The organism is Grimontia sp. AD028 (assembly GCF_000973155.1).
Taxonomy (GTDB): domain Bacteria; phylum Pseudomonadota; class Gammaproteobacteria; order Enterobacterales; family Vibrionaceae; genus Enterovibrio; species Enterovibrio indicus.
Genome location: NZ_LASY01000054.1, coordinates 1 through 115343, shown reverse-complemented (window position 1 = coordinate 115343; position 115343 = coordinate 1). Strand labels below are relative to the sequence as shown.

The window sequence follows — 115343 nt, the reverse complement described above, 5'->3', positions numbered from 1 at the left end:
CAGCTCGCTTGGTAATTTGCTTGGAAGTTCTCAAACTGCGGTGTGATTTCGCCCCAGAACAGGAGCTGAGCTTTAATCTTTTGAGAAAGGGTTGAGAGGTCCCGATGATCTCTTTCAAGCGCTAAAAGCGCCCACACTTCAGGGAGCTGCTCGTTCACGTATTCAGAATACGCTTCGGTCGAACGGGATGAAATCCACAGCGCCAAACTGCCAAGTCCTATCGTTGACGCGAGAAAAAGTGTGAATGCCACCAGCAATCGCTGACGTACGCTCATAGTGTTTCCTTTCACTTACCTACTGCTTTTGCTGGTAAGCCTAGTAACGCTATATTTCACATTGGTTACAAATTTATCACTAAAAGCGACAGCGGGCTTATATGCGACTTAGGTCACACTTAGAAATTCACATACTATTTGTAAAACAATAGGTTAAAAAGCGCCCAAAGGCGCTTTTTAACGGTTACCAAAGTTCGGGATTGTTCAGTGCAGGTACACAGCCTGATTCACCTGAAATGGCCTCTAAAGCTTCGCCATTTAGCGACTGTCCCAACCAACCTTCCGGGAAACTCAACGGCAATGGCGCTTTAATAACGTCTTCGCTGATTTGTGCAAATCCCACCTTACTGTAGAAGTTAGGATCGCCATAAGTCACGGCGATATCGACGCCTTGGGATTTAAGAATATCCAAAGCATGGTTAATCATCCCCTGACCAATACCTTTACCCTGCACTTCTGTACTCACCGCCATTGGTGAAAGCAACTTGGCAGTTTTGTCGCCTTCCAAAGTGAGCGTGGAGAACATCACCCCACCAACAATTTTTTCTTCGTCTTTGGCAATGAATACCTGTAAGTCTTGCTCAGGCGTGGTTTCCATCATCGCTCGAGCAAATACGCCAAGCACTTTTCCTGCTTCTTCACCTTCAGAGTTGGCAAAGGTCGTTTGAAACAATTCGATAATCGCTTCGACGTCGTTCTTCTGGTAAGTGGTGTAATTCATGTTTGATCTTCCTTAGCGGCCTTTCTTCTTCAGTACAAAGACCTGATAACTAAATTCGTTTAAATAGCGGTTATAAACATCCAGTTCAGTCTGAATATCTTTCAGTGCCGCAGATTCCGGCATGTCTGCTTTCAGCTCATTTACTCTTGCTTCCAAAGGTTTGAAGTAGTTTTCCCAAGCTTCTGGTGCAAGGGTAAAACTCCCTAACACTTCGTAGCCCGCTGATTTTGCTTGGGCTTCACGCTTGGCAATGGTGCCGATATCTGGGTATTCCTGTAGCCAGAATGTTTTGGTTTCGTCACTTGGCGTGTCGGTCAGCCAGACCAAATCACTTAACACCAGCACCCCCTCTTGCTTAAGTGATGGACGCCATGCTTTCAGTGCGTTTTCGACTCCCATAATGTAGGCACAGCCTTCTGCCCAAATCAGGTCAAAACTCTCAGGTTCAAAAGGCAACTCGGTCATGCTGGCGTTCACGGTCGTAATGCGATCTGAAAAGCCAAGCTCTGCTGCACGCTCATTCAAGCGGCTGAGCGCAGAAGGCTCATTGTCCAGCGCGGTAATCGCTGCGTCGGTATGTTTTGCCAACACAGTCGTCGCAATGCCTTTGCCACAGCCAATTTCAAGCAATGTCTTTGGCGAGGACTTCACACTGCTGAGTGCACGAAGTGTTTCCTCTTCCGAACCTGGCCCCCAGCGATCCAGTGTTTCGAAAACACGCATAAAGTCAGCCATGTAGCGGTCATGTTCATTCATGTCTTTTGATAACCATTTCAAGTGCAGCGCCTCTTTTTCACTGAAGCCCTGCTTTATTAACCACTCGAGATGCGCGTCTGGCGCTATTTTGTCGACAGACTCATGCCAAGCTTTTAAATCCCCTTCACCCAGCAGTGCTGCTAACAATTGTCGTGATTGCTGTTTATGTGCAATTTCTTCATCCAACTGTTTTAGGCGACTCTGCAGAAGCTCACGGTCGACCTTGGCATTCAGACAAGCTTTACATTCCTTGAGCGTTAAGCCTCCAGCCTGAAGCTTCTGGATCAAACGAACGCGTTGAACATCTTTGTCACTGTAAACGCGGTAACTGTTTTCCAAACGTTTACCCTGAATCAGTCCCTGCTTTTCGTAATAAAGCAGCGCCGTGCGGGATAATCCGACTAAATCCGCCAGCTCGGAAATACGGTACATGCTTGCCTCCTATGCCCACCAATGTCGCCACCTTAAACTATAAAGCTATAGACAGGTCAATAAGAATTGTTATGCAAAAATAGAAAACGCCGACACCAAATGCCGGCGTTTGGTCGATAAAATGAGGTTTAACGGTTTATCAGATCTTGTGCCAATGCCAGCGTAGACTCAGATACATCTGGCGTTTCCAGAATCTTTCGGGCAATCGATTTGTTTAGTTCTGATGGCTGAGCATTGTTAGCGAGAAAGGCGAACAGTAAATCGCGGGTAGGAGTTAAAATATCTGACGCACCAATCCTGTTTCGCAACTGCGCCTGATAGCTCTCTGAAAGCTGCAGATTCTGACTATTGGTTTCAATGCCTGAACTGATCGCTTTCACCACACCAGGGTGGTCATCATTCAACATTTTATTAAGAAGATGGGACTGCATTTCCGGGTTTCGGCTGAGCATTTTCGCCGCTACTTGCCTCTCATCTGCATACTCACTTTCCAAATATGGCACCACGCGGCTATCTAGCTCTGCGTTGCCTAGATTCGCGATGGCAACGAGTTCACTGTAACCCGCCCTACTCGACGAAAGCTTGTTAGCAAGAAAGCCAGTGACTTCGTTGGTCATACGTGGATTTTGCTTACCCAAAATGCCGATATTCAGCATCGCTGTCTGTGCTAACAGGCTGTTGGAATGAGTGAGCATATCCTGAAGGGTACTGAGCGCAACCTGACTGTTCACCTCGCCCATTTTGGAGATAGACATAATTGCCCGAAGACGATCTGTCTCTCCCAAGGAGTTGTCTTCAATAATGGAAGACAGTAGGTATTCGCCTTCTTGTTCACCGGAACGTTCAAGTGCGAAGATCAGACTCGAACGCATACTGTCAGTGATATCGTCCGATACGAGAAGGTCACGGACAAAACCCCAACCTTGGCTAACCAGATAAATCCCAAGAGCCTGAGCAGTATCTAACGTTGGATTAGCATCAAATACCACCAGCGTTTCCATAAAGTTTTCGTCGGTCACTTCTAGTTCTGGCGTAGTGTCTGTGAGGGCGACTTTGTAATGACTGTTTGCTCCAGCACTATAGTTTGCCAACGTGAATAAGTTGCCTTTGGACGTGATGGGTTTGATGATAATTTGCTGATCCAGTTGAAGTTCGGAACCATCCATGACGATGGTTTTTCGCGTGCTGAGTTTTAGCCGTTCAGGAAAGAAAAAACGATCGGTCTTCAGTTGCCAAAAGTCACTGTCTTCCAGGGTTTGATAACTGGCTGAGCTGCCAATTTCAGCCGCTTTCTGTCTGCTGACCGCATTGCCGTGGATCTCGTAGAGGTAAGTGTGGGTGCCGTCCGGTAGTTGCAGACTCTGAATGCCTTCGTAGTAAGAAAACTGCTGAAGTAATGCCGTTATCAAATTTAGTGGATGCATGGGCTCTAACCCCAGCATCGACACGTCGCTGAAAGCGCCATCATCATACTTGAAAGTAAAACCAAGGTACGGCGGAATTTGGGTGTTCGGATCCTCTGATTCAAACTTCACATCAAATACAACGCCTTTGCTTGGGGCCCCACCCTCCATATCAAGCTCAAAACTCAAAGCATTGGTAAAATCTGCTAATAGCGTTTGAGAGGTTGAAAGCTTTGAGTTCACTATTGCCTTATATGCCCTGACAGAAGGTATTTCTTCCCCATCTTGCGGGATGGAGTCGGCTTCGCTGTCGTTTAGCTTCATATTTTCAGTAGATTGTGTGACAGTGTCACCATTGGTGTTGTTAGAAAATGTAATATTGGTTGTCTGTACTTCTGGCTCGGTATCAAACCATACGAAAGATGCTGCCAGCGCAGAGCAGGCAATTAGAGAAATAAGAATAATATTCCTGTTCATGACTTATCCATTGAAGAAATAGGAGGCACTAATGCGCCCCCATAAATATTATTTATTAAAAGATCATAAATATTATTAATTAGAAGTAAGCCGTTTTTTCATAAATCGTATGTTCAAATTCGTAAATCGGCGACCAACTAATTAAGTCAGTTTCTGCATAAAATATCCGCGCAAGGCCAAATAGTTTAACGTCGCAGTACAAACCAATTTTACCGTTACCACCTTTTGCACTTGCATCCCATTTCAGCTTGGTATAGTACTGGTAATCTTTTGTTTGATCACACTCACAATCCGGTTCGTAGGAAATACCAGCTTCAGCGTAAGCCTTCGTTCCCGCATTAATTAAAGTCAGCGAGCCCTTTACGCCTTTTTCAACGGTTTTAAATAAGAGATTTAAGCTGGCATAGCCTTTCGCCGTCGCATCTCCAGAAATAAAGGGACGAACACTGGCATACACAAAGTCTGGACGACGCTGGCCATTGATTTCGATGGGTTTGTTAGGCTTATCGAAACCACCAACCTCAAGACCTGCTGCAAAATCAGCCCCAACTTTTAACGCCGCGCCGACTTTCACTCCGAGGCGAAACACGCCTGCTGGATCGATAGGCACCTCGGGAATAGGCACTTCTGCTTCTGCCACTGTGTGACTGATTGTGCGATTGATATCAGCACGCAACAGCGCATCACATGTTGGGCTCAGTGATAACGGAACGTCACTGCCCACGCTGAGTGAAAGATGCAAACCACGCACGCAATTCAGTTCTTCAGGATTAAAGTTCAAGTCAACACCGCCAAGCACAGAACCCAAAGTAGTGTTGTGGGGACCCACTGTCACTTTGAACTCATTGTCGGTATTACCAATCACTTTCCCCCCGGTAAACTCCACATAACCAAAACCCTTACGTGTTTCCACGAAGTTTTTCACCACGTTGTGTGTGTTAGCACGATGTGATTTGTTAAGTACCTGCCCCGCGTAGAGGCCCACTGCCTGAGTTTGAAAAGATGAAACCGAGAGTACCGCTGCACAGAGCAGACCCCCTATCTTCCTAATCTTCATCATAATTTCCTAATATTATTAAAATGTAACTTGGATTTTGCCTCAAAAATTCAAGGCAAAAAAAATGTAATCCATAAAAGGGAAAAAAGTGCCGAATGAAGATGCTTTTAGAATTAATTGATAGTTTCGTACTAGTAATTGAGTACAACACAGGTATGGGATTTGTATTATTTTAAGACATCCATTATTTAGCCAAGCTTAATTTTACAAGACATCTTCTTTTTAATAACCACAAAACTTAGATAGGAATTAATTTATATTATCCAAGCGTAAAACAAAAAACGGCCAGACATTGCCTGACCGTTTTTTACAATTCGATTTATTAATCATGCCGCATTGGAAAAATGCTTTCCTAGCAGCGCATGATAAAAGTCGTTATCAGATAACACACCAATAACTTGGTCATTCTCCGTTAATAACAGGGGTAAACCTGTTTGATAGCGAATTTCCAACGCATTGCGCATCGATATATCAGCATTTGCCATAACGATGGTGTCTTTTGACAAAGATGCGATGGCTGAGCTTTCCTGCCAATGGGCAATCCCCAACGATTCAGTCCCACGCATCGCACCTTGCAATTCACCTTTGTCATCAACAATTAGCTTGGTGCCTTCATGCTTGTTCAGAACCAAAGCCGCGCCGACTTTTTCAAGGTCGCCTAAAGCCGTCATCAGGGAACGACCACGAAGCACATTCAATGGGTTAGTATGCGCAACGAAATCTTCGACATACTGGGTTTCTGGGCGCAGCACAATGTCTTCCGGTTTTCCGTGTTGGATGATTTTGCCTGATTCCATAATGGCAATGTTATTGCCGATTTTCAGGGCTTCATCCAAATCATGACTCACAAACAGAATCGTCTTGTTGAGTTTACGTTGAAGCTCCAATAACTCATCTTGAAGCTGGTTTCGGATCAAGGGGTCGAGAGCTGAGAAAGGCTCATCCATCAATAGAATGTCGCTGTCCATACAGAAAGCACGCGCCAAGCCTACGCGCTGCTGCATGCCACCCGACAGCTCGTGCGGAAGCTTATCATGCCACTCACTCAAGCCGACCATGTCCAGCTTTTCCATGGCGCGTTTGCGGCGCTCTGCTTTACCCATGCCTTGCATTTCCAGGCCAAAAGCAACGTTGTCTACCACGCTGAGCCAAGGCATCAGTGCGAACTTTTGGAACACCATGGAAACGCGGTGTGAGCGGAGATCACGAAGCTTGTTTGCATCAATGCCGTTAAGCTCCACCATCTCTTCGCCATCTCGTACTTTCAGAGAGCCGCGGGTCACTGGATTTAAGCCGTTCACAGCACGCAGCAAACTGGATTTACCCGAGCCGGACAGCCCCATCAACACACAGATTTCGCCTTGTTCGACAGAAATGGTGGCGTTGCTGACACCAACCACGTTGCCGGTCTCTTCCTGAATTTCCTGACGGGTTTTACCTTCGTCCAGCATGGAGATGCTGCGCTCAAGCCCATGACCAAAAATCACGTCGAGGTTTTCAATCGATACTGCTTTCATGATTAACCCTCTTTACCTTGTGAAGCCGGCGCTTTGCAGAGACGGTCGAGAATAATAGCGACTAATACAATCGCGAGTCCTGCCTCAAAGCCTTGTGAGATGTTCACTGTATTGAGAGCGCGGATAACAGGTTTACCCAAACCGTCCGCACCTACCAGCGCAGCGATGACCACCATTGAAAGTGACAACATGATGCACTGGGTAATGCCTGCCATAATGTTTGGCATGGCGGCAGGGAGTTCAACTTTGAACAGCAGTTTGCTTGGTGTAGCGCCAAACGCTTTACCCGCTTCTATCAACTCTTCTGGCACACTGCGGATACCGAGATAAGTCAGGCGGATAGGTGCAGCAATGGCAAAGATAATCGTGGAAATCAGACCCGGCACGACACCCAGTCCAAACAGAACCAGTGTAGGGATCAGGTAAACGAACGTTGGTATGGTCTGCATCAAGTCCAGAACCGGACGCATAAAGGTATACAGCCAAGGTCGATGTGCGGCGAGAATACCCAGCGGCACGCCCAGTAATACCGACAACATGGTCGCGGTGAGCACCAGTACGAAGGTTTCAATCATCTCCGTCCAGTAGCCCAGATTCAAAATCAGCAGAAGCGCTGCAACAACAAAAATCACCAGCGAAACGCGTCGGTGAAGAAACCAGGCAATGCCCGCAGTCAACGCAATAGGCACATAAGGTGGGAACCATTGCATCACATCGACGAGGGAAAGAATCAGCCATTCAAGCGAAAGTGAAAGCGCGTCGAAAAAGCCCGCTGCATTGTAGGTTAGCCAATCGACAACGGTTTCCATGTAGTCGCCGAGTGGAATTTTATTATCTGTAATCCAGTTCATGTGTACTCCAAAATCCATATTGATGTGCTGGGCTGATGACCAGCCCAGCACCTGCTTTCGCGTTTACTGCTTGCGAAATGCAGTTGGGTTTACTGGATATTGAGGTGAGCCTTCACAGCGGGCAGTGCATCTTTGCCGTCTTGTGTTTTCACGCCGTCCAACCATGCAGTCAGCACGTCAGGATTGCTTTGCAGCCATTCCTTCGCGGCCACTTCCGGTTTCTCACCGTCGTTCAGAATGCCGTTCATGATTTCGTTTTCCATTGGCAGGGTGAACTTCAGGTTGGTCAGCAGTTTGCCGACATTCGGACATTCCGTTGTGTAGTTCTGACGTACGTTGGTGTAAACATTCGCGCCGCCATAATTAGGGCCGAAGTAATCATCACCACCGTCCAGATATTCCAGCTCAAAGTTGCTGTTCATTGGGTGTGGCGCCCAGCCCAGGAACACAATCCACTGGTCACGTCGCACGGCACGTTTAACCTGAGACAACATGCCCGCTTCGCTTGATTCAACCAATTCAAACTCTTTCAGTCCGAAAGCGTTGGCATCAATCATGTCCTGAATCAGACGGTTACCGTCGTTACCTGGTTCGATACCGTAGATACGGCCTTTGAAGTTGTCTTCAAACTTTTCGATATCAGCAAAGCTCTTTACGCCACCTTCAAAAGCATACTTTGGTACGGCTAGGGTGTATTTAGCACCTTCCAGATTCATGCCGATGGTTTCTACGGTGCCCGCCTCGCGGTATTTCGCGATGTCACCTTCCATGGTCGGCATCCAGTTACCGAGGAATACATCGATGTCGCCATTTGCCAGCGAGGTATAGGTAACAGGGACAGACAACAGTTGGATGTCAGTGTTGTATCCCATACCTTGCAGTACAAGCGTGGTCGCAGCCGTCGTCGCGGTAATATCCGTCCAGCCCACATCAGAGAAGCGGACTGTTTCACACTGGTTTGCCATTGCTGGCATGGCAGTAAGACCTGCCGCCAGAGTGATGCTCAAACCTGCCAGTCGCTTGGTCTGTTTATTATCCATGGTTACTTCCTCTTCCTTTCTTTTTGGCTGAGGGCGCAACGACTTGCTGCGCCCTTCCGTTTTTACTTGGGTGTTGCTGATGTTGCTTGTCGCCTTAACCTCGCATACTGCATAGCTCGCTTACTGCATAGGATTCAGGCGTTGCTGGGTTTCCCAGTTTGGGTCAATCCACACCGACACATCCGTCGGCGCCTCCATGGGCTGCCCCAAAATCATGTCTGCAGCACGCTCGGCGACCATAATGGTTGGGCCATTCAGGTTGCCGTTCGGGATCGTTGGGAACACAGATGAATCCACTACACGGAGGTTGGCAATACCGCGAACCCGAAGTTCGTTATCGAGCACGGCCATGTCATCGCTGTCCGCCCCCATTTTGCAGGTGCACGATGGGTGATAAGCGCTTTCCACATTCGCCTTCACCCATGCATCAATTTCTTCGTCGGATTCAACTTTCATACCCGGTTGGATTTCGCCATCGCGATAAGGCGACATCGCTTCCTGCGCCAGAATCTCGCGGGTTAAGCGAATGCAGTCGCGCCAGTCCTGTTTGTCCTGTTCGGTGCTGATGTAGTTGAAGATGATTTCCGGTTTGTCATTGGTGTCGGCACTTTTAATGTGCACATGGCCACGGCTTTCCGGTTTGTTTGGCCCAACATGAACCTGGAACCCATGCCCCTCCACCGCAGACTTTCCGTCATAACGGATTGCTGCCGGCAAGAAGTGATATTGAATGTTTGGCCATTTAATACCCGCGCGGCTTCGGATAAATGCACAGGATTCAAAGTGATTGGTCGCTCCGAGACCATCTTTGAACAAAATCCAGCGAGTACCGATCAAACCTTTACTGATAAGTCCCAGCTTGCCGTTCAAAGTGATGGGTTGTTTGCAGAAGTATTGGAAATAAACTTCCAGATGATCCTGCAGGTTTGCACCCACACCTGGCAGATCATGTTTTACTTCCACATTTGCATTTTCCAGCACGGATTTCGGGCCCACACCAGATACCTGCAACAGTTGCGGAGAACCGACAGAGCCAGCAGCACTGATCACTTCTTTACGCGCTTTCACCTCGAACGACTGACCGCCTTTTTCATAGGCAATACCTGTTGCGGCTTTGTTCTCTATCAGGATTTTTTTGACCGTGACGCCCTTAATCAGTGTCAGGTTGTCACGCTTTAACGCACGGCGAAGATAGGCATTTGACGTAGAGGCACGCACACCACCATCCACGGTCATGTGCATGGGTCCAAAACCTTCCTGCTGATAACCGTTGTAGTCTTCTGTGACCGGATAGCCAGCCTGCTCACCCGCATCAATAAACGCGCGATACAGCGGGTTAAGCGCCATATCGTTACCGTTGCAGGTGCCGACAGGGCCGTTGCCGCCGCGGTATTCGTCTTCGCCGCCAATCCAGGTTTCCGCACGCTTGAAATACGGCAGACAGTTTTGATAGTTCCAGCCAGCTGCACCATTGGCTTCCCATTCGTCAAAATCACAGGCGTGACCTCGAACGTAAACCATGCCATTGATAGATGAACTTCCACCTAAAACCTTGCCGCGAGGACAATGCAGCTTCCTGCCATCCAGTCCTTCTTCCACTTCCGTTTCAAACTGCCATGCATACTTTTCTGTGTTCATTGGATACGACAGTGCTGTCGGCATCTGAATGAAAATGCTTCTGTCAGTGCCACCCGCTTCAAGGATCAGCACCTGATGCTCACCTGACGCACTCAGGCGATCTGCCAGTACACACCCCGCCGATCCAGCACCAACAATGATGTAATCAAATTCTTTGTTCGACATCCCAGCCCCGATCTCTTATGCGTAAGGACTGTCTACATCGCCCAATTCGACGTAAACACTCTTGGTTTGGGTGTAGCTGCTTAGGGTCTGGATACCGTTCTCACGACCAATACCGGATTGCTTGTAACCGCCAACCGGCATTTCCGCCGGGGATGCGCCCCAGTTGTTTATCCAACAAATGCCCGCCTGAAGCTTGGCAATCACGCGGTGTGCGCGGGAGAAATTGGTGGTGAATACGCCTGCTGCAAGGCCATAAGAGGTGTCATTCGCTCGGGAAATGACTTCCTGTTCGTCGCTGAACCGCAGAACAGACATCACAGGGCCGAAGATTTCATTTTGAACATGTGACATGTCATCGGTGCAGTTCGCAAACACGGTAGGTGCAACGAAGTTTCCTTTCGCCAGTTCACCTTCTGTCACTTGGTATCCACCACACAACAAGGTCGCGCCACTTGCTTTACCCTTTTCGATAAAGCCGAGCACTTTGGATAGGTGGTCTTTGGAAATCAGCGCGCCGATTTGGGTTTCTGGGTCGGTAGGGTCACCCACCACCAGTTGTTCCGTGCGAGCTTTCAGTTTCTCAAGGAAAGTGTCATAGATATCGTCATGGACAAAAACGCGGGTACCGTGTGTACACACCTCACCTTGGGTGTAGAAATTTGCAATCATCGCGCCAGATACTGCGTTATCAATATCAGCATCGTCGAAAACGATCAGTGGCGATTTACCACCCAGCTCCATGGTGACAGGCTTTAGCGTACCCGCGGCATCAGCCATGACCTTTTTGCCCGTACCGCACTCACCGGTGAAAGACACTTTCACTATATTTTCATGGCGCGACAGCATTTGACCCACGCGGTAGTCGCCTTGAACCACGTTGAATACGCCATCTGGCATACCTGCTTCGGTAAAGATTTCTGCCAGTTTCAGCGCCGTTAGCGGTGTTTCTTCCGAAGGCTTAAACACCATGGCATTACCTGCCGCAAGAGCAGGGCCCGCCTTCCACATCGCGATTTGGATCGGATAGTTCCAGGCACCAATGCCTGCACACACGCCGAGAGGTTCTTTGCGCGTGTAGAAGAATTGATTTTCGCTCAAGCTTTGCTGTTCGCCCTGAATAGCCACAGCAAGACCCGCGTAGTATTCGATAACATCCGCGCCAGTGACCACATCAACATACTGCGCTTCCTGCATTGGCTTACCGGTATCCAACACTTCCAGTGCAGCCAGTTCGTCATTGCGTTCACGCAGGATTGCTACCGCTTTGTTCAGAATGCCGCGACGCTCTGCAGCACTCATTGAAGACCAAACCTTGAAGCCTTCCCATGCGGAAGTCACAGCGATATCGACGTCCGTTTGGCTTGCTTGTTGTACTTCAGCAAGCGCTGCACCGGTAGCAGGATTTAATGTGGTAAAGGTTTCGCCGGAAGTCGCATTTACATACTGTCCGTGAATGTATAACTGTTTAATATCCATTTAGTTTTTGCCTTTTGATACGGATTCAACATCTTTCAGCTGAAGCTTGAGATAATCTTCGACTGTCGCCATTGCTGCACGCGGATCAATACCTTCCGGCGCAAGCGCACCACGAAGCCATATTCCGTCGATCAATGCTGCAATACCTTGGGCAACGAAGTTAGCGCGCTCAGTAGACATCAGCTTTTTCAATTCAATGCGAAGGTGGGATAAGAGGCGTTTTTCATTGACACGCTGCAATCTAAAAAGCACAGGTTCATGCATTGCGTGCGACCAGAACGCCAGCCAGGTTTTGGTGACCGCTGTATTCACCTGATTCGGACCAAAGTTGCCTTCAACAATCGCCAGAATCCGGCCATATGCATCATTTGGCGATGTACCATTGAGACGCACCTGCACGCCTTGAGAAAGCTCTCGCAAAACGGAACGCATCGTTTCTTCGAGTAATCCGTTTTTGCCGCCAAAGTAATGGTTGATGATGCCTGCCGACACACCCGCTTTGCGGCTGATCAGTGAAACGCTAGCCCCTGCTAAACCTACTTCATCTATCACCGCCATGGTGGCAGCAACGAGCTGCGGGCGGCGAATTGCTGGCATCCCTACTTTTGGCATTTCGCTCTCCTTTTTTCTTGCATCCAATCTCCCTAAACACCATCACATTTAGGTTAAAAATGTAGCGTAGATGTTTTTTGATTGAACGTTCAATTAAAAATAGACTTACAAATTAAACATTTGTTGTCAAAACAATATTTGATGTGTAAAGGCGAGAAATGAACAACCCAAAGAATTTAACACTTTATATTCAGTGATATACAGATGATTGATGGCGGAATGACGAAAGAACTGATTGAACAATATTTAGCACACTAAACATTTTTGAGGCACTTAACCGCCCCATGATGCTCTCACATTGAGAGCGTCATTCCATGCTGAGGTGTCTGCTTAAACAATTTTAAGATGGGTCACTGGGTCATGCGTTTGATGATTTTGACCGTGATTAGCGGGTAAACGATCAGCGAAACCAAAATCATTAAAAATGCCATGCTAAGGAACAAGGATTGATATTCAAAAGTGGAAGGCAGCAACAGAATCAAAGCGACCGATACGGCTCCCCTCGCACCGGAGAAATTCAACAGCCAGAACTCATCCGTGGACAGTACTTTATGTTCTACACGCATGACTGGTTTTAAAGTACCTAAAGCAATAAACCGCGCAGCGAACAATAGAATGAGAGCGAGTACGGTGTAAAAAACAGGCAATGTGGAATCTGATGTCAGTGTGAAATAGCTGGTGCCCAACAGAAAAAACAGCAAGGCATTAGCCGCATAATCCAGGTATTCCCATACTTTTTCTTCTGATTCACGGTTCTTGCTGTCGTGATCCGGCTTGTAGCCGTATGCCAACGCCGCAGCGAATACCGCCAAAATTCCCGAGAAGTGAAGAAATTCGGCCAGCACAAAGCTGCCATAGGCCAATGCCAGCGTAATATTGGTGGTAAGGATATAATGCGATGTATGCATTAGCGTCAATACCCACCTTGCAACCCTCCCCAGCAAAGCCCCACATATCAGTGCGCCAAAAATGTGGGTGACAAAACTGAACCCTGTTTGCAGAGCATCGAAGTTTTCATCGCCAAATATCAATAAGGCGAGAATACCTGCCACTGTCACCACGAAGCCGTCATTCAGAATCGACTCTCCCTCAATCAGCAACTTCTGATTTTCCGTCACGGCTTCATTGCCTTTAAACAGCGCACTGACTGCTAGCGGGTCTGTTGCTGAGATAATTACGCCAAACAAGAGTGCCGGAAGCCATTCCACGCCAAGCAGAAGATAAAGAGCGCCACCGATCACCAGCATACTGATAACAATGCCCAGCGTGCCCGCCAGCACCGCCGGCAGCAAAATCGGCCTGAAATGAAATAGGCACATTTTCTTGGTAGAAGCGAAGATAAGGAGTGGTACAAAAACAAAGAGGACAATTTCCGGATTCAATACCAACTCTGGTAGGCCAGTATTGGAGGAGGAAGCGATCCACCCATAAAGTAATCCAGCGAGCAGAATCCAAATGATGTCGGAGAACACCATCCAGCGTTCGGATACAAAGAAAATAGCATTCAGCGCAACCCAGCCAAGCGCGGCGTACGTCACCAGAGCAGGAACAGATTCAGTCATAAGGCTCTAAAAGTTAAGAAGTGGACTGAGTTAACCCTAGCCAGTTTTTAGTGACGAGCGCTACCTTCTCAGAGCAAGAAAAGAGAGATTGATTCCTTGGGTGAAGATTCTGAAAATGTGGTTAGAAAAGGGGCTTGAGCCCCTTTTAGATTTACTCCGGAAGCATTGGGCTTCTGCTTAGTTTCCCCAGAAAGTGTCTTCTGAAACCTGATCTGCTGAGTAAAGCCAAGCTTCAACAATCTTTCCATCCTCGATAGTCAGCATATCGACACCGACCATACGCATTGATTGGTCTCCACGTGCAGCCGAAAACTCGACGATCACAGCGACATTGTTTTTATTGCCACCAACAACGTTAAAGGTTTCAATTTTAAAAGAGCCTTGTGACACTTCCATCATGCCGCCAATCATGCCAAAAACTGCTTGCGCACCTTCGTGCTTTCCTGAAAAGCGATTGTTACCCGGCTGATACCAAACCACACTTGGCGCCACCAGCGCTCCTAAAGTTTCAAGATCTCCGGTTTGCACAGCCTGAAAATAAGTTTTGGCCACTTCCAAGTTCTTGCTTACATAGCCTGCATTCATCTCAATGTCCTCTTAGATTTTAAACTCGCGACTTTTTGGGGCTGTTGATCTTTTGTTTACGAATTAAATCTTATGAAGCAACTCGATAGCGAAAAACCGTATAAAATGAACACACTGTTTACTATTTGGATTCAATGTGAACTTAACGCATCTAGAAACCTTCAAGGCCGTGGCTCAACTAAGCAGCTTCTCAAAAGCGGCAGATTCAATGGGTGTATCCAAAGGACTGGTCTCACGACACATTCGTGCTTTGGAGAGTGAGCTATCATGCAGGCTGTTCTTCAGGACAACACGTTCCGTCGTACTTACAGAACCTGGAAAAGAGCTTTTCAGCGCCGCACAGCAAATCGAAACGATCTCCCAGAAAGCGACGCAAAGTATCAACATGTTGACTCAAGACGGTTATGGCTACATTCGGTTTACTGCACCAGATGCGCTAGGCCCTCTTATTGCCCAATCAGCCCTTCCCGCCTTTGCCAAAGAGAATCCCAACATACACTTAGAACTGGATTTCACTACGGACATTAAAGATGTTGAATTTGGTGAGTCCGACGTGGCGCTGAGATCTCAAAAAGCCCTACCTGACAACCTAGTTGCGAAAGATATTGGCGCTTTGAAAGACGTATTGGTTTGCTCACCTTCGTTGGTTAATCGTCACCCAATAAATACTTTGAGTGACATTCTCAACGTGGCATGCCTTAAAAGCTCATTTGATGCATCTTGGAATGATTGGTCATTGCACTCTGAAGACGGGCAAAGGGTTCATCTCACTGTTCATGGGCAATACGCCAGCTCAAGTTATGAGGGGCTCATATCACTGGCAATGGGAGGCTTAGGAATCGCCTCTATTCCTCTGGCCTTGGTTGAGAAATCACTGGCAGATGGCAGTCTCGTTCGTGTCTTACCGAATTGGTCTGCCAGTCAGCATCATTTAAACCTCGTCTATACACACCAGCGTTTCTATCCCAAAAAGTTAAGGGAGTTTATTGATGCGGTGCTAGCGTGGAGAAAAAGCAACAGCCATTGGTTCATTGCATAATCGCGACTGTATCATTTCCGAATAATAACCCTTTTCCTTACTGCTCTATGCTGAAAACGTATTCGAACGAAGGAAGCAAGCGATGGCCGAGCAAGCGGGAGGAGAGCAGGAAATTACAACACCACGTAACCCCCAATCAGGAGTAATGCGTCGATTTCTCGCCAGCCATCAAAGCTCGCTTCCTATTCTTTTCCTTGCGGTATTCGTTGGCCTATTAGCAGGGCTGCTCTGTACTTTCTTCGATATCGCCATTGATTGGGTCATCACGCAACGTAATGAATGGTCAAAAGCCCATGGCGAAATGTCGCTGCTGACCATAGTGACTGTTGTCTTCAGTAGCGCTTTGCTCTCTGCATTCGGCTTCCTCTTGGTAAAGAAAATCGCCCCGGAAGCAGCCGGCTCTGGGATCCCTGAAATAGAGGGCGCACTTGATGGGCTTCGTCCCGTTCGTTGGTGGCGGGTAATTCCAGCGAAGTTCTTTGGCGGTATAGGCGCCATTGGTGCAGGACTGGTTCTGGGGCGCGAAGGGCCTTCTGTGCAAATGGGCTCCAGCGTCGGCAGAATGATCACTGATATATTCCGCCTCAATGATGATGAAAGTCGCCACACCTTGCTAGCTTCAGGGGCTGCCGCAGGTTTAGCTGCAGCCTTTAACGCACCACTTGCAGGAATTATGTTTGTCGTTGAAGAGATGCGCCCTCAGTTTCGCTATAACCTGATTTCGATTAAGTCCGTCATGATTGCCGCAATTGTCGCGACCATTACCTATCGATATTTTCAAGGCCAAGGCGCGATGATCCCCTTACCAGCGCATGCTGATGTGCCTTTGGAAGCCTTGGGGCTTTTCCTAATTCTGGGGCTGATGTTTGGTGGTTTTGGCGTACTGTTCAACCGGATGGTGGTTTGGAGTATGGACGGTTTCGAGCGTCTGCACCGACATGAAACTAAACGGTTTATCGGCATTGGCGCAGCGCTCGGCGCCATGTTTGGTGTGATGATCATTTTTCTGCCTCGATTAACTGGCGCAGGTGAAAATCTCATCACAGATGCCGTTGGCGGGTCGTTTACGCTTTCGATGCTTCTACTGCTATTCATAGCACGAACCGTCACCACTCTCGCCTGTTTTTGTTCCGGCGCCCCTGGCGGTGTTTTTGCTCCCATGCTTGCGTTGGGAACGCTCTTTGGTACCTGTTTTGGTGCCGCTTGTATGTTGGTATTTCCGGACTTTGATATCACTGTTGGAATGTTTGCTGTCGCGGGCATGGGCGCACTGTTTGCTGCTACCGTTCGCGCACCCATCACCGGAATACTTCTGGTGATCGAGCTCACCCATAACTATGAGCTTATCCTCCCTCTTTTGATTACGTCTCTCGGTGCAACCATGACAGCGCAAGCCATGGGTGGAAAACCGCTCTACAGTCAGCTATTGCAACGTACACTGAGTAAGCAAAAAGCGGCCGAAAGCACTGAAACTCAAAATACGTCGACATAAAAAAAGCCGCTTAAAAAAGCGGCTTTCTCGAGGGGAAATCTGTTTATTTTAGGACGTCTGTGCCTGTCGGTTGCTGTAAGGGCTTTTTAAGTCAGTCAGCACTTTTGCACCATACATACCGCGGTAGAAAACCCAAAGGTAAGTGACACCCGCAGTCAGCATACCAATACCCAATGGGATCAGCAGCAGATTCATCAACGCCAGAGGCACCGCAATCCAAAAGGTGCGAATAATCCAGCGGAAATGGTCGACATACATATCTTCCCCGGCTTCCAACGCTTCTTTGCGCTTAAAGTATGCAAATGCAGCACCCGCGATGCTGAAAACACCAAAGGTCAGCAGGCCACTAAGCAGCAGCATGTAAGCGATCATGGCAGAAGATTTGAACTTTGAAGGCTTTGTATCTGTTGTCATTATATTTGTACTTATTTTTACGTGAGCGTGAAAAAAGCGCATGTTAATTCATTAAATTGACCCAAATCAACACGTCAATAAACATTTAGATAAATCACGTTACAAACCCAATTTTTTGTTCATTTAACAAGCAAAAATGAACAACTTAGATAAATTTACCACCCAAATATTATTTTTCGTGCAAATATTCATCAAAATACATTCTCAGGTACCCATCTTTTGCCGGTAACGCCTTTGAATAACCTTTGCCATATAGCCAATCACAACCAGGTTCATACCCAACGCTAGATATGCCATGGTTTTGCCTGTAGTGATCACTTCATAGACTTCGAAAGGCAAATATATCGCCCCACTTGCCAAAGCAAACCACTCTGTCCAGCCAAAGGCTCGCCACAATCCATAGGCTTCGACAAAACGGACACTGGCATAGAGCACCGTTCCCAATGCAAATAGGGTCAGGTTCCTGTCATCAACACTTGTCAACGCTTTATGAATCACACTTGGAATTTCTCCAGCAGGATTAAGCCGCAAATGGCGCAGCATCTGTTCGCATAGTTCTTGGATTTCAGCACCACCCAATTCATGTAAAGCCAAGCCAACTATCAAGGCCAACAAACCCTTCCCTGCCTCCAAAATGGCAATGGCTCTCAACCCCTTGGGTTGGTGACTTTCTATCGTTTGATGATTCACATTCAGGCACTCATAGGAAAAGCTTATTAAGCGTGGGCAGTATCGTGATGAGATGCAGTAACAGAGACAAGAAAAAGGGCTCTTAATGAGCCCTTTAGGAAATGAATGTCGATTAAATCGAGTAGATGAAGTAAAGCTGAGCTTTCATTCGGATGATGATGCCGCGAATCACATCAAGGAAGCTCATAAACCCGATAGGCTTTTCACCAGATACCCACGCCAGTCCCACTGCGCCGACAGGAATGTCATAGCCTTCCGGTTCTTCCAGTTTCAGCCTGACAAAATGGTGCTTGTTGGCAAGATTTGAACCTGTAGTCATGCGCACATTGTCGTCAGTGGCAATCAGTCGGGCCTGAGATTCTCCTGTTGCTTCAACAATTCCCTCTACTTCTGCTTTAAAGATCTTACCTGGGTAAACCGGGCTCGCGAATTCAGCATACTGCCCCACTTTTACATTGCGGATAGCTTGATGATTCACTCGCATCAGCACATATTTTTCATCGGTGTACATATGGATGCGAGGAACCATACCTACATACTGACCTTCGCGCATGATGAAGTTAGTCACGTAACCATCTGCCGGCGCACGCACTCGGGTTTGTTCAAGGTTCCACTCAGCCTGCGCAGTATTCTCTTTTGCACTTTCCAAGTCTGCTTCTTTAGTGGCGACTGCCAGCACCGATTTTTCTTTGTTCAGACGCGCTTGCTCAACACCAATTTCCGCTTTTTGTATTTGCTTCTCGAGCGTGGCAACTTGAGCGCTGGCCAGTTGAACCTTGTTGCGTTGCTCGTCCATCACAGATTCCGTCACGGTATTAGGCGCACGCTTGTTTTGTGTGATGTAGCGGTTTAGTTGGCTCGTCTTCCATTTAGCATCTTCTATTGCTGCGGTCAGTTGGCTTTCCAGCACATTGAGATCAGCTTTCGTTGCCTCATATTGTTGTTCATTCAAAGAGACATCTTGAATCGCCACTTCGAGTGCCACGTTTGCCGCATGCTCGGCAACAGCAGCACGATTAAGAGCGATTTCGTAAGGTTCGGCATCAAGCGTGTAAACAAGCTGACCCTCTTCAACGCGTTGGTTTGGATTAACGTAAATCTGATCAACATTGCCGCGAATTTGATTTGAACCCGGGCGCAATTGAATATGCGGAGACTGCACCACAGAACCGCCAGTTAGGTCCATCGGCGTGAAATTCAATAATCCAATCCAAACAAAAATCAGCCAAGAACCACCGCCAATGTATGCGAATGCCTTGCTATAAACGTTCCATGGCATGCCAACGAGGCGAAGCAGGTAAATAAAGAGTGCCCATACGGCCAAACCTTCAAGCATGATTTTCCTCCTTCTCGCTAACTGTGTTTGTGGTGATTTCGGTTTCATTGACTGGCGTACTCGGCTCACGCCAGATGTCCCGGATCTTTCTCAGTGCTTTTTCTCCATCCACAAACGCGAGAATCACGGCAACCACCCACACCCAATGCCAGATAAAACCAATCCATGTCAGGGCGGATATCAATCCCATTTGGTGGTGCTGCTTTTTACGGGCTTTGCTGACAGGCAATTCATGGACTTTCCAGAAGCCAAACGCGATTGCGCCAACCGATCCAAAAAGAACAACCAGCGCGACCACATGAAGGACTGTATCCGTGGTGGTATCTACAAAAGGGGTTGCCAACAGGCTCATTCACATACTCCGATATTTATTCAATGCGTGAATGCTCACACAGGAAGATTATCGGCACCTGAATATGGATTGATTACATTAAAATTACGTATATATTGAACTCTTCTATCCACATTAAAGTGATATGCATGTTCGACATCTCATTTATCCGTATCGCCTATATCCGCCCTCTGATCAGCGGAGCATGTTCGAAATATCACTTAACTCCGGAACAACTGGGTATTCCATCCTCGCTATATAGCGATGAAATGGCGCTCGTTCCCCATGCAGTAGTCAATGGATGGCTAACAAAGATCGCCGAGCTCTCTGGCAACCCGTCTTATCCACTCGCCATTGCAGATTCCCTGGCGATTTCCTCCATTGATGTGAAAGCAAATTGGTTTATGTCTGCACCGGATTTGGCAGTCACCTTCAGGCGAATCAACTATGGTTTGAGCTGCTTTCACTCAGGCGCTCACTACGTGGGAAGGCAATCAGGAAAGTTGTTGAAGTGGTGTTATGACAACGAATACTCAGGAACAGCGGCAGTTATCGATTCACTGCGCGTTGCCATTATGATGACTTCCGTTCTTCGCCATTTTACCCATGAAGGTTTTGCACCGCTGGCCGTCAGGCTCAAAGGGACGGATATAGATATCAATGCCGCAAGCGAATGGTTTGGATGTGAAGTGAAGACAGGTTGCGCCATGACGGAAGTCTGGTTCGATAATAAACTACTGCTTTTGGAACATGCCGTGCCGCGCGACCATAACAAAGCAACACTGATTTCTTTGTTTGATTTGGATGAACTGGTCAATATGCCGCAACGCGATGACCCCACCAAAGCGCTGTATGAAGTGGTGAACTTTACCCGTCATTACGGCATGCCCTCTTTGGAAACGGTCGCATCAACACTGGGCCTTTCTACCCAGCAATTGCAGCGGCGATTACATCGATTGGGTTTCAGTTTCTCGTCCATGCGGGGTTATGTGCTGAATAACATTGCGGCGAGGTACATGTTAAAGGGCTATGCCCCGGATGAGGTTGCCCGTCTACTTGGCTACAGCAACCCACAAAGCTTCACCAAAGCCTTCCAACGCGTCCGTGGGTGTACGCCGAAAGAGTACATGCGACGTATGGAACACTGATCGCGCAAACAATAAGCATGCAGCCGATCTGCCCTTCCCTTTTCGATTGAAAACACAGTAATATTTGTTTGCTCATTTTGAGCATTATTCTCAGGGCGGGGCGAAATTCCCCACCGGCGGTATGTCAGCACGCAAATCATTGTAAGACTGGCGAGCCCGCGAGCGCCCAAACACATGTTTGGGGTCAGCAGACTTGGTGAGATGCCAAGGCCGACGGTTATAGTCCGGATGAAAGAGGATGATAAAAATGCACCGATTCACGGCGGCGCTCGCTTAGCCGAAGATCGTTGGATTGCGTATGGCTGCGTTCGCAGTTTGCGCTCATCCATACCCAAACAACCTGAATCCTTCATCTTCAGGACGTTTGGGTATACGCCCTGATTCTGGTATTTAAACTTAGGAGTTACCATGAATCAGACTCACACATCTCTACTTTCTGGCACCCCATTTGAGCGCGTTGAAGCGGCGCTTGAAGCACTGCGTTTGGGTAAAGGCGTTTTGCTTCTCGACGACGAAGATCGCGAGAATGAAGGTGACATCATTTATTCTGTAGACCACCTAACCACTCAGCAAATGGCACTCATGATCCGCGAATGCTCTGGTATCGTGTGCCTGTGCCTGCCTGAAGAACAAGCCGATAAGCTGGAACTTCAGCCAATGGTGGCCAATAACAACAGCGCCAACCAGACCGCTTTTACCGTTTCAATCGAAGCCAAAGTGGGCGTCACAACCGGCGTTTCTGCGGCTGACCGCGTCACTACGATCAAGACCGCCTCGAACCCAGATGCGAAACCTTCTGATCTGGCTCGTCCTGGCCACGTGTTCCCACTCCGCGCACGCAAAGGTGGTGTTCTTGTCCGTCGTGGTCACACCGAAGGCACTATCGATTTAATGCAAATGGCCGGCCTTTCGCCTGCCGGTGTTTTGTGTGAAGTGCAAAATGAAGATGGCTCCATGGCAAAAGCGCCAGAGATCGTCGAGTTCGGTAAGAGGCATGACATGCCAGTACTGACCATTGAAGACATGGTTCAATACCGCCTCGCGTCAGCGGAGAAGATCGCTTAATCTTTCGAACGATAAGTAATTTTGAGATCGCTCACACTTTTAGATTGATGAGCGGTCTCTATTTTGTAAAAGAATAATTCCTCTCATCGTGCAAGCTATCACCAAATTGTTAACCCCACCGCTTCTTTCGGAAAGCAAAATTCACCCAACACAAGAATCGCCCAGCATTCCATTCACGCAGTGAATTTCATCAATCCTTTTTATCTTCAGCATCCAATAGCTGAATTGATATGGATTGCATTCATCATGAGAATTTCTAGATACAACACTGTGAACTGGAAGTTTATTTTATGAAAAAACACTTTGAGCTCATCGACAAGCCGACTTTCTTCGGCGCGTTGGGGCTGCTGTTTTCTGTCATCGTTCCATTGCTGGTTTGGCCTGACCAAGGCGCAGAGTGGATTGCGATTGCAAAAACCTTTATGACCGACAAGCTGGGCTTTATGTATCTGGCTCTTGGTATCGCTGCCTTCTTTTTTATGGCTTACATCGTTTTCAGCGATATCGGACAAATCAAACTTGGTGACGCAGACGAGAAACCAGAGTTTGCAACCGGCTCTTGGGCTGCGATGCTTTTCTGTGGCGGTATCGGTGCCAGTATTCTTTACTGGGGTACTATCGAGTGGGCTTACTACTATCAAAACCCTCCTTTCCAGCTTCAGGCTGGCAGTGAAGAAGCCGTTCGTTGGGCAGCGACCTACGGTATTTTCCACTGGGGTCCAATTGCTTGGTCTATTTACCTGATCCCTGCTATTCCAATTGCTTACTTCTTCTATGTTCGTAAGCAGCCTGTACTGAAAGTATCTGCGGCGCTGATGCCTGTGATTGGTGAAGCACGTAGCCACGGCAAGCTGGGCAAGTTCATTGATGTACTCTTCATCTTTGGTCTTCTGGGTGGTGCTGCAACCACATTGGGTCTGGCTGCACCATTAATCAACGAAGGTATCAGCTACCTGTTTGGCATTCCTTCTACCACAGTGACTCAAATCGGTGTTCTGCTGCTTTGTACCGCGCTGTTCGCCTACTCGTCTTACAAAGGTATGGATGAGGGCATCAAGGTTCTGAGTAACATTAACTTTTGGGGTGCACTCGGTCTGCTGGCATTTGTACTGTTTGCTGGCCCAACGCTGTTCATGCTGGAAACCGGTTTGGACTCCATCGGTCGTATGCTGTCGAACTTCTTCGTCATGGCAACCTGGGCAGAACCGTTTGGTGGCTACGGCACGTTTGAAGACACCCACTTCCCGCAGGATTGGACTATTTTCTACTGGGCATGGTGGCTGGTATTCGCGCCAAGTATGGGTCTGTTTGTGGCGCGTATTTCGCGTGGCCGTACTATCAAGCAGATGGTCTCAGGCTCCATCTTCTTCGGCTCGCTGGGCTGTGCGCTGTACTTCATGATCCTGGGTAACTTTGGTCTGTCGCTGCAACTGTCAGGTCAATTGGATGTTGTTTCTATCCTGAATGAGAAAGGCGCGACAACGGCGATTTTCTCAATCCTTGAGCAGCTGCCTATGAGCACTGTGGTTATCGCTGTGTTCACGATTCTATGTATCATTTTCACCGCGACCACGTTCGATTCCATCTCGTTCATTCTGGCTTCTGTAGTACAGAATAACGTGACTGAAGACCCGCTACGCTGGAACCGTCTGTTCTGGGCATTCACCCTGTCTGTGATGCCTTCTATCCTGATGTTTATGGGTGGTCTGGCAACGCTACAAACGGCGGCAATCGTCGGCGGCTTACCTCTGCTGGTGATTGCAGTAATGCTGATGATCTCCGGTGTGAAAGCAGCAACGCTCGACCTTTCACATCAGGAAGGCTATGAAGACCCAACCATCAACATCGAAGAGTTTCCGGAGGTTGACCCTTGGTCTCGTGAAGGCATGGCGATGGCAAAGTTTGAACGACTGAAAGACGAAGCGATCACAGCAGCAAACGAAGAGCGTGAGAAACTGGATGCTATTTGGGATCTCAAGAAAAACATCCGCGCAGAAGCGTTGTCGCGAGGCGAAACTGGCATGGAATTGGGCGATGCTCCTCAAGAGCAGCTGGATGAAATCCAACGCCTGACTGACGAAGCCATGGCCGCCAAAGAACATAAACTTCAGGCCTCTGAAGCAGCGCAACAGGCACGTATTGAGTTCAATGAACTGATGCGTGAGAAGAAGCGTTTAGAGCAAGAAGCGGAAGAGCAAATGGCGTAAACCGCCAACATGGCATGATAAAGGGCACAATATGTGCCCTTTTCTTTCATCTAAATGTTTCTATCTCAGAAACGACTGTTTTTCGTTCAAAGCCCAAAGCCCGTTCAGACTTTTTTACAGAGTCAGGCTCGAAGATTCTGAATTTGTTCTTACCCATATCTTTTGCTTCATACAAGGCTTCATCAGCAAGACGAACCAAGCCATCGCTATCTATACTGTGGTCTGGGAATACGGCAAACCCGATGGAAAGCCCCACCTGAATCTCAATATCATCCACATAAATGGGTTTACCCACTGCTTCGATTAAGCGTTGGGCGATATCCGGCAACATATCCCGGCTTTCGGGTCCGTTATAGATAATAGCGAACTCGTCTCCACCCAACCTCGCAACCGTGTCTTGCTCCCGGCATTGTTTAAGCAGCCGCCCAGCGACGATTCTCAAACATTCATCACCGATCGGGTGTCCGTGCAAATCGTTGACGGGTTTGAAGTCGTCCAAATCCAAGATGGCCAGGGCAACATGACGTCCCTTCAAACTTGCTGCATGCAAAGCCAGCTTTAAGTCATCACTAAACCGAATGCGGTTAGCCAGCTTGGTTAGAGGGTCAGTCATTGCCAGTTCGGTAATTTTCTCCTCCGCTTCCAAGCGTCGCCGGATTTCTTGCTTCAAGCGAAGGTTCCAGTAATAGAAAAGGCCTATCGTAGTGGCAGAGCAGATGAAAATGGCGAAAATCACTGACCAGAACAATCCCCAATCTATGCCCGTTTCATAGCGGACAGGGAACCAACGCTCAAAGATCTCTTTTCGTTCTAGCGGTGAAATATCATTGATGGCAATGTTGAATAAGCCTACCAGTTCTGGCCTGTTTTTGTTCACCAACATCGAGAGTTTGGCGTTGGAAGGAAGCACACCACCGATTTTCACATTGGTGATGTGATGGTCCTGAATCACATACACCAATGATCCCAGCACAGAAACAAATCCAAACAGCTCTCTGGATTCTACTTTCTTCAACCCTTCCTCTGTGCTTTCAAATGTCTGGACGGTTAAGTGCGGATACAGCTTTGGGATCACTTCGACGGCAGGCGAGTTAGCCAATACGCCGATTGTTTCATCGCCAAGGTTGACCAAATCATCAACAAAGGGAGCGTCGACATGCGTTGCCAGCGCACGATGCGAAATAAAATAAGGTTCGGTGGCTAAATAATCTTGAAGTTTCTGTTCGGTTGCTACGTCCGCAACAATGAAATCACAGACACCTGCTTTTAAGGCTTGCAGGCTTTCGTAATAAGACGCTGTGGGGTGAAGAACGAAAGGAAGACCAAGCTTTCGGCTGATTAACTCGGCATAGTCTGCCAAAACACCGACGTATTCTCCGTCATTATTTATTGCTTCAAAGGGTAACCAGTTCGGTTCCACACACATGGAAACATGGCCTAAAGCACGAACTTGGAGTTTTTGTTGGTCGGTCAACTGTTTTGCGCGCGCGACTTCAGAGAACATCACCATACAAAACAGGATAAAAAGATAACGCTGATACTGCCCAGAAATCTGTGAAATAACCGGTGAAAGTTTGGCCATGGCTTCCTCCCCAAAAAAGGTTACCGATTTGCCGCAACCCTAGATGTATTCTGCCATGGAGCAACACGAACATTGTGTATCAATAATAAAACAATCGTTGCATTGATTGAATTATCATGAGAAATGAAATTGCCTTCAAATCATCACACCAAGCATTATCCATTCATATAGTGAATACCACCAACCTATAAGCGAAAAACTAGATTATTATTCTTTTAACAATTCTCGATCAGACCCAAATTGATCAAATACTCGATTAGTATGGATGTATTTTTTCTTTTTTTATTAGCTAGATAACAGCATTACACCCCATGAAAACGCTTTCACTATCTATCAGAATTTTCAACTTCATTTATTAGGGTTTCATAAACAATTTTCCCACTCGAACTTCAACAAATTTCTGATTGATGTTTCATTCACAAAAAAGAAAATTCTGTCATAACAACACAATGCATATACCCACAACCCACATTTCTATAACGACTCGCCACGTTTCTACCCGTCTGAGAGGTCCGAAATCCGTTTTGTACGTCGCCGGCGACTTCTCATTGCGAAACCAGGGTCTATTGAGCTTCCTCTGGATTTATTAGAGTAATAGCTCTAATATGTTCGCAACTTCCTCATGCGGAAACCATTATGCTTGCCAGAAAACCCTTCCTTGTCCGTTTGATCATTGCATTGATGCTTTTGCCCAGTGTGAGCAGCGCAGAGCCCATGACCTTTGAGCAGGCATGGCAATCTGTCTTGACCCGGAATGATGCGATAGCCGCAGAACGCGCTAACGTTCAGCGCGCCGAACACATGCGAAACGCTGCATCGGCACATCACCTTCCTGCGATTTCACTCAGCGGTAGCTACACCCGCTTGGACCAGGACGTGGAACTCAAACCGTCTCAGCTAGCTCACCATATGAATGGTGGCGATGCATTAGGCCAATTGGCTGGTTCCGTTCCTCAATTAGCTCCGCTGATGGGGAACCTCGATAACCTGCTGACCACCACCTTGGCCGACCGCGATATCTACACCAGTTCGATCCGCGCTATCTGGCCGATCTTTACCGGCGGCCGTATTCTTGCAGCGGAAGACATTGCCAACGCCCAGCGCGACGAAGCCAGCTTCTTGATGCAAATGGCTCAACAGGCGAAGTTTGAAGATCTAACGAAAGTCTATTTTGCGACCGTGCTGGCAGCGCAAGTGTTAGAGACTCGCGCAGAAGTGGAGCAAGGGCTCGAAAAACACCTCGACCACGCGAAAAAGCTGGAAGAACAGGGGCAAATTGCGCGCGTGGAACGCTTGCAAGCGGAAGTCTCTTACGACAAAGCCAGGACCGAACGCCGTAAAGCCGAACGCGACCTGGAAATCGCGCAAGCTGCGCTGCAAACACTGGTGAAAAGCGATGCACCGGTGACGCCATCCAGCGCCCTATTTACTCAGAAACACGCCCCTGCGATGGCGCCATTCATGCAAAAAACACTCGCGGATTATCCCGGTCTAAAAGTGTTGGACGCCAAGCGTGAACAAGCTGATGGCTTGGTTAACCTAGAGAAAGGCAAGTACTACCCGCAGGTTTATCTTTACGGTAACTACAACCTCTATGAAGGTGATTCCTTGACCGCTGAATTGGCACCTGATTGGGCAGTTGGCGTGGGTGTAAGTATTCCCCTTATCGACAACGGTGGCCGTTCAGACAAAGTGAAAGCCGCTCACAGCACCGCACTTCAGGTTCAGCACCTTCGCGCCCAAGCGGAACAAGACCTTTCACTGCTGGTTGAGAAAACATGGCGAGAAGCAGGACAAGCACTGGAAGAGTACCAAGGTTTGGCTTCAAGCATTTCCCTTGCACAAGAAAACCTTCGCTTGCGTGAAAAAGCCTTCGCACAGGGGCTTTCCACTTCACTCGATGTCGTCGATGCTGAGCTTTATCTCGCCAGCATCAAAACCCAGCAGCTTGCAGCGTCATACCAATACGTGCTGTCGCTTTCCCGTCTACTCGCTGTTAGCGGCGAGATGAACCGTTTCCCAGAATTTCAGGCGGCATCACTCCAATCAACCCAACCAATAAAGGGATAAATCACAATGAGCAAATTGAAATCTATTGCGCTGGCCTTGCCTGCTGCTGCCGTTATTGGTTGGATTGGCTACAGCTTTTACCAAGCTTATCAACCCGTGCCTGAGCGTTTTCAAGGTCAGATTGAAGCGCAGCAATACAGCATTTCTTCGAAGGTCGCTGGCCGTATTGATAATGTGTTGGTGCGTAAAGGTGAAACCGTGAATAAGGGCGATTTGATTTTCACCCTTTTTAGCCCAGAGCTTGATGCCAAGCTGGAGCAAGCGAAAGCCGGACAACAAGCAGCGGACGCCATGGCAGAACAAGCTGAAAGCGGCGCTCGTGAGCAGGAAATCAGCGCTGCGCGCGACCAATGGCAAAAGGCCCGTGCTGCGGCACAACTGGCGGACAAAACCTTCAAACGTGTCGATGCGCTCTACAAAGAAGGTGTTGCCGCTGAACAAAAACGCGACGAAGCCTACACCCAGTGGCAAGCGGCGAAGTACACAGAAAATGCTGCGCTCCAAATGTATGAACTGGCGAAAGCCGGTGCGCGCTCTGAAACCAAACGGGCAGCGCAGGAAAAAGTCCGCATGGCAGCCGGTGCGGTTGCTGAGGTGGAAGCTTATGCCAAAGACACCAAGATCCATAGCTGGTATCAAGGCGAAGTCAGCCAAATCCTGCTTTACCCTGGCGAGCTGGCTCCGCAAGGTTTCCCAGTTGTCACCGTCATCGACATGAAAGATGCCTGGGCAGTCTTCAATATTCGCGAAGACAAACTGCGTCAATTTGCCAAAGGTGCTCAGTTTGAGGCGAACATTCCTTCTCTGGGAGAGCAGGCTTACGAGTTTGAAGTCACCCATGTTGCCCCCTTGGGGGATTTCGCGACGTGGCGCGCCACCAACAGCCAGAACGGCTATGACATGCGTACCTTTGAAGTGGAGGCACGCCCTGTAACACCTATCGAAGGGTTACGCGCAGGCATGAGTATTCTGGTCTCCGAGCAGACTCAGGGTTGATCACCATGGACAAACCTTCGTTTGCGTCACGGCTTCTGGATGAGTCGCGATTAACTTCATCAGATAAGTGGCTAACCGCTCTGCTGGGCTGGCTACCCCTAGCGTTGTTTCTGTTGGTGTGGGCGATTTTCTCATCAGGCACCGGTCGCGATTTGCCAATTGGCGTGGTCGATCTTGACCATAGTGCCATGTCACGGAGCCTCACCCGTTACTACGATGCCAGTCCTACGTTGGAAACTCGTAGTTTTACCAATGTTCAAGAAGCTACCGCTTTACTGAACAGTGCGGAGACTTACGCTACTGTTATCATTCCCTCGGACTTTGAGAAAGCCACTCTTCGCGGCGAAAGCCCAGAAGTGACGGCCTTCTACAACAGCCAATATATTCTGATTGGTAAGCTGGTGAATGCGGCGATTACCCAAAGCCAAAGCACCTTTGCAGCCATGGTCGAAACCAAAGGGAAAATGCTTCATGGCACAACGGTTTCCTCACAAGCAGCAGGACAGTCTGTGCCTGTCCGTTTTCAACTAGTGCCACTGTTTAACAACGGCACTAACTACGCGCAGTTTCTTGTCTCCGCGATTATTCCTGCACTTTGGCAAATTGTGATTGTCGCGAGCGGCATGCTTTCCATGGCACTGACCGACAAACGCATAGGGCTGGAAAATCACTTCAAGCAAGGTTTGTTGTCGGCGCTAATCGCCAAAGTAGTAGGCTTGCTTATTCCGCTCTGGCTGATGGGCGTTGTCTTCGCCACCGCCATGCACTTTGGGTTGGGCTGGCCGATGAACGGAAGCTGGACGTTACTTTTCGCCTCACAAGGCTTGATGGTGTCAGCAGGTCTCGCGGTAGGTTCCTTACTGTATTTAGGCACACGAGATGCGACCCGCGCGATGAGTCTGGTCGCAGGTTTTACCGCGCCAGCCTTTGCGTTTATGGGAGTGAGCTTTCCAGCCAGTGACATGCCGTTTCTGGCGCAGTGTTGGCGCGCAATGTTACCAGTGAGTCATTACATCACGGTGCAAATTGGCCAGTTCAACTATGGCGCGACACTGATACAAATGCAGCCCATGCTTCTCGCTTTAGCGGCTTTCAGCCTGATTTGGCTACTTGTCGCCGCTAAACTCAAACGACTCTGCCGCTCAGCGACGCTAATTCAGGAGGCTGGCATATGAGTTGGACTGCGTTGTTTAAGCAAGAACTGAAGGCACTGTTTACCAATCCGGCAGTGGTTTTCACCGTGTTTGGCGGCATTATTATTTATTCACTGCTTTACCCATTGCCGTATGAAAACCAACTCCCACGCGAACTTCGTGTTGCGGTTGTCGATCACGATAACAGTCAGGAAAGCCGCACGTTCGTTAGAATGTTGGACGCCACCCCACAGCTTTCTGTTGCGATGCGATTGAGCACAGAGACGGAAACCAGCGCTCAAATTGCCGGTGGTAATATCGAAGGTGTCGTTGTGGTTCCACAGCACTTCTACCGCGACCTGTTGATGGGCAAAAGCCCGGTGATTTCCGTTGGAGGAGACGCTTCTTTCTTCCTGACCTACGGCACTATCGCAGAAGGTGTCGTCAATGCGGGCAACACACTTGGTGCGTCAGTAAAAACGACGCGCGCCATGATGCAAGATACGCCAATGGAAGCAGCATCCAAGCAGATAACACCGTTCTCACTAAATTTGGTGCCGGTTTATAACCCAACGACTGGCTACGGAAATTACGTGGTTCCCGGCGTGTTTATCCTGATCTTGCAGCAAACTTTGCTGATCGCTTCCGGCATGCTGGCCAGCGTAAACCCACATAACGGGGCGAAAAATCTTATCGCGCGAACCTGCATTCTTACTGCGATTTACAGTGTAATGGCAATGTACTATCTGGGCGCCAGCCTTGAGATAAACGGGGTTAATCGTTTGGCAGAGCCTGTAAATCTCATCATCATTATGATGCCTTTTTTGCTGGCGACGATTGGCCTAGGTACGGTGATTGGAAAATGTCTTTCAAGGCCGGAAATCATTACCTTAACGGTCTTGTTAAGTTCGATGCCTCTGCTGTTTACATCAGGATTTGTCTGGCCAAGCAGTGAACTGCCAGTGTGGTTGAACTCTTTGGCGCAAATCGTACCTTCCACACCCGCTATTCAAGCGACTATTCAGCTCAATCAAATGGGCGCGACTATTCAGAGCCAGCTAGGACACCTTTCTCAACTATGGTTACTAACTGTGGTTTTCGGCGCTATCGCCCTGTTGGCAAAAACCAGGCGTACAACAAACTAGCCCCAACAAAAAAGAACCCCGCTAAAAGCGGGGTTCTTTTTCAAATAGCACTTAGCACTTAGCACTTAAATTAACGACTCAATCGCTTCGACAACCGCGTCGACTTTAGTGCCATTCGCAGCTTCAGAGTGCGGAGCAGCAAAGCGATGCGAATCATTGTCATAGTACTTACCGGAAGCGTCAGCGAATTCGTCGCTCAGCGAGGCTCGAGCGAGAATATCGGCGCCAATACCAATATCACCGCCTGACACACCAAACCCTTCCGTCACCATTTTGCTGCCGAGCATTGAACCCGGGTTAACGGCCACCAACATGGGACCATCAATACCTAGATCGTGCGCCAGCTTTTGCGTCCACATAGTGATGGCCAGCTTACTTTGTGCATAGGCCGAGAATTCATCACCGACTTTTACATCACCTTTCAGCGCGGCAATGTTGACGGGGGCTTGCGCGGCAGAAGAGAGGTTAACAACACGCCCTCCTCCGCCAAGCAACGGCAGCAAGCGCTTAGTCAGCAGATACGGCGCGACGGTGTTTACAACGAACCGCACATCGAATCCATCTTCGGTGATTGGCGAAGAGGTTCGGAAAATACCCGCGTTGTTAATCAGCACATCCAACGATGAGTGGTTTGCCGCCACTTCATCAGCAAACTTTTCCACATCCTTCAGGTTCGACAAATCTGCCAAGTAGGTTTCCACATTACCGACACCTTCAATCCCCTGAACTTGGACTTTCGCATTATCCAGCTTGGCGGCGCTGCGCCCATGCAACAGGATATTGTGACCTTGAGAAGCCAGTAGTTTAGCGGTCTCCAACCCAATACCGTCTGTTGCGCCTGTAATTAAAATCGTTTTTGTCATTGTTATTCCCTTGTTCGTAGGGGCTATCGACCATTGGTGGTTAAGCATTGGCAGCACAAACATCTGAACTTCTTACCCTTACCACGACATGCGTTGTCATGCTGTCTCTGTTTTAGCGATTGCTGTTGACTACCTTTACCCACTATCCTATTTGAAACGCTTTCATTAGTAATTACTCGCAATAAAGAATCACTTTTTAATTTTTATTGATAATGATGAATATCGAACACCTCAAACTCTTTGTCCGGTTAGCCTCGACAAACAACATCAGTGCCGCGGGTGCAGAACTCGGCCTTTCACCTGCGGTGTCCAGTGCGCACATTAACAAGCTCGAAGAGTCCATGGGCGTGCGATTAGTGCATCGCACCACACGAAAAGTCTCGCTGACCGAAGAAGGCATTGCCTTTTTGCCTTATGCAGAGGATGTGTTGGCGAGTGTCGAGGCGGCGTGCGCCTCGGTCGGAGGGGGAACGACCACACCAAGGGGAACACTTCGAATAACCGCCCCTGCATCTTTTGGACGAATGCATCTTATTCCTGGGCTAAAAGGCTTTTTGGAGGAATACCCCGATCTTTCGCTCGACCTGCGCCTGTCAGATTCTATCGTCGATCTGGTTGAAGGCGGCTTTGATATCGCCATTCGAAATGCCGAGCTCAAGGATTCCAGTCTCATCGCGCGTAAGCTTGCACCGGATAACCGAATGCTGTGTGCCTCACCGTCTTATATTGCTAAAAACGGCAAGCCAGAAACACTAAAGGAGCTCAGCACCCACTCTTTTGTTCAACTCCCTTCTTTGGAACAACTGGCGTTTCGAACCCCCAACGGGCTTGAAAGCATCAAAGTGAAGAGTTTGTTGAGAACCGACAACGGTGAAGCCGTAAGGGACGCCTGTATCGAAGGAATTGGCATTTCTGTTTGTTCAAATTGGGCAGTACACGAGCAATTGGAACGTGGTGAACTCGTGAGAATTCTCGAGAACTTCCAGTTGGAATCAGACACTGCAATTTGGGCTGTCTACCCAAGCTCGAGGCAACTCGCCCCCAAGGTGCGCGCATTCATTGATTACTTTGCCCTACGCTTTGAAAATATGCGTTGCTGGGGGGAAAGAGGCTAATCTACCATACGACGGAATACTGATTTCTCATATTGAGAAATCAGTATTCCGTCCCTTTTCTTATGACTGTCAATCTGAGAAAAAAACCTATTCCAGACTGATTCTCACAATAATAAACTTATAAATATCAGCAAATTAAAAATGGCACGCTCTTTGAAATGGGGTTATTAACATTGTCAAATCCTGGAGCAAATTATGTCTCGACGTGCCATATCTCTCGCGCTAGCGTTGATGTCACCCGTTGCCTATGCAACGCCGTTCGATACGTGTCCAAGTAAAGCCTATTTGTTTCAAGCTAATCCGGTACAAGTGTATGGCGTTAATCTCGTCACCGGCGACACCAGCTTGCTGCAATCTGATACCGGCTTGAATGCCAATATCAACGGCGTAGGTTTCAACTTCGAAGACAGGTATATCTATGGGTACGACACATCCAACAAGCAAATTGTCCGTTTAGGGCAGGATTTCCAAGCGGAAGTCTTAAACGTTTCTGACGTCCCCACTGACCACACTTTCTTTGTCGGTGACGTTTATGACCACACTTACTACCTATATCGACAAAATAAGGGCCTGTTCAAAATCGATTTGAGCCCATTGGACAGTGACCCGAATGCTACTTTGGAGATGGAGAGAATCACAACAACTGCTTCGGTCAGATTGACCGACTTCGCTTTCCACCCAGGCAACGGTGGCCTTTATGGCATCGACAACCAAACCGGGATGGTGTATCTGTTCGACACCACGGACGGCAGCACCACACTGGTCGGTAACGCGGGAATAACGGGTACATTTGGTGCGGGATATTTCGATGTTAATGGCTATTTCTACGTTTCGCGTAACAGTGACGGGGACATCTTCCGTATTGACCTCTCTGACTATGGCGCAGATGGTGATATCACTGCGGTGAAATTTGCGGACGGTCCTAACTCAAATCAAAATGACGGTGCGCGATGTGCAAACGCGCCTGTGATTGATGAAGATTCCACCATTGACTTCGGTGATGCGCCGGATAGCTACCTGACTTTGCTTGCCTCTAACGGTCCACGTCACCAGATAGACACTGCCTATTACCTTGGCTCGGTCGCACCAGATAGCGAAGGCGACGGTCTTCTCTCACCACTTGATGATAACAAAGCAGGTACCGCTGACGAAGACGGTGTCGGTTTCGTTACGGCATTGGAAGCTGGCGAGAGCGCCATTATATCGGTGCAGGCTTCAACGCAAGGCTACTTATCGGCATGGATAGACTGGAATGCTGACGGTGATTTTGAAGACAGTGGTGAGAAAATCATCAGCGACAGTTTACTGTCAGCAGGTGCAAACACCCTTTCAATATCTGTTCCTGTTGATGCAGCTATCGGATCCACATACAGTCGCTTCCGTTTCGCAGAACAGTCCGGCTTGGATTACTTTGGCGGTGCGACCACGGGCGAAGTGGAAGACCACCCTGTCACGGTAATGAAGTCAGGTACAACACTTGTTCATTACCCAAGTGAACAAGGCTACGCATCTATCGCCTTCGAAGATAACTGGCCAAAAGAGGGTGACTACGACATGAATGACGTGGTTGTCCTTTTCCGGATCACCGAAACACTTGATGAAGATAACCACGCGACAAGAATTTTAATTACTGGTTATCTCGCTGCTTATGGTGCGGGTTACCACAACGGCCTTGCCATCCGTCTTCCAGGTTTAAATCGAACCGACATCGACAGCGCCTCCACTACCCTGAAACATAACGGTGTCGCACAACAAGAAAACGGACTCGAAGCCGACTCTACAGAAGCTATATTTATCATCGAAGAAGATCTGAAAACAAAGATCCCATCTGGTGAATGCAATTTCTATAGAACGGCACAGTACTGTCAGGAAGATATATCATTCGAGTTTGAGATTGATATCTATACCAACGAAGGCGTGAACACCTATGGACTCGCCGACATGCCTTATGACCCCTTTATCTTCTCCACCCCCGGCAGTTATGTCCGTGACGGGATCTGGTACAACCCAGGGCGGGGATTAGAAATTCACCTCCCTGACCAAGCACCAACAGAGCAGTTCGATACCTTCCTGTATGGTTGGCAAGACGATGACAGTATTCCTTCGGAAAACCGTTACTACAAAACCAGTACCAACTTACCTTGGGCCTTGCTCATCACCGATGAGTGGAAATGGCCACAAGAACATATCGACTTGATTCAGGCTTACCCATTGTTCGCGGGCTACACAGAGAGCAGCGGTGTATCGAATACCACCTGGCATGCGGAAGAAAATGCAGCCGAAAACAAAATCTACGAGCCAGAGGAGTAACTGACATGAAATATTCACTTATCACACTAGCTCTGGCAGGTTTACTCACCGCATGTGGTGGGGGTGGAGGCGGTGATACTGCCCCATCAGGCAGCGGTAGTACTTCTTCTACGGACTCTAGTACAACTGGTTCAGATACAACGAGTTCTGGCACATCTAACACAACGCCTCTAGGCATGATGACAGATACTTCTGGTGCTGATGTGACCATCCCTCCGACGGTGCTGAGTTCTGCCACCAATATGTCTGAGATGGTCGTACCCGCGGATTTCAGTTATGACTCTGTCGATTCACAAAGCGTGGATATTGATATCAGCAGCTACACCACCAGCAAAGGATATATCTCCATTTACGGTGGCTTCACCCAGAATGACGATGGTTCTTACAGTGCAGATTACAACAGCCGAATCACCTCGGCCGATGTAGAAAACGGATTGGCTTCCCTCACCTACCCCTTGGCCGATTCCCAATACTACATGCTGGCCGAGGTCTTCTTCTATGATGGCACCACCCCTATCCAAACACGGATCAATAACGAGCAGTCCAGTTGGGTTTGGTAGTTATTAAATAAGCAAAACAAAAACAGGCGGCATTTAGCCGCCTGTTTTTATTGCTGCTGTAGTTTCCCGAACGACAAGTTTGGCTTCGAGTTCAAGTTTGTCATTGACCGGCTCACCCGCGAGTTTTGCCAGCAAATAGTCTGCGGCCTTCTCCCCCATTTCCCGCGACGGAACTTGCATGGTCGTGAGAGCGGGTTGGATATGAGACGCCATGGCCACATCATCAAAGCCAACAATGGAGATATCTTCCGGAATCCTCAGCCCAAGCGACTGCGCCTCAAGCAATGCCCCCATGGCAATAATGTCGTTACCGCAAACAATGGCTGTCGGTCTTGGCGTTAACTCCATCAGCTTTCTCAGTGCTTGACGGCTTTCCGCTAAATCATAACGACATTCAATGATCCTGTCTGAGGTCAGCGCTATTCCCGCTTTTCTCAGTGTCTCTATGCATCCAGCGATACGATCTTTGGGTCTGTCATTCAGCTTGGTAATACCCGGAATGGCAGCGAAATCCTTATGCCCCAGATCAATAAGAAACTGTGTCGCCCTGGCTGATGCGCGGTAGTTATCAAACCCTATACAAGGATGAGGTAACTCAGGCTTGAAAGACCATGTATACAGGTATGGGAGCTGCTTTTTATGAAGAATATCGAAAAGCTGGGGCTGGTGTTCAGCGCCCACCAGCATCAGACCTTCTACGCCACGGGAGATCAAGCGCTCTGCCTGAGCCAGCTCTTCTTCTGTCGAATAATCGGAGCTCGCAATAAACAGGGTATAACCTTTTTCCTGCAATCTACGTTGAAAAGCCTGAATACCTTCCGCAAAGATCGCGTTGTCTAAGGTGGGGACGATAACACCGATGGTTCGTGAACGTTGTGAGGCCAGCGCTTGAGCAGCACCATGGGGAATATAGCCAAGTGATTCAATCGCCGACCGAATCAAGGCGCCCCGCTTCTCACTCACAGACGTGGGGTTTGCCAAATAGCGGGAGACAGTCGCCGTAGACACCCCTGCTGCAATCGCAACATCTTCCGCCGTTGGCGCATCTGACGGTCGTTTTTGTAAGCGCTTACGCGCTGGTTGAGTCTCTTTTGTCATAGAAAGTTATATCGTTGACTCACTTTTGGGATTTATAAACCGCAACTTACCTAATTATAGCGTTACACAAAAATTTTACCGCCAAAAACTTGACAGTCGTTCAACCTCTCTTCTATCTTCACAATGTAAGCGCTTACATTTAACAATCATTTTACAATATTGGTGAGTGCTATAACTACAAAATGGCGACTGCAAGCCAACCCGACTGATAACAGCGAGGCAATGCAACATGACGTTAAGGAAACGCTACATACTACCCGCGGTGCTTTTTTCACTCTATTTCCTCAATGTGATTGCCACCAAGTTTCAGATCGCTTCTGGGTCCACATCCATAGTTCGCGTCGGTGATGTCGGGGAGTTCCTTTTACTTCTCCTTGCTTCACTGACTTTCGTCGTCGCTATGTTGTCAGCCGAAAAGGAAGCTGATGGCCGTGCGACAGAATTACGATAAAAAGCAGAAAGGAAGTAGATATATGTCTGTTCACCATAAGGATGACTCCCCACAAAGTGCAGAGCGTCGCCGTTTCCTGGAAATTGCAAAAAAAGCTGGTTTTACGGCAGCTGTCGTCGCAGGTGCCTCGGGGGCCTTGTTGACCTCAACCACCGCACACGCTGCGGCTAATGAAGAAAAAGAACGACAGAAGCGAGCTAAATACACCATGACGATTGCTACGGCATACATCATTGGTGCATCCCGCAGCTACCCTATCATGCAGCTGGATTTCAAAGAAAACATCCAGAACATGACCAACGGTGAAGTTTACGTAAAACTGGCACCGGGTGGTCAACTGGGTGCGGGTGGCGCATTAGCGCAAAAAGTACAGGCAGGTACCATTCAGGCCGCGCAACACTCTCTCTCTAACTTTGCACCGTTTGCACCTGCTGTCGACCTCATCAACATCCCATACTGGTGTGGTGAGAACCAGAAGTTCATCAACCTGGTAACGTCTGACGCATGGAAGAGCGAAATCCACCCGAAAGTAGAAGCGAAAGGCTTCAAACCGCTGTGGTACGTGGTTATCGACCCACGCGTTGTCGCTCTTCGTAACGGTCTTGAAGGCCCAATCAAAACACCGGATCAAATGGAAGGTATCAAATTCCGTGTACCGGGTTCGAAAATCCTTCAGCAGTTCTACCGTCTGTTGGGCGCAAACCCAACGCCAGTTGCCTGGGGTGAAACACCGTCAGCAATCAAACAAGGCGTGGCAGATGCCCTTGACCCTTCGGTAGAAGCGCTGAATGTCTTCGGCTTCAAGGATGTGCTTTCCTGGGTTACCTTCAACCGCTCAGTACCAGACTCACAAGTCTTCTCTTGTAACTTAGAGTGGTTTAACAGCCTACCGGGCCACATTCAGGAAGGTATTGAGTTCGCCAGTGAAGTCACCTCGTTGCAAAACTTGGCAAAAGTCCCTGCTGCGCGTGCCTATGCCATGGCTGAACTGAGCCGTGCTGGTGTGCAGTTCTATGCGCCAACTGATGACGAAATGAAGTTGTGGGCAGACAAAGCAGGCCATCAGCTACCCGCTTGGGATTCGTTCAAAAATGAACTGGCTGGATCCAAAGCGGCGTTCGACAAGCTGCTCGCAGCGGCGAATGAAAACAAAGGTCCATTCGTTCACGACGTTTAACAGCTGAGTAAACCGCCATTTGGGTGGACGTTTCTCCTAGCGCACCCAAATGGCTCCCACTCTCTCTGAAACGGACGTTGGACGAACGCAATGAATTTCTTAAAACAAATCGACGAAAACGGTGAGCGCTGGTTGCTGTTGTTCTTCTACACCACCATCGTCATAACCATCGCCATGGAAGTACTAAGACGCTTTGTCTTCAGCTACTCCTCCATTTGGGGTGAAGAAGTTGCAAGGTATGCCTTTATTTATCTGGCGTGGGTCGGTGCATCCGCGGCCGTAAAAGAGCGCGCGCACATACGCATTGATGTCTTACTGCATTACCTACCAAACCGTGGCAAGGCAGCGATTTATCTACTTGGGGATGTCGCCACACTGGTTGTCGCATTATTCGCGCTCTATTGGTCAATCCACCCTATTGAAATATCGCTGAAATTTGGGTCTGTGACCCATGGTCTGGGGATCAGTCAGGCATGGTTTCTTGCCGCTGTTCCGCTGGGATTCTCCATGATGATATTCCGACTGATGCAGTCCATGCGCCGGGATATCCGCAGCCTCACACAGAATACCCCTGTGTTCGAAGGCAACAAGCTGTTTGATTAGGAGGTCTCATGCTGAATTATTACTCGCAACAGGTCTCCGTCGATCTTGGCTGGGAATTCTATGGCCCTGTTATTGCCATGCTGGTACTCATCGCACTTGCGGTGCCGGTATGGGTATCACTGGGTTTGGGCTCAATTGCCCTCTTATTTATCACCGAAGTGCTACCTCTGTCCTTGTTTGGTGAATCTCTGTTCGACGGTATTGATGCCTTCGCGCTGATTGCCGTCCCACTTTTTATCCTGACAGGTGATGTTCTGGTGAGAACCGGTCTCTCAAACAAGCTCCTTGACGTGGCAGAAGCCAGTGTCGGTGGCGCGAGAGCAGGTTTTGGTAGTGCAACTGTTTTAGGCTGTGGCTTCTTCGCCTGTATCTCAGGTTCGGATGCGGCAGGTGCAGCAGCAGTAGGCCGAATGACCATTGACCGTCTGGTGGCACAGGGTTATCCAAAGCCTTATGCCTGTGCACTGGTCGCAGCAGGTGCCTGTACCGGCATCCTGATACCGCCGTCGATTGCTTACATCATTATCGGTCTTGTGTTGGGTATTTCCGCGTCGACGCTGTTCCTGGCAGCGGCTGTACCGGGCGTGATGGTCATGTTCGCCATCATGATGACTAATGTGGTAATGAACCGTATCTACGGTTATGAGAACGCCAGACAAGGCTTCTCAATCAAGCGCTGGTTTTCTGTAGTGGTTGATGCCCGCTATGCCCTGTTGGTACCTGTCATCATCCTTGGTGGTATTTACTCAGGTGTGTTTACTCCGACAGAAGCGGCCGCAGTGGCTGTGGTTATCACCATCATTATCGGCCTTTTCCAGGGCACGCTGAAAATCAGCGATTTCCCGAAAATGTTGGAAAGCTCCGCAAAAGTAAACGGCGTCATTCTGCCCATTATTGCGCTGAGCCTACCGTTGGCACAGACACTGGCTGCGCTCGATGTACCCCAAGCTTTCGTGGAAACCATGACATCGTTTACCGATAGTCGCACAGCACTGATTCTGATCATGATTGGTATTTTGATCATCTCAGGCTGCTTTATGGAAACCACGCCAAACATTCTGATTTTGTCGCCAATCCTGCTGCCACTGGCACGCGAGATCGGCATGGAAGATGTGCAGTTCTGCATCATGATGGTTACCGCACTGGGTGTCGGCTTCATCACACCGCCACTTGGGCTGAACCTCTTTGTTGTATCCGGATTAACGGGGACCTCGGTTCTGAAGATTGCCGCGCGATCGGGGCCCTACGTCATATCCATGTTAACGGTGGTATTGCTCCTGGCATTTATCCCCGAATTGTCGCTCTGGGCACTCGACTAACCCAACGTATCTAACCCTTCCCTGGCTTGTTGCCGACAAGCCAGACAGGGAAGTTGCGCCCAAAATTTAACGAGGAAATTATCGACATGGCTGTTAAGTATCTGAAAAAAGCAGAAAAAACTGCTGCAACAGGTGAAGACGATGTTCGCGCAATCGTGGCGGACATGCTCAAGGATATCGAGCAGGGTGGAGAAGAAACCTGCATCGAGTACACACGTAAATTCGATAACTGGCATGGCGACATTGTCGTCTCTCAGGAAGACATCGACGCGGCAGCAGCGAAAGTACCAGAGCAATTGAAGAAGGATATTCAATTTGCCTATGAGCGCGTTCGCGACTTCGCCCAGGCACAGCTAGATAGCCTGAGTGAATTTGAAACTGAACTTTCGCCGGGCTTGTTTGCGGGTCAGCGTTTGATCCCAATGCAAGCAGCAGGCTGCTATGTGCCGGGTGGCCGTTACTCACATATCGCATCCGCGATTATGTCTGTAACCACGGCAAAAGTAGCTGGTGTTGACCATGTGATCGCGTGTTCACCTCCAGGCCGTGAAGGCGGCATCCACCCAGCCATTCTTTACACCCTAAGCCTGTGTGGCGCTGACACCATCCTGAACTTGGGTGGCGTGCAAGGCATCGCTGCCATGGCTTTCGGTCAGTTCACTGGCCACCCAGCCGACATTCTTGTTGGCCCAGGTAACCAGTTCGTTGCTGAAGCTAAACGCCAGCTCTATGGCCGTGTGGGTATCGACATGTTCGCAGGACCTTCTGAAGTGATGGTGATTGCAGACGCAGATGCCGACCCAGAACTGGTCGCCGTCGATTTGGTCGGTCAAGCGGAGCATGGCCCTAACACCCCAGCTTGGCTGCTGACAGATTCAGAAGAGTTGGCTGAGAAAGTTATGAAACGTCTGCCTGAGTTAATTGCTGATCTGCCGGAACTCAACAGCAAGTCAGCGGAAGCAGCATGGCGCGATTACGGCGAAGTCATTCTTGTCGACACCAAAGAAGAAGCCGTGAAAGTCAGCGATGAATACGCTTCTGAGCACCTCGAAGTACACGCTGAAGATCTGGATTGGTGGCTGCAAAACCTGCGCAACTACGGCTCTCTCTTCCTTGGCGAAGAAACCAATGTGGCCTTTGGCGATAAGACCTCTGGGCCAAACCACATCCTGCCAACCAAAGGCGCTGCCAAGTACACCGGCGGCCTGAGTGCGGGCAAGTTCATCAAGGTGGTGACCTATCAGCGCTCCACCAAGGAAGCGAGCAAAGATGTGGCACAGGTGACTGCGCGTATTTCCCGCCTTGAAGGCATGGAAGCACACGCGAAAACCGGTGATGCACGACTCGCGAAATACTTCCCTGATGAGCAGTTCAACCTGCAGCCAGAGTAAGTAAAACGAAGAGGGACTGAGATGACGGGCAGCATGATAAATCAACTATTCAACCTTGAAGGTCAGGTCGCATTGGTGACGGGAGCGGGTTCCGGTATCGGACAACGCATGGCTTATGCCCTCGCCAAAGCGGGCGCAAAAGTGGTGCTCTCCGGACGCCACGCAGAAACACTGGCACAAACGGCAGTCGCCATTGCCGGTGAAGGCGGAGACGCCGCCATCGAAACCGTTGACCTTAACAAGCGCGAAACGCTGCCCCGATTCATTGAAAAAGTGTCATCGCACTTTGGCGCGCCAGACATTCTGGTGAATGCCGCTGGCGTCAACCTGCGCCAACCAGCCGATGACATCACGCTGGAAAGTTGGGACATGACATTGAACCTCAATCTGTCTGTTCCCTTCTTTCTTGCCAAAGCCTGTTTGCCCGGCATGCGGGAAAAAGGACACGGAAAAATCATCAATATCGGCTCGCTGCAAAGCTATCGCGCCTTTGCCAATTCGATTCCCTATGGCGCATCAAAAGGCGGCGTGGCGCAGCTGACAAGAGCAATGGCAGAAGCCTGGTCAAAGGAAGGCATTACCACCAATGCCATTGCACCTGGGTTCTTCCAAACACCGCTGACAGAAAAAGTCTTCAGTGACGATTCCCTCTCCAAGCACCACGCATCGATGACAGCGGTTGGTCGCAATGGAGAGCTGAGCGACTTCGATGGATTGACGGTGTTTTTGGCCTCCAAGGCCTCGGATTACATCTCAGGTCAGATGATTTCTCTTGATGGCGGTTACACCGCGAAATAGGCAAGCAGTAAGGAATAACAATCATGGATATGAAAGCGCTGGTTTACACAGGTCCAAACCAAATGACCTACCGAAACGAGGAAATGCCGACACCACGTGAAGACGAAGTGTTGGTCGAGATCCGAGCGGTTGGGATTTGTGGGTCTGACTTGCACGCTTACCTCGGTCACGACGAGCGCCGCCCTGCCCCGCTGATCCTCGGGCATGAAGGAGCAGGCATCGTCCACGGTGGTGAATGGGACCAAAAAGCCGTCGTCATCAACCCACTGGTCAGCTGTGGAAAATGCGATTACTGCCTGACTGGACATACGAACCAATGCCAAGCGCGAGAGATCATTTCCATGCCGCCGCGTGAAGGCGCATTCGCCGAATTTATCGCGATTCCCAAACGCAACCTGGTGCTAGTACCAGAGGGCATGTCACTCAGCACAGCTTCGCTGGTTGAGCCTATCGCCACAGGCTGGCACGCCGTCACCAAAGGCGCAGAGCTCAGCAAACGTCCTTTGGTGGAAAGCAAAGCATTGGTTTATGGCGGTGGTGCCGTTGGGCTTGCAGCCGCGCTTTCTCTTGCTGCACAAGGCTGCAAACAAATCTATCTGGCAGAAACCAATGCCCTACGCCGTGAAACCGTGGAAAAGGCCAATGTCGCCACTGTTTTCGATCCGCTGACCGATCAGGTCGTCGGCGAGAACACCATGGACCTCGTCGTGGATTGCGTGGGCAACAAACACACACGAATTGGCGCATCAGCGGCGGTTAAACCCGGTGGCGTGATCATTCATGTGGGACTGCAAGACAGCCTGGAAGGACTGGATGTTCGTAAGTTCACCCTTCAGGAAGTCACCTTCGCAGGCAGTTACACCTACACCATGCAGGACTTCAAAGCGACGCTAGAAGCCATGCATAACGGTGCGCTTGGCGCACTGGACTGGATTCAGGAGCGCCCGCTTAGTGATGGAGCGAACGCTTTTGACGATTTACTTAACGGACGTATCGCCGCTGCAAAAGTGGTGCTGCTCCCCGAAGGGTAAACAAACACCGAGGCAAGGTTGGTGAACCAGATTGCCCAAGCTGTATGCCAGCCACGCCAAGGATATATGGAAGTAAGTTTTAAACCTTGATTCAAAAGGAGATGAAAATGCAAGCACCGGACTTTCTCGTCCATGACTCGTCTGACACTGTCGGCGTGATTGTGGTCGAGGGCCTCGAAGCAGGCCAAACGCTAACCGGATGGGTGATGGACACAGATGCCACCATCGAAGTACTCGCGCTGGACGCAATCCCTCTCGGCCACAAAGTGGCGCTGAGCGACATTAAAGACGGCGACACCATTCTTAAGTATGACAACGATATCGGTAAAGCTGTCGCAGACATCGCGAAAGGCGGTCACGTACACGTACACAATGTGAAAACCAAGAGGTGGTAACCATGAGCAAATACACATTTATGGGCTACCGCCGCGAAAATGGCCGTGTCGGTGTGCGCAATCACGTCATCATCCTGCCATTGGACGATCTGTCTAACGCAGCATGTGAAGCTGTTGCTAACAACATCAAAGGCACACTGGCGCTGCCACACCCGTATGGCCGCCTGCAGTTTGGTGAAGATTTGGAGCTGCACTTCCGTACCCTGATTGGTACAGGTTGCAACCCGAACGTGGCTGCGGTTGTGGTTATCGGTATCGAACCGGGCTGGACCAGCCGTGTGGTTGAAGGCATTAAAGCTTCAGGCAAGCCTGTACAAGGCTTTGCGATTGAGCAAAACGGTGACATTAACACGATTGCTGCCGCTTCACGCGTGGCGAAAGAGTACGTTCACTACGCGAGCGAACTGACCCGTGAAGAGTGCGACGTGAGCGAGCTGTGGGTTTCAATGAAGTGTGGTGAATCTGATACCACGTCTGGTCTGGCAGCGAACCCAACCGTGGGTAACCTGTGTGACAAGTTCTCAGCAGAAGGCGCAACGCTGTGTTTCGGTGAAACATCAGAGCTGACCGGTGCAGAGCAAATCTGTAAGACCCGTGCAGTGAGCCCGGAAGTTGGACAGAAGTTCCTGGACACTTGGCAGGCATACATGGACGAAGTTATCGAACCACACAAAACTTCTGACCTGTCTGACAGCCAGCCAACCAAAGGCAACATCGAAGGCGGCCTGACCACTATCGAAGAGAAAGCGTTTGGTAACTACCAGAAGATCGGTAAAACCACGCAGTTCGTTGATGTTCTGACGCCAGCAGAGCGCCCAGAAGCAGGCCCAGGTCTGTACTTCATGGATACCTCTTCTGCGGCGGCAGAGTGTGTGACGCTGCAGGCAGCTGCAGGCTTCGCGGTTCACCTGTTCCCAACAGGGCAAGGCAACGTCATTGGTAACCCTATTGTGCCGGTTATCAAAATCACTGCGAACCCACGTACCGTGCGTACCATGGGTGAGCACATCGACGTAGACGTTTCCGGCATTCTGCGCCGTGAGCTGAATCTCGACACAGCGGGTGATGCGCTGATCGACATGACGCTGCGTACCGCAAACGGCCGTGCAACCGCAGCGGAAGCGCTGGGTCACCGCGAGTTCGTTCTGACCAAACTGTATCGAAGCGCATAAGCATTTCGCTTATTCGGCGCGGCAATCATTTGATACAGCAAGACCGACGCTGGGGAAACCCAGCGTCCTTTTCCTTACCATTCGCAGGAGCCAGTTATGCCTGTGTTTATCGACCCTTCTGAAGTTAAATCCCTGACCGCACAAGCGCTTGAAAACGCTGGCGTTTCGTCAGCTAATGCCAAATCTGTCGCCAATGCCTTGATTCAGGCTGAAATCGATGGTCAATCAGGTCACGGACTCGCCCGCCTTGCGGCCTACATTGAGCAGGTCAAATGCGGAAAAGTGATGGGTGATGCAACCCCCAAGGTGGATACCCCAAAACCCGCGGTTTGTCATATCAATGCCGAACTCGGTTTTGCCTTTCCTGCTATGGACAAGCTTGTTTCCCTGCTTCCCGCCATGGCAAAAGCACAAGGTATTGCGTTAGCCACAGTGAATCGATCACACCATTTTGGACAGGCCGGATTTCACGCAGAACGAATCGCCAAACAAGGTTGTATCGCCTTGGTATTTTCCAACAGCCCGAGCGCTATTGCGCCTTGGGGTGGAAAAAAAGCCCTCTTTGGCACTAACCCTATCGCTTTTGCCTGCCCACGAGACGGCGCACCGCCGCTGGTGATCGACATGAGCCTGAGCAAAGTGGCCCGCGGCAAAGTGTTAGTCGCTAGAAAGAATGGCGAATCTATTCCAGAAGGTTGGGCGATTGATGCCCAAGGCAGACCCACTACCGACGCCGATGCTGCGGTAAAAGGCTCGATGCTACCGATTGGTGATGCCAAAGGGGCAGCTTTAGCGCTGATGGTAGAGATTCTCTCGGCAAGCCTCACCAGCGCGCTTTATGGCTTTGAAGCTTCAAACTTCTTCGATACCGAGGGAGAGCCGCCCGCAATCGGTCACGCCGTCATTGCCATCGACACTTCTGTTTCTGGAACACAATTTGCTGAACGCCTTGAGTTACTCCTCAACACCATGTGTGAGCAGGAGGGTGTTCGCTTGCCCGGACAGCGTCGAATTGTCCGCCGTGAACGCGTGCTCAAAGATGGCTTACACCTCACCGATGCCACCATGAAAGAACTACGGGAATTAGCTCAACTATCAAATAATCAATAACATGGAAGTTATTCATGCAATCACAACTAAAACAACGTCTCCCTAATTGGCAATCACTGAGCCAAAGTGCCCGTACCCTTGCGCCTGGTCTTTTACTTTCCGTCACCGTTGCTGCTGCAGCCACCTTTCTCGCTGCACATTATGGTGCACCGCAAATGCTGTTTGCCCTTTTGCTGGGCATTGCGTTTCACTTTCTCGCTGATGATGCCAAGTGTCAGGCAGGCGTAGAGTTTGCCGCCAAAAAAGTACTCCGATTTGGCGTGGCGTTACTTGGTCTTCGCATCACGGTGGAAGAAATGACTTCTCTCGGCTGGGAAGTGTTGGTCTGGGTAGCGCTTGGTATTGCGCTCACTATTTCTATCGGCATGTTAGTGGCGAAAATTCTCGGCCGCCGCATTCAGTTTGGTGTGTTGACGGGTGGCTCAGTCGCTATCTGTGGCGCATCTGCTGCGCTGGCCATTTCGGCCGTTCTACCCAAACACCCGTTCAGTGAGCGCAACACGCTGTTCACGGTTATCGCGGTCACCGCATTCAGCACCATTGCTATGGTCATCTACCCCATCTTCGTTAACCTTTTAGGCTTTGATGAGCGACTGGCTGGTATTTTCATCGGCGGGACCATTCACGACGTCGCACAGGTTGTTGGTGCGGGCTATTCTATTTCCCCACAAGCCGGCGAGTTCGCCACCATCACTAAACTGCTGCGCGTGGCGTTACTGGTTCCCGTGATTCTGGTGATTTCCCTTTACTTCCGAAGCCACCCCGACAAAGACAGTGAGAAAGCAGATATCCCACTGCTTCCGTTTTTCGTTATCGGCTTCTGTATTTGTGTCGCCATTAACAGCGCTCATATCCTGCCGGTTGGCGTGACTAATACCCTGTCAGGACTTTCTTCCTGGTGTCTGGTTTCAGCGGTGGCTGCCTTGGGGATTAAAACCTCTGTGAAGAAACTCTTCACCATTGGCTACGAGCCGATTCTGATGGTTGTGATTGAAACAGTCGCCATTGCAGCTTGGGTATTAGTTGGGATTTATTGGTTTTTTTGAGAACACAAAAATACCGATTTCTCACTTAGAAATATACATTTAGTTGGGCATGAACTTATACTAAAGACCTTTCATTTACCAAGGTTAATCTTTTGAAATCTTTAGTTAAATTATCGTTATCATTTGTTGCGGTGTTGGTCTCCGGTTGCTCAACTATCAATTACAACGTAGAAGCTAAAACAACCTTTTTTTCTCAGCCTCCACTTAAAGAGGTTGTAGAAGTATACGTTGGCGACTTCATGATCAATCAAGGACAAGCTACAACAAGAGAGTACTTGGTATTGCAAGCTCCTGTTGATGGATTCTCATATGATATCCCTGCAGGAGCTTATGCGAGAATTGGCGAGTATAAAGGAAATCCCTATTTCTCAAGCATTTCCTCAGATGGTCTAACAATTGGCTTCGCAGCTGGTTTAATAGATCCACCGAAAGCACTTCACACAAAGAAACCAGGAGAAATTTGTGTTACTTCTGTTTCCTATCAATCAGCAGCCTGTTACGACGCTCCAGTAACAGTTGAGGAAAGGACGTTAACTGGCCAACAGTCATTTCAACAAACGCTTATCTACAACGGTTCAGTAGGAAAAAAAATTAATATTTCATACAGGGAATTCAACGATGGTATGGCACGAAATGCCTTCACCAACAACGTTGAGTACGATATGAATAAATCTAATTTTATCAACTACAAAGGCGCACGAATCGAAGTTCTTGAATTCGATAATACCTCCATAAAATTCAGAGTATTAAAGCATTTCAGAAACGATATAACGGTAGAAATCTAAGTATTCAAACTCTTAAATTCAAATCCTCACCACATCCACAGCCACGCTTAGGCTGTGGGTGTCACCACCTTCAAATACCACACCTTGTAGCGGTGTGATATCAGCATAATCCCTGCCCCATCCTGTCACGATATGTTGGTCGCTAGCGATCAGGTTATTCGTCGGATCGAACTCCACCCAGCCCACATCAGGGACGAAAATAGCGAACCAGGCGTGAGAGGCATCTGCGCCCACAAGCCTTTCCTGTCCAGGAGGCGGCACAGTTTCGATGTAACCGCTCATATAACGGGCCGCAAGACCCACGGAACGCAGGCAGCCAATCGCGAGCTGTGCGTAGTCCTGACAAACGCCGCGCTTTTGCTCCAGCACTTGTTCTGGTGGCGTGGTGACATCCGTCGCAGCGGGATCGAAGGTGAATTCATTGAAGATTTTGCTGGTCAACGCCATGGTGGCTTTCAGCACGGGCTGATCGTCTTGAAACAACGCCTCAACGAAAGCAGCAAGCTTGTCTGAACGCTGGATTTGCGCTGAGTCCAACACAAATTCACTCGCCATTCTGGCTTCTTCATTCTCTGTGCGTTTTAGAATAGCTCTCAGCTCACCACAGGTTAGCGTGTGAGTATCAATCATTTCGCTCCATGGCGTGGGTTGCACATCCAGATAACTGACAACATCAATAGTCAATGTCTGGTGTGGCTCCTGAATCGAGAAGTAAAACGTCTTGTTGCCGTAGTAATCCACACCTTCGTTTTGGTAAACAGGCGAAGGCGTCACATTCAGCCAGTGGTTATAACAACGCTGATTGTCAGTATCTCGCGGCACCAGGTGTGCCATGTTGTAGCAAAGCGTCACAGGCGCACTGTAGGAGTAGGTTGTTTTATGTTGGACCCGGAATTTCATACGTCCAATTTCCATTTAGGTTTGATGAGCTGTTGCGGTCCAGCCGTGTGGTCGAAGTACTTGTCTGCAATGAGCGATGTGAACTGTTCCAGATTCGCACTGACGCTGTTCAAATGCACTTCAAGCGCTTCACGTCGATTCTCATCATTCGCCGTTGAAAGCGCATTGAGATCGACCTGTTGAATGTCACTCAAGGTTTTCAAAATCACACGGTTTTCCGGTGTCCAGCCGCCCGGAACGTAAGACTGATGTTTCGGTAACATATCGAGGAATTCACGCAGCCTTTCGATTTGGTACACCAGCGCCCTTGGGTTGGTGCGGTCAATCATCAGCAGATCGAGACCAAAAGGCACTCGCGCTTTAGTGCGGTATCTGCGACGGAATGAGATCAGCGCTTCCACGCTCAGTAATACCGACTCCAACACCTGTTGTTGCGGCAGGCTTGGCAACTGCTCCACCAGCGTGGATTTCAACAAAGTAACAGTCTGAATCGCACGCTCTGTGCGTTGCCCCATTTGCAGGAACAACCAGTCGTGTCCACGCAGCATACTTTCATTGCTTAAACCGGAAAGCGCCAACAGCGATGTGACTAATCCGTCCAATGACTCCTCTGGCGCTTCCGGTAAACCGTTCATGAAAGCACGGTCGATTTCGTAGAGGTTGTCACGCAGGCGGTTAAGGATGATGCGGGTATCGGCCGACAAACGTTCCCTCACCTGCTCGCCACAAGCCAGCATCGCCAAGAGGTTTGACTTGATGGAACCGACACGGTTGCCATTGGTCACCAAGTCTGCCAGTTCACCTTCTGGGTTTTCGAAAAGGTCTTCATCACCCTCCGTAAAGCCCGGTAAACAGCGGGTTTGCAGAGAAACCGCTTTTAGCAAGGTATCCCGGCTTTCTGTCTCCAGAAGCTCCAAACCACTGAGCTGTTTGAACACCACACGGATAAGACGGATGCTCATTTCCGCGCGTTCGGCGTAACGACCAAACCAGAAGAAGTTATCGACCACACGGCTTGGCAAATTGCCTTCCTGAACGAGTTCAAAGCCCGCACGTTCTAGCAATGACTGGTGAGTGTGATCAGGTTTATCTGCGGTAATCCAGAAGTCTTTGCTGCGGGAACCTGAAAGGTGGGTGACGACATAATCATCCTGCGCATCCGCCACACGGCTCAAACCGCCCGGCATCACTGCATAGCTTTCCCCATCTGCCACACTGAACGCTTTCAGAAGGCTTGGACGGCTTTCCAGCGAACCGTCACACCAAACAGGGATCAATGAACCCGGCACATAACTTTGCGCCACATAGTTATTCGGATTTTCACGGATCTTCGCCAGAATGACCTGCTTTCCCGCTTCGTCGAGGCTGTGACCATAAACAGACATGCCTTGGGAGCGACGGTACGCGGGTTTAATAATCAAGGAATCCAGATGGGTTTCAACGTATGCCAACGCATCTGGATGACCACACCAATAAGAAGCAACGTTCTCGAGCTTCAATGGCTCATTGAGGTAAAACTCACACAGCTTTGGCAGGAAAGACATCAAGGCTGGCGATTCCAACACAGCGCTACCCAGCGGGTTCGCCAGAATCACATTCCCGCTGCGTACCGCTTCCAACAACCCTGGAATCCCATACATAGAGAAGGCGCTGAGTTCGACCTGATCGCAGTCGTTATCGTCTGTTCGGCGCAGAATCACATCCACGGGTGATAGGCCGTTGATAGACTTCAACCAGACTTTCCCGTTTCGGACAGTCAGATCCCCGCCTTGCACCAAGGGATAGCCCAAGTAGTTCGCGAGATAAGTATGTTCATAATAACTGCTGCTGGAAGAACCTGGTGTGAGAACCACAATCTTCGGGTCATCGGTTTTGTGAGCGGCCAGCTCTGTCAGCGTATTTCGCAGCGTTTGGAAGAAACTCGAGTGGCGTTTTACATAACTGTGGCGGAAGATTTTGGAGTGAACGCGGGAAATCACCGAACGGTTTTCCAACGCATATCCCATTCCTGCTGGCGTCTGCGTCTGATCACCAATCGCCACAAAGTGACCGGAACTGTCGCGGATTAAATCCGTCGCTTGCAGGATAAGGTGTTTTTCGCCCGGCATACGGATGCCGTAACACTCCCGAATAAAGTCAGGGTGACTGAAGACAATTTCAGGCGGGATGATGCCTTCTTTGATCAGCCGTTGTTCACCATATATGTCCTTCAGGATGCGGTTAAACAACTCTGCTCGCTGGCTAAGTCCGGCTTCAACCTGTTGCCATGCCTCAGCGTCGATCACATTGGGGAGAATATCCAGCGACCAGACATCTGGCGACAAGGGATCGTTTTTCAGATCGTACGTCGCCCCATCATCACGCAGAATACGCTGCGCGCGGCGATGCAGTTCGTCTAACCTTTCGGCGCGAAGCCCGGAAAAATGGGAGAGAATCGGTTCCCAATGCGCGCGGACTTTTTTGTTCTCTTCGTAAACTTCATCAAAGGCGTCTCCATTGCCCTGCTGAAGATAAGTGAGGGGCGAAACCGCCCCTTCAAGCTCAGTATCTGAGTCATTCATCATTGTTGTTTTAGAAACCTTCCTGTTTTCTTCGTAACGAAGGATACCTCATTCAAACTAACAGTCGGGAATTCAGCTCACTCTAGTGTTCCGTTTTCTCAAATCTAAGGTATTCGGATACTCAAAACTCACCTCCTCCTTCTGAGGAGCCATAGGCTTGGCAACCTCTTCATTCGGATAGAACCTACGCAATGCATCAAAGGCTGGAGGCGGCATCAGCGGCCCCTGCGTAAAGCCATCGTCATTGAAACGAGTGATACGGCGTCCTTCCGCTTCGTTGCCATTCACCGGGAAGGTATCGTAGTTACGTCCACCTGGGTGACTGACATGGTAGGTACAACCACCGACCGACAAACCGTTCCAGGTATCCACCAGATCAAACACCAAAGGCGCATCCACACCCAATGTCGGGTGAAGCGCTGATGGTGGTGACCAAGCACGATAACGCACCGCAGCAACAAATTCGCCTTGTCTGCCTGTTGGGCGCAGCGGCACACGGCGACCATTGCAGGTCAGCATGTAGCGCGAGTCTGTGAGTCCATTCAGTTTGACCTGAATGCGTTCGACCGACGAATCCACATACCTGCTGGTGCCGGATTGAGTCACTTCTTCGCCCAGTACGTGCCAAGGTTCTATCGCCCAGCGGATTTCGATTTCCATATCATCTAACTGCAATCGACCGTAATGCGGGAATCTGAATTCTTCAAACGGCGCGAGCCATTCCAGCTTGAACGGGAAACCATGCTGCTGAAGATCGTCCACCACCTCTTTGATGTCTCCCCACACAAAGTGCGGCATCATGAATTTATCGTGAAGCGAGGTGCCCCAGCGCACCAATGGCTTGTGATACGGCGCTTTCCAGAACCTCGCAGCCAGACAGCGAATCAGCAGGTTTTGTACCAGAGACATGCGTGCATGAGGCGGCATTTCAAACCCGCGGAATTCGAGCAGCCCTTGTCGTCCACTCGCTGTACCTGCTGCATAGAGCTTGTCGATACAAAACTCAGCGCGGTGAGTATTACCGGTAATGTCCACCAGCAGGTTTCGCATCAGCCTGTCTGCTAGCCAAGGTTGGTCAACCAAGCCATCAGGGAAATTCTGGAAGGCGATTTCCATCTCATACAAGGCTTCATCGCGCCCTTCATCTGCACGGGGTGCCTGACTGGTTGGGCCGATAAACATGCCTGAGAACAGGTAAGATAGCCCCGGATGATGTTGCCAATAGTTGACGAAGCTGCGCAGCAAGTCCGGACGGCGCAGGAACGGACTGTCAGCAGGTGTGACGCCGCCTAAAGTGATGTGGTTACCACCTCCAGTTCCTGTATGACGACCATCCAACATGAACTTTTCTGCGCCAAGGCGACATTCATGAGCTGCCTGATACAAGGTTTCGGTATTCTCAACCAGCTCGTTCCAGCTGCGGGACGGATGAATATTCACTTCAATCACACCCGGGTCTGGCGTGATCAGGAACTTCTGTAAACGGTGATCTTTCGGAGGCTCGTAGCCTTCAATCACCACGGGTAATTCCAGCTTCTTCGCCGTTTCTTCAACGTGATGAATCAGCTCAACATACTCTTCCAGCGTGTTCATCGGCGGCATAAACACATGCAGCCTGCCATGCCTTGGTTCCACACAAATCGCGGTGCGAACCACACTGACATACCGCTTTGGTGCCTCCGAATCTTCCGGTGAAATATTTTCCTGTGAGTAAACTGGCAGGTCTTCTCGCGGTTCAAACGGGTCTCGCTCTGGAATGATTTCTTCCGGCGCGGTAGCGGGTAAAGATTCCAACGGGAGGCGGAAACCCATTGGGCTATCGCCCGGCACCAAGGTAATCACATCAGAGCGCATCGGCCATTTGGAGCTGTACCAGCCCGAACCGGAATGAGCGATAGGCAGGATATAGCCCGTCACACTCTCTAAGCCTTTACTGAGTATGTTGGCAAGGCGGCGTCTTTCGAGATCATCTGTGAGTTTGGCTTTCTTCGGGTTAACTCCATCCGGCAAACCCCGCTCCAGCCAAAGATAATAGAGCGAGTCTTCAAAGCTTGGCTGAACAAACATAGAAGACAGCCCCAAGGATTGACTCAGTGTTTTACTGAAACGCTCTGCGTCTTGAATGTCATGCCCATAATCTTTATCGACACGCGCAAGCAATGCCGGATCGCGCCACAGCTCTTCACCATCAGTGCGCCAGAAACAACCCAGCGCCCAGCGCGGAAGCTCTTCACCGGGATACCACTTGCCCTGCCCATAATGCAGCATGGCGTGAGTGGCGAATTCATCTTTCAAGCGAATCAGCAGATCTTTTGCCAGACGCAGTTTGTCGTCACCCAGTGCTTTTGTGTTCCACTGGTCTGAATCCATATCATCGACAGAGACAAACGTCGGCTCACCGCCCATGGTCAGGCGCACATCTCCTGCTTCCAGCTCAGCATCTACTGCATTTCCCAGCGCTTTGATGTTTTCCCATTCATCATCGCTGTAGGGTTTGGTAACTCGCGGGTCTTCATGGATGCGCGTGACCGTATTGCTGTAATCAAAGGTGACTTCACATTTGTCTGTGCCACCCGTGATTGGCGCGGCAGAAATGGGGTCTGCAGTACAAGCCAGTGGAATGTGCCCTTCTCCGGCAAGCAGGCCACTGGTCGGATCCAACCCTACCCAGCCTGCACCGGGCAAGTAGACTTCACACCAGGCGTGGAGATCGGTGAAGTCTTCTTCTGGGCCAGATGGGCCATCGAGGGCTTTAACATCCGCGGTAAGCTGAACCAAGTAGCCTGAGGCAAAGCGCGCAGCCAAGCCTAATCGACGAAGAATTTGCACCAACAGCCATGATGTATCACGACAGGAACCTTTCTTTAGCGTCAGTGTTTCCTGACAGGTTTGCACGCCCGGTTCAAGGCGAATGCCATAGCTGATTTCATTTGCCAGTTGGCTGTTTAAGCCAACAAGGAAATTAACGATTGGCGTTTCACTCCGGTCAATCGCCGCCATCCATTTAACAAGCTCAGGGCAATCTTCGGATGTTTTCAGATACGGTGAGAGCTCTTCGAGTAACAGCGCATCATATTTGAACGGGTAATGCTCTGCGTATTCTTCAATAAAGAAGTCGAAGGGATTAATGACCGTCATATCGGCGATCACTTCCACTTCAAATTCCAACTTGCGTGTTTTCTCTGGGAATACCAAACGCGCTTGATAGTTACCAAATGGATCTTGTTGCCAGTTAATGAAGTGATCTTCCGGCGTGACTTTCAGAGAGTAAGCATGAATGTGGGTACGCGAATGAGGCGCAGGCCTCAGCCGCAGGATATGCGGCGAGACATGGACATCGCGATCAAACTCATACGACGTTTTATGTAGGATCGCAACGCGAATTGTCATGCAGCCTCTCCGTGTTTGAAATCAAACCAGGTATCGCGGATCTGGCTTTGCAGATCGATCAGCGCCAGCTGGATATCATTAAGATATTCACTGAGCGACAGGTTGATATCGTCCTCGCTTTCCACCTCGTAGGTTTTGGCGCGGAGTGCTTCTGCTGACTCAGCAACCGCTTCATAGCGTGGCAGGTAAGTCGACGCGGTTTTGATTTGGCGCAGGCAGAATTTCAGCGAACGCGGGAAGTTTTGGTCGCCCAGCAGGAACTGACACGCCACCACACTATCAATGCCTGTTTTCATGGTGCGCTGACAGGTCAAATAGCCACTTTGCGATTTCAGTACTTTGGACCAAATGGCTTGGTCCAATACCACTTTCTCTTCCGGCAAGGCGTTGACAGAGATGATGACCGCGGAATCCAGAATGCGCGTGCACATGTCTGCCCTTTCTGTATAGCGCCCCATCACGTTAAAGCTCCAGCTTTCGTCACGGCTCATGGTGTCTGCCAGCAATCCATTGATTTTCTGGCAGCTTTCAATGATCGCATTCAAATAAGCATGGCGATTTGAACGGTTGATGCCTTGCTGAATGTTGTTCTTTGCGTACTGGCAAAGCTCGTTGATCAGCTCCCACATTTCTTCCGGCACCACATCACGCGTGGTACGGATGTTTTCTTTCACCATTAGCAAGGAAGACAATAACGAGCTTGGGTTATCTTCTTTCGCCAGCAAAAAGCGCATGACGTTTTTCTCACCCTGATCTTTGTAGATAGCGCCGAACTCTTCGACACAGCCATTAATCTCAATCAGGTTGTACCAAGAAACTTTCACGTCGCGTGGCAGGTCAAACAACACTTCATCGTAAACGCTCACCAAGCGGGCGATGTTCTCTACGCGCTCCAGATAGCGCGCACTCCAAAACAGGCGTTCTGCAACTCTCGATAGCATCACTTCGCTCCTTTTGTTCTAACAATCCATGTGTCTTTACTGCCGCCACCTTGTGACGAGTTGACCACCAGCGAGCCTTTCTTCATGGCGACGCGGGTTAATCCACCGGTAGTGACATAGGTTTTCTTGCTTTGCAGGATGAACGGACGTAAATCGAGATGGCGCGGTTCCAGTTTTCCGCGTCCCACCAGCGTCGGTGCCGTTGAGAGTTTTAAGGTAGGTTGTGCGATGTAATTACGTGGGTTTTCCTGAATCAGTTTGGCAAAGAGTTCCTGATCTTTTTTGGTGGAGTGCGGTCCCACCAGCATGCCATAACCGCCTGATTCATTAGCAGGTTTCACGACCAACTTATCGAGGTTTGCCAGCACATATTCGCGCTGTTCTTTGTCTTCACACAGGAAGGTTTCCACATTCGGCAGAATCGGCTCTTCATTGAGGTAGTAACGAATCAATTCCGGCACGTAGGCGTAAACCACTTTGTCGTCTGCCACGCCAGCGCCCGGTGCATTAGCCAGCGCTACGTTTCCAGCTTTCCAAGCACGCATCAAGCCCGGCACACCCAGCATGGAATCTTTGTTGAACACTTCCGGGTCGATAAATTCATCGTCAATACGACGATAGATGACATCGACACGCTCCGGGCCATGAATGGTTTTCATATACACGCAGTCGTTGTCGTCGACGAAGAGATCATTACCCTCCACCAGCTCAGCACCCATTTGCTGGGCAAGGAAAGCATGCTCAAAATACGCGGAGTTATAGATTCCCGGTGTCAGTACGACGATTTCTGGCTGCTTCACTTTGCGCGGCGACAGCGCTTTCAAAGTTTGGAAAAGCTCAGATGTGTAAGCGTCGATGGGAAGAATGTCATCATTCTCGAACAACTCCGGCAACACACGTTTAGTGACAGCGCGGTTTTCCAGCATATAGGAAACGCCGGACGGTACGCGGAGGTTGTCTTCCAGCACATAGAACTCACCATCACCTGCGCGCACCAAATCGGTGCCACAAATGTGTGCCCAAACACCGTATGGTGGCGAAACACCGACGCATTCTGGTCTGAAGTTTTTGGATTCTTCGATGATATGAGCGGGGATAATGCCGTCTTTAATGCAGTTTTGATCGTGGTAGAGGTCGTCGATAAAGCGGTTGAGTGCGGTGAGTCGTTGCTTGAGTCCTTTTTCTGCGATGGCCCAGTCCTCAGCATCTATGGTTCGGGGAATGATATCGAAAGGCCAGGCCCGGTCTATGTTTCCTTCATCTGTATAAACGGTAAAGCTGATGCCCATGTCCTCAATAGTGGCTTCAGCCGCCTGCTTGCGTTTTTCTAACTCATCCGTTGAAAGATCTTCTAGGTATCTAATCAATCGGTCAGAGGAAACGCGGTAATTTCCTTTACTGTCCACCAGTTCGTCGAAGAACTCTCCACTGTCGTACATCGTCATCAAATCACTCATGGCGGTTCTTCCTTTTTTTGCGATCCACCTATCTGACTCTACGCCCATCCTTATTGTGAAAACTTGACGAATTTCGCGATTTTATTCCGATTTTTTGCATATTTTTCAAGGCGATCGACTAACCATTTGGACAAAGTACTTAGCAAAAGCACACAAGACTCATTAATGAATCACTTTCGTCGGCATTTATGGTCTACACATGAAAGGAATAGGGACTTTCTGATAGCTAAACAAATATGCGCCATGAATCGGCAATAAATGACAAATAACGCCCTTATCATCGGGCGAATAAAGTCAGATATTTTAGGATATTAGTTAACCGAAAACGTTTTAGGAGAGAGGTTCTGCCCCAATAAGGTGCAATTAAGTTAGCTTTTACTGCCATTCTTTCAATTGTTCATTTTTTATTCAGTTTACCGCCATTTCCCTGCAAAGAGGCATTTAATCTTTCACGGGCAATCTGGACTGGATTTCCTTCATCAAGCCTTCCGGGTCTCGGTAGGCATAATAATTCACCACAATACGTTTCTCGCCAGCAGAAATGACAATAGAAAAGTCATTCGATTTAGAGCTTGTGACCTCACGCCAGTGAATTCGATTTTTACCCTTCTCAACATACTCGCCGGTCACACGGGTATTTTTCGAATCAAACACCCAGAACAAAGAAACAAAAATGCCGACAAACGCCAGAAAACCATACAAGGCATTCATCCAAATGCTTTGCTCTTCGCCCCCCAGCACTAACTGCAGGTTTAGCACGCCAAATGTCATGCCCAACATCAGGATGACGAAGGAAAGTGGCTTGTTCAGAATCGCGTAATTCTTGTCCATGTCGGAAGATTTTTCACTCACTGATAAAAACTCTCAATTTGAATCTATCCATAAGACCGCGCATGTTACTGAAAATTCATTAACTATTGTGCCTGTCTAATTACACAGTAGCGGGTTTTCTTCCTACACTCTTAACAATGCGACACTGATTTGACTCGGAGGGGGGCGACCTGTGCTCGAAAATTGGAAACGACAATTTGAGGATTATGCACTCGTAAAGAAGATGACCGTCATCCTCTGTTTGATTGGTCTGGTACCCACCATCATTACAGCGTTTATCGGTCTCTACAGCTCGTCCAATTCCATCGAACAGCAGAAAAGTGAATCCCTTCAAGCCATTGCTCAGTTAAAGGCAGATTCGGTCGAGCTTTACTTTCAAAACTCCAACGCAGTATTAAAAAGCATTGCCCAAAATCCGCTGACAGTGAACGCCATTACGCCTTTTCTGGAAGCCTTTCGCGAGTATCCAGAAGAAAGCACCCAGCAAAAGATGCAAGAACTCGCAGCGTTTTATGAAGATGGCTTTGCCAAGACCTATCAATTTGAAACAGACTCGACATTAGAGACCGACGCACTGATGGAAGGCGCCAACGCGACCATGATTGCGTTGCAGCATGCCTACATTGTGAAGAATCACTACCCCATAGGACAGAAAGACCAGCTCCGTCAGGCTGGGCGTACTCCCTACGATGAAGCCCATAAGCGGTTTCATCCCACTTTCCGCCAGTACCTGAGTAACTTCGGCTTTTACGACATTTTTCTCGTGAGCCTCTCTTCCGGTGACGTGGTCTACTCCGTTTTCAAAGAGATCGACTTCGCATCCAATCTGATTGAAGGTCCTTATGCGAACTCCGGTTTGGGCGAGGTGTACCGTACACTCAAAAGCAAACTGCTTAATGGCGAGCAAGTCGACACCGTCTTTCATGACTATAGCCAGTACCTGCCATCTTACGATGCGCCAGCTGCGTTCTCAGCCACACCTGTGTATGTGAATGGCGTGCCTAAAGCCGCGCTGATTGTTCAATTGCCACTTGGGCAGATCAGCACTGTGATGAGCAAAGGCTATGGACTGGGTGCCACGGGAGAATCTTATATCGTCGGCGCTGACCGCAAACTGCGTTCAGACACCTTTCTTAGCGAAGACATGACGGTCGAATCAGCGTTTCGAGATAACAAAACCATCAATACAGTAGCGATCGAAACGGCGCTTAGCAGCCAATCTCAGGTTCCTGATACCGCGATTCATGGATTGAATTACCGCGATCACGATGTCTTTACCGTGTTCAGAAAAATACAGATTGGTGATAACGCAGATTGGGTGATCATCGTAGAACAGGATGTCAGCGAAGCCTTGGAAGCCATCACTGGCCTGCAACTTATTTATCTTGTAGTCGCACTGGTGCTTATCGCTTTGGTGCTATTTTCTGCCAAACACTTTGGCCAACTCATTGCTAGGCCGATTCAAGAGCTTTCGGCTTTTATTCTTGGTCTTCGTCAAAGCTGGCGTTTTTCTGATCGCGCCAATGTACACAGCAAAGATGAAACCGGACAGGCAGCTGAGGCGCTCAATACCATGCTGGCGTCTTTGGACACTGCCGTCGGCAGCATTTCCAACACCATGGAAGGCCTTTCTGAAGGAGACTTCTCACAGCGCGTGAACTCCGACATGGCTGGCGATTTGCAGAAACTCAAACTCAGTATCAATGAATTCGCCAGCGAAATTGAAGTCACCGTGAAAGGCATTGGTAATGTGATGGCGAAAATCGAACAAGGTGATTTCAGCTCTCAAGTGACTACTGATGCCAAAGGGCAACTCGATGTACTGAAAACACAGGTTAACAGTTCAGCCCGCGCCACTGCTGCCTTTATCAAAGACGCCAAGCTGGTAATGTCATCCCTTGAAGTCGGTGACTACAGCAAACGCATCACCACGCCTGCCGCCGGAGAGCTTGCTTCCCTTAAAGAGTCCATCAACCAATCTATTGCCAATACAGAAGGCGTCATCGTTAACATCTGCGGCGTGATGGAATCTATTAGCCAAGGGAAATTCGGACAAACGGCGTCGATTGAAGCTGAAGGTAAACTGGACGAAATGAAAACAGCGGTGAACCGCGCCTCAACCTCCATTAACGGGGTGATTGCCAATATTGTCACCGTCATGGCCCAGGTGTCAGAAGGCGATTTTTCGGCTCGATGCCAGACAGAAGGCGTCTCGGGCGATTTGCTCGAATTGGCAAACGCAGTGAATCAATCAGCAACCAACATTGACGACACCCTCGCCCACACTCAACAGATATTGGAAAAGCTATCCAAAGGTGATTTGACTGAAACCTTCGACCATAAAGTGGCTGGCGATTACCAGAAGCTGAAATCAGGCATTAACGACACCATCATTAGCCTGGCGTATATGGTGCAAGAGATTCAAACGTCTGCCTCAACCGCCACCAACAAATCAGAAGAAACCAATGCTGAGGTGTCGGATCTGAATCGTCAATTAGATGCGCAAGTCAAAGGCCTGAAAGATGTCACGCTGCGCATGGCGGCGATGCGCAGCAATATTGAAGAAACATTGGATCACGCCAAAGTCTCCGTTTCTGTATCCCAAACGGCACTGGACCACGCCCATGAGAGCGAAGTGCTGGTGAAAGAAGTGGAAGATGCGATGAAGTCCATCACGGATTCCAGCCGTAAAATGCAGGTCATCATCGAAACCATCGAAGGGATCGCCTTCCAGACCAACCTTCTTGCACTCAATGCCAGCGTAGAAGCCGCAAGAGCTGGCGAGCAAGGACGCGGATTCTCTGTGGTGGCCGGTGAAGTGAGAAATCTGGCGCAGCGCTCCGCTGACGCGGCAAAAGAGATTTCATCTTTGATTAAAGAGTCTGATAACCGTGTCGCGCTGGGTGCGGAGAAGGTGAATCTGTCCGGTGAGTTGCTATCAAAAATCACTCAATCGAATAGCGAAGTCTGTGCCAATTTTGAACGGGTGAACATCTCGATCAAAGCGCAGTTTGACCGCGTCAGGGAAGCCTCAGAAGGGGTGACTGGTGTGGGTGACAACATTCAACAATGCGCGCGTATTTTGAATCGCATCAACAGCAATATGGATGGGGTAAACGAACAGGCTGAAAACCTCAACCGTATGATTGGTCGATTTAATTATTAAAAGCCGTTGAACCTCAAGTCTCGATATCGATCATTTAAGCCGGAAAATTCTGCTGTTACCCTGTGCAGAGTAAAGATGGACATGGATGTACAGGATGACAGCTCCAAACGAATTGGCGATCGGCATTGATTTAGGCACCACCAACAGCGCGATTGCTGTTTGGCGAAATGGAAACGCTGAACTGATCCCCAATGCCCTTGGCCACTTCCTCACCCCTTCAGTTGTCAGTATCGACGACAGCGGACAGGTGTTGGTGGGTGATGCGGCGCACTCCCGTTTGGTGACCCGCCCTCAGGAAACCGCTGCTGCTTTTAAACGTTATCTTGGCTCCGACAAGCAATACCAACTCGGCAAACAGCGTTACACGCCCACTGAGCTTTGTGCCCTCATCCTGCGTTCACTCAAAGCGGATGCGGAAGCGTTTCTCGGTCATGCCATCAGCGAAGTCGTTATCTCTGTTCCCGCTTATTTCAGCGATCAACAACGCAAACAGGTTCACCTCGCTGCAGAACTGGCTGATCTGATTGCTGTTCGCCTGATCAATGAACCGACTGCTGCCTGTCTTGCATACAGCCTTCATGAATCTCATGAACGCCGCTTTTTGGTCTTCGACCTTGGTGGCGGCACTTTTGATGTCACCGTGGTAGAGCATGCTGACGGTTTTGTTGATGTGCGCGCCTCTGCCGGTGATAACCGTCTTGGCGGTGAAGACTTCACCCGAAAGCTTGCTGACTATGTCATCGATAAAGTTAAAACCGATGACAGTGATATTGCCCTGAATGACATGGCAAAGATCATCAGCGCCTGTGAAAGTGCAAAGAAAACCAACGAAGGCGACGTTGTCATTAACCTGCCGGAACCCTTTGCCCAGTCAATATCACTCACCCCATTCATGCTTGATGAAATCTGGAAAGAGACCATGCTGCGACTCTCCCAGCCACTTCGTCAGGCATTGAGCGATGCGCGTATTACACCGGAAGATATTGATGAGCTGATTTTTGTTGGCGGCGCGACGAGACTACGGCAGGTTCAACAACTCGCCACTCGTTTGATTGGACGTTTCGGTAAAATTTCCATCGATCCGGATTTGGTCGTTGCTATGGGCGCAGCCACTCAAGCGGCGTGCCGTTTGCGCGATGAAGCTGTCGAGGAAATTGTGCTGACAGATGTCTCCCCTTTCAGCCTCGGCATCGCTTCAAACCGCAATGGTCAGGTGGATGTATTCAGCCCAATCATTGAGCGCAATACCGTCATCCCTACTTCCCGTGTTGAGCGTTACTACACCACCACTGATAACCAAACAGTCGTAAGAATTGCGGTCTATCAGGGTGAGCGCTACTGGGTTCGCGAGAATATATTCATCAACGAATTTGAAGTGACCGTGCCAGAAAACAAAGCGGGCGAAGAAGCGATTGATGTGCGTTTCAGTTATGACATCAATGGTCTGTTGGAAGTGGATGTGACTGTGCTGTCGACACAGAAAACCACTCAGAAGGTCATCGACCGTACCCCTGTTGGCATGAGTGAAGAAGACAAGGCCGCCAGCCGCGAACGACTCGCCATGCTGAAAGTCCACCCCCGCGACAAACTGCCTAACATTGCAATGTCAGAAAAGCTCAACCGCCTCTACGAAGAAAAACTCGCAGAAGAACGCCAGTTGGTAGAGGAGCTTATTGTTGCCTTCACACAGGCTTTGAATAGCCAGGATGAGCGCATCATTCGCGAAGCGAGAGAGTCGGTTGATAAGCAGTTAAAGGTTCTGGGATTTAGTTGAGTGGGTGACTTTTATTCAAAATACACTCCGAGTTTCTCTCCGAGGATCTTATCTCATATTCACTATTACCGCTAAAATTATGAAATCACTCTTAAGTGTAAAGTAATTAAATCACCCAGTCTCATAATTTATCCATTGCAAATACTTTGAGATCACTTTTCACTTGAAATAAACGCTACTTGGTCAATTATCAATTAGTGCTTTACCAAATTGAAAGCTAGTAAGTTAAACCAACTAGCTCATACTTCACTACATAACGAAATGGGAAACCTAATGAAAATGTCTCTAAAAAGCATTTATTTATCTTTATTCTCTTTGGTATTAATCGCGGGATGTAGCAGTAGTCAAAAAGCGCCTTCAGTTGATACAACAGAAAAGTTTCAAATCAAAGAGATATCTCTTAAGTTAATTGAACGTGTGACTCCAGAAATTACATATCATACTGCCAATGAAATTGAAAATAGGGTTTCGAGTGATATCAAAGATCAGTTAAAAAAGGCCAACCTAATATCTTCAGACCCTACAATGAATACTTTAAAAATAACAATGACTTATCATAGAAGATTTGCAGGTGATCAAACGCCATTTCCATCTGACTCCCTAAGTTATCCTAATTTCGATTATGACATAGAAATTTATGATGGAAATGATTTGCTAACAACTATCTCTAAGAGAAACCTCACATATAGCGGGGGGTTTAAAATGAATTTAGAAGTGCTAGGCGGTTCATTAAGAAGTAAAGAAGATGAGATAGTATTTTTCAACGCTCTATCAAACACTATTATTGATAGAATTAAAAGCCTGAACTAAAAAGCGTCAAAATAGTAAGGAGAAGCTCTGACTTCGCATTTATACTTCATCAGCTTCTCCTTTTTGAATATATCCCACATTGACTCCAACTTATGCCCAATTGGTTTCCATTCTCTAATCCTTAAACCCCAACACTTTCCTCATATTGATCTCCCTTCTTGCCACCACTTTTCTATCCCAACCTCCCCGGGAGTAAAGATCATTCAGCCCATTGGCGGTCATGTAGTGGGTAATGACATTGACGAAAGCGAGGAAGACTGAGCGGAATATAATGGCCGCCAGCAAGGTGAATACGCTGTAAAACAAATATTTCTTCCTGTTGCCTTTGGTGATGATAGGACGTGAAACCTGCCAAGCTAAAAGGCTGTGGGTGATGAACAGAAAGATGACCATACCTCCCAACGTTTCTTGAGAGACGTCAAATCCCGCCATTACAGTCATTGGGAAAACAAATACCCAGGCCGCGAAGAAAACGAACGAGAGAAACTTCAACTTGGTTTTGCTGTAAGTTGCCGCCTTCTCGCCTTTCTCAGCGATGTCTTTCTCTAGCTTCTGACGATACATTTCGTCAAGGAACTCAACGGCTACGTCCGTGGTTTCCCGCTGAAGTTCAGTTTGCTTTTTACGCCTGTCTGCCAGTGCTTTGAGCGAAGCCATGTTGTATCCATCTCCCTCCAGCCCTAAGTGCAGTTGGGTGAGAAGAATGCACATGGGATAATGGAAGTCTTTCGCTTCGTCTTCTGGTGAATGTTCTTCAAACTCTTCAGGTGGCGCAAACCAAGCCCTGTTTGTGGTGATCATCGCATGAATAAACTCTGGTTTGTCGTAATGGTAGGTCTCTTTCGCCAACCCTTTTTCTTGCTTTAATCGGATAAGAGTTTGTTGTTGCCAGTCCACCACCACGTGGAAATGCGGATTTGCATCCAGATTGGCAGCAACCAGGTTCCAAAAGACAATCGCCTCGTCAAAATGCTCCTCGGCCAATAGACGGGAAAGCGCGATAGTTGCGCAAAGATCACGTGCTTTAGCCCTTTCCATTAACGTCTCGATACTCTCACTTTCGATCAGTAACGACACTTGGCTATCAACCACCAGCCGATAGACAAACTGTTCAGGGAATCGGGTAAACGCATCGATACTCTCGGGCAGATAATCATAAGGCTTGGCGGCAAAAGGCAGAATGAGCGAAATCGGCCCGCTAAGTTGCCGTTCAGGCAGTGGTGGCAAGCTATCCATTACTGGCTGCTTGAGTGCCCCGCCTGCTCCGAGGTGAGAAAAGAACATCAGCGCCCAGTCAAAAACGCCATCAAACGCGTTTTCCTGCCATACACTGGCAATCTCATACTCTGGGTTGGCACTTCGATAGAAACAGAGTGAATCAGCATAGTAAGGATACATATTGCTTTCATGGAGCTCTTCCATGACCAAGACTTCCGCTTGCTCCAACTGTCGATACCAAGTGTCAGGCAGCAAAGGATGGCGACGAATACACTCGAGCCAATCATCCTTGGATAGTGAACTTAGCTCCTCCATGGTCAGGGCTTCTTGTGAGAAGAAGGCGTCGGTTTCATAGTGCGCCAATTTTTGCTGCAGCGTTTCTGAACCACCCTGCGTTTCCATCACTTCTTTTAAGCATTGCTGCGCGAGTAGAATGGCGACACGTTCACTGCCATTTCCCAATGACCCCAATTCCTGGTTTAGCGCTTGCTTGAGCGAATTCATCCATGCCCAGCTTCCGGAATGCGCCGCCCACAGTACTTTGACGACCAACGCTAAGGATCCCTCTGCGCCAGTAAAATCGAGTCTGTGGCTAATCGCATTATTGTCATGCCCTACAAGCTGGCCACAAAGCCAGTCATACATCAGCTTTTCTGGAGCGCTTTCAGGTACCTCTAACAGTTTTCGCTCATTGCGCCAGAATACGGGCGGGAGCGGGTTCCATCGCTGACGTAAACATGCCAATACCAACGCCAATAAGCGATCTTGACTGAGAGCGGAGAAATACTGCAGATCGGCGGCCTCAGACCAGGCATTGAGTGAAAGGAATTTTTCCGTCACCGTTTCGATCGCTTTTGAGTGACCGATAAGCTTGGCTGCCTCCGCAATCACTTCCCATTGAGCGAGCGTGAGGGTTTCTGCGGGGCGTTCAAAAAGCTCAGACACCAAGGTCTCGACGACTGATGAAGACACTGTCTTTATAGCGACATGTGCTTTAAGAAGGCTGATCTGAACATCGAGCAAATTCGGCATGACAAACGTCAGCGGCTGCTGCAAGTGATAGTGCAACGCGTCCACTTGCCCACGTGACAGTGCAATATGGAGAGGACGCAAAAAGCTCAGCACAGCCCTCTGTTCCGGTGCGCTCAGTTGAGCAAGCTCTTCGAGGGAGACAGATAGGGGAAATTGTCGCCACTCATCGAGAAACTCACCCAGCTCAACTTGCTGTTGGTCTCCGTTTAACAAGAGATTCCAACTTAAACCGTGCCAAAGCACATCAATGATCGCGGGGGGCAACCAGCGGTTTGCCAACACCAGAGTCACAGCGTCGTCTGAGATCTTCTGCTGCTCATCGATTTGCAGCATCTGGCCGGTTTCTGTCCAGACTTTCCAGCTCGTCAATTCCATCCGCTTTGACGCATCTTGAAGCAGTGCTTTCAACGCGCTGATGTGCGGGTGTTCTGTCGCTGTTTCAGGGTTTTCTGGGGCGGATTCCCTGTTGGTTTCTCCATTGTCATCAGCGCCGTCTTTCAGCCATTGAAGAATATTTTCATACGCTTCGCGTACCCGCTTGAATCCTTCTGGATCGTCTTCTGGGTGATGTTGGCGAAGTTTGACGCGATACGCCTTCTTGATGACCGATTCATCTTGCGTAGGTTCAAGATCGAGGGTTTCCCACATGCTCATGACTGTGTCTCCCCTTCTTCTTCACTCAACAACGCACGGAGTGATTCCGGCTGAGGGATCACCGGCAGCGTGGTGTTCCATTCCAAAGTGGGAATGGGACAGTCTTTGTCTTGCTCAAGGCTTTGAAAGAAATTACTGAATCCGATATAGAAACCGTTATTGAGCAGGTATTTGACGTTGTCGATGTCTTCATCTTGATCGTTGATATATTCCCAATAGTTGCGACCAAAAATGAAGCTCTGACTGTATTGTTCCCAGCTTGAAAAGTGCTTTTGAATTTGAAGGCAGAAATAGTTGAGCAGGAAGGCAAATTCTTCCTGGGTGACTTTGCCCGCACTGAACCCAGCACGGGTAAGAAAAGAGCCACGGCAAAAATCCCACGCTTTAAAGCCGGCAATACCAACATGGCGGTAAGCCGCATCGAGATACCGCATTTCAGCCTTAGCGACCTCATTCTGAACACTGTCGATACGTTGTTGCCATTCATTGGCGCTCATGCAGGCGCGGCGCCCGAATTCTCCTTCCCAGACATCACCGTGAACTTCCCCCATTGCGAGACGGTGGATCATCTGGTGCCATTCACGGCGGGTTTCAATCCCCCAGCTATCAGCAAAGCTTTTTCCCCATGCTTCCAAATCGTCTGCATCGCGTTTTAAGGTGGGTAAGTCGTAGTCATATTCGCCACGGTTATAGCTAATTTGGGGAGCAGTTATCGCCAGCCACCATTGGCAATGGGGCAAGGAAAAGTCGAATGTGTAAGGAGTTTGCGCTGTCATCCTGAGCCTGCTTTTCTTAATTGCTTCATGCAATTAGCTCAGGATGACGTTTTCGGGCGTCAAAGTGTAGTGAGATGGATCAGGTTATCGGGCATTGAGCAGTTTGGCTCAGTTTAAGTGTTCCCTTGTCTCACCAAAGTCCCGCTTTCTTAATCTCGTTATAGGCAGACATAACGTCATCGGGAATCACTTGTTCAATCTGAAAGCCTTGGGCTGGGTAATCCTTAATGCGCTCGAAATCACTCACCGTGGCTTCAACAACATGGTCAAACGGGAGGTCTGCTGTCGGATATTCCAGGAACGGGATAGGAGGGGATGTACAAACAACGCTTTCCACGTCATCAGGCCACTGTTTTAGAAACGTCGCGTAAGCCCTGCGCTCCATAAAAGGCTTTTGCACCAGAATGAAACGACTGAACGTCAAGCCTTTCTTCGACAACACCTCATGTGACAGCGTCACATTTTCACCTGTATTGTTTGCTTGGTTTTCCAGCAGTATTGCCCTGTCTGGCACACCCTCATCACGCAAAATCTCGGCAAACGTTTCTGCTTCCGATTTTTCGAAAACGTCTTCAGTAAACCTGCCTCTTCCTCCGGACACCAATACGTAAGGTGCCATTCCTCTACGGTAAAGGTCGGCGGCGTGCTCAGCGACTCTCAAATCATTGCTGCACAATACAAACAGGCAGTCTGCGGGCTTAACTTCATGCCCCATAAGGTGGTAATTCCAGATGGTTTCAAGATGTTGATATAGACGTGCAGGCATTTCAGTATTCCCAGATAACGATGTATGGATACCAATACTCCTAACGCCCTTTCATTTCAAAGCAATGACACGCATTTTCTGAAATTCGGTAGCGAATGGTTAATTCGCCACCACTTTTGCAAGCTCAGACTCTGATTCCCAAGCAAACGGGGCAAACAGTTCAGGCAAATCCACACTCACACCAAGACGCGCTGCGAGCAGGTACAAACCGCCGATTTTCCGGTGGAGGAAGAGTGCATCCACGGGTGGTGTGTGCCAGTAACCTTGCTCGGTGCTCAGTGCCATGCCGGCATCATGAATGCGCTTGGCAAGATCGCTGTGGCCAAAATCATAGGGCCCGTTATGTCGCAGAGGCTCACAGGCCGTCATCACCAAATTGACCACAGCGTCTTTTTGTTCTGGGAAGATATGCTCGCTGAAAAAGCCAATTTGGGACATGGCATCCGCCACCCCTTCCGTGTCGTTGTGCATCGCTGACGTCAGCAGCTTTTGGTAACCCTGGCTTATTGTGTCTGAATACAAACGGGTTGCGCCAAAATCTAACAAGACGATTTTTCCGGTTTCGCGCTGGTACAGGTAATTGGCAAAGTTGGGATCGGTCTGAACACGTTGGAAGTGGAACACTTCGCGGAACAACAAGGTAAACAGATTCGAAACCAGCTCGGTTTTCTGCGTATCTGGCAAATCACCGAGGTTTTCAATCTGGTCGCCCTGTTCGTAACTCATGGTCAAGATCGACGATGTGGTCAATGCATCATTGATTGAAGGCACGGCGAATCGCTCATCACCTTTCAGCAACTCACCAAACACCTTGGCATGTTCGGCTTCCAGTTGATAATCCGCTTCGGCGTGAAGTTGTTTTTTAGCTTCTTCAAGCAGGCTTTTGTAATCGACTTCTTTTGGCACTAACCCTGTAAGGCGAAGCAGTGTGACGACGTTATCGACATCGCTGCTGATGCTTTTCTTCACGCCAGGGTACTGAACCTTTACCGCCCGTTCCGAACCATCGTCGTCATAAGCAAAGTGCACCTGACCAATTGACGCGGCGGCGATAGGCTTGAATTTGAAGGAAAGGAAGTGTTTCTGCCAATCAGTGCCCCACTCGCTTGCCAATACATCAGCAAGTTGCTTGGCGGGCATTGGCGCGGCGTCTGAGCGCAGTCGGGCAAGGATATCGGTGAGTTCTTTTGGTAACGCATCACCTGCATCCATACTCAACAACTGGCCGACTTTCATTGCTGCGCCACGAAGCTGCGCAAGCTGGTCGGTAATATTGGAAATGTTCTTTGGTGTCAGCAGCAGATCTTTTGCTTTCGGGCGCTTGCCTGCAATCAATTGCTTGGCACCTTCTGCCGCCATGTTGGTCGCTACTTTGGTGACTACAGAGCCAAACATACCGACTCTGCTAATTCGGTTGGTAGGCACCTTTTTACCATCGTCGTACTCAGCCACGATATGCGTCCTTTTTGTTGTTTTTCCTTGAGACCCTAAAACTAGTACGAACCGAACAGAGAATCGTTCACTGGGCATCTACAAGTTGTTTGGGTATAAACCCAAGATACAAAAAAACCGCGCTAGTGAGCGCGGTTTTTCGGGGAAGTGAGGGTTTAAACCTTCTTCACGAATTCAGACTTCAGCTTCATTGCGCCGATGCCGTCGATTTTACAATCGATATCGTGGTCACCGTCTACCAGACGGATGTTTTTCACTTTGGTACCCACTTTAACAACCAGTGACGATCCTTTCACTTTCAGGTCTTTGATCACGGTAACTGTGTCGCCGTCCTGAAGAACATTGCCGTTAGAGTCTTTAATTACCTTCGTCTCCTCTGCATCTGCAGATGCATCCTGAGACCACTCGTGACCACACTCAGGGCAAACGAACAGCGTGCCGTCTTCGTAAGTGTATTCAGAGTTACATTGTGGGCAATTTGGTAAAGACATGATTGATCACCTCGGTAAGGATGGAGAATACCAATTGGACTAAATCGTCAGTCCGATTGGTACAAAGAGGCGCTAGTCTAAACCAAACCCCTAGCTTCGCATATAGCGAAACGTGATAAGCACACACTTTTTCCGGGTTTAAGATTATTTAGCCTTTCACTTGCAACAGTTAGGTGAAAATCGAGCCACACTATTGCCTACAGCCGCATAACTGAACGATCCATTTCCTTACATTTAAATGCATCGGATCACATTTCAGAAAAATGTTAATTCGTCACAATAAATTCATTCCGGCTATGAATTTACAAGTCAAAAGCCCGCAGCCCTTTGTCTATCTAGTCAGACAGAATGCCATATTATCTCTGTGACAATTTTGCAACATATTCAGCAATTTTGACAGCAAGCAAATGTGAAACCAGTTGCTAGAATCATTTTTGATAAAGCCCATTATTTTAAACACTTAGTCTTTAGGGAGAGAGACATGAACGCCTTGTCCATCAGGCAACGTTTATCGTTGATCATCGTGATTGCCCTGCTGTCTTTGGTTTCAGTCACCACCATCTCGCTGATCATCAAAAGAGATAACATGCTCGAAGAGCGAAAAAATCAGATTCAGGTATTGGTAGAAACTGCCGAGAGTCTGGTTACCCGCCTATACCAAAAGTCCCAGACTGGCGAGATTTCGGTTGAGGAAGCACAGCAACGGGCGATCACAGCCATGGATGCGATGCGCTACGGCAGCAACGGTTATTTCATGATTTATGACATGAAGTCCACCATGGTGCACCACCCTATTGCGAGCAACCTGATCGGTAAAGATCTCACAGACCTTCAGGACGTTAACGGTGTTTACATCATTGCGGAACAAGTGAAAAAAGCCCGAAATGGCGGTGGGTTCGTTACCTATCACTGGAAGAAAGCCGGTGCCGATGAAACACCTTACCCAAAAATTGCTTACTCTCTGCCGTTCAAACCTTGGGGATGGGTGCTCAATACTGGATTGTATGTGGATGATGTTGATGCCATTTTCTTCGAGGATGTGCGCAAGATGCTGCTGATTGTGGCGGCGGTGGCTTTGGTATTAGGGGGGATTTCATTCACTATTGCCCGAAGCATCACTACACCTTTGAGTACGTTGCAGCGCCAGTTCCAGAATGCTGAGAGAAACCTGGATCTCACCGTGCGCTCACGCCTGAAAGGCAAAAACGAAATCACGGATCTTGGCCGTGCATTCAACAACCTGATGAATGCGTTTGAAGAAACGCTGACAGGGATTGCGCAAGGTGCCAACCAACTCAACAGCGAAGTGACCAAACTGGAAACCTTGTCCAATCACATCGTTGGTGCGTCTACTCAGCAATCAGAAGATACTGGGAGCATCGCGGCCTTGGTGGAAGAATTTGCCGCCAGCATCAATACCATTTCCCATGATGCTGACAAGATGAAGTCACTGTCGAATGAGAATGGTGCTCAGGCTCAGCAAGGCGCCAATACCATGCAGTTAACCATCAGCAATATGGATCAGATGTCTGAGAAATCTCAGCGTTCAAGTTCAGCAGTGGCTGAACTCGACCAGCACTCGAAAGAGATTGAAGGCATTATCAGCGTGATTAACGATGTCGCTGAACAAACCAACCTTCTTGCCTTGAATGCCGCGATTGAAGCAGCACGCGCTGGCGATCAAGGGCGTGGCTTTGCGGTTGTGGCTGATGAAGTGCGTAACCTTGCGGTTCGTACCTCCGATTCCACCAAACAAATTGCTTCAACAATTCAAGAGCTTAGAAGCGGCATTGAAACCACTGTCAGTCACATTGAAGACAGTGTCTCTGTGGTCAGCGATAATATGTCGCAAACTCACTCGGCAGAACAATCTGTGCGCGAAATGCATCAGAAATCCATGGACCTCATCAATATCATTGAAGAGGTCTCGCGCTCATTGCATGAACAAACCATCGCAAACCAGGAGTTAGCGCGCCGTATTCAGGGCATTGCTGATATGGCCGCCAATAACCATGAATCAGCGGCCGATGTTCAGGGTTCAGCCCGTGAGGTCAATGATTTGGTGGGCAAGTTCAGAAGCTCAGTGAGTCGCTTCAAGGTATCCAGCGCCATCTAACCATATAAGCCCTTTTCTCCCTGTCCGCCCACTGCCGGGCAAGAGAACGAACAAAGCCCCATTTCGGGGCTTTGTTCGTTTTTTCCTTAGGTGTCTTTAACTATACCCAAACGACCTGAAAATGCAGGATTCACGTCGTTTGGATATGAAACATGCTCTTAGTCTCTAAAGCTGCACATAAACACCACGGTCATTAGCGATACCATGAAGCAAATTTAATAACCCGGACCCAAAAATCTTTTGGTGTTACAGGGGGATAATAATCTGTCAGGAGTCTATTCAGTGCTCGCTATGCAAAGAATGTCGGCGTTGAAGATATTCGCAATGAGCTTTCGTGAAGCGGTTTTGGCCCTTCTTCCTTACATGTTTCTTCGTTCACTCTGGATTGTTTTCTATATCATCAATCAGCATATTGGGATATTGGATATAGATACCGCGGACACCCTGTCGAAAATGTTCGATCTGAGTTTCCCGCCGCTTCTCGCCATGTCTTTAGCTTCGCATTTAGCGCTTGGCTTTTCTTATGAGCGGGTCCACGCCACCATTCTCACTGTCCTGTTGTTTTTTAAGTTCTCTGGATTTGTTCAATTGGGCGAAGCCGGGTTGGAACTGACAGACAAATTTGTTTTACCGCAGGCAATCGCAATTCCCATCTTTGTCTGCGTGATGTATGTGCTGCTGAACAAGTACCTGAGAATCACCATTGATCCCAAAGGGATTTTAAACCGTTCGCTGACACGGAATGTCGACGCCACACTGCCATATATCATCGTCTATATTGTGGCGGTGCTCCTGGTACCAAAACTGCATTTGGTCTCTTTTACACCCTTTGTCGAATGGGTTGCCAGTCTCCCCATGCAGCTACAAGCCTTCTCTTACACCTTGTTTATCCACCTTTTCTGGATTACCGGTATTCACGGTGCTGCAGCCTACTACACCTTTTTCGATACGCAGTTCGTTTCGGATATATATGTTTCCAATATCCCTTTCGCTAACTTTTTCGATTTGTTCGTGGTCTATGGCGGCGCTGGCAGTACATGGTCACTTATTCTGGCGTTGTTGCTGTTTTCTAAAAGCTCGCATGGCCGTGCGGTGGCGAAAATTTCCATTCCATTTGCAGTCCTGAATATCAATGAAATCCTGCTTTTTGGTTTACCGGTGATTTATAACCCTGCCCTTGCCATTCCTTTTGTGCTTGTCCCTTTGGTCAATCATGTACTGGCCTACACTTTTCTCTCGTTCATACCAGTAGAAATCCTTAGCGAGCCCATTTCCTGGGTCACACCCATATTTATGAATGCCTGGCTAATAACAGGTGGGGATGTGATTGCTGTTTTACTACAGATCGCTCTAATCACTCTGGGAGTCGCCATTTACCGCCCCTTTATCAAACATTTTGAAGACAAGAGTAATGAAGGGGTGAGAGACGCATTAATCCGGAAGTTGCGCCTTAACTCAAATGTACTCTCGTCTTCTGATGTACTGCTAAGCGAAGCGCAACTCAACTTTGACAAAAAACTCGATAAAGTTAATGCCCACATGAAACAACTGATTGAGGGGGAATTGGTCTTGTTCTATCAACCTCAATACAACCTGAAAACGGGTCAATTGATCGGTATGGAAGCCTTACTTCGGCTGAAAAAAGGTGACCGTTTTTATGGACCTTCATTTTTGGAAGACTTCAACGATGCTGGATTAAGTCTACCTATCGACCGCTGGGTGCTTGATCAACTCAGTTTCGACTTACAAGACTGGCAGGAAAGAGGAATGTTGACACACAAAGTCAGCATGAACATGACAGTAGACGCACTTTTAGACCGGGACTATATCAACTTATTCATTACACATTTGAAAGGCTTGCCCGTCGTGGTTGAGCTGACTGAGTCCAGCTATATTCAGAACCAAAGCAAAGCACAGAACATCATTAACCGATTAAGAAAAGAAGGGTTCAGCGTGGCCATTGACGACTTTGGTTCGGGTTATTCCAGCCTCTCAATGCTGGCGAACCTCAATGCCGATTTCGTTAAGTTGGACCGCCAATTTCTGGAAAATACTTCGAGCGAATCGGGGCAAGTACTTTACCGTCACATCAGTCAGGCATTGGAGGAAATGCACTATACGGTCATTGCAGAAGGCGTCGAAAACGATACAGAAATTTCCCTGGTGTCAGAATGCAATATCGATATCGCTCAAGGGTATTATTATCACCAGGCACTGAGTAAATCAGATATTGAAAAGCTATTTTATCGATAACTCTAGTGCATTGATCATGGTACGAGGGATTTCCGCAAGCAAATAACAGAAAGGGGGTAATTCCCCCAGCCCACTAGCCCAAGATGCAGAAGTTCCGCTACGAGTCGTTGTTAAGCTTCTTATACCCAAACAACACAAGGATGAATTTCAATGCCGCTTATCTCAGGGAATCTTAGTCATTTTGCTAACCCAAAATCTGATCCTTCCACTCGGTACTCTGACCAGCAAAAAGACGTTCTGAGTGTTAGCGCAGCAGAAAGTGCCATCACAGACATTACCCAGTGGCCAGGTTATGAGGAAACGCCGCTTCTGAGCCTTTCTGATTTAGCCCACGCCAGTTGTCTGGGAAAAATTTGGTACAAAGATGAATCGAAACGCTTTTCATTGAAGAGCTTTAAAGCACTGGGCGGTGCTTTCGCCGTCGCACGCCAACTTCAGTCTATTTTATCGCAACGACATGGCGTCACGCCAACCATCTCCGAGTTACTCTCCGGCGATTGGAAATCACAAGCCAGCGAAATAGTGGTGACATGTGCCACCGATGGTAACCACGGTCGCTCTGTTGCATGGGGCGCCCAGATGTTTGGCTGTGGCTGCGTGATTTATATTCACCGAGACGTATCTGAAGGGCGCAAGGAAGCCATGGAGTCGTTCGGTGCCCACGTAGTAAGGATCACTGGTAATTACGACGATTCGATCAAAATTGCCGACGCTGAAGCGAAAAAGCATGGCCGTGTGATTGTCTCCGATACCTCATATGAAGGCTACATGGAGATCCCTAAAGATGTGGCGCTTGGCTATACCGTTATGTTGTCAGAAATCGTCTCTCAGATGGATGGCGAAATACCAACCCATGTTTTTGTCCAAGGTGGTGTCGGAGGTTTAGCTTCTGCAGTATGCGGTTACTTCTGGGACCTTTGGGGAGATAAGCGACCAAGATTTATCATTGTTGAACCTGAGCAAGCAAACTGCCTACAGCTCAGCGCCCAAGCCGGAGAGCCTGTTGTGGTTGATGGGGAATTGGAAACCCTGATGGCTGGCCTAGCCTGTGGTGAAGTTTCAGAACTCGCCTGGAGGATTCTCAGCAATGGTGCCGATGACTTTATGACACTGTCAGAGGACGCTATACCAGCAACAATGAAAATGCTCGCCAAAGGTTTTGAAGGCGACCCAGCCATTGAAGCTGGTGAGTCCGCTGTACCAGGTTTGGCTGCCGCTGTTATCGCGCGATCTCTCCCCTTCCTCTCGGAGGCACTTTCCCTTGACGAGAACAGTCGTGTGTTGGTTTTTGGCACGGAAGGGGCGACTGATCCAGAGCTGTATAAACAACTTGTCGGCTAACGTTTCGTTACCACATTAAGGGCAGCCCTGATGATTGACTGCCCTTCTTCTTCCAAAGCAACGCCCCTTCTTACGACTCGTCAATCGGAACGGTCAGCCCTGTTTTTACCCTGTCCATCACTACATTGGTATGGAAGCTTTTGATGTTCACATTGTCGAAAAAGGCCTCTCGCGTGAAGACGTCGTATTCTTCCATATCAGCCGCGGTTACAATCAAAATAAAGTCCGAGCTTCCCGTCACGTAATAGCATTGCTGCACTGATTTATTCGCCTTCATTTCCTTCTTGAAGTTATGCATCAGATCGACTCTTTCTCTCTCAAGAGAGACTTGAACCACAAACGTCATCGCTTTCCCAATAGCCTTAGGATCAACAACAGACACGTCAGCTTTGATAATTTTCTGTTCACGTAACTTTTTTAATCGTCTCTGAACCGCCGCAGGAGACAGACCCACCATGTCGGCGATTTGATCAGATGTCGCCCGATTAGAGTCCTGCATGATATTGAGAATTTTCCGGTCAAAACTGTCGATTGAAAAGGTCGATGAGCGCCCCATGCTCTATTTACTCCATGCCTAATAAGATTTCACTCGTCATATAGAAATACTGACAATTCTAAGACTAGTTACACGTCTGGAAATTGCGTTTTCTCTCTTAACGTAAATCTCACTATAGCTTACAAAAATTGCGGACTTCCCTCGTTAAAGGCTCCGTTATTTTGGTTTTTCTTCAATGTTGTCGCGAGAAGATTGATGTTGTGAATGAAATGTAATCAATGCAAATGAGGTAACAATGAAAGCCGTAACCCTCTCGCCACAATACAGTTTGAGCCATCTGGCACCCAGTGGGCGCGTTGGGGTTATCGCACTAGCGACGGATTTCAATATTGAGCACGAGTTGACGAAACTACTTCCCAGAGATGTTCGCGCTTTTACCAGTAGGGTAAAAAACATCAATCCATTGACTATCGAAAACCTGAAAACCATGGCGCCTGATATCACCCGCGCTGCTGATTGTATTCTACCCGGTACAGATCTCGATGTGGTGGTTTACGCGTGCACCTCAGGCACGATTGCCATTGGCGAACATCAGATTAAAGAGTTGATCCACATAGCACGCCCCGGCGTCTTGGTGACAAATCCTGTCAGTGCATGTCTCGCGGCCTTCGATAGCTTGGGCGCAAAAAAGATCTCTATCCTGACTCCCTATACAGAAGCAGTGAACAGGGAGTTGGCTTCATTTTTTGAAACCCAAGGTTTGGAGGTCATCAATATCGCTGGCTTTGCCTTTGAAGATGACACCGCAATGACGTTTATCTCTCCGGAAGATATTGCCCAAGCCGCAATAACGATTTGTGACCCAGAGGCCGATGCCCTGTTTATCTCTTGCACGGCACTGCGCGCCGCTGAGGTGGTATCGCGCATCGAAGCCGTCATCGAAAAGCCGGTTGTCACCAGCAACCTTGCCTTAGTTTGGCATACGTTGATGCTGTTGAATAACAAATGGCCAATAAAAGGATATGGTGTGCTTCTGGAAGCGCCATACTCAATAAGTGATTCAAATTAGCGCCATCAGGGATCTAACACGGCGCCAAATCAAAAGAGACAGTCAAAAAGAGACATTCAACCCTGAGCTAAGGAGAGCTTCAAGACTATGTCCAACCTGCCCCAACAACTGATCAGCGATATGGTTGCATGGCGACACCACCTACACCGATTTCCTGAGTGTGGCTTTGACGTCAATCTCACCGCTGATTTCATCGCGGATAAGCTTCAGAGCTTTGGCATTGAGGTGGTGCGTAACATCGGACAAACAGGCTTGGTTGGTGTACTCCGAAGCGGCACCAGCGAAGCCAGCATCGGCCTTCGTGCAGACATGGACGCTCTGTTCATTCATGAACAAAACGAATTTGATCATGCCTCTCAGCATGAGGGACAAATGCACGCTTGTGGGCATGATGGTCACTCGGCGATGCTGCTAGGCGCAGCGAGCTATCTGGCAGCCAACACGGACTTTGATGGCACTGTGTATTTCATTTTTCAGCCAGACGAAGAGCATGGGTGTGGTGCTCAAGCGATGATTGATGACGGCTTGTTTGAGCGTTTTTCCATTGACGAAGTTTATGGCATTCACAACTTTCCCGGCTTGGCGGAAGGTGAGCTCATGGTCCGTCCCGGCTCACTCATGGCCAGCGAAAGCGGATTTGAAATCAACATCGAAGGCGTTGGTGGTCATGCAGCCCTTCCCCATCAAGGTGTTGATCCGCTTGTCACCGGCGCGCAGGTCATTCTTGCATTACAAACTATCGTGTCCCGCAATCTCAGCGCGATCAGTGAAACGGCTGTGATTTCAGCAACAGAGTTTGTTACTGATGGCACCGTCAATGTGCTCCCCGGTAAGGTAACGATCAAAGGCGACTGTCGCTGTTTCACCGAGAAAACGCTGGAACACATCGAGCAGCGAATGAAACAAATCGTTGCCGGCATTTGTGAATCAGCAGGCGCAAAACACACCTTTCAATTCACAAATACCTTTTATCCTACCGTCAATTCACCACTGCAAACGGCCTATGCGGTGGAGGCTGCGGAAAAAGTGCTTGGTAAAGGCAAGGTCAATGCGCGTTGCGAGCCACTGACAATCTCAGAAGATTTCTCCAGCATGCTGAGAGTCAAACCCGGTTGTTATGTGCTGTTGGGAAATGGCACAGAATCGGTAGGAGGCTGTGCCCTCCACAACCCTAAATACGACTTCAATGACAGCATCCTGCCTTTGGGTGCCCGTTATTGGGTCCAACTGGTCAAAGACCGACTTGGTAGGCCCAATGGCTGACCTCTCATAAGTGACTCCCGCTCTTCATAGGGCACAGCTCCAAAAGCACAAAAACCGCAAGTGGAATCGCCATCTTGCGAGGGATAGTGCTGTCTGAATTTCGACATACGAGGAATGTAAGGATGAAGCAATTTGGCATTATGTTATTGAGTCTTGGCATGATTTTCAGTGCTCAGGCAGAAACGTGGAAGTTTGCGTCTGAAGAGGACAAAACCGACGTGCAAGACATCTACGCGCAAAAGTTCGCGGAGGTGATCAAGAAAGAGTCTGACGGAGATATACGCGTCCGTATTTACTATTACGGTCAACTAGGCACCGAGAATGACATCGTTGAACTGGCAGCCAAGGGCACCATTCAATTCGTGTCTGTGGGTTCTGGACACCTTGGCTCTTATGTCCCAGAAGTGCAAGCGGTCAGCCTTCCCTACGTACTTGGGACAGATGAAGCGGTGACCCATAAAGTACTGACTGGAAGCCCGACCATTTATGAAAACCTTGCCGCCAAGTTTGAGAACGTCAACCTGAAGTTGCTTTCAATGATGTCTGAAGGCGAAATGGTTTGGGGTGCCAACAAAGCCATTCGCACACCCGAAGATTTCGCTGACCAAAAGATCCGAACCTTCACTTCAACCATCCCGGTTGAAACCTATAAAACGTTTGGGGCGACACCAACTCCATTGTCTTGGGGCGAGGTATATGGCTCTCTTCAACTAAAAACCATTGATGGCATGGTTAACCCTATCTACTTCATCTACAACGCAAAATGGCATGAAGTACAGGATTACCTAATGTTCCCGGGCCAGCAACCATACGTCAGCACGGTTTCCACCAACAGCAAATGGTTCAGCGAACTCGCGTCTGAAAAACAAGCCATGGTGAGAAAAGCGATCAAGGAAGCCGACAAAGCCGCTTATGACTATCAGCTGCGAATCAACCAAGAGAACCTCAACAAAATTATGGCCGAACGTCCGAATATGCAGGTCGTGAAGCTCAATGAGGAAGAGCGCGAGAGATTTAAGCAGCTGAGCAAAAACTTGCATGAGACTTACTTCGACGTGGTCGCAAATGCCTATCCCGCCGAAGAACAAGCAGCAGCCAGAAAAGAGGCCAAAGCCATTCTCGAAAGTCTGATTCAGGAAGTGAAAGTCGCGGCTTCACAACAATAATCGGTTGCCTTCAGGGAGCACTGTGATGCGCTCTTTGAAGGCACATTTGCCTTTCTCTGAGGCAAGCAGACAAGATGTGGGACGTTTTATGAAACATCTGTTGAAGAAAGTCAGTGCGTTTACTGAGCAGTTGGAACGCGTTCTAATTATCAGCGGCATCATTGCCATGATGGTAAATTCTACCGCCAACGCTATTGGACGGTACGCCTTCAATAAAAGTATTTTCTTTTCCGAAGAGCTTAATCAATTCCTGATTGTTGGCGTGACATTCATCGGCTTTGCCTATGCTGTTCGGAAAGGACGTAACATCCGAATGACCGCGCTATATGACGCGCTTGGCTACAAAGCCAGAAAACTGCTGACCACTATCATTGCCCTTTTTAGTGCCCTTTTGCTGTTCTACCTGGCGTACCTGTCTGTGTTTTATGTCGCTGAACTCAAAAGCATTAACAGGCTCAGCCCAGCGCTTCAATTTCCGGTGTATTACATCTACGCCATTATTCCGATTGGATTCGCGATGGCCGGTCTTCAGTACGCCATGAGTTTTGCCATGAACCTCCTTCACCCGGAAATCTACGTTTCTTTGGACGTCACTGAGGAAGAAGAAACAGACAGTATGGGAGCACTCTAATGAACGGCATCATCCAATTCTTATCTGACATCGTCGCGGGTGAACTCGATATTTATGTCATCACATTCACGCTCGTTTCCGTGATGATTGTGCTGCTTTTCCTCAGCTTCCCGATGGTTGTGCCACTGGCAATCGGCGCCTTAATAGGCCTGCTTCATTTTTCGCTCGTCGATCCTGAAGTGCTCATCCAGCAAATGGTGACGGGAATTTCCCCCAACGCGCTTATCGCCGTGCCTATGTTCATCTTCGCTGCAGACATCATGACCCGCGGCCACACTGCCAATAATCTGCTCGGTCTGATTCAGGCTTTTGTAGGCCACTTAAAGGGCGGCTTGCCGATTACCACCTGCATCAGTTGTACATTATTTGGTTCTGTCTCTGGCTCTACACAGGCGACCGTTGTATCCGTGGGACAAATCATGCGGCCTAAATTGCTGCAAGCTGGCTACAAAGACAGCTTTGTCATGGCACTTATCATCAACGCCAGCGACATTGCTTTTTTGATCCCGCCCAGTATCGGTTTGATTCTGTATGGCACGCTTGCCAATGCCAGTGTCGGTGAGCTCTTCATTGCGGGCATTGGGCCCGGCATTGTCCTCACTATCTTCTTTGCCACTTACAGCTACGTTTATAGCCGCAAACATGCAGACAGCATCAGCTTGGTTGAAGAAACTAACCGTGAAGAAAAAATGGAAGCCATTAGAAAATCTATCCTTCCTTTAGGCTTCCCTGCACTGATCATTGGCGGAATCTATTCAGGTATTGTCACACCAACAGAAGCGGCGTCCTTCGCCGTACTCTACGCTATTGTCGTTGAGTGTGTGTTTTACCGAATTCTAGGTACCAAGGATGTACTTGATGCTGCATTAAGCACGGGCCTGATTACCGCGGTCGTATTTGTTTTGGTTGGGATTGGACAGGCTTTTTCTTGGTACATCTCGTTCGAACAAATTCCGCAGGACTTGCTGGCTCCGTTAGATCTCAGCAGCGCTTCTCATGAATACATTCTGTTTGTTATCGCGTTGGCGTTTTTTGTCGGCTGTATGTTCGTCGACTCTCTGGTGATACTGCTGATCCTAACACCTATTTTCGCCCCAATTGTTGATGCAGCCGGGCTAGATCCAGTCCACGTAGGCGTGCTTATCACCCTGCAAATGGCGATTGGTTCTGCAACACCCCCTTTCGGTTGCGACATCTTCACTGCAATCGCGATTTTTCAGCGTCCGTATCTTGAGGTTATTCGTGGCACCTTGCCCTTCTTCCTCATTCTGTTGGTGATGTCAGCATTGCTGATTTTCTTACCAGAAATTGCGCTTTTCCCGAGAGACATACTATTCAGTAAGTAAAACCAGATAACCAAGGAGAACAAAGTAATGCCGCTATCGCCACTGAATCCACCAGCCAGAGGCTTTGCTCAACGTGAATTCGAATTGCGCACATGTGAGCTACAAAAGCAGATGAGGGGAAAACAACTTGATGCCGTTTTCTTCACAACTGAGGCTGAGTTTCGCTATTTCAGTGGTTTTATATCGCAGTTCTGGGAAAGCCCTACCCGACCTTGGTTTCTGGTTGTTCCTGCCGAAGGAAAGCCCATTGCGGTCGTCCCTGAAATTGGCGTTTCTGGTTTTGAACTCACCTGGATAACGGATGTGCGAAGCTGGCCCTCGCCCAGGCCTGAGGATGATGGCATCAGCCTGCTCGCCACGACACTGCATGAAGTCAGCACACGGTTTCGCCGTATTGGCGCCATGCTGGGGCCGGAAACCCATTTACGCATGCCGGCGAACAACTTCGCCTCGCTTCAGAAATTGCTGTCACATCACTCCTGGGTAGATGTATCGAACATTATCCAGACCATAAGAAGCGTTAAATCCAAAGCAGAGATAGAGAAGATCCGATTCTCATGCAATATCGCCGCCGCAGCCTTTGACTACCTACGACAACACTTATCTGTGGGCGTTACTGAAAGAGAAGCGTGTAAAGTAATGCATTTAGAAATGCTCAGGCTTGGCGCGGATTCGTGTCCGTATCTTATTTCAGGCTCTGGCCGCGCAGGGTACGGCAGTATCATCATGGGTCCTACCGACCGTGTACTTGCAGAAGGTGATGTACTCATTATCGACACGGGTGCCAACTTTGACGGCTATTTCTGCGATTTTGACCGAAACTACGCGCTGGGTAGTGCAACCAAAGAAACAACTGACGCCTATGATGCCGTTTATGCTGCCACGGAAGCAGGTCTACGCGCTGCCCAACCGGGTCGCACGACTGGCGAGGTGTGGCAAGCCATGTGGTCAGTACTAGAAAAAGCGGGCGCACTTGGCAACGATGTTGGGAGAATGGGCCACGGTCTTGGCATGCAACTGACAGAGTGGCCCTCTTTTATTCCTAAAGGGGATGTGGTGCTAAAGCCCGGTATGGTGCTTACCTTGGAACCAGGCATGGCATTTGCCCCGAACCGCATGATGGTGCACGAAGACAACATTGTGATCACGGAAAATGGGTGTGAACTTTTACACCCGAGAACCTGGGACAAACTGCCTGTTATTGGTTAGTACTGATTCTATTTCCACATAAGTACTTCACATCCGCTAAGGCAAGCATAGGTAGATCTTCGTCAGTATCCCCATAAGCATAGACTTGGGAATATCCGTTAAGATCTACCGTTTTCTGGACTGCAACAGCTTTGTTTTCGCAACTACAATCACCAATCACATATCGACCTGTGAACCTGCCATTTTTAACTTCCATGGTACTGCAAAGCAGCTTGATACCGTGCTGTTGGCAAAAATGGCGGAGGTAGATATTCAGCGTGGCAGACACCAGATAAACGTCGTCACCACTTGCCGTATGGTTGGCAAGCGTTTTCATCGCATCAGGCCTTAATACGGTTGTCAGATACTCGGCAGCAAAGCGCTTGGCAATCAGATCAACGTCTTCTTCGCATCGACGCCAAAACGCGACATATGCAAGCACTGGGCGTGTTTTTCTGGCAGGCAGAAGGCCAAGCTTGTATAGCAAAATAACTGGCCAAACCAACGCAAAACCTATCGCGAGCCGACGTTTTGGGGTCGCGTAGAAAAGAAACGCGGTGAAGGTATCTTCCGTGGTGATGGTGCCATCAAAATCAAAAAGCGCTAAGTTCATCGGTTAAAATGGCAGCCCCAACAGCTTTACGTCGCCTGATGGCCAGACTTTGTTCAGACTTTTCGCCATGGTTTTTCCAGCCAATATCCACCCATTTTCCGGGTTATGCATGAGGACATTTGTCGTCGTTTCATAGCCGCTGGAGCTGTAAATCTCTGCTTCCCCAAACAACAATGCAAAATCATCTCCTGCAGCCAATCTGTGCTGATGCACTTCTTTGAGTATCTGCTTGACCAGCCCCTGACCACGAAATGCCTGATTGACACAAACTTCCGCAATACCCGCAATGGAATACTCAATTCCATCAATAGACACCTGTTTTTCGTGAACGGCAATATGCGCAGCGAGTTCATCCCCTTCCCAAGCCATATATCGGTGTTGAGGCATTTCTTTGTAGTAACGGTGTTGGGCAAAATGCTCTGAATCATTATTGTTTAGAAAACTCTTGCTGAGTAATGCTCGAATTTTCGCATCAATGGATGCATTAACCTCAGAGTCAGGGAGATATTGAATGCGCATAATACACCTTTAAGCATGTCTGATGCAGGTTACTCTATCTTATTGATTTTGCGGTTTCTACGTTGCAGGAGGATTGAAACAAGATTGACTTGTAAGAACCCGTAAATAAGTTGAATCGAAACAATAAGGGGAAAGACCCAAGTGGGGAGATCAGTATCGACAAACGAAACAAGTACGGACGGCAAGCCAAGTAAAAGCAAACTGACAGCAACAATTGTTGTTAATCCGTAATCAAACAGGTTCCAGTCTGATTTGAACCCCAAACCTAACACCACGCCCAGCGCCAGATACCAGAGAAAAATGACGGTAATAAAGTGCACCAAACTCAAGAGAAGACGTTTTGAAAGTGACAAGCAATTCACCACTCACGCCAGTTTTCAGTGATGTCTTCTTCGACACTGTGCCCTGCCTGAGCGACAACATAGAATATCAGCTCACAAATACCTTCACGCTGATCGGTTTCTATCAGGCATTCACCGCATTGTTTGTTCAAGTCGTTCAACGCCAGAACCAAAGCTTTCACTTGCGCATCCACCCAAGATCTATCCGCTTTTTTCCTGACAACATCACGTTACCGGCAAAGGTATTGAGCAGTTCACCGCAGTATTCGACCTGTGACAGCTGATACGGTGAATTGTCATCATATGCAATGAACTCCGCCATCCAATAAAGGATGCTTTTGAGCATCGATTCGACTTCCTTATCCAAGGCCTAATATTCTTTTTATTGCAGTGTCTGGTAATTAGTATGCCTAGGGAGGAAAAGAAGGAATGTTTAGTCATCAAGACTGGAAGGAAGAATTCCAGCGGGCACATTCGTCCCGCTGGTTGTGTTTTTCTAGGAAGCTTTGTCGAGCTTATTGCCTGCCACTTTGTTGCCTTCTACCCAACATCCTTCAAACTGGCGTTGGTGGAAATGACAGGGTAAACCTTCATTAGGTTGTGTCCATGGAGACTCTTCCAGTGCCTGTTTCATGTCGTTATAGCCGCATTCGCGGCGTAAGCGGATAGAACGGCGGGAGAACTCCGCATCGCTGAGTGGAATGTGCCCCTGCAGCGGATCGAAAGTGATGTGTACGATATCTATCTTATTGCCGACTTTCAGTGTCTTCACATCCGGTACTTGCGCGCTGCCTACCAGTTCTGGGGAGGTTTTCAGCACATGGTCGAGATTGCGTTTGGCAATCAAAGCTTCTACGTGCTCGCTGGTACGGCTGGCATATTGAATTTCCTTCTCGCGCCACAGCACTTCACTCATGGTTTTCGGCAACTCTCCATTCGCGTTCCAAAGGTCGACCATGAAAATCAGCAGTTCATCATCGCCCGCCAGATCCAAAATGCCATTCACTGGTGTGTTCGAAACTACACCGCCATCCCAGAAGTATTCTTCCCCAATCTGAGTGGCAGGGAAGCCTGGAGGCAAGGAGCCGCTTGCCACCGCGTGGGCCGGTTCAATTTCGTCTGTTTTGCTGTCAAAGAACACCAATTCGCCATCTGTCACACGGGTCGCACCGACGGTTAAACGGGTTTTGTTTTGATTGATCAGCTCAAAGTCAGCGAGTTCAGCCAAGGTTTTGAAAAGCGGTGAAGTATCGTAGAAACTGGTTGCCGCTTCACCCGGAGGGGCGAGCCAAGGATTAATCGGGCGCGGTGTAAAGAAATCTGGCTGACCAAACATCAGTGCTGAAGAAGCACTCATGGTGTTGAATGCCATCGCCAGTGACGATGGAATATTTGCATCGGTATCTGGACGCGAGATGCGTTCCCAAAAAGCTTCCAGTTTGCCTAATCTGTCTTCGGGCTTATTCCCCGCCAACACCGCTGAATTCAACGCGCCAATAGAAATACCTGCAAACCAGTCTGGCTCAAACCCCGCTTCTTTCATCGCTTCATAAGCACCAATATGATACGCCCCTAGAGCGCCGCCACCTTGCAGCACCAAACAAACTTTAGGCTTCTTGTTGCGTCTTGTTGTTGCCATGTCCCTGTCTCCTGTGATTTGAACTGACTTCTTTATAGACCAGTAAGTTGGGCATTGGCATGACGTTTTTTATTTGTTCAGGGACAAGCACGGTGCGGTCACAATTTGTGTTTAATGCTTACACCCAGACAATCTGAAGATGCTGGATTCAACAAGCCGCTTCAATTTTTTAAGTGCACAAACTTTTCGGTGAATTGTTCGCTGGTGCAGAAAATAGACATAGGCATTTGCCCCACCTGCTAATTTGTAGAAATAATGACCAAACAATCATTAGCCACTAGAGAAGCTGGTATGGAAGACGTATTTTCAAGAAAAGATGATTCATTGTATTCCAATCCCTATTCGTTTCTTCGCCTGCCCATGGTTAAAGATCCAAGAGATACCGCCGCCGATTTGGTGGTTTTGGGTATGCCGTATGACATGGCAACAACCGGACGCTCAGGCACGCGTTTAGGGCCTGATGCCATCAGGCGTGCGTCGGTGAATCTCGCGTGGGAAGGGTTTCGCTACCCTTGGCCATTCGATCTTCGTGAGCGATGCAATATCGTTGATGCCGGAGATTTAATTTTTACCTGTGGTGACAGCGAAGATTTCCTCAATATGGCAACCAGTGCAGCGAATGACATTCTCACCACAGGCAAAGCCATGCTAACTCTGGGCGGAGATCATTTCGTCACCCTTCCTCTGCTTCGCGCACATCACGCCAAGCATGGTGAAATGGCGCTCATTCATTTCGATGCCCATACCGATACATACAGCCAAGGCAGCAAGTACGACCATGGCACCATGTTCTATCACGCGCCCAAAGAGGGGCTGATTGACCCATCAGCTTCAGTACAAATTGGGATCCGGACAGATTACGACAGAGACCACCATGCGTTTAACGTGATTTGTGCGGAAGCCGCCAATGACATGACGCCGGATGAAATCGCCAATCATGTCAAAGCTTTGGTAGGCGGAAAGCCCGCGTACATTACTTTTGATATCGATTGCCTTGATCCCGCCTTTGCCCCCGGCACAGGCACGCCGGTGATAGGTGGAATAACCTCCGATAAAGCATTGAGGATCTTGCGTGGATTGCGCGGTATCAATCTGGTTGGGATGGATGTAGTGGAAGTCAGCCCGCCTTTCGACAATAGCGAAATTACAGCGTTAGCCGGGGCGACGATCGCAACTGAGTTGCTCCACCTTTGGGCTTCAAAGTAACCTCGCAGAAGCTTGGGGAATCAGCCAGCATTCCGTTCCTGGCTGACTTCCTGCTCGATGGGATGCGCTTCAATAAAGTGTTCGACATCATGTCGGTATGACTTGTAGAACAGGTTAGGCGCATGCCCACACCCCAGGTAGTAATTTACGGCCATTTCCGGCTGAACTTCCCGCATTTTTTTCACTATGCCTTTGGTGAGCACGTCTGAGTGCAAACCGTGCATCAGCATTAACGGCAAATTCAGGTTCCCAAAATGTCGCCAGAGATTCATCGGCGGAGAGTTGGGATCGTACTGCGCCAGAATTTGGGGATCATAGTGCGTGGTGTAGTCACCGTTTTCCAGCCTGCGAACAGAAGCCGAAATCATGGTGTGCCATTGTTCGCAAGTGTGGGGACCAAATGGTTGATATAGCGTTTGGAGATATTGGTTAATTTCGTTATAGCGACGGAATGCGATGGGTTTCTGCACGTAATTAACGATACGCTCTAACGCATCTTGCGGCACTTCCGGGCCAATATCGTTAAGCACCAATGTGGTAATCCGAGCACCGAAATCAGGGCTGGACGCGATCAACATGCCAATCAAACCGCCCATACTTGTACCAACCCAATGCACTTTATCGCAACAATAGAAGTCCATCAGTTTCACAGCCATATCAATGTAGTTGGCGTAGCTGTATTCGGTTTTCGGATTATCCGCCCACTGAGAAAGCCCTCGTCCAAGGGTATCAGGTGCAAGTACCCGGTAGCCTCTTGAAGCCAGCTCATCCCCGAGTTCAACAAAATCGATGCTGTTGCGTGCCAAGCCATGCCAGCAAATCACTGTCTCCCCGCCTTCAGGGTTCCATGCACGAACGTGGATTTCGCGTCCGTTGATAATTGGATACTGATGCAGCATTTCAGACATGGTTTGGCTCTCCCTCCGTGTTCCCCTTCGCGCACATCACCATCTATTGGTTTGGATCTCACAGGGGTAAGACTAATTATTTGACCGATTTCACATTTCCTCAACTCTACTGTGAAAAAAAGTCTGTTTCTCTTCAATCCAGATCCGATACCATCACCGTTAACCATTTCAAAACCACACGAACCTCTATGAAAAAAGTGCTGGTCAGTGCCTGTCTAATGGGCCAGAAAGTCCGTTATGACGGCAATGCCCTTCTTCAAGAATCTGAAGCATTTCAACGGTTAACACAACAGGCAAAAGTGATCACATTCTGCCCTGAGGTCGCCGGAGGCCTTCCTACCCCGCGCCCGCCAGCTGAAATCGATGTTGCCGATGGCGATGCGGTGATTGCCGGTACAGGAAAAGTCATTTCCGTCCAGCAGTTAGATGTGACAGACGCCTTTATCTCCGGTGCCCGTCAAACCCTCGCACTTTGCCAGCAACATGGCATTAAGATCGCCGTGTTGACTGAATCCAGTCCTTCCTGCGGCAGCTCCCTTGTCTATAGCGGCGAGTTTGCTGGCAACAAAATTCCCGGTCATGGTGTGACCACCGCATTACTCAGACAGCACGGCATTAAAGTGTTCAGCCAGTTTTCGATTGAAGACGCTTTGGCTGAACTATAATTATGAAAGCGCTTTCAGTGAAATCGGTGACTCATAATTGAGCACTTCAGTATCAAAAGTGTTAATTACTGAACATTTGTGAGCAATGCAAAGCCTTTCTATTTGGCAATGCGTCGCATTTCGTGGCAAAACTTACCCTATTTGAAAAAATAGCTGCGCCAAATGAATAAAGTTGCGAACTCGACTGACCCTAGATTTATGACGAAGATTCGCTTCCATTAGTCATCACTTAAGAAAGCACTTTCATAGCAATGGAAGGCAATAAAATCACGGCGTGCAACATCAAGTAAATGAAAGGAAGAGCTCGTTGATTACCATTAAAGAAGTGGCAGAGCTGGCAAATGTTTCCCAGTCCACCGTGTCACGGGCATTGAATGGTCACAAGTCGGTGAAGGAAAAAAACCGCGTGAAAGTATTCGATGCCATCGAGAAACTCGGCTATCAGCCTAATGCCTTTGCTCAGGCATTGGCGTCGAACAAGTCGCACAGTATCGGGATGCTGGTAGGTACCTTTGATGGCCCCTACTTTGGCCCTTTGATGCACCATGTCGAAAAAGTGGTTCGTCAGAAGAATTATCACCTCATCATCACCAGTGGCCACGAAAACTATGATGAAGAACAGGAGTCTATCTGCTTTCTGAATGCGAAAAAGATCGACGGTTTGGTGCTGACTTCAGACATGATGAGCGACGCTGACATCCTACAGATTGTGGAAAAAACACCTGCGACCATGCTGATGAACCGCTATATCCCTGAAATCTCAGATCAATGTATCTGCATGGACAATGAGTGGGGTGGCTATATTGCCACCGAGCATCTGATTAAAAACGGTCATCGCCGCATTGGTTGTGTCACCGGCCAGCTCAGCAAGATAGACAGCCGCGAGCGCCTTCAAGGTTACCGCAATGCGCTGGAAAAATATGGTATCGAATACGATCAGAATCTGGTGGTTGAAGGTCGATTTGACCACGATGGCAATGACAAAGCAGTTCGCCGTCTGATGGATCGCGATAACAGTATTACCAGCATATTCTGCTTGAACGACAGTATCGCTCTGGCCGCTTACGGTGTTTGCCATGACCGTGGCATGAAAGTAGGCGAAGACATCTCCATTGTTGGATTCGATAACCACACCTACAGCCAATACATGACGCCAAGCCTCACCACAATCCATTTTCCCCTGGAAGACATGGCGTGTCAGGCTGCCCGTGGTGTTTTGAATATGCTGGAAGGCAAGCCTCTCTCTAACATCAACACCCGTTTGTTCCCTACTCTGATGGAACGCGGCTCAGTGAAAACACTGTCTACAGCTGAGGTCACTACGGCTTAAAAACCGTTGGTACATCAAACCACAGATAAAAAAACAGCCGCATGATGCGGCTGTTTTTGTTTTCACAGTTGTCATTAACCGGCAGGGTTCAGTTTGCTGCGCGGTACATCAACAATGATTTGTGCGATTTCACCGGTACGGCTGAATAGCTTCTTACAAACAGATTCCGGCATCTTGTTATCTTCGATGGAAAGCACATCACCAGAGGTCAGCGTCACCACGATCTTAGTATTTCCGCTGTCGTTCAAGCGGTAAACAAACGGTACCTGACAGTAAGTAAACGCCAGTTCACCTGCATTCAGCGCAATGCTTCTCTGCTCACCTTGCATGTCCACATACGGGAACTCTGCTTCTTTGCTTGAGAACTCGCGTTCGAACAGCAGTGACGGAGAAATGGTGATCGCGCCATTTTCCACCAGTACACCAAGCTCACCAAATCGGGTGATGATCTCTTCTTTCACCTGACCTGTCATACCAGGCTGTTGGGCGCCCGCATGTTTTGGTGTGTGTGAGTACGGGTCAACCGGGAATGCACCGTATTCCGTTGGTGTTTTGTTGAAGCCAATCCCTTCACGTACTCGGTAGTAGTAATCCGCAAGTTTACGGGTTTCCGCGCTGTGTGGGTTTTCTTTCCAGCTTGCGAAGTAAACTTCCTGAACCGCCAGCAGCAGCTTGGACACCATGTGCCAGTAGATACAACCCAGACCTTCGTAACCAAACATGGTACCGGAACGACCGGTGAACTCGCGGTGGTTAAATACAGACTCGTACAACGCCAGCACGTTTTCGTATTGCTCGTCTGACATTTGCGGGTAGTCTGCGCGAACTGAATCCAGTGTTGCCTTCAATGCACCTGAATTTTCAAACATAGCGTTGAAGTGGAATACGCCATCAAGGTCTGCGTACACCACTCGCTTGTCACCGCGCTTGTTCATATCACGCAGCAGATCGTTCTTGCGAACCGCTTCCGCTTCGATGCAGTTACGGCGGCTGAATCCTGCCAGTTCGCGATCCGGATACAGCATGAAGGATTTCTGGTCTTCACGGTACATCTCACTGTTGAACAGGTTGTCCAGCAGAGATACAGCTTGAGCGCCGCTCAGTGCGCCAGAACTCAGGGCTGCGACCTGACCTTCCAACATTGGGTACAGCGGCAGGGAATCCAATGACTCGCTGTTGTACTGAACCACGTTGTAGGCATTGAACAAACCATCTTCGCGCAGGTTACGCTGAGTACTGCTGTGCAGCAGATCCAAACTGGTGTTCAACAGCGCTTCAATGTCGTGCTTGTTAACCAATGTTTTACCGCTGAAGCCTTGCTGTTGGTAAACCTGATGACGGAAGCGGCTCGCCGCATCCACCAACTCGGTCAGCAACTTATGCTTGGTCTGGCGAGTGATCGTTTTCTTCTTCACATCAAGCAGCGTTTTGCTCAGGATTTCGCTGGTCTCTTTCAACCAGGTTGCTACTTCATTAGAAATGCGCACTTTTTCCGGTGCTTGTGCAAACAGTGCTTGCATGAACTCAACATAACGACGCATGTAGTACAGCGTTACCATCGACAGACCGTTACCTACAATCGCATTATTGGCGTCATTCCACTCAGGACGCTGCGTATTGAGCCAAATACCCCCATCGACGACCCAGTTACCCAGTTTCGACAACAACGGCACCAGCAGCTTCTCAGAGAGGTTGACGAGGTACACTTCTTTGTCTGAATCCAATAGCAGACGACCATCGCTACCGATCATCTCGCTCAGCTTTTCTGTCTTCTTGTGCAGCTCGGTATCAAACGTCACTGTGTCCTTCGGGTTTGAGAACAGCGTGCGCGTGTCTCCGATGCGGTATGGCACGTTGGCATAGCTGTAGATTTCGCGGGACAGGTTTGCTGTCAGCTGTGCAGGTTCAAAACGCTCGGACCATTCCAGGAACTTCAGCAGGTAGATGATCTGGTGATCACCCCAGTAACCGATGTTGCTCCATGGGTCTTCCGGCTCCAGCACTTCCCAGTCGATACCATCTTTGGTAATGCGGTATGGGTTGTAACCATCGATCGTTGAGGCATTCACGAATTTAGCGATGAACGAGCGCAGGTAGCCCGGATAGCTCAGCGCCAATGCTTCCCAGTTCTGGAAAATGTCACGCCAGTTACCCTGATACGCCAGTAGCGGATTGCCTTCTTTGTCTTTCACTTTGATGTCGTAGTGGTTCCAAGGGCGGCTTGGGTCACCGTGACGACGACCAAACGTCAATGGCAGGTACTCGTAGCAAAGACGCAGCAACTGAATGTCATCCGCCTGCTCTGCGCGTTTTACCAACTCTTCATGGGTAAATGTTGCAGGCAGTGCGTCATAAAACGCTTTGTTACGCAGTACCACTTTCTTGTTTGTATTTTCTGCAGTTTGCAGCACGTCATCTTTGCGCAGGTTATAGCCTTGCTCAAACACACCGCCACGCATGCTGTTGAACAGTACGTTCGCGTAGTGGTGGTTACTGGTGGCTTCTTCTTCAGAGAACTGCCAGCCATCTACCGCTGAAATGAGAGAAACCAACTCTTCGTGGTTTTTCGCACAATCTTGCTCTACTTTTTCGCGCAGTGATTGCTGGTCTTTTTGCTCGTTACGCAAAACAACCACACCTGCGTGATCTTTTTCGATGTCGATAACAAACAGCCAATCGTTAGTCTCATTAGCTCCCAGATCGATCAATTTGTGGATGAAGTAAGCACCACGAACACCGCGTGTCAGCGTTTCGCTTTCAATGATGTCACCACGACGGAAAGCCGGGACTTGCTGACTGCTGAGCAGCACTTCAACGTCATCGTTGTCGATGCAGAAAACCGTATTTGCAGTTAGCGCTTCTGCAGGGTCTGCACGGTCACTGAGCTTTGCATACATGGTGTAGAGCGCCAGCGTGGTATCTTGAACGCGCTCATTCCATTTGTAGGCATCCACCAACGCACTGCTCTTTTGCAGTGCCACCATTGGCGCACCATTTGGCAGGATGTTCTGTACACCGTCCAAGATTTCAATCTTGCGCGAAGTCCCTGAGAAGTCACTCAGTTCAGCACGGCGCACAAAACCATAGGTGTTGCCGCTCTGCCAGGTATATTTGAAGGTCAAGCGCAGTGTTGGGTTGATCTCTTCAAACACCACTTTATCGCCCGTAATATTTTTATAAAGATTACGGATAACGCGGTACTTACCATTGTGCTGTGGATTGAAAGGTTCCCATGTCACGACATCACCCACCTCATCTTCAAGGCGGATGAAGGTTTTCGGGCCGGTGTTTTCAGCATTCTCATGGATCATATCCACTGAGCGGTACGGAAACAGGGCGTTTTCAGGGTTGCCACGGCCTGCTGACAAACATCCGGTCGACGACGCAAACAACCAGTGATCATTGGCAGACACCACACTCATAAAGAATGCAGGCATTTGATCCACATTCTCGATGCGATAAAAACGTTCGCCATTTACGTCTACGAATTGCCCCCTAACAGGGGTACTTGCCAGTTTAAAACAATGTTCCATATTTCTTGGTTCCTAAAAAGAAAGCGCTTTCTTTTTGATTTCAAAATTTCCCGGTGGGTTTTTCAACCATCACCGGGAGGTCGATAAAAAGTTTACGCTTAGTTAGGGCCTTATAGCCTTAGAGGTGGTGACACCTCGCGTAATGTCCTGGTTTGACTTCCGTCGCCTCAGGCATGGATTGTGTGCACGCTTCCGTCGCAATTGGGCAACGCGAAGCGAACGGACATCCGACACTACTGGGTTTCCACAGCGGTATCTCGCCCTTTTTAACCGATAGATCGCGGCGTCCTGCACGTCCCACTTCTGGCACGGCTGACAGCAGCAATTTCGAGTAAGGGTGCTGGGGTGTCTGCGTCACGCTGTCGCTATCGCCCCACTCCACCATATGACCGACATACATGACGGCCGTTTTTTCTGCAAAATACCGCGCGGTGGCAATATCATGCGTTATGTACATAAAGGCGATCCCGTGTTGCTCTTTGAGATCGGCCATTAAGTTCAGAATGCCCAGACGTACTGAAACGTCCAGCATAGAAATCGGTTCATCGGCCAGAATCACTTCGGGGTCGACAGCAATGGCTCTTGCAATTGCTACACGCTGACGCTGGCCGCCACTCAACTCGTGCGGGAATTTCTCTGCGGTTTCTACCACCGGAGACAAGCCCACCAGTTCGAGCAATTCGTACACTTTCTCCGTCACATTTTGCTTGGTCGCACGCTTGTGGATCAAGAGCGGACGCGCAATGTGATGATGAATATTGTGTACCGGATTCAAGGAGCCAAACGGGTCCTGGAAAATCATTTGCACTTGTCGCGCATATTCCAGCTCACCGTTTTCCTTGATGTATTCCGCCAGCGGCCTACCCTTGAAGGTGACCGAGCCGCCGGTGTTTTCATAAATACGGGTCAGGATCCGAGCACCGGTACTTTTCCCCGAGCCAGACTCTCCCACAATCGCTAACGCTTCCCCTTTTTTCAGTTCAAAGGAAACGTCGTTTACCGCACGCATCAAATTGGACTTGGAGTGCCCGATGCGAAAATCCATCACCAGGTTTTTAATTTCAAGAAGGGTCTCTTTGCTTTCCATTTTAAGCTCCTTCATTAAACCAGATGACACGCGACCTGATGCTCAGGCGCGATAAGTTTTAACTGCGGATCCTGCTCAGTGCAGGGCGCAAAACACTTGCTGCAACGTTCCTGAAAATTACACCCTTGTGGTGTATTCAGCAGGTTCACCGGATTCCCCGGAATCCCGTATAAACGCTCTTTCGGACCATGAATGGTTGGAAACGAAGACAGCAATCCTTGTGTATAAGGATGCTGAGGCGCCCCGAACACGGTTTGCGCATCGCCCAGTTCAATCATGTTGCCCGCATACATCACGCCGATACGGTCAGCAATTTCGCCCATCAGACTCAAGTCATGGCTGATGAACAGAATGGAAAAACCGAACTTTGCTTTAAGATCATAAAGCTCGTTCAGGATTTCCCTTTCAACGACAACATCCAATGCCGTCGTTGGCTCATCCATGATGATGAGCTTTGGTTCCAACGCCAGTGCCACTGCAATCACCACGCGCTGTCGCATGCCGCCACTCAACTGGTGCGGAAATGCGGACAGACGATCCGGGTGAATCCCTACAATTTGCAGCAGCTCCGCCGCTTTTTCTGTCGCCTGTTTCAACGACACCTTTTTGTGCGCCAGAATCACATCTGTCAGCTGCTCACCAATGGTGATCACAGGGTTGAGAGAATTCATCGCACTTTGAAAAACCACTGACACTTCATTCCAACGGAATGCGCGCAGCTGTTTATCATTCATCTTCAGCACGTCTTCGCCTTTGTAGAGGATTTCACCCTCTGATATCAGCGCCGGTGCTTTGTGAAGACGTGAAATTGCAAACGCCAGTGTGCTTTTTCCGCAGCCAGACTCACCGGCAATACCCAGTGTTTCACCTTCGGCGATGCTCACACTGACATTGTTTACGGCTCTTGCCACGCCATTTGGCGTCACGTAGTCCACGCAGAGGTTGTTAATTTCAAGCAAGTTTGCCATTACAACCCCCTTCTCTTGTCTGCCGCTTTTTTCAGCTTGCGCCAGAGCTTCATGTGTGGACCGGTTTTGAGTTTCGGGTTACTGACCTGATCAATTGACATATTGATCAGCGCCAGTGCGCCACCGGTGATTGCCAGTGCCAAAGCTGGCACCATCATTTCCCACCAAGCGCCCGTGTAGAGTGCCGACGACGTTTGAGCCCAATAGAGCATGGAGCCCCAGCTCACTTCTGTCGCGTCACCCAGGCCTAAAAAACCCAACCCTGCTTCGGAGCCCATAGCGTAAATGACGGCACCCAAGAACCCGCCGAACACAATGGAAACAAGGTTGGGTAAAATCTCGACCAAAATAATACGCAGTTTCGATTCACCCATGACTTCTGCAGCCAGAATGAATTCTTTGTTGCGAATTGCCATGGTTTGCGCGCGAATCACACGTGCGCCCCAAGGCCAGGAGGTCACCCCAAGTAAAATCGTTATCACCAATGAGCCCACTTGCCCCAGAAACGCCGCCAGGACGATCAATAAGGGGAGCTGTGGAAACACCAAGAACACATTGGTTAAAAAATTCAGTCTTTCATCAATCTTGCCGCCGAAGTAGCCAGCGGACACACCCACTGCTACGGCAATGCCCATCGCAATCAGGCCAGCAAACAACGAAACGGTCAGCGTTTTACGTGCACCATAAAGTACTTGGCTGTAAACATCACGCCCGCTTCGTGTGGTGCCCATCAAGTGTTTCTCACTCGGTGGCTGATGCGGACGCGCAACGCGTTTTTCCGCTGAATATGGCGCTAACACGTTGGCAAATATCGCACCGACCAGCACCATGGTCAGCAGCAAGGTGCCAAGAATCGCTGGCGGATTGCCATAGAAAAAGGCGTAAATACTTTTGCCAGCGCGCTTTATCGCCCCGCCTTTGTTTGGCAGTTTCACTGGCTTGTTCTGGCTCGATTCCATCGTCTTATCCATGTGCCCGCTCCTTAATTCGCAATGCGCGGGTCAAGCCAGACATATAACAAGTCGGCGATGAAATTCGCGGTGAGCACAGCTGTCACCAATATCAGCAAGATGGCCTGAATTAACGGATAATCCCGCGCCACAATGCCTTTCAATAGAATGTTGCCCAGCCCCTGATAGTTGAACACCACTTCGGTCATGATCGAACCAGCAAAGGAAAAACCAATCGCCATCGCCACAGCAGTCGCTACTGGTAATATCGCATTGCGACCAGCGTAGCGGTACATCACACGGGTACTACTCAAGCCCTTGGCTTCCGCCATGGTCACGTAGTCTTCACCAAGCACATTAATCATGGCGTTACGCATGTTGAATACCCATGCAGCGATACCAACAACGACCATTGAGCCGACTGGCAAGATGGCGTGTTTCAGCACGCTGCCGATAAATTCCAGATTGAACCCCGGATCCAGCGACGGGTCGTAGGTGTATGCAATCGGCAACAAATCCCATTTAATCCCAAACAGGTAAAACAGGAACAAGGCTGTAACCACATACGGGAAGTTACTGATAAACGCCAATACCGGCGGCACCACTTGACCGACAAAACCCGTGCGGCGGTAAGAGGCATAGGTGCCAATCGACACACCAATAATCAACGCCACGATCAGAGAGCCAAGCGCGAGGAACAAAGTCCAAGGCAGTGCATTACCAATCACTTCCGATACGCTGATGGGGAACATCAATACTGATGGTCCCAAATCCAGCGTGAACACACTTTTGATGTACGCCAGATATTGCTCAAAGACGTTGCCATCAAGGAAGCCGTACATTTCACGCACAGCATCCATTTGCGCTGGATCCATTTTCCCTTGCGCCGCCGCGAACAAGGCTTCAACAGGGTCACCAGGCATTAAACGTGGCAACATAAAGTTGAACGTTATCGCGATAAGAAACGCGCAAAAATAGAATATGAATCGCCGAAATAAAAATGCCATCGATTCGCTCCTCAATAGTCCATGAATTCAGCGTAATCGCTTATTTCAGGTGCAGGTTATTGAGGATGATGACGCGCTTACCGCCGTCGTACCAAACTGGCTGAACGTAAGGGTTTTCCTTTGTTGGCCAGCCATCGATTTTCTTGGTGCTGTACTGGAACCAGGTAGGGTTCGAGAACAACGGAATAAACGGCAGGTTTTCGGCAGTAAAGACCTGCAGCTTGTCCAAAATCGCTTTTTGTTCTTCCGGCGAACCGGTCTGACCGAAGCTGTCGATCAGCGCATCAATTTCTGGGTCGTTAACACCGTGTCCCGCGTGCCAGCTGTTACCTACGCGCGAAGAAGAGAAGTATTCCTGATACGCGATGATGGGGTTCGTCGCCACCATTGACCAGTTAATCGCTACGTCATAGTTACTTTGCTTGAGGTTGCTGTCGTAGACCGCCCAGTCCACCGTTTTCACGTTCGATTTGATGCCGATTTCGTCATAGAACTCGGTGACCATCTGAACCACCTGAATCCAGTCAGTCCAGCCATTAACCACCTCGATATTGAACTCCAGCTTGGAGCCGTCCGGGTTGTCACGGTAGCCGTCACCATCGACGTCTTTCACACCGGCTTCATCAAGCAGTGCTTTGGCTTTGTCTTGGTTGAATTCGGTCAGAGAAGCATATTGCGCAGAGATCTCTTTATTGATGTTCTGCGCATACAGCTCACCAATACCACCTGCGTTGAAGTTAGCCGTTGGGTAACCGTAGGCTGCAATATCAACAATCAGGTCACGATCCAGTGCCATCGAGAGCGCCTGGCGCACTTTCAGATCGTTGAAAGGCACTTTCTTTGTATTCAGGTAAAGGTGAATCGCATCGTTTGCTGGATACCAGAAATGGTTGTTGTCTGGGTCACGCTTCACGAACGTGGTTTCAATGTCTGCAATAAAGTTCGAACCCCAGTCCACTTCTCCTTTCATCAGCGCGGGTTGCACCTGAGAGTTATCGTTGTATGAACGGAAGTTCACACAATCCAGATAAGGGCGGCCTTCAAGGTAGTAATTCGGGTTACGGCAAAGTTCCATCTGCTGCGACTTGAGGAACTTCACTTCCGTCATTGGGCCTGTCCCGATTGGATTCGGGTTAGTGAAGGTGGTGGCGTTTTCCGCTTTTGACCAAACCTTCTCAGGCAGAATGTGGTATTTCTCAAGATTCCAAAGGAAGGTGGAATCTGGGTTTGCCAAAGTAAAAACTACTGTGCGGTCATCGCTGGCTTCGACAGATTGGAGATTACCACCAGACCAGATGCCTTTTGAATCAAATGCCGGGTTGTCTTTCGCCAGCACAAAGCTGAACACCACGTCTTCTGTGCTCAGTGGTGAACCGTCTGACCATTTCAGACCTTCGCGCATTTTCACTGTGATGGTTTTCAAGTCGTCTGAATAGTCAGCAGACTCTGCAAGGCGGAAATCTGTTTCGCCAGTCATGTTGTTGAACACCATCAGCGGCTCAAACATGATGCCGTGGAAAACGTCTTTTGTTGTGTAAGGGTTATAGTTTTCGACAAAACCAGTAGTAATGATCGGCACATTAAGCGTTCCGCCCTGCTTAATGTCTGCGGCCTGAACACCCGCAGTCAGTAACGCACTGCAAACGAGAGAAGCGATGATATTCTTGTTGTGCATCTTGCCGTCCTTTTGTCGTTTTATAATCCGTTTCAATCACTGGAACTGCCCTTACTGCCGTTCCAATGAAAACTTATCTAAATCTTTAATTTTTATGAGTGTAGCCAACTACTTTCCGTGCGCCTTCTTGTTTAAACCCAAAAGAAAGCGCTTTCTTTGCGATAGATATTAGAAAATCCATCGTTCCCAACAAGCCGTCGTTTACCTTTTTGTAACAATGATCACAAATCCTCACTCATGGAATTATCACGAATATCATTAATGAGACTGGTTGCATCGTTGCAGAATGATGTGTGGTGATGCTTGCAGGAATTTATACCCAAACAACCTGAAGATGCAGGATTCAGCGAGATTGACTGGCGTTGTGATCGCGGCGTTCCTTTGCAGGTGTAGTCATCTCCATCAAAAAGGAACAACAAAGAGCACAACGTCAGTCAACTCGACCGAAGGGAGGCCTCCAATGCGCCCACATCTTCGTTAAATCCCAAGGAAATAGAACGACTATTCCTCGTAAAATTTGCCTCGAATTAAACGCATTGATGCCCTTTGAATGCGAGCATCTGCAGGTCGTTTGGGTATGGGTGTAGGGGGAGAAACTCTATGCACCCGTAAAAACATTAAACCACACCAGAAAAGACAGTATCTAGAGCTTACCGCTCAGCCTAACTGATCGGTTCTGCATGAAGCCGGGAATTGAAAGGCTTCTTGATAACCAACCGTCAGGCCTTCTTTCTGAGTTCATGCTTAGGATTATCTAAAAATAGACATGTTGGGAAATCTAGCTACCTAGACTTAAACCTGAGTTCACTTCAAGGTACCTCGCATTGTTTACTTATGATAAATCTGCAGAGGGTAATTCGGAGTTGTCAAACGCCCGCTCCCAACTCTCGCATTCAAAATTATCCTCTCCTTCGCCGTTAACGATTGGAACCACCGATCATCCTCTAGAAAAAGAGGCTGATCGTATCGCAAATGAAATAATGAGCGGTGCAAGGCCAACTGCCACTTCAATATGTCGTTGCGGAGGCTCCTGCCCAAATTGTCAACAAGCCCCTTCGACATCCCGTTTGATACAACGTCGAAGTGTATCGCCTTTGAATCAAGGCAATATTAAAGCGCCGCCCTCTGTTACTGCAACTCTAGCAAGCCAAGGAAGACCTCTCGATAACCAAACAAGAGCGTTTATGGAACCAAGGTTTGGTATGCGTTTTTCTAATGTCAGAATCCATGATGGTGCAAATGCAGCAAAATCGAGCGATGACATTCATGCAAAGGCATACACCTGTGGTAACCACATTGTTTTCGCAAGAAACCAATACAAACCCAACACTGACCACGGCAGAAAGCTGCTAGCACATGAGCTGACTCATGTCATTCAGCAAAGTGGAGGCAGCAGGTTTATTCAACGCTTTCCTAACCATGCGCCACCGCCAGCTCCTTATACTCCTGGTAGGCCAGCTCATAACCACCCTGCGATTGGCGCCTGGCCGCTGGTTCGGGCCAACGCGCGAAGCATCTGCAAAGCAATAACAACCACCATCAATTTACCAGGAGGAGGATCAGTCTCGGTGTGGAACCCGCCCACCACAATTAAAGAAAAGTCGGAATGTGCTTGCGCCGTGCTGTCACCACTCGGTGTGTTAACTGCGGCCAAACTTATTCAGATGCGGAACAAACCTCTCGCCGTTGCTCATCTTGACCACTATATCTCCGGAGGTGGGGCAGACTTTGTCGAGCACACAAACCTTGATAATTTGATGAAAACGGATGCCGGTGCCCGGGGAGTCGTCGCCAATGCTATCGCTAGTGCAGACAGAGGAAATGTATTCATTCGTCAGGGTCATTATTCAGACGAAAACTTCAGATTAGCATTTGGCGGTATAGACAGGGTTGATTATCAGGTTAACCGGACCGCTTCCACCGTCGACGTATGGTTCAAAGACAGATACGACTTCCACCCCGCAGGATTTGGGTATACCAACCTCGGTACAGGAGATTACGCACCACCAGGGAGACCAACCAACTGTGTCCACGCTGCCGCAGTAGAAGCCAAAAGCTCAGGTGCGGCTGATTATTGGATGTTTGGTCATGCAACCTTACCTCTAAGTCTGATTACAGGGGGTTCTACAGGCTCTTCTGGGTCTGGTTCAACAGGAAGTTCATCGGGAGGATCCGGTTCTGACGGGGAAACGGATATTTAATCTTGTTATCAACAAAAGAGCTACTTGAGCTCCCTCATTAGAGAAAGATAGAGTTAATTTATATAGGCTGAGAACGAGGACAGTCACCTCAAGAAAAAGTGAAACCAGTCAGTTTCACTCCAATGAGTCGAGCACCATAAATCGACAAACCTGAGGCGACGACTCCCTCAACCCCATGTAGTTTTGGGAAATACCAATCTATCGGCTTCTTCTATGACGACAGCACGTTCATCACTGATTAATGTATCAGTAACACCCTACTATCACTGTGTTTCCCGTTGCGTTCGACGGTCATTTCTTTGTGGCTATGACAAACACACTGACAAGAACTTCGAACACAGACGCGAATGGATAGAAAAACGTCTGCTAATGCTCGCAAAAATATTCTGCATCGATGTTTGTGCTTACGCCATTATGAGTAATCACTATCACGTCGTTTTGCACATCAATCTCGAAGACGCAGAATCATTATCCTTGGAAAACGTTGCTGAACGTTGGCTGTCATTGCATTCAGGCCCGGTGTTGGTGAACCGCTTTATGTGCGGTGACAAGCTTTCCGAGGCCGAGCACGAGCGTTGTGAGGAGATAATCCAATGCTGGCGAGAACGATTGACCAGCATCAGTTGGTTTATGCGTTTGCTCAACCAGCACATTGCTTCTGAAGCTAACAGGGAAGACCAATGCACAGGACACTTTTGGGAGGGCCGCTTTAAAAGCCAAGCGTTGCTTGATGAAAAAGCATTGGCCGCAGCCATGGCGTATGTGGATTTAAACCCTGTTCGTGCAACCATTGCCGAAACCCCAGAGCAATCCGCCTTTACCTCCGTCAAGGCAAGGATTGAAGCGTTGAGAAAAGATCAACACACCGCCCCCTCTCTTTTTCCCTTTGCGGGCAATCCACGGGACCCCATGCCCAGTGGCATTCCCTTTCGATTAATGGATTATCTGGCACTTGTCGACTGGACAGGAAGGCAAATCAGGGACAACAAGCGTGGCCATATCGACAGCACTTTACCGCCGATTCTCTCTAGGCTCGGCATTGAACCCGATGATTGGTTTAAGGCTTGCACCCAAATCGAATCCGGCAGTCTAGTGGGCAGTGACATTGCCATTAAAGCTGCATTACCCCAACTAAACCGGAAACGAATATCAGGACTTAGACTGTCCGGCGGCTAAACCTTCTCCTTAACCCCAACCCAATCCGCTCACAGGCAATCACCTGTTTTTGTGCTGTCTTACGTTTCCAGATTCAATCAGACTTCATGCGAAATTTAGCGGCCTGAGTCGCTTGAGTGCCTTTCTGACAAATCACTCTTTAAAACAGCATATTATCAACAAGTGAATTGCTGTTTTTCTCTAATGGTGACTGTCCTTTTAGTTACTAGTAGTTCCTAGCAGCTAAACCTTATCCTTAACCCCGATGTAATCCACTCACAGGCAATCGCCTGTTTTTGTGCTGTCTTACGTTTCCAGATTTAATCAGATTTGATGCGAAATCTAGCGACCTAAGTCGCTTGAGTGCCTTTCTGACAAAGCAACTTTTGAAACAGCAGATTATCGACAAGTGAGTTGCTGTCTTTCTCTAATGGTGACTGTCCTTTTAGTTAAGTTCCAGATTCAATCAGATTTCATGCGAAATCTAGCGGCCTGACTCGCTTGGGCACCTTTCTGACAAATCAATATTTAAAACAGCAGGTTACCGAAAAATTAGTTGCTGCTTTTCTCTAATGGTGACTGTCCCTGTAGTTTCTATTGGTCGTCTTTCTCTAATTGCGACTGTCCTTTTAATGCCTCAGCTTTATGCGTCTGGCGATACGCATCGCATGGGAAGTATTACCAAGCGAGGTGACCGATACCTACGAACATTATTAGTGCATGGTGCTCGAGCCGCTTTGAGCCGCGCCAGAAACAAAACTGATGCACTGAGCGTCTGGGGCAATCAGCTGGTTCAACGCCGTGGTTACAACAAAGCGGTTGTGGCCTTCGCGCATCGTCTGGCACGGCTGATGTGGATATTGCTCCAACGGAATGAATGCTACCAACCGCAGCCACTCTTGGAGGTATACCAAGGATGAAAGCACAGAGCATCACGAGTCTACCAAGGCAATCACCCCCTTTTGCTCTGAGGCGTCATTCACCAAGATGGCTTGGCGGCGGATAATACAAGCTGTTTCACCCACTGTGGCAAGTCATGGTTGATGAACAAAGGTTTTCCCTGCCTGGCTTAAGCCTGTTCGGGACAAGGGCTTCAAGCCCGAGTGTCTGTTGAAGGCGGTCAGGTACGGAACTCATTAGAGGCCGAGGCGAGAAAATCGCCTCATTCTACTCAAAGAAACGAGCCTGGATATATGTCAGTACTGACCTTCCCTTAAGGGGAATGAAAACCAGAGCATCAACGCCGAACGCAGTGGTAAAAAGAACGTAAATACCGTCTCGTTACGTGAGACGACAAGAGCCGTTTGGCTTGACGTTCGGGGAGCGTCCATATATGTCCCTATTTTTCCTAAAACAGCAGGTTACCGAAAAATTAGTTGCTGCTTTTCTCTAATGGTGACTGTCCTTTTAGTTACTTGGGCAACTTTCTGACAAATCACTCTTTAAAACAGCGGATTATCGACAAGCGAGTTGCTGTCTTTCTCTAATGGTGACTGTCCTTTTAATTCACTACTGTCCTTTTAATTCACTCGATCAGTAGAAATTAGCCTCACATTCTGAAAGTAAATAACAACTCCCATCAATAAGTTCAACCTTGTCATCTCTTACTTGAAACAAACCTAAACCTAACTCTTTTGCACCTTGAATAACCTGTTCTTTCCAACCAGCCAAATCACCTTTATATGATATGGAGTGAAAAACCCTACCATCAGGAAGAGTCAGAGAACAGCCGCCTGTTATAGCACCGCCACTATTATGTAACGGTGGAGTAATCGCTGTAAGAAGTTTAGGAAAGAGCTTATTAAAATCTCCTTTCCCATCATCCTCTACATACCAGAATTCTCGACCATCAACTCCAATAGTTCCAGGAACTTCCCTCTCTGTTGGTAATGATGAAACTCCCAAAATATTTTTTAAATCTTTTGACATTTTAATTAACCTACTTTGTAGCTGGCGTTATTACAAACTTAAAGTTTGTAATTCCATTATCTTTTAGCAATTGAGAATAGTGTGTAGCTAGCTCTGTACTATTTGTATGATAAATAATATCATCAAATGTCGAATTGTAGTTCTTAGCCTGATTAATCATTCTCGCTCGTTCTGTAGCTGCCCATGGTAATTGACCTTTCGAAGATTCAGGATTGAATATTGAATTTGCCCAATCGTCAGTATATTTCGCTTCAATAGCAACTTGCCTTCCGTTAATTGAAGCTACGTTATCCGCATAGCCAACACCTGACTTATTATGGGGTGCGAAATATACTCTTTGAGACAAAGGAACATCACCATACAAATCTCGAATGCCGCTCTCATATGATTTCGCTAGGTCTATGGGTCGTTTGCCAGAAACAGATACTGAACCAAACTCTTCAAAATCAACTTTGTTTGAAACAACATTATCAATTTTATCCAAGCTGTAAGCAGAATGATAACTGTAATCACCATCCAAGTTAACCTTTAACTTGCCTAGCCCCTTAGCTGAGATGGCGGACATGCTAGCAAACAGAACGCCTCCCCACATATCCATTTCTTCTTGGGAAACCGTCGCTCCATCAGGATAGAGCGGGGCATCAGCACCTCCAAACGCACCATATCCAGTTTCATAACCAAAATACGAGGTAGTTGCCACATAGTTGGCCGCAAATTCCTCATCAACATCCCACACATCTATCTGCTGTTCAGCAAAATACAAAAGGGCATCAGCTTGAACTCTAGCAGGAGACGGCACTACACCTTTTGGCGCTTTAGGTGTATTAACGTTTGCGAGAAGAATCCCTCCAGGCTGCTCTTCCCTTTGCTTAAAGTCTACCGTTTTCAATAGCCTGATAGTGTTTTCATCTATTGAATTTCTAAGTTTCTCTCTTTCAAAAGCTGCACTTCTTTCAACGTCATAAGCCTCCCTCGCCCCGCTTGTCGCTGCTGTAGCCAAAGCATTACCAAACGCGTCAGTAAGCATATTCCCCGCATTTCTTCTGAAAGACTCACCACGTAAAGCGGATGCGGTTGCTGAACTCACAAAATTATCGATCGTATCACCGACAACGTTTAAGCCTTTCGTCAGCTGCGCGGAACCCACACTGACTACAGAGCCTACAGCAGAGGCCGCGAGATTGGTCCAGCTGAATGAGACGTCCTCACCCAGCAATTTTGAACCCAAATAGTTCCCACCGTAGCTAGTTGCACTGCTGACGGCAGCATTACCCGCTTGACGCCATGCCAGATTCGCTGCGTCAGGGTTAGCATTAAACACACCGTACTCACCCAGCGCTCCGCCGATACCGGAGGCTGCCGCAGCTGTTAAACCACCCAGCGCAACTTGCTCCCAAGAGAAGTCATCAACGACCCCTAATCCCTTACCCACTAATTGAGACGCCGCTGAACCAACAGCGCCACCAATGGCTGCGGCTCCAGCCAGACCCAAAGCACCTAAAGATGTCGTCACGCCTGCTGTAGTCACTACCGCACCACCTGCCGCAACACCACCAAGTGCCCCGACGCCCGCCGCGCCGACACCGCCGGCCGTTAAGCTACCACCTGCAAACAATGTTGCCGCCGCCCCTGCCGTATAAATGGTCACCACCACTGCCACCACCACCATCACGATCATCGCAATCGGGTTACAGCTCTTCTTCGGTGGTGGCAAAGCAATCGGGTCTGGGTTCACATTACCCAGTACTTCACTTTCGTTGTAAGGCTTAAAGCTCTCTGCGCCATTAAAGGTCTGGGTGTGCTGGTTCGGAATGACCAGCAGTTTGCCTTCAGTCAGTGGCTCAGTCGGTGAAATGCCATTGGCATCCGCAATCAGATACCAGTAGCGGCTGTCGCCATACACCAGCTGCGCGATACGCTGTAGGGTGTCATTGGCACCCACGGTATAGGTACCAGGCTGTTGGCCCGCGCTGCTGCCGCTGTCATCAAGCAGGTCGGCATCCACTTTGCCTTTGGTAATGACCGCCAGCGGGTTGCCCGACGTCGTGAGGTTCGCGAGCAACGTGTTTTTATCCACATCCAGCTGCAGGGCGATTTGCCCGTTGAAGTCCGTGAGGTGTTTACGCTCGCTTTCGTCCCGGGTACTGGTGATGCCGGTGAGCTGGCCGGTATTGTTGTAATGATGAGTGGTCGTGCCGGCTTTGAACCCGCTGCCGTTGCCGCTACGGGTACTCTCGGCCGTGATTGTCGCTTTTTGTAAGTCTTTCGGGCTGTATGCGTAAGTTAGGGTATCAACGCCTTTGTCTCCCAGATGAAAGACTGTCGTCTGTTGATAGATTTGACCGGTATAGTGGTAATCAAAACGCTGACTTACCGAGGATTTTCCGTCTTCACTAATCCCTTGCCACACCATTTGCCCATCTAGATAACCTAAATCTGTTTCAGTCGTTTTAGAGCCAATTCGGCTATGTAAAACTCCATCCAGATAATCATATAGATAACTCGTTTCAGTCTGAGATAAAGCCTGTCCCATCCTACTGTTGCGTATTGTCACCAAACGAGTTTTGTCTTTTCCAAATCTCGACTTCTCATACGTTTCAATGCGGTTGAGGTGACCATGCTGGTCATAACCAAAAATATCTTCAATCCTATTAATCGTGGATACATCATTGTTACTTTGAGTCGCCCATCGAATCTCCGACAGTTTTTGACCTCTGTCGTTGTATTTGATTATTCTGTCACCATCCTGCCTACCAACAATGGCTTCCAAATCATTTTCACTAGTGTGTGAGCCCACCATGCGGTGGTCTTTGTCGTAGTGATACCATCGGGTGCTACTCTGCTCGCCCGTGGTGGTGATTTTTCTGCGGTTCCCCACCGCATCGTAGCGGTAGGTGACAGTCGACGCATTGAGTGACTGGCCGAAGGCACTGACCGCCTCATTGCGGATGCGCTCAATCCGCCCCAGGTTGTCCCATTCGGTATGGGTCACCAGGGCCGTTGCGCCGTCACTTAGCGCCCGTCGCGTCTCTTTGCCGTCGGCGTTGTACTGGTAAGACTCCGTTTTCGTCCCGGCTGTCTGAGATTTGAGTAAGCCATTTTCCCAGTAGTCATAGTCGATGTTGATGGCGCCAGTCTTTTTATCCAACTCGTTATCCAGCTGGCCATATTTATCGTAGTGATGCGTCACTTCACTGCCGTCGTACAGGGTCTCAGTGGTGAGCTTGCCGAACGCATCATAGGCTGAGGTTTTACGGGCCTGCTCTGCACCGCCATCAAGCCAGATTTCGGCTTCTTTGTTACCGAAACTGTCGTAGGTGTAGCGTTTGTGTTGGCCTGCGCCCTTGGTTTCCCGCACCCGACCTGCGGCGTCAAACTGGGTGTAAATTTCATAACCCGCCCCACCAAACCACTGTTCGTGGTAACGCTGGCCAGCCTGGTCGTAGGCATACTGGGCGTAGACCTCGAGATAGCCCTGGGTGTTGTCAATTTTTGAGCGGGTCAGCAACTGGCCATTGTTGTTGTAGCGGTAAACTTCCCCCTGACCGTCAGCAATGCGCCCGACCATCTCTCCGTGGATGTTGTGGTAATAACGGGTGATGCCGCCCTCACCGTTTTTATCCCAAAGTTTCTGGCCCGTCAGGTCATACTTGCTCCATTGCCAGTGGCCGTTGGCATCCTGCACGGCGATGCGGTTACCGTGACGGTCATAGAACATCCGGGTTTGAGGGCGGGCGTCGTCATCCGTCTGACCGTTGGCATCGACAATGGTTTTGTCTTCCAACGGCGAGGTCTGCAATATCACCTGATTGGCATGGTTATAGACAAAGTCATAGGTGTTGCCATTCATGGTTTGCTTGAGTACATTGCCCCAGCGGTCGAAGGTCTGGGTGGTAACGGACTGCTTGCCATCAAACCACGGCCCTTTCTCGCCCGTCAGGTTACCCTTGAGGTCATATGCCCGGGTGGTGGTACGGGTGCCGCCCAGGGTTTCGACGGTGACCTTGTCCAGCCAGTTGTATTGGTAATTGGTGATGACATTGTGCTGACTGCCATACAGGGTTTTGGTGTGAACACGGCCCAGCCCGTCATAGGCATAGGCTTCCTGCACCACGCCGTTGTGCGTTTTGGCTTCCACTTCGCCAAAGGCGTTGTAGCGCGCTTCCTCCCTGATGTTGTCACCACCGTTCACCACCACTGTGGTCCCGGTCTGGCGACCGGTCGCGTCGTAGTTGTATTCGGTGCGCTGCTGGAATTGGTACCCAGGTGCACTGACATGGCGCCATTCTGCCTGGGTGCGGTTCATGGCATCCATCTCAACATGGGTGACGTTACCTTCTGCATCCACGCGGCGGGTCAGCTTGCCGTCTGCATCGTAGTACTGATAGGTGGTACGGCCATCACTTTCCGTCGCCATCAGGTTGCCCTGTGCGTCATAGGTGTAATCAGTGCGTTGGTGTTTACTCAAGCGTGATGGCTCTTCGTTGTCAACACTGAGTGCAATGCCCGAGACTACGTAGTCTTTGCGCTTGCTCCAGCTCGCGACCAAACGCCCCAAGGCATCGTACTCTTGCAAAGTGCGGTTTTCCGCTACCAGATGGCTTGCCGGGTCAGACGGGGCGGCTTCCTGCACGGTCATAAACTGGCGGCCGGCATGGTCGTGGTAGGTGGTGGTGATAAGGTCGCCGCGCACCTGCTCGACGGTAGTGCCGCCATGTTGAGCGTACTCTACATCGACCTGGGTCACCTGTTGGCGGTTGCCCCTAGCGTCATAGGCAAAGTCAGTGCGGCGCTCTCGGGCGGCGCCCTGTTGGGTCTCTGCCCACGCCTTTACCGATGTCCAATCCCACACCAGCGGGTTACCGCTGCTGTCCACATAACGTGCCTTGATTTCACGCTGGGACGACAGCTCACCGTAGCCGTTGTAGGCATACACGGTGACATACCCTTCTGCATCCCGACTCGCCATCAGCTGGCCCGCCGCGTTATACAGGTGCTGTTGGTTGGTGACGGTCAGGCTCTCACCCTGTTCGTCAACATAGGTGGTAAAGGTTGACGTCTTGTCACCAAAGGCATTGTGGTGCACCCCGTTGGTACGGGTCTGGCTGTCGACCGAGCTCGACGTGGTGGTGGTTTCAAGCTCACCGCGGGTACTGTAGCGGTAATCCAGCGCGCGGAAATCCCCACCTTCTCCTTCTGAGATGAAAGCATCCAGCGCTGCTAATGTCAGCGGCTCGCCCTCTGGGCGGCTTGCGGTATACGCATTGGCATAACGCAGCTGCGTGGTTTTCTGGTTTAGCCCGTCGTAGCGGTGCTTGGTGACAAAACCCAGTTCATCGACTTCATAGCGCAAGCGCCCTTCATCGTCATACACCCGGTCACGGCGATGCCCGAGGGCATTGATATTAACCGCCGCAAGGTTCTGGTTGTTGTAGATAACCGAGCCGCCACCCAAGCCAACAGCGCGGGTCTGGTTGCCCTGCACGTCGTACTCAAATTCCTTCGTCGACGCCTGATTGGTGTTGGCCGCAGTGGTGGTGGTCCTGACATTGCCCAGGCTGTCGTAAGTGTGTTCGGTGGCCAGACGGCCGATGTATTGCTGAACCCCCGTATCAGTGTGCTCACCGAAGCTGACCAAGGCAGACAGCTCGGTTTTGAGCTGGCCACGGTCATCGTATTCATAAGAGGTATCGTGGCTGGCGATGTCGGCGTTGGCTTTCCTAAGTACCGTGAACTCCGCCAAATTGATCAAATTTTGGGCTTCTAAGAGAGCCTTTTTCGATTCTACTTCCGAAGCTTCAGCCTGACGAATATACATTTCTGCTTGACGGTGAAGTTCAACGGCAATACTTAGGCTGGTATATGCTGAGTTTAAGGAGTTTGTCGCAAGCAATAAGGATGATTGGGCTTCGTTGTAGTTAAAGGCGGCAACATTCAATTCTTTCCTTGCAGCCAATAGAAGCTTTTCAGCGTTTGCTTTATCCAACTCCGCTTCAAGCAGCAGTCCACGAGTTATTGACAATGCTAGCTCAGCATCATAGCGTTCTGAACGAGCAGTTATAAGATGGGACTCTGACTCCGCTATATCCTTTTCAACTGCGTTTAGCGCCTTATGTGCCTCCGAAATAGCTACGTTAGCAGACTCAATAGCTAAGTAAGCTTTCTCCTTTTCCGTTTCAGCATAATTAATTTTATCGTAAGCATTATCATACGCTTTATGCTGTGAAAGAAGCTCTTCAATTTCAGCCACATCTTCAACAGCAGAAACATATGATTCGTATTGACCTTCTCGAGTTTTAATTTTTTCCAAGGCATTTAAAGCGAAGCCAATCACCTGGTTTTTAGCAACCTCGAAGTAATATCTTATTCCCCCACTCACATCAAGAAACTCTTTATAATCTTCATCTTCATATTTGTATGGAAGATAAAGACTTTCAGCGCGCTTTTGCACTTTTTCGAGTAACGACTTATGTTTCTTTATTCTAGATCTGACGACATCAACGTCGGTCACACCATCCGAACTTTCAATAGAATCTAGAGTTTTAGCTATATTGTTCTCATCATAAGTCATATATGGAGGTATATTATTCCCTCCATTGAAATACAAATAGCTAACCAGCTCTTTTCTGAAGTCATAAGAAAATTGTTCTAAATCAAGATGTAATGTTACGGTCTCAGTATACTGATTAAACACTCCCCAACGATAGGAATAACTAATGTATGCAATCCTTTGGTCAAATTTTGGCTCCATAAACATTGCTTGATTGACAGAAGAAATAATTCCATTTCTAACAAAAGAAGTATCTACAACTCCCTCTCCCAAGCCATAGCTATTTAGCATTAACTTAGCTTTTTCACGACGTTCTTTAGCCTTCAAAAGCTTACTCTCGAGGTCTGCTATTTCCTCTATTACTCCTTCCTGGTCTAAGGAGGTCTGAGATAATATTTTTTCATTAACGGAAATTAAATTTTGATAACCATTAATTTCATTTGTTTGTGTAAATATTATATCCCTAGACTTAGCTTGATCACTTAGGTAGTTTTCTTTATTAATCTTTAATGTTTTACCCCTCTCCTCTAAAGATAAAAGGTTCTCTGTTTTTACCGAAAGGTATTCTGAATTCTCATTAGTTAGTAACTTATTACTTTCAACGATTAAAGATTTTTCTAAGAGAATATTCTTTGCTTTGTTATATTCATCTCTCTTAATAACTAACTCTTCTATCTGATCGGATATAACTTGTGATAGATTAGCTATCTCACCTTTGATTTCATCCACTTTACCTCTATTTTCTAGAATGCTCCTCTCTGCTTCAACCTTATGATAATTTGCATCATCTAGATTATTTATTGAAACATTGACTAAGATGTCACGAGCAGTAGACTCTTCTTCTAACCGCGACATGATTTCTGCTTGCTCGCTAATCAATGTATTTTGTTTTTCCGTTAAAGTAAAAAGTAAAGAGACCGCATCATTATTCAGAGGGTCTAATTCCAACAATCCTTCTTGAAGTGATATTTTTTCGGTGACTAACTGTAGTTCTGAAGATACACGGCGAAATTCATTTTCGAGGTCTTGAGCCAACGATTGCTCATTACCTTCATTTTCTAGTATCTCCCTAATACCATCTCGCAGTCTCATGCTTTCATTTAAGGCGGTCGCACTACGTTCTATTTCTTGAAAACGTTCGGTGAATTGATTGATGGTTAATATCGCCTCATCAATATATTCAATCTGACGTTTTCCTCTGGCAACTGATACCTCAAGTGCTGATTCATAAGCCTCGAGAGCAGTGTAAGCAGGCTGTTCCTCATTATTATTACTGCTAAACTTCTCATTCCATAAGACTTCTGCATCTTCAATAGATAACAATCTAGATGGAACTTTTTCGAGTGATCTCTTCAGGTTCTCCAAAAATGAAACATGTTCTGTCATGGCTTTGTATTCATTATAAAATGAAAGAATAACATCCTCTGTACCAGGCTCGTAATCTCTCGTAGATTGCCTGTATGAGTCAATTAACACTTTGAACACTCGCGGGTTAGATTCTTGCCAGTAATCTAGTGCAAATTCAAAGTTTTCATCCCAATCCCATGTGGAAAACCCTTTAATTTCATCTAAAGAAATTAAATCGTTTAATGTTGAGAAATAAAGATCAGAGAAGTCCCCTTCCCCATCAAAAATTATAGAAAGAGGCTCATCACTTAATTGGTACCTCCAAAATTGATAGTTTTTTGGGTAAAAAGCTGAGAAGATTGTTGAATGGTCAGCTCTTGTTTCTGATTCAAAATATTGGAATAGTACTTCTAGAGAATTAGTAACAGAGTTTTGATTTGTAGTGTTTATGCTTTCAATCTTTTCCATTGCTGCGAGTGGAGTTAGCTTTGTGATATATAAATACTCACTTGCTTCAAGCAAGGTTCTCGCTGCCTCTTGTTCTATATAAGCACTTTCAATCTCCTCTAAATTACTAACAAGCGCATCTAACTTAGATGCACTCTCGTAGACTTTATTTAAGAAGCTCGAAGCACTGTAGTTTGCTTGGTGAAGAGTTTCTTGATATGCATCATACGCACTATATTCTGCATTACCTTCCGGATTCTTGGAATTCCAAAGGCTTGAGGCCTGCTCAAATGTCAATATGTTATCTGGTGCACTTAGCAAAGTACTTTCTATCTTATTAAGCGTGGTTAGGTACTGCTTCAATAAAGCCTTTGCTTTATCTAAAGCCTCCCTGTTTTCACCAAGATTATGAAGATTAAAAAGTTGTTCACTTAGCTCTTCTTGTTGAGTCTTTAAGGTAACTCTGTCAATTTCCGGGCCTAACTTTGAGTATATATACTCTTCAAAGAACTCCGAATAACCATAGACAAATTCATTTGACTCAAATAAAGTCCTTAGCCCCCCATATGCACTCTCATCATATACATATACAAATGGGTAGAAACTATCGGTTGCATTGATGAAATCACTAACAATCTCGTTATTGTTAACATTAATGTTATTGTAAAATGAACCCCAAAGACCAGTCAGTTTTACGGAGAGTTTTTCAACATCATTCTTAGCTTTATTGACAGCAAGTTCAAGCTCACCCGAAGACTTCACATTTTCCGCTTCAGAGTGTATCCCAAGAGGTCCTACTGTTACATCAACCGGCTGCCCAAGGTCAATAAAACTATAATCATAAAGTTGAAGTTCCATATGCGACCTTCTTAACTCAACATCTTTCAAAGAGTTCAGAAATTGCGCATGTGTAGCCCGCTTCTGATTTAATTCAATTCGAGAAGTGATATCATTTTTTATAGTGTTTTCAAGTTTTGTTAGTAGTTCTAGTACTAATAGTTGAATAGCAGGTTTTTCATTAAGTGATGCATAACGGGACCAATCAAATTTTTCAATCTCTTGTATTACAGATGCTTTTTCATCGCGTAATGTGTTTAATCCATCCTGAAGCAGCTGTTTTTCAGTATCGTCATTTGACATCTGAATTTGTTCTTCAATGTCTTCAATTTGTACTTTAAGCTCGGCTTGTTTCGCTATCAGATTTGCATGCTTGTTTGCAAACGTTGTGAGCTCATTATTCGTCTCTTTCGCCATCAACTCAGTCACAGAACGAGCATTCTCGATTAGCTCAAGTGCAGCATTCGCCTTTTCCTCAGATTCAGTTGAGAGTGCAATTATCCCTGCCTGTGACGCAAAGTCGTCGGCCATGTCTGGCAAGAGTTCAGTGATGCCGCTCTCTCCCACCAACGCCTGTACGGCGGCTTCAGTCACAGCCTTCTGCGCCACGGCTTCGTCGTAAGCCGCACTCGCCGTGTCAGCCGCTGACTGCGCTGTGGCGAGTTCCTCAGCATACTGCACCCGCAGTTCATCTTCCTTGGTCTCTATTTCCTGCCTCAGTGTCAGGATGTCCTGTTTGAGGTTTTCCTGATAAGCCGCCTCTTCCCGTACTTCCAGGTACAGGTTGTCGATGCGGGTCGCCGCATCATTGATGTCGACACCCAACGCATGATTGGCCGCATCGGTGCTGGCAATGTCCTGCTCCAGCGTTTCAAGCTCCGCATTGAGCGCATCAATGCGCGCCTGCTG

The 115343-nt window shown here is 48.6% G+C and carries 89 protein-coding genes, 1 pseudogene and 1 riboswitch (1 of these 91 running past the window's edge); of the genes and pseudogenes, 42 read left to right on the top strand and 48 right to left on the bottom strand.

Annotated features, from left to right (window positions below; all coding sequences use genetic code 11):
* The 13 genes from RN22_RS12580 to RN22_RS12520 all read right to left on the bottom strand — a co-directional run.
* A protein-coding gene (locus RN22_RS12580; protein WP_046304724.1) for a methyl-accepting chemotaxis protein crosses the window boundary here: on the bottom strand, positions 1-275 show its 5' end (the start). The gene continues 1324 nt to the left of window position 1, outside the view; only the first 275 of its 1599 coding nucleotides appear in the window; its start codon is at positions 273-275; its stop codon lies off the left edge, out of view.
* 184 nt (positions 276-459) lie between these two features.
* Positions 460-996 carry a GNAT family N-acetyltransferase gene (locus RN22_RS12575; protein ID WP_046304722.1) on the bottom strand — a complete coding sequence of 179 codons (537 nt, stop codon included), beginning with the start codon at positions 994-996 and terminating at the stop codon, positions 460-462.
* A 12-nt stretch (positions 997-1008) separates the two neighbouring features.
* Positions 1009-2184 (bottom strand): MerR family transcriptional regulator, encoded by a 1176-nt coding sequence (locus RN22_RS12570; RefSeq protein WP_046304720.1) that lies wholly within the window; start codon positions 2182-2184, stop codon positions 1009-1011.
* Between the two features lie 128 nt (positions 2185-2312).
* A complete protein-coding gene (locus RN22_RS12565) occupies positions 2313-4064 on the bottom strand; it encodes a HEAT repeat domain-containing protein (protein ID WP_046304718.1) in 1752 nt (583 codons plus the stop codon).
* Between the two features lie 79 nt (positions 4065-4143).
* Positions 4144-5121 carry a hypothetical protein gene (locus RN22_RS12560; protein WP_039849850.1) on the bottom strand — a complete coding sequence of 326 codons (978 nt, stop codon included), beginning with the start codon at positions 5119-5121 and terminating at the stop codon, positions 4144-4146.
* Positions 5122-5447: 326 nt separating this feature from the next.
* Positions 5448-6638 carry a choline ABC transporter ATP-binding protein gene (choV, locus tag RN22_RS12555; RefSeq protein WP_046304716.1) on the bottom strand — a complete coding sequence of 397 codons (1191 nt, stop codon included), beginning with the start codon at positions 6636-6638 and terminating at the stop codon, positions 5448-5450.
* A 2-nt stretch (positions 6639-6640) separates the two neighbouring features.
* On the bottom strand, positions 6641-7489 hold the full coding sequence (gene choW / locus RN22_RS12550; protein WP_046304714.1) for a choline ABC transporter permease subunit: 849 nt from the start codon (positions 7487-7489) through the stop codon (positions 6641-6643).
* 89 nt (positions 7490-7578) lie between these two features.
* Positions 7579-8529 carry a choline ABC transporter substrate-binding protein gene (locus RN22_RS12545; protein WP_046304712.1) on the bottom strand — a complete coding sequence of 317 codons (951 nt, stop codon included), beginning with the start codon at positions 8527-8529 and terminating at the stop codon, positions 7579-7581.
* Between the two features lie 120 nt (positions 8530-8649).
* On the bottom strand, positions 8650-10332 hold the full coding sequence (gene betA / locus RN22_RS12540; protein WP_046304710.1) for a choline dehydrogenase: 1683 nt from the start codon (positions 10330-10332) through the stop codon (positions 8650-8652).
* Between the two features lie 15 nt (positions 10333-10347).
* A complete protein-coding gene (gene betB / locus RN22_RS12535) occupies positions 10348-11808 on the bottom strand; it encodes a betaine-aldehyde dehydrogenase (RefSeq protein WP_046304708.1) in 1461 nt (486 codons plus the stop codon).
* The gene (betI, locus tag RN22_RS12530; RefSeq protein ID WP_002538024.1) at positions 11809-12420 is read right to left on the bottom strand and encodes a transcriptional regulator BetI; all 612 of its coding nucleotides are present in this window, start codon (positions 12418-12420) and stop codon (positions 11809-11811) included.
* A gap of 350 nt (positions 12421-12770) precedes the next feature.
* Positions 12771-13982 (bottom strand): sodium:proton antiporter, encoded by a 1212-nt coding sequence (locus RN22_RS12525; RefSeq protein ID WP_046304705.1) that lies wholly within the window; start codon positions 13980-13982, stop codon positions 12771-12773.
* A 177-nt stretch (positions 13983-14159) separates the two neighbouring features.
* On the bottom strand, positions 14160-14567 hold the full coding sequence (locus RN22_RS12520; protein ID WP_046304703.1) for a nuclear transport factor 2 family protein: 408 nt from the start codon (positions 14565-14567) through the stop codon (positions 14160-14162).
* A 136-nt stretch (positions 14568-14703) separates the two neighbouring features.
* On the opposite strand from RN22_RS12520, the gene RN22_RS12515 reads away from it, so the two are divergent.
* Positions 14704-15606: a LysR family transcriptional regulator gene (locus RN22_RS12515; RefSeq protein ID WP_046304701.1), complete on the top strand. Its 903-nt coding sequence runs from the start codon at positions 14704-14706 to the stop codon at positions 15604-15606.
* An 82-nt stretch (positions 15607-15688) separates the two neighbouring features.
* Positions 15689-17098, top strand: a complete 1410-nt coding sequence (clcA, locus tag RN22_RS12510; RefSeq protein ID WP_046304699.1) for a H(+)/Cl(-) exchange transporter ClcA — start codon at positions 15689-15691, stop codon at positions 17096-17098.
* Positions 17099-17146: 48 nt separating this feature from the next.
* Here clcA and RN22_RS24500 read toward each other — a convergent pair whose 3' ends face one another.
* From RN22_RS24500 to RN22_RS12490, 4 genes are all read right to left on the bottom strand, one after another.
* On the bottom strand, positions 17147-17512 hold the full coding sequence (locus RN22_RS24500; protein ID WP_052737534.1) for a hypothetical protein: 366 nt from the start codon (positions 17510-17512) through the stop codon (positions 17147-17149).
* A gap of 204 nt (positions 17513-17716) precedes the next feature.
* Positions 17717-18202: a DUF2127 domain-containing protein gene (locus RN22_RS12500; RefSeq protein WP_231590892.1), complete on the bottom strand. Its 486-nt coding sequence runs from the start codon at positions 18200-18202 to the stop codon at positions 17717-17719.
* A gap of 112 nt (positions 18203-18314) precedes the next feature.
* Positions 18315-19538 (bottom strand): HlyD family secretion protein, encoded by a 1224-nt coding sequence (locus RN22_RS12495; RefSeq protein ID WP_046304697.1) that lies wholly within the window; start codon positions 19536-19538, stop codon positions 18315-18317.
* The gene (locus RN22_RS12490; RefSeq protein WP_046304695.1) at positions 19531-19890 is read right to left on the bottom strand and encodes an MFS transporter; all 360 of its coding nucleotides are present in this window, start codon (positions 19888-19890) and stop codon (positions 19531-19533) included. The genes RN22_RS12495 and RN22_RS12490 overlap by 8 nt, the downstream gene beginning before the upstream one ends.
* Positions 19891-20018: 128 nt before the next feature.
* Between RN22_RS12490 and RN22_RS12485 the strand changes: the two genes are divergently transcribed.
* The 3 genes from RN22_RS12485 to RN22_RS12475 all read left to right on the top strand — a co-directional run bounded on the left by RN22_RS12485 (position 20019) and on the right by RN22_RS12475 (position 24289).
* Positions 20019-21017, top strand: coding sequence for an AraC family transcriptional regulator (locus RN22_RS12485; RefSeq protein ID WP_046304693.1), 999 nt, complete (start codon positions 20019-20021; stop codon positions 21015-21017).
* Positions 21018-21099: 82 nt separating this feature from the next.
* Positions 21100-21261: riboswitch (FMN riboswitch) on the top strand.
* A gap of 164 nt (positions 21262-21425) precedes the next feature.
* Positions 21426-22082 carry a 3,4-dihydroxy-2-butanone-4-phosphate synthase gene (gene ribB / locus RN22_RS12480; RefSeq protein WP_046304691.1) on the top strand — a complete coding sequence of 219 codons (657 nt, stop codon included), beginning with the start codon at positions 21426-21428 and terminating at the stop codon, positions 22080-22082.
* A gap of 290 nt (positions 22083-22372) precedes the next feature.
* Positions 22373-24289 (top strand): BCCT family transporter, encoded by a 1917-nt coding sequence (locus RN22_RS12475; RefSeq protein ID WP_002538009.1) that lies wholly within the window; start codon positions 22373-22375, stop codon positions 24287-24289.
* Between the two features lie 46 nt (positions 24290-24335).
* Here RN22_RS12475 and RN22_RS12470 read toward each other — a convergent pair whose 3' ends face one another.
* Complete coding sequence (locus tag RN22_RS12470; RefSeq protein WP_046304689.1) at positions 24336-25871, bottom strand: diguanylate cyclase domain-containing protein; 1536 nt, start codon at positions 25869-25871, stop codon at positions 24336-24338.
* A gap of 636 nt (positions 25872-26507) precedes the next feature.
* Here RN22_RS12470 and RN22_RS12465 point away from each other — a divergent pair.
* From RN22_RS12465 to RN22_RS12450, 4 genes are read left to right on the top strand one after another with little or no spacing between them, the layout of a single operon-like run.
* A complete protein-coding gene (locus RN22_RS12465; RefSeq protein WP_046304686.1) occupies positions 26508-27941 on the top strand; it encodes a TolC family protein in 1434 nt (477 codons plus the stop codon).
* Between the two features lie 6 nt (positions 27942-27947).
* Complete coding sequence (locus RN22_RS12460; RefSeq protein ID WP_046304684.1) at positions 27948-28937, top strand: HlyD family secretion protein; 990 nt, start codon at positions 27948-27950, stop codon at positions 28935-28937.
* A gap of 5 nt (positions 28938-28942) precedes the next feature.
* The gene (locus tag RN22_RS12455; protein ID WP_046304682.1) at positions 28943-30112 is read left to right on the top strand and encodes an ABC transporter permease; all 1170 of its coding nucleotides are present in this window, start codon (positions 28943-28945) and stop codon (positions 30110-30112) included.
* On the top strand, positions 30109-31215 hold the full coding sequence (locus RN22_RS12450; protein ID WP_046304680.1) for an ABC transporter permease: 1107 nt from the start codon (positions 30109-30111) through the stop codon (positions 31213-31215). Before RN22_RS12455 ends, RN22_RS12450 begins: the two co-directional genes overlap by 4 nt.
* Before the next feature lie 65 nt (positions 31216-31280).
* On the opposite strand, the gene RN22_RS12445 is transcribed toward RN22_RS12450, so the two are convergent.
* On the bottom strand, positions 31281-32078 hold the full coding sequence (locus RN22_RS12445; RefSeq protein ID WP_046304678.1) for an SDR family NAD(P)-dependent oxidoreductase: 798 nt from the start codon (positions 32076-32078) through the stop codon (positions 31281-31283).
* A 215-nt stretch (positions 32079-32293) separates the two neighbouring features.
* Between RN22_RS12445 and RN22_RS12440 the strand changes: the two genes are divergently transcribed.
* The 3 genes from RN22_RS12440 to RN22_RS12430 all read left to right on the top strand — a co-directional run bounded on the left by RN22_RS12440 (position 32294) and on the right by RN22_RS12430 (position 36063).
* Positions 32294-33193 (top strand): LysR family transcriptional regulator, encoded by a 900-nt coding sequence (locus RN22_RS12440; RefSeq protein ID WP_046304815.1) that lies wholly within the window; start codon positions 32294-32296, stop codon positions 33191-33193.
* Positions 33194-33388: 195 nt separating this feature from the next.
* On the top strand, positions 33389-35503 hold the full coding sequence (locus RN22_RS12435) for an LruC domain-containing protein (RefSeq protein WP_046304676.1): 2115 nt from the start codon (positions 33389-33391) through the stop codon (positions 35501-35503).
* A gap of 5 nt (positions 35504-35508) precedes the next feature.
* Positions 35509-36063: a hypothetical protein gene (locus RN22_RS12430; protein ID WP_046304674.1), complete on the top strand. Its 555-nt coding sequence runs from the start codon at positions 35509-35511 to the stop codon at positions 36061-36063.
* A 33-nt stretch (positions 36064-36096) separates the two neighbouring features.
* Here RN22_RS12430 and RN22_RS12425 read toward each other — a convergent pair whose 3' ends face one another.
* Positions 36097-37161 carry a LacI family DNA-binding transcriptional regulator gene (locus RN22_RS12425; RefSeq protein ID WP_046304672.1) on the bottom strand — a complete coding sequence of 355 codons (1065 nt, stop codon included), beginning with the start codon at positions 37159-37161 and terminating at the stop codon, positions 36097-36099.
* 229 nt (positions 37162-37390) lie between these two features.
* On the opposite strand from RN22_RS12425, the gene RN22_RS12420 reads away from it, so the two are divergent.
* The 12 genes from RN22_RS12420 to RN22_RS12365 all read left to right on the top strand — a co-directional run bounded on the left by RN22_RS12420 (position 37391) and on the right by RN22_RS12365 (position 48439).
* Positions 37391-37612: a hypothetical protein gene (locus RN22_RS12420; RefSeq protein WP_002541236.1), complete on the top strand. Its 222-nt coding sequence runs from the start codon at positions 37391-37393 to the stop codon at positions 37610-37612.
* Positions 37613-37634: 22 nt separating this feature from the next.
* The gene (locus RN22_RS12415) at positions 37635-38789 is read left to right on the top strand and encodes a TRAP transporter substrate-binding protein (RefSeq protein ID WP_046304670.1); all 1155 of its coding nucleotides are present in this window, start codon (positions 37635-37637) and stop codon (positions 38787-38789) included.
* A gap of 90 nt (positions 38790-38879) precedes the next feature.
* Positions 38880-39392 (top strand): TRAP transporter small permease, encoded by a 513-nt coding sequence (locus RN22_RS12410; protein WP_046304668.1) that lies wholly within the window; start codon positions 38880-38882, stop codon positions 39390-39392.
* A gap of 8 nt (positions 39393-39400) precedes the next feature.
* Positions 39401-40711, top strand: coding sequence for a TRAP transporter large permease (locus RN22_RS12405; RefSeq protein ID WP_002541233.1), 1311 nt, complete (start codon positions 39401-39403; stop codon positions 40709-40711).
* Between the two features lie 86 nt (positions 40712-40797).
* Entirely contained in the window at positions 40798-42102 is a 1305-nt protein-coding gene (hisD, locus tag RN22_RS12400; protein ID WP_002541231.1) for a histidinol dehydrogenase, read from the top strand.
* Between the two features lie 21 nt (positions 42103-42123).
* Positions 42124-42900 (top strand): SDR family NAD(P)-dependent oxidoreductase, encoded by a 777-nt coding sequence (locus RN22_RS12395; protein WP_046304665.1) that lies wholly within the window; start codon positions 42124-42126, stop codon positions 42898-42900.
* 23 nt (positions 42901-42923) lie between these two features.
* The gene (locus RN22_RS12390) at positions 42924-43931 is read left to right on the top strand and encodes an alcohol dehydrogenase catalytic domain-containing protein (RefSeq protein ID WP_046304663.1); all 1008 of its coding nucleotides are present in this window, start codon (positions 42924-42926) and stop codon (positions 43929-43931) included.
* Positions 43932-44038: 107 nt separating this feature from the next.
* Positions 44039-44326 carry a UxaA family hydrolase gene (locus RN22_RS12385; protein WP_002541227.1) on the top strand — a complete coding sequence of 96 codons (288 nt, stop codon included), beginning with the start codon at positions 44039-44041 and terminating at the stop codon, positions 44324-44326.
* A 2-nt stretch (positions 44327-44328) separates the two neighbouring features.
* Complete coding sequence (locus tag RN22_RS12380; protein ID WP_002541226.1) at positions 44329-45498, top strand: UxaA family hydrolase; 1170 nt, start codon at positions 44329-44331, stop codon at positions 45496-45498.
* A 96-nt stretch (positions 45499-45594) separates the two neighbouring features.
* Positions 45595-46608, top strand: a complete 1014-nt coding sequence (locus tag RN22_RS12375) for an Ldh family oxidoreductase (protein ID WP_046304660.1) — start codon at positions 45595-45597, stop codon at positions 46606-46608.
* 14 nt (positions 46609-46622) lie between these two features.
* On the top strand, positions 46623-47654 hold the full coding sequence (locus RN22_RS12370) for a YeiH family protein (RefSeq protein ID WP_046304658.1): 1032 nt from the start codon (positions 46623-46625) through the stop codon (positions 47652-47654).
* 92 nt (positions 47655-47746) lie between these two features.
* Entirely contained in the window at positions 47747-48439 is a 693-nt protein-coding gene (locus RN22_RS12365; RefSeq protein WP_046304656.1) for a hypothetical protein, read from the top strand.
* Between the two features lie 18 nt (positions 48440-48457).
* Here RN22_RS12365 and RN22_RS12360 read toward each other — a convergent pair whose 3' ends face one another.
* From RN22_RS12360 to RN22_RS12335, 6 genes are all read right to left on the bottom strand, one after another.
* Positions 48458-49339, bottom strand: coding sequence for a transglutaminase family protein (locus RN22_RS12360; RefSeq protein WP_046304654.1), 882 nt, complete (start codon positions 49337-49339; stop codon positions 48458-48460).
* On the bottom strand, positions 49336-51903 hold the full coding sequence (locus tag RN22_RS12355; protein WP_082111406.1) for a circularly permuted type 2 ATP-grasp protein: 2568 nt from the start codon (positions 51901-51903) through the stop codon (positions 49336-49338). The genes RN22_RS12360 and RN22_RS12355 overlap by 4 nt, the downstream gene beginning before the upstream one ends.
* A gap of 69 nt (positions 51904-51972) precedes the next feature.
* Positions 51973-55290 (bottom strand): DUF2126 domain-containing protein, encoded by a 3318-nt coding sequence (locus RN22_RS12350; RefSeq protein ID WP_046304651.1) that lies wholly within the window; start codon positions 55288-55290, stop codon positions 51973-51975.
* A complete protein-coding gene (locus tag RN22_RS12345; protein ID WP_002541219.1) occupies positions 55287-56231 on the bottom strand; it encodes an alpha-E domain-containing protein in 945 nt (314 codons plus the stop codon). Before RN22_RS12345 ends, RN22_RS12350 begins: the two co-directional genes overlap by 4 nt.
* A complete protein-coding gene (locus RN22_RS12340) occupies positions 56231-57688 on the bottom strand; it encodes a circularly permuted type 2 ATP-grasp protein (protein ID WP_046304650.1) in 1458 nt (485 codons plus the stop codon). Before RN22_RS12340 ends, RN22_RS12345 begins: the two co-directional genes overlap by 1 nt.
* Positions 57689-58129: 441 nt before the next feature.
* A complete protein-coding gene (locus RN22_RS12335; RefSeq protein ID WP_046304648.1) occupies positions 58130-58519 on the bottom strand; it encodes a hypothetical protein in 390 nt (129 codons plus the stop codon).
* Positions 58520-58742: 223 nt separating this feature from the next.
* Here RN22_RS12335 and RN22_RS12330 point away from each other — a divergent pair, with 223 nt between their 5' ends.
* The 3 genes from RN22_RS12330 (at position 58743) to RN22_RS12320 (ending at position 64269) form a co-directional block, all read left to right on the top strand.
* Positions 58743-61685: a methyl-accepting chemotaxis protein gene (locus RN22_RS12330; protein ID WP_197076292.1), complete on the top strand. Its 2943-nt coding sequence runs from the start codon at positions 58743-58745 to the stop codon at positions 61683-61685.
* 94 nt (positions 61686-61779) lie between these two features.
* Positions 61780-63459 carry an Hsp70 family protein gene (locus tag RN22_RS12325; protein WP_046304644.1) on the top strand — a complete coding sequence of 560 codons (1680 nt, stop codon included), beginning with the start codon at positions 61780-61782 and terminating at the stop codon, positions 63457-63459.
* 273 nt (positions 63460-63732) lie between these two features.
* Positions 63733-64269 (top strand): hypothetical protein, encoded by a 537-nt coding sequence (locus tag RN22_RS12320; protein ID WP_046304642.1) that lies wholly within the window; start codon positions 63733-63735, stop codon positions 64267-64269.
* 114 nt (positions 64270-64383) lie between these two features.
* Here the strand turns inward: RN22_RS12320 and RN22_RS12315 are convergent, their stop codons facing one another.
* From RN22_RS12315 to RN22_RS12295, 5 genes are all read right to left on the bottom strand, one after another.
* Complete coding sequence (locus RN22_RS12315) at positions 64384-67173, bottom strand: hypothetical protein (protein WP_046304640.1); 2790 nt, start codon at positions 67171-67173, stop codon at positions 64384-64386.
* Complete coding sequence (locus RN22_RS12310) at positions 67170-67949, bottom strand: DUF1266 domain-containing protein (protein ID WP_052737533.1); 780 nt, start codon at positions 67947-67949, stop codon at positions 67170-67172. Before RN22_RS12310 ends, RN22_RS12315 begins: the two co-directional genes overlap by 4 nt.
* A gap of 130 nt (positions 67950-68079) precedes the next feature.
* Complete coding sequence (locus RN22_RS12305; RefSeq protein ID WP_046304635.1) at positions 68080-68715, bottom strand: YdcF family protein; 636 nt, start codon at positions 68713-68715, stop codon at positions 68080-68082.
* A gap of 99 nt (positions 68716-68814) precedes the next feature.
* Positions 68815-70167, bottom strand: coding sequence for an AarF/ABC1/UbiB kinase family protein (locus RN22_RS12300; RefSeq protein ID WP_046304632.1), 1353 nt, complete (start codon positions 70165-70167; stop codon positions 68815-68817).
* Positions 70168-70322: 155 nt separating this feature from the next.
* On the bottom strand, positions 70323-70661 hold the full coding sequence (locus RN22_RS12295; RefSeq protein ID WP_197076294.1) for a zinc ribbon domain-containing protein YjdM: 339 nt from the start codon (positions 70659-70661) through the stop codon (positions 70323-70325).
* Between the two features lie 478 nt (positions 70662-71139).
* Here RN22_RS12295 and RN22_RS12290 point away from each other — a divergent pair, with 478 nt between their 5' ends.
* From RN22_RS12290 to RN22_RS12280, 3 genes are all read left to right on the top strand, one after another.
* Positions 71140-72774 (top strand): methyl-accepting chemotaxis protein, encoded by a 1635-nt coding sequence (locus RN22_RS12290; protein ID WP_046304628.1) that lies wholly within the window; start codon positions 71140-71142, stop codon positions 72772-72774.
* 324 nt (positions 72775-73098) lie between these two features.
* Complete coding sequence (locus tag RN22_RS12285) at positions 73099-75027, top strand: EAL domain-containing protein (protein WP_231590891.1); 1929 nt, start codon at positions 73099-73101, stop codon at positions 75025-75027.
* 150 nt (positions 75028-75177) lie between these two features.
* Complete coding sequence (locus RN22_RS12280) at positions 75178-76368, top strand: diaminopropionate ammonia-lyase (RefSeq protein ID WP_046304625.1); 1191 nt, start codon at positions 75178-75180, stop codon at positions 76366-76368.
* 70 nt (positions 76369-76438) lie between these two features.
* Here RN22_RS12280 and RN22_RS12275 read toward each other — a convergent pair whose 3' ends face one another.
* The gene (locus tag RN22_RS12275; RefSeq protein ID WP_046304622.1) at positions 76439-76924 is read right to left on the bottom strand and encodes an Lrp/AsnC family transcriptional regulator; all 486 of its coding nucleotides are present in this window, start codon (positions 76922-76924) and stop codon (positions 76439-76441) included.
* 235 nt (positions 76925-77159) lie between these two features.
* Here RN22_RS12275 and RN22_RS12270 point away from each other — a divergent pair, with 235 nt between their 5' ends.
* From RN22_RS12270 to RN22_RS12245, 6 genes are all read left to right on the top strand, one after another.
* Positions 77160-77933 (top strand): Asp/Glu racemase, encoded by a 774-nt coding sequence (locus RN22_RS12270; protein ID WP_046304620.1) that lies wholly within the window; start codon positions 77160-77162, stop codon positions 77931-77933.
* Between the two features lie 87 nt (positions 77934-78020).
* Positions 78021-79196 carry a M20 aminoacylase family protein gene (locus RN22_RS12265; protein WP_046304617.1) on the top strand — a complete coding sequence of 392 codons (1176 nt, stop codon included), beginning with the start codon at positions 78021-78023 and terminating at the stop codon, positions 79194-79196.
* Positions 79197-79318: 122 nt separating this feature from the next.
* Entirely contained in the window at positions 79319-80362 is a 1044-nt protein-coding gene (gene dctP / locus RN22_RS12260; RefSeq protein WP_046304614.1) for a TRAP transporter substrate-binding protein DctP, read from the top strand.
* Between the two features lie 88 nt (positions 80363-80450).
* Positions 80451-80993: a TRAP transporter small permease gene (locus RN22_RS12255; RefSeq protein WP_046304809.1), complete on the top strand. Its 543-nt coding sequence runs from the start codon at positions 80451-80453 to the stop codon at positions 80991-80993.
* Positions 80993-82339 (top strand): TRAP transporter large permease, encoded by a 1347-nt coding sequence (locus tag RN22_RS12250; RefSeq protein ID WP_046304612.1) that lies wholly within the window; start codon positions 80993-80995, stop codon positions 82337-82339. The genes RN22_RS12255 and RN22_RS12250 overlap by 1 nt, the downstream gene beginning before the upstream one ends.
* 27 nt (positions 82340-82366) lie before the next feature.
* Positions 82367-83548, top strand: a complete 1182-nt coding sequence (locus tag RN22_RS12245; RefSeq protein WP_046304610.1) for a Xaa-Pro peptidase family protein — start codon at positions 82367-82369, stop codon at positions 83546-83548.
* Here RN22_RS12245 and RN22_RS12240 read toward each other — a convergent pair.
* The 6 genes from RN22_RS12240 to RN22_RS12220 form a co-directional block, all read right to left on the bottom strand.
* Positions 83538-84140, bottom strand: a complete 603-nt coding sequence (locus RN22_RS12240) for an HAD family hydrolase (protein WP_046304609.1) — start codon at positions 84138-84140, stop codon at positions 83538-83540. The two genes, RN22_RS12245 and RN22_RS12240, sit on opposite strands and share 11 nt — an antisense overlap.
* A gap of 3 nt (positions 84141-84143) precedes the next feature.
* The gene (locus tag RN22_RS12235) at positions 84144-84659 is read right to left on the bottom strand and encodes a GNAT family N-acetyltransferase (protein ID WP_046304607.1); all 516 of its coding nucleotides are present in this window, start codon (positions 84657-84659) and stop codon (positions 84144-84146) included.
* 29 nt (positions 84660-84688) lie between these two features.
* Positions 84689-85012, bottom strand: a complete 324-nt coding sequence (locus tag RN22_RS12230) for a hypothetical protein (protein WP_156168199.1) — start codon at positions 85010-85012, stop codon at positions 84689-84691.
* Positions 85013-85017: 5 nt separating this feature from the next.
* Complete coding sequence (locus tag RN22_RS25140; protein ID WP_197076291.1) at positions 85018-85182, bottom strand: hypothetical protein; 165 nt, start codon at positions 85180-85182, stop codon at positions 85018-85020.
* Entirely contained in the window at positions 85179-85346 is a 168-nt protein-coding gene (locus RN22_RS24985; protein WP_156168198.1) for a hypothetical protein, read from the bottom strand. Before RN22_RS24985 ends, RN22_RS25140 begins: the two co-directional genes overlap by 4 nt.
* A 150-nt stretch (positions 85347-85496) precedes the next feature.
* Positions 85497-86639: a patatin-like phospholipase family protein gene (locus RN22_RS12220; protein ID WP_046304603.1), complete on the bottom strand. Its 1143-nt coding sequence runs from the start codon at positions 86637-86639 to the stop codon at positions 85497-85499.
* Positions 86640-86930: 291 nt separating this feature from the next.
* On the opposite strand from RN22_RS12220, the gene speB reads away from it, so the two are divergent.
* Complete coding sequence (gene speB, locus RN22_RS12215; RefSeq protein ID WP_046304601.1) at positions 86931-87845, top strand: agmatinase; 915 nt, start codon at positions 86931-86933, stop codon at positions 87843-87845.
* 20 nt (positions 87846-87865) lie between these two features.
* On the opposite strand, the gene RN22_RS12210 is transcribed toward speB, so the two are convergent.
* Positions 87866-88753, bottom strand: coding sequence for an alpha/beta fold hydrolase (locus RN22_RS12210; RefSeq protein ID WP_046304598.1), 888 nt, complete (start codon positions 88751-88753; stop codon positions 87866-87868).
* Positions 88754-88941: 188 nt separating this feature from the next.
* Between RN22_RS12210 and RN22_RS12205 the strand changes: the two genes are divergently transcribed.
* Together RN22_RS12205 and RN22_RS12200 are read left to right on the top strand one after the other, a co-directional pair.
* Entirely contained in the window at positions 88942-89418 is a 477-nt protein-coding gene (locus tag RN22_RS12205) for a DUF523 domain-containing protein (RefSeq protein WP_046304596.1), read from the top strand.
* Between the two features lie 307 nt (positions 89419-89725).
* Complete coding sequence (locus RN22_RS12200) at positions 89726-90748, top strand: LacI family DNA-binding transcriptional regulator (protein ID WP_046304594.1); 1023 nt, start codon at positions 89726-89728, stop codon at positions 90746-90748.
* 74 nt (positions 90749-90822) lie between these two features.
* Here the strand turns inward: RN22_RS12200 and RN22_RS12195 are convergent, their stop codons facing one another.
* The 6 genes from RN22_RS12195 to RN22_RS12170 all read right to left on the bottom strand — a co-directional run bounded on the left by RN22_RS12195 (position 90823) and on the right by RN22_RS12170 (position 99968).
* Complete coding sequence (locus tag RN22_RS12195) at positions 90823-94281, bottom strand: hypothetical protein (protein ID WP_046304591.1); 3459 nt, start codon at positions 94279-94281, stop codon at positions 90823-90825.
* A gap of 118 nt (positions 94282-94399) precedes the next feature.
* Positions 94400-95368, bottom strand: coding sequence for an ABC transporter ATP-binding protein (locus RN22_RS12190; RefSeq protein WP_046304590.1), 969 nt, complete (start codon positions 95366-95368; stop codon positions 94400-94402).
* A gap of 14 nt (positions 95369-95382) precedes the next feature.
* Complete coding sequence (locus RN22_RS12185) at positions 95383-96336, bottom strand: ABC transporter ATP-binding protein (RefSeq protein ID WP_046304588.1); 954 nt, start codon at positions 96334-96336, stop codon at positions 95383-95385.
* Positions 96336-97295 (bottom strand): ABC transporter permease, encoded by a 960-nt coding sequence (locus RN22_RS12180; RefSeq protein ID WP_369700099.1) that lies wholly within the window; start codon positions 97293-97295, stop codon positions 96336-96338. Before RN22_RS12180 ends, RN22_RS12185 begins: the two co-directional genes overlap by 1 nt.
* Before the next feature lie 23 nt (positions 97296-97318).
* Positions 97319-98293 carry an ABC transporter permease gene (locus RN22_RS12175; RefSeq protein ID WP_046304584.1) on the bottom strand — a complete coding sequence of 325 codons (975 nt, stop codon included), beginning with the start codon at positions 98291-98293 and terminating at the stop codon, positions 97319-97321.
* Between the two features lie 40 nt (positions 98294-98333).
* Positions 98334-99968, bottom strand: a complete 1635-nt coding sequence (locus RN22_RS12170; protein ID WP_046304582.1) for an ABC transporter substrate-binding protein — start codon at positions 99966-99968, stop codon at positions 98334-98336.
* 980 nt (positions 99969-100948) lie between these two features.
* Between RN22_RS12170 and RN22_RS12160 the strand changes: the two genes are divergently transcribed.
* The 3 genes and pseudogenes from RN22_RS12160 to RN22_RS25625 form a co-directional block, all read left to right on the top strand.
* On the top strand, positions 100949-102169 hold the full coding sequence (locus tag RN22_RS12160) for a DUF4157 domain-containing protein (protein ID WP_082111404.1): 1221 nt from the start codon (positions 100949-100951) through the stop codon (positions 102167-102169).
* A 213-nt stretch (positions 102170-102382) separates the two neighbouring features.
* Positions 102383-103345, top strand: coding sequence for a transposase (locus tag RN22_RS12155; RefSeq protein ID WP_046304575.1), 963 nt, complete (start codon positions 102383-102385; stop codon positions 103343-103345).
* A 551-nt stretch (positions 103346-103896) separates the two neighbouring features.
* Positions 103897-104025, top strand: a pseudogene (locus tag RN22_RS25625) (hypothetical protein); the annotation flags it as partial.
* Between the two features lie 12 nt (positions 104026-104037).
* Here the strand turns inward: RN22_RS25625 and RN22_RS25460 are convergent.
* The 3 genes from RN22_RS25460 to RN22_RS12145 form a co-directional block, all read right to left on the bottom strand.
* The gene (locus tag RN22_RS25460) at positions 104038-104211 is read right to left on the bottom strand and encodes a hypothetical protein (protein WP_231590893.1); all 174 of its coding nucleotides are present in this window, start codon (positions 104209-104211) and stop codon (positions 104038-104040) included.
* A 646-nt stretch (positions 104212-104857) separates the two neighbouring features.
* Positions 104858-105253 (bottom strand): hypothetical protein, encoded by a 396-nt coding sequence (locus tag RN22_RS12150; RefSeq protein WP_046304573.1) that lies wholly within the window; start codon positions 105251-105253, stop codon positions 104858-104860.
* Between the two features lie 10 nt (positions 105254-105263).
* Complete coding sequence (locus RN22_RS12145; RefSeq protein ID WP_231590890.1) at positions 105264-115259, bottom strand: hypothetical protein; 9996 nt, start codon at positions 115257-115259, stop codon at positions 105264-105266.
* Positions 115260-115343 lie beyond the last annotated feature (84 nt).

Bases quoted from the DNA above. Each gene is read 5' to 3' on its own strand.
- RN22_RS12525 (WP_046304705.1), bottom strand. From the start codon at position 13,982: ATGACTGAATCTGTTCCTGCTCTGGTGACGTACGCCGCGCTTGGCTGG.
- RN22_RS12475 (WP_002538009.1), top strand. From the start codon at position 22,373: ATGAAAAAACACTTTGAGCTCATCGACAAGCCGACTTTCTTCGGCGCG.
- RN22_RS12345 (WP_002541219.1), bottom strand. From the start codon at position 56,231: ATGCTATCGAGAGTTGCAGAACGCCTGTTTTGGAGTGCGCGCTATCTG.
- RN22_RS12280 (WP_046304625.1), top strand. From the start codon at position 75,178: ATGCCGCTTATCTCAGGGAATCTTAGTCATTTTGCTAACCCAAAATCT.
- RN22_RS12360 (WP_046304654.1), bottom strand. From the start codon at position 49,339: ATGAAATTCCGGGTCCAACATAAAACAACCTACTCCTACAGTGCGCCT.
- RN22_RS12545 (WP_046304712.1), bottom strand. From the start codon at position 8,529: ATGGATAATAAACAGACCAAGCGACTGGCAGGTTTGAGCATCACTCTG.
- choW (WP_046304714.1), bottom strand. From the start codon at position 7,489: ATGAACTGGATTACAGATAATAAAATTCCACTCGGCGACTACATGGAA.
- RN22_RS12440 (WP_046304815.1), top strand. From the start codon at position 32,294: ATGAATATCGAACACCTCAAACTCTTTGTCCGGTTAGCCTCGACAAAC.
- RN22_RS12370 (WP_046304658.1), top strand. From the start codon at position 46,623: ATGCAATCACAACTAAAACAACGTCTCCCTAATTGGCAATCACTGAGC.
- RN22_RS12570 (WP_046304720.1), bottom strand. From the start codon at position 2,184: ATGTACCGTATTTCCGAGCTGGCGGATTTAGTCGGATTATCCCGCACG.
- RN22_RS12275 (WP_046304622.1), bottom strand. From the start codon at position 76,924: ATGGGGCGCTCATCGACCTTTTCAATCGACAGTTTTGACCGGAAAATT.
- RN22_RS12430 (WP_046304674.1), top strand. From the start codon at position 35,509: ATGAAATATTCACTTATCACACTAGCTCTGGCAGGTTTACTCACCGCA.
- RN22_RS12325 (WP_046304644.1), top strand. From the start codon at position 61,780: ATGACAGCTCCAAACGAATTGGCGATCGGCATTGATTTAGGCACCACC.
- betB (WP_046304708.1), bottom strand. From the start codon at position 11,808: ATGGATATTAAACAGTTATACATTCACGGACAGTATGTAAATGCGACT.
- RN22_RS12450 (WP_046304680.1), top strand. From the start codon at position 30,109: ATGAGTTGGACTGCGTTGTTTAAGCAAGAACTGAAGGCACTGTTTACC.
- RN22_RS12240 (WP_046304609.1), bottom strand. From the start codon at position 84,140: ATGAACTTAGCGCTTTTTGATTTTGATGGCACCATCACCACGGAAGAT.
- RN22_RS12560 (WP_039849850.1), bottom strand. From the start codon at position 5,121: ATGAAGATTAGGAAGATAGGGGGTCTGCTCTGTGCAGCGGTACTCTCG.
- RN22_RS12160 (WP_082111404.1), top strand. From the start codon at position 100,949: ATGAGCGGTGCAAGGCCAACTGCCACTTCAATATGTCGTTGCGGAGGC.
- RN22_RS12460 (WP_046304684.1), top strand. From the start codon at position 27,948: ATGAGCAAATTGAAATCTATTGCGCTGGCCTTGCCTGCTGCTGCCGTT.
- RN22_RS12305 (WP_046304635.1), bottom strand. From the start codon at position 68,715: ATGCCTGCACGTCTATATCAACATCTTGAAACCATCTGGAATTACCAC.
- RN22_RS12415 (WP_046304670.1), top strand. From the start codon at position 37,635: ATGTCTGTTCACCATAAGGATGACTCCCCACAAAGTGCAGAGCGTCGC.
- RN22_RS12190 (WP_046304590.1), bottom strand. From the start codon at position 95,368: ATGGAAAGCAAAGAGACCCTTCTTGAAATTAAAAACCTGGTGATGGAT.
- RN22_RS12320 (WP_046304642.1), top strand. From the start codon at position 63,733: ATGAAAATGTCTCTAAAAAGCATTTATTTATCTTTATTCTCTTTGGTA.
- RN22_RS12210 (WP_046304598.1), bottom strand. From the start codon at position 88,753: ATGTCTGAAATGCTGCATCAGTATCCAATTATCAACGGACGCGAAATC.
- RN22_RS12495 (WP_046304697.1), bottom strand. From the start codon at position 19,538: ATGCTTGAAGGTTTGGCCGTATGGGCACTCTTTATTTACCTGCTTCGC.
- RN22_RS12255 (WP_046304809.1), top strand. From the start codon at position 80,451: ATGAAACATCTGTTGAAGAAAGTCAGTGCGTTTACTGAGCAGTTGGAA.
- RN22_RS12405 (WP_002541233.1), top strand. From the start codon at position 39,401: ATGCTGAATTATTACTCGCAACAGGTCTCCGTCGATCTTGGCTGGGAA.
- RN22_RS12335 (WP_046304648.1), bottom strand. From the start codon at position 58,519: ATGGACAAGAATTACGCGATTCTGAACAAGCCACTTTCCTTCGTCATC.
- RN22_RS12385 (WP_002541227.1), top strand. From the start codon at position 44,039: ATGCAAGCACCGGACTTTCTCGTCCATGACTCGTCTGACACTGTCGGC.
- RN22_RS12155 (WP_046304575.1), top strand. From the start codon at position 102,383: ATGACGACAGCACGTTCATCACTGATTAATGTATCAGTAACACCCTAC.
- RN22_RS12285 (WP_231590891.1), top strand. From the start codon at position 73,099: ATGAGCTTTCGTGAAGCGGTTTTGGCCCTTCTTCCTTACATGTTTCTT.
- betA (WP_046304710.1), bottom strand. From the start codon at position 10,332: ATGTCGAACAAAGAATTTGATTACATCATTGTTGGTGCTGGATCGGCG.
- RN22_RS12465 (WP_046304686.1), top strand. From the start codon at position 26,508: ATGCTTGCCAGAAAACCCTTCCTTGTCCGTTTGATCATTGCATTGATG.
- RN22_RS12270 (WP_046304620.1), top strand. From the start codon at position 77,160: ATGAAAGCCGTAACCCTCTCGCCACAATACAGTTTGAGCCATCTGGCA.
- RN22_RS12410 (WP_046304668.1), top strand. From the start codon at position 38,880: ATGAATTTCTTAAAACAAATCGACGAAAACGGTGAGCGCTGGTTGCTG.
- RN22_RS12565 (WP_046304718.1), bottom strand. From the start codon at position 4,064: ATGAACAGGAATATTATTCTTATTTCTCTAATTGCCTGCTCTGCGCTG.
- clcA (WP_046304699.1), top strand. From the start codon at position 15,689: ATGGCCGAGCAAGCGGGAGGAGAGCAGGAAATTACAACACCACGTAAC.
- RN22_RS12185 (WP_046304588.1), bottom strand. From the start codon at position 96,336: ATGGCAAACTTGCTTGAAATTAACAACCTCTGCGTGGACTACGTGACG.
- RN22_RS12455 (WP_046304682.1), top strand. From the start codon at position 28,943: ATGGACAAACCTTCGTTTGCGTCACGGCTTCTGGATGAGTCGCGATTA.
- speB (WP_046304601.1), top strand. From the start codon at position 86,931: ATGGAAGACGTATTTTCAAGAAAAGATGATTCATTGTATTCCAATCCC.
- RN22_RS12205 (WP_046304596.1), top strand. From the start codon at position 88,942: ATGAAAAAAGTGCTGGTCAGTGCCTGTCTAATGGGCCAGAAAGTCCGT.
- RN22_RS12330 (WP_197076292.1), top strand. From the start codon at position 58,743: ATGACCGTCATCCTCTGTTTGATTGGTCTGGTACCCACCATCATTACA.
- RN22_RS12390 (WP_046304663.1), top strand. From the start codon at position 42,924: ATGGATATGAAAGCGCTGGTTTACACAGGTCCAAACCAAATGACCTAC.
- RN22_RS12445 (WP_046304678.1), bottom strand. From the start codon at position 32,078: ATGACAAAAACGATTTTAATTACAGGCGCAACAGACGGTATTGGGTTG.
- RN22_RS12220 (WP_046304603.1), bottom strand. From the start codon at position 86,639: ATGGCAACAACAAGACGCAACAAGAAGCCTAAAGTTTGTTTGGTGCTG.
- RN22_RS12375 (WP_046304660.1), top strand. From the start codon at position 45,595: ATGCCTGTGTTTATCGACCCTTCTGAAGTTAAATCCCTGACCGCACAA.
- RN22_RS12250 (WP_046304612.1), top strand. From the start codon at position 80,993: ATGAACGGCATCATCCAATTCTTATCTGACATCGTCGCGGGTGAACTC.
- RN22_RS12195 (WP_046304591.1), bottom strand. From the start codon at position 94,281: ATGGAACATTGTTTTAAACTGGCAAGTACCCCTGTTAGGGGGCAATTC.
- RN22_RS12470 (WP_046304689.1), bottom strand. From the start codon at position 25,871: ATGGCCAAACTTTCACCGGTTATTTCACAGATTTCTGGGCAGTATCAG.
- RN22_RS12315 (WP_046304640.1), bottom strand. From the start codon at position 67,173: ATGAGCATGTGGGAAACCCTCGATCTTGAACCTACGCAAGATGAATCG.
- RN22_RS12485 (WP_046304693.1), top strand. From the start codon at position 20,019: ATGTTCGACATCTCATTTATCCGTATCGCCTATATCCGCCCTCTGATC.
- RN22_RS12265 (WP_046304617.1), top strand. From the start codon at position 78,021: ATGTCCAACCTGCCCCAACAACTGATCAGCGATATGGTTGCATGGCGA.
- RN22_RS12435 (WP_046304676.1), top strand. From the start codon at position 33,389: ATGTCTCGACGTGCCATATCTCTCGCGCTAGCGTTGATGTCACCCGTT.
- RN22_RS12490 (WP_046304695.1), bottom strand. From the start codon at position 19,890: ATGAGCCTGTTGGCAACCCCTTTTGTAGATACCACCACGGATACAGTC.
- RN22_RS12355 (WP_082111406.1), bottom strand. From the start codon at position 51,903: ATGATGAATGACTCAGATACTGAGCTTGAAGGGGCGGTTTCGCCCCTC.
- RN22_RS12235 (WP_046304607.1), bottom strand. From the start codon at position 84,659: ATGCGCATTCAATATCTCCCTGACTCTGAGGTTAATGCATCCATTGAT.
- RN22_RS12180 (WP_369700099.1), bottom strand. From the start codon at position 97,295: ATGGAATCGAGCCAGAACAAGCCAGTGAAACTGCCAAACAAAGGCGGG.
- hisD (WP_002541231.1), top strand. From the start codon at position 40,798: ATGGCTGTTAAGTATCTGAAAAAAGCAGAAAAAACTGCTGCAACAGGT.
- RN22_RS12290 (WP_046304628.1), top strand. From the start codon at position 71,140: ATGAACGCCTTGTCCATCAGGCAACGTTTATCGTTGATCATCGTGATT.
- RN22_RS12420 (WP_002541236.1), top strand. From the start codon at position 37,391: ATGACGTTAAGGAAACGCTACATACTACCCGCGGTGCTTTTTTCACTC.
- RN22_RS12425 (WP_046304672.1), bottom strand. From the start codon at position 37,161: ATGACAAAAGAGACTCAACCAGCGCGTAAGCGCTTACAAAAACGACCG.
- RN22_RS12310 (WP_052737533.1), bottom strand. From the start codon at position 67,949: ATGACAGCGCAAACTCCTTACACATTCGACTTTTCCTTGCCCCATTGC.
- choV (WP_046304716.1), bottom strand. From the start codon at position 6,638: ATGAAAGCAGTATCGATTGAAAACCTCGACGTGATTTTTGGTCATGGG.
- ribB (WP_046304691.1), top strand. From the start codon at position 21,426: ATGAATCAGACTCACACATCTCTACTTTCTGGCACCCCATTTGAGCGC.
- RN22_RS12520 (WP_046304703.1), bottom strand. From the start codon at position 14,567: ATGAATGCAGGCTATGTAAGCAAGAACTTGGAAGTGGCCAAAACTTAT.
- RN22_RS12340 (WP_046304650.1), bottom strand. From the start codon at position 57,688: ATGAGTGATTTGATGACGATGTACGACAGTGGAGAGTTCTTCGACGAA.
- RN22_RS24985 (WP_156168198.1), bottom strand. From the start codon at position 85,346: ATGCTCAAAAGCATCCTTTATTGGATGGCGGAGTTCATTGCATATGAT.
- betI (WP_002538024.1), bottom strand. From the start codon at position 12,420: ATGCCAAAAGTAGGGATGCCAGCAATTCGCCGCCCGCAGCTCGTTGCT.
- RN22_RS12245 (WP_046304610.1), top strand. From the start codon at position 82,367: ATGCCGCTATCGCCACTGAATCCACCAGCCAGAGGCTTTGCTCAACGT.
- RN22_RS24500 (WP_052737534.1), bottom strand. From the start codon at position 17,512: ATGACAACAGATACAAAGCCTTCAAAGTTCAAATCTTCTGCCATGATC.
- dctP (WP_046304614.1), top strand. From the start codon at position 79,319: ATGAAGCAATTTGGCATTATGTTATTGAGTCTTGGCATGATTTTCAGT.
- RN22_RS12380 (WP_002541226.1), top strand. From the start codon at position 44,329: ATGAGCAAATACACATTTATGGGCTACCGCCGCGAAAATGGCCGTGTC.
- RN22_RS12170 (WP_046304582.1), bottom strand. From the start codon at position 99,968: ATGCACAACAAGAATATCATCGCTTCTCTCGTTTGCAGTGCGTTACTG.
- RN22_RS12350 (WP_046304651.1), bottom strand. From the start codon at position 55,290: ATGACAATTCGCGTTGCGATCCTACATAAAACGTCGTATGAGTTTGAT.
- RN22_RS12175 (WP_046304584.1), bottom strand. From the start codon at position 98,293: ATGGCATTTTTATTTCGGCGATTCATATTCTATTTTTGCGCGTTTCTT.
- RN22_RS12575 (WP_046304722.1), bottom strand. From the start codon at position 996: ATGAATTACACCACTTACCAGAAGAACGACGTCGAAGCGATTATCGAA.
- RN22_RS12395 (WP_046304665.1), top strand. From the start codon at position 42,124: ATGACGGGCAGCATGATAAATCAACTATTCAACCTTGAAGGTCAGGTC.
- RN22_RS12150 (WP_046304573.1), bottom strand. From the start codon at position 105,253: ATGTCAAAAGATTTAAAAAATATTTTGGGAGTTTCATCATTACCAACA.